This is a genomic window from Salinivibrio sp. SS3 (assembly GCF_001722105.1).
GTDB lineage: Bacteria > Pseudomonadota > Gammaproteobacteria > Enterobacterales > Vibrionaceae > Salinivibrio > Salinivibrio kushneri.
Window position 1 is genome coordinate 57,672 of sequence record NZ_MEBQ01000003.1, and the last position, 115,343, is coordinate 173,014.

97 protein-coding genes, 1 tRNA gene, 1 pseudogene and 1 riboswitch (2 of these 100 cut by a window edge) are annotated in these 115,343 nt (G+C 50.2%); of the genes and pseudogenes, 59 read left to right on the forward strand and 40 right to left on the reverse strand.

The window, feature by feature from the left end:
- Positions 1–1,624, forward strand: partial view of an SUMF1/EgtB/PvdO family nonheme iron enzyme gene (locus tag BGL48_RS00820; RefSeq protein ID WP_069360870.1) — the 3' portion only. 230 nt of this gene lie to the left of the window's left edge; only the last 1,624 of its 1,854 coding nucleotides appear in the window; the start codon falls outside the window, past its left edge; it ends in the stop codon at positions 1,622–1,624.
- A 437-nt stretch (positions 1,625–2,061) separates the two neighbouring features.
- The gene (locus BGL48_RS00825; protein WP_141698046.1) at positions 2,062–2,760 is read left to right on the forward strand and encodes a helix-turn-helix transcriptional regulator; all 699 of its coding nucleotides are present in this window, start codon (positions 2,062–2,064) and stop codon (positions 2,758–2,760) included.
- 99 nt (positions 2,761–2,859) lie between these two features.
- Here the strand turns inward: BGL48_RS00825 and pdxH are convergent, their stop codons facing one another.
- Positions 2,860–3,498 carry a pyridoxamine 5'-phosphate oxidase gene (gene pdxH / locus BGL48_RS00830; RefSeq protein WP_069360872.1) on the reverse strand — a complete coding sequence of 213 codons (639 nt, stop codon included), beginning with the start codon at positions 3,496–3,498 and terminating at the stop codon, positions 2,860–2,862.
- A 244-nt stretch (positions 3,499–3,742) separates the two neighbouring features.
- Here pdxH and BGL48_RS00840 point away from each other — a divergent pair, with 244 nt between their 5' ends.
- The 6 genes from BGL48_RS00840 to BGL48_RS00865 are packed head-to-tail and all read left to right on the forward strand — an operon-like array spanning position 3,743 to position 11,823.
- Complete coding sequence (locus BGL48_RS00840) at positions 3,743–5,143, forward strand: HlyD family type I secretion periplasmic adaptor subunit (RefSeq protein ID WP_069360874.1); 1,401 nt, start codon at positions 3,743–3,745, stop codon at positions 5,141–5,143.
- Between the two features lie 16 nt (positions 5,144–5,159).
- The gene (locus tag BGL48_RS00845; protein WP_069360875.1) at positions 5,160–6,488 is read left to right on the forward strand and encodes a TolC family outer membrane protein; all 1,329 of its coding nucleotides are present in this window, start codon (positions 5,160–5,162) and stop codon (positions 6,486–6,488) included.
- Complete coding sequence (locus BGL48_RS00850) at positions 6,485–7,093, forward strand: OmpA family protein (RefSeq protein WP_069360876.1); 609 nt, start codon at positions 6,485–6,487, stop codon at positions 7,091–7,093. The genes BGL48_RS00845 and BGL48_RS00850 overlap by 4 nt, the downstream gene beginning before the upstream one ends.
- Before the next feature lie 13 nt (positions 7,094–7,106).
- On the forward strand, positions 7,107–7,772 hold the full coding sequence (locus BGL48_RS00855) for a transglutaminase-like cysteine peptidase (RefSeq protein WP_069360877.1): 666 nt from the start codon (positions 7,107–7,109) through the stop codon (positions 7,770–7,772).
- Positions 7,773–7,778: 6 nt separating this feature from the next.
- Entirely contained in the window at positions 7,779–9,713 is a 1,935-nt protein-coding gene (locus tag BGL48_RS00860; RefSeq protein ID WP_069360878.1) for a bifunctional diguanylate cyclase/phosphodiesterase, read from the forward strand.
- Positions 9,706–11,823 (forward strand): type I secretion system permease/ATPase, encoded by a 2,118-nt coding sequence (locus BGL48_RS00865; protein ID WP_069360879.1) that lies wholly within the window; start codon positions 9,706–9,708, stop codon positions 11,821–11,823. Before BGL48_RS00860 ends, BGL48_RS00865 begins: the two co-directional genes overlap by 8 nt.
- A 22-nt stretch (positions 11,824–11,845) precedes the next feature.
- On the opposite strand, the gene BGL48_RS00870 is transcribed toward BGL48_RS00865, so the two are convergent.
- The 4 genes from BGL48_RS00870 to BGL48_RS00885 form a co-directional block, all read right to left on the reverse strand.
- A complete protein-coding gene (locus BGL48_RS00870; protein WP_069360880.1) occupies positions 11,846–13,510 on the reverse strand; it encodes a DUF342 domain-containing protein in 1,665 nt (554 codons plus the stop codon).
- A gap of 364 nt (positions 13,511–13,874) precedes the next feature.
- Positions 13,875–15,899: a GNAT family N-acetyltransferase gene (locus tag BGL48_RS00875; RefSeq protein ID WP_069360881.1), complete on the reverse strand. Its 2,025-nt coding sequence runs from the start codon at positions 15,897–15,899 to the stop codon at positions 13,875–13,877.
- Positions 15,900–16,005: 106 nt separating this feature from the next.
- Positions 16,006–16,977, reverse strand: coding sequence for a ParB/RepB/Spo0J family partition protein (locus tag BGL48_RS00880; protein ID WP_069360882.1), 972 nt, complete (start codon positions 16,975–16,977; stop codon positions 16,006–16,008).
- A gap of 9 nt (positions 16,978–16,986) precedes the next feature.
- Positions 16,987–18,195 (reverse strand): ParA family protein, encoded by a 1,209-nt coding sequence (locus tag BGL48_RS00885; protein WP_046076018.1) that lies wholly within the window; start codon positions 18,193–18,195, stop codon positions 16,987–16,989.
- A gap of 1,354 nt (positions 18,196–19,549) precedes the next feature.
- On the opposite strand from BGL48_RS00885, the gene BGL48_RS00890 reads away from it, so the two are divergent.
- The 3 genes from BGL48_RS00890 (at position 19,550) to BGL48_RS00900 (ending at position 23,472) form a co-directional block, all read left to right on the forward strand.
- Entirely contained in the window at positions 19,550–21,529 is a 1,980-nt protein-coding gene (locus BGL48_RS00890; RefSeq protein ID WP_069360883.1) for a replication initiator protein RctB domain-containing protein, read from the forward strand.
- A 280-nt stretch (positions 21,530–21,809) separates the two neighbouring features.
- Positions 21,810–22,682 carry a DMT family transporter gene (locus BGL48_RS00895; RefSeq protein ID WP_069360884.1) on the forward strand — a complete coding sequence of 291 codons (873 nt, stop codon included), beginning with the start codon at positions 21,810–21,812 and terminating at the stop codon, positions 22,680–22,682.
- 160 nt (positions 22,683–22,842) lie between these two features.
- Positions 22,843–23,472 carry a GNAT family N-acetyltransferase gene (locus BGL48_RS00900; RefSeq protein ID WP_069360885.1) on the forward strand — a complete coding sequence of 210 codons (630 nt, stop codon included), beginning with the start codon at positions 22,843–22,845 and terminating at the stop codon, positions 23,470–23,472.
- On the opposite strand, the gene BGL48_RS00905 is transcribed toward BGL48_RS00900, so the two are convergent.
- On the reverse strand, positions 23,440–25,698 hold the full coding sequence (locus tag BGL48_RS00905; protein WP_069360886.1) for a bifunctional diguanylate cyclase/phosphodiesterase: 2,259 nt from the start codon (positions 25,696–25,698) through the stop codon (positions 23,440–23,442). The genes BGL48_RS00900 and BGL48_RS00905 overlap by 33 nt on opposite strands.
- 465 nt (positions 25,699–26,163) lie before the next feature.
- Here BGL48_RS00905 and BGL48_RS00910 point away from each other — a divergent pair, with 465 nt between their 5' ends.
- The 5 genes from BGL48_RS00910 to thiD all read left to right on the forward strand — a co-directional run bounded on the left by BGL48_RS00910 (position 26,164) and on the right by thiD (position 32,034).
- Positions 26,164–26,946 (forward strand): HAD-IA family hydrolase, encoded by a 783-nt coding sequence (locus BGL48_RS00910; RefSeq protein ID WP_069360887.1) that lies wholly within the window; start codon positions 26,164–26,166, stop codon positions 26,944–26,946.
- Positions 26,947–26,964: 18 nt separating this feature from the next.
- Positions 26,965–27,228, forward strand: coding sequence for a DUF3081 domain-containing protein (locus tag BGL48_RS00915; RefSeq protein ID WP_069360888.1), 264 nt, complete (start codon positions 26,965–26,967; stop codon positions 27,226–27,228).
- Between the two features lie 76 nt (positions 27,229–27,304).
- Positions 27,305–29,176 (forward strand): sensor histidine kinase, encoded by a 1,872-nt coding sequence (locus BGL48_RS00920; protein WP_069360889.1) that lies wholly within the window; start codon positions 27,305–27,307, stop codon positions 29,174–29,176.
- Entirely contained in the window at positions 29,173–30,966 is a 1,794-nt protein-coding gene (locus BGL48_RS00925; RefSeq protein ID WP_069360890.1) for a putative bifunctional diguanylate cyclase/phosphodiesterase, read from the forward strand. Before BGL48_RS00920 ends, BGL48_RS00925 begins: the two co-directional genes overlap by 4 nt.
- 54 nt (positions 30,967–31,020) lie before the next feature.
- Positions 31,021–31,121, forward strand: a riboswitch (TPP riboswitch).
- A 61-nt stretch (positions 31,122–31,182) separates the two neighbouring features.
- Positions 31,183–32,034 carry a bifunctional hydroxymethylpyrimidine kinase/phosphomethylpyrimidine kinase gene (gene thiD / locus BGL48_RS00930; RefSeq protein ID WP_069360891.1) on the forward strand — a complete coding sequence of 284 codons (852 nt, stop codon included), beginning with the start codon at positions 31,183–31,185 and terminating at the stop codon, positions 32,032–32,034.
- A 113-nt stretch (positions 32,035–32,147) separates the two neighbouring features.
- On the opposite strand, the gene BGL48_RS00935 is transcribed toward thiD, so the two are convergent.
- Positions 32,148–33,173, reverse strand: coding sequence for a potassium channel family protein (locus tag BGL48_RS00935; protein ID WP_069360892.1), 1,026 nt, complete (start codon positions 33,171–33,173; stop codon positions 32,148–32,150).
- A 490-nt stretch (positions 33,174–33,663) separates the two neighbouring features.
- Between BGL48_RS00935 and BGL48_RS16585 the strand changes: the two are divergent.
- The 10 genes and pseudogenes from BGL48_RS16585 to BGL48_RS00980 all read left to right on the forward strand — a co-directional run.
- Positions 33,664–34,005, forward strand: a pseudogene (locus BGL48_RS16585) (methyl-accepting chemotaxis protein); the annotation flags it as partial.
- 15 nt (positions 34,006–34,020) lie between these two features.
- Complete coding sequence (locus BGL48_RS16590) at positions 34,021–34,440, forward strand: CZB domain-containing protein (RefSeq protein WP_369801931.1); 420 nt, start codon at positions 34,021–34,023, stop codon at positions 34,438–34,440.
- Positions 34,441–34,520: 80 nt separating this feature from the next.
- A complete protein-coding gene (locus BGL48_RS00945) occupies positions 34,521–35,423 on the forward strand; it encodes a homocysteine S-methyltransferase family protein (protein ID WP_069360894.1) in 903 nt (300 codons plus the stop codon).
- Positions 35,424–35,878: 455 nt separating this feature from the next.
- Positions 35,879–37,240 carry a metal-dependent hydrolase family protein gene (locus BGL48_RS00950; RefSeq protein WP_218089788.1) on the forward strand — a complete coding sequence of 454 codons (1,362 nt, stop codon included), beginning with the start codon at positions 35,879–35,881 and terminating at the stop codon, positions 37,238–37,240.
- Positions 37,241–37,533: 293 nt separating this feature from the next.
- Positions 37,534–38,310 (forward strand): DUF3450 domain-containing protein, encoded by a 777-nt coding sequence (locus BGL48_RS00955; RefSeq protein WP_106407170.1) that lies wholly within the window; start codon positions 37,534–37,536, stop codon positions 38,308–38,310.
- Positions 38,307–39,656 (forward strand): MotA/TolQ/ExbB proton channel family protein, encoded by a 1,350-nt coding sequence (locus BGL48_RS00960; RefSeq protein ID WP_069360895.1) that lies wholly within the window; start codon positions 38,307–38,309, stop codon positions 39,654–39,656. The genes BGL48_RS00955 and BGL48_RS00960 overlap by 4 nt, the downstream gene beginning before the upstream one ends.
- Entirely contained in the window at positions 39,653–40,201 is a 549-nt protein-coding gene (locus tag BGL48_RS00965; RefSeq protein ID WP_069360896.1) for a MotA/TolQ/ExbB proton channel family protein, read from the forward strand. The genes BGL48_RS00960 and BGL48_RS00965 overlap by 4 nt, the downstream gene beginning before the upstream one ends.
- Entirely contained in the window at positions 40,201–40,605 is a 405-nt protein-coding gene (locus BGL48_RS00970; protein ID WP_069360897.1) for an ExbD/TolR family protein, read from the forward strand. Before BGL48_RS00965 ends, BGL48_RS00970 begins: the two co-directional genes overlap by 1 nt.
- Positions 40,605–41,231, forward strand: coding sequence for an energy transducer TonB (locus BGL48_RS00975; RefSeq protein WP_069360898.1), 627 nt, complete (start codon positions 40,605–40,607; stop codon positions 41,229–41,231). Before BGL48_RS00970 ends, BGL48_RS00975 begins: the two co-directional genes overlap by 1 nt.
- Positions 41,231–42,403, forward strand: coding sequence for a tetratricopeptide repeat protein (locus BGL48_RS00980; protein ID WP_069360899.1), 1,173 nt, complete (start codon positions 41,231–41,233; stop codon positions 42,401–42,403). Before BGL48_RS00975 ends, BGL48_RS00980 begins: the two co-directional genes overlap by 1 nt.
- Before the next feature lie 201 nt (positions 42,404–42,604).
- On the opposite strand, the gene cspE is transcribed toward BGL48_RS00980, so the two are convergent.
- Complete coding sequence (gene cspE, locus BGL48_RS00985) at positions 42,605–42,817, reverse strand: transcription antiterminator/RNA stability regulator CspE (RefSeq protein WP_069360900.1); 213 nt, start codon at positions 42,815–42,817, stop codon at positions 42,605–42,607.
- A 251-nt stretch (positions 42,818–43,068) separates the two neighbouring features.
- Entirely contained in the window at positions 43,069–43,545 is a 477-nt protein-coding gene (gene soxR, locus BGL48_RS00990; protein WP_069360901.1) for a redox-sensitive transcriptional activator SoxR, read from the reverse strand.
- A 98-nt stretch (positions 43,546–43,643) separates the two neighbouring features.
- On the opposite strand from soxR, the gene BGL48_RS00995 reads away from it, so the two are divergent.
- Entirely contained in the window at positions 43,644–43,832 is a 189-nt protein-coding gene (locus BGL48_RS00995; protein ID WP_069360902.1) for a hypothetical protein, read from the forward strand.
- A 117-nt stretch (positions 43,833–43,949) separates the two neighbouring features.
- On the opposite strand, the gene tkt is transcribed toward BGL48_RS00995, so the two are convergent.
- The 3 genes from tkt to BGL48_RS01010 all read right to left on the reverse strand — a co-directional run bounded on the left by tkt (position 43,950) and on the right by BGL48_RS01010 (position 48,189).
- Positions 43,950–45,944 carry a transketolase gene (gene tkt / locus BGL48_RS01000; RefSeq protein ID WP_069360903.1) on the reverse strand — a complete coding sequence of 665 codons (1,995 nt, stop codon included), beginning with the start codon at positions 45,942–45,944 and terminating at the stop codon, positions 43,950–43,952.
- A 98-nt stretch (positions 45,945–46,042) separates the two neighbouring features.
- Entirely contained in the window at positions 46,043–46,993 is a 951-nt protein-coding gene (gene tal / locus BGL48_RS01005) for a transaldolase (RefSeq protein ID WP_069360904.1), read from the reverse strand.
- Positions 46,994–47,172: 179 nt separating this feature from the next.
- On the reverse strand, positions 47,173–48,189 hold the full coding sequence (locus BGL48_RS01010; protein WP_069360905.1) for a sugar-binding transcriptional regulator: 1,017 nt from the start codon (positions 48,187–48,189) through the stop codon (positions 47,173–47,175).
- Between the two features lie 333 nt (positions 48,190–48,522).
- Between BGL48_RS01010 and BGL48_RS01015 the strand changes: the two genes are divergently transcribed.
- A complete protein-coding gene (locus BGL48_RS01015; RefSeq protein ID WP_176719624.1) occupies positions 48,523–51,099 on the forward strand; it encodes an EAL domain-containing protein in 2,577 nt (858 codons plus the stop codon).
- 13 nt (positions 51,100–51,112) lie between these two features.
- On the opposite strand, the gene murQ is transcribed toward BGL48_RS01015, so the two are convergent.
- The gene (gene murQ / locus BGL48_RS01020) at positions 51,113–52,027 is read right to left on the reverse strand and encodes an N-acetylmuramic acid 6-phosphate etherase (RefSeq protein WP_069360907.1); all 915 of its coding nucleotides are present in this window, start codon (positions 52,025–52,027) and stop codon (positions 51,113–51,115) included.
- A 9-nt stretch (positions 52,028–52,036) separates the two neighbouring features.
- A complete protein-coding gene (locus BGL48_RS01025) occupies positions 52,037–53,149 on the reverse strand; it encodes an anhydro-N-acetylmuramic acid kinase (RefSeq protein ID WP_069360908.1) in 1,113 nt (370 codons plus the stop codon).
- Positions 53,150–53,345: 196 nt separating this feature from the next.
- On the opposite strand from BGL48_RS01025, the gene nagZ reads away from it, so the two are divergent.
- Positions 53,346–54,350 carry a beta-N-acetylhexosaminidase gene (gene nagZ, locus BGL48_RS01030; protein ID WP_069360909.1) on the forward strand — a complete coding sequence of 335 codons (1,005 nt, stop codon included), beginning with the start codon at positions 53,346–53,348 and terminating at the stop codon, positions 54,348–54,350.
- Positions 54,351–54,454: 104 nt separating this feature from the next.
- On the opposite strand, the gene BGL48_RS16185 is transcribed toward nagZ, so the two are convergent.
- The 5 genes from BGL48_RS16185 to BGL48_RS01050 all read right to left on the reverse strand — a co-directional run bounded on the left by BGL48_RS16185 (position 54,455) and on the right by BGL48_RS01050 (position 58,095).
- A complete protein-coding gene (locus BGL48_RS16185; RefSeq protein ID WP_155522544.1) occupies positions 54,455–54,631 on the reverse strand; it encodes a hypothetical protein in 177 nt (58 codons plus the stop codon).
- A 150-nt stretch (positions 54,632–54,781) separates the two neighbouring features.
- Positions 54,782–55,627, reverse strand: coding sequence for an HTH-type transcriptional regulator HdfR (gene hdfR / locus BGL48_RS01035; RefSeq protein ID WP_069360910.1), 846 nt, complete (start codon positions 55,625–55,627; stop codon positions 54,782–54,784).
- Positions 55,628–55,706: 79 nt separating this feature from the next.
- A complete protein-coding gene (locus BGL48_RS01040; RefSeq protein WP_069360911.1) occupies positions 55,707–57,173 on the reverse strand; it encodes a lactate dehydrogenase in 1,467 nt (488 codons plus the stop codon).
- Positions 57,174–57,191: 18 nt separating this feature from the next.
- Positions 57,192–57,902: a purine-nucleoside phosphorylase gene (gene deoD, locus BGL48_RS01045; protein WP_069360912.1), complete on the reverse strand. Its 711-nt coding sequence runs from the start codon at positions 57,900–57,902 to the stop codon at positions 57,192–57,194.
- 22 nt (positions 57,903–57,924) lie between these two features.
- Positions 57,925–58,095: a XapX domain-containing protein gene (locus tag BGL48_RS01050; RefSeq protein WP_021023774.1), complete on the reverse strand. Its 171-nt coding sequence runs from the start codon at positions 58,093–58,095 to the stop codon at positions 57,925–57,927.
- 522 nt (positions 58,096–58,617) lie between these two features.
- On the opposite strand from BGL48_RS01050, the gene BGL48_RS01055 reads away from it, so the two are divergent.
- From BGL48_RS01055 to BGL48_RS01070, 4 genes are all read left to right on the forward strand, one after another.
- Positions 58,618–59,532, forward strand: a complete 915-nt coding sequence (locus tag BGL48_RS01055) for a siderophore ABC transporter substrate-binding protein (RefSeq protein ID WP_069360913.1) — start codon at positions 58,618–58,620, stop codon at positions 59,530–59,532.
- A 75-nt stretch (positions 59,533–59,607) separates the two neighbouring features.
- Positions 59,608–60,555, forward strand: coding sequence for an ABC transporter permease (locus BGL48_RS01060; RefSeq protein WP_069360914.1), 948 nt, complete (start codon positions 59,608–59,610; stop codon positions 60,553–60,555).
- The gene (locus BGL48_RS01065) at positions 60,548–61,495 is read left to right on the forward strand and encodes an iron chelate uptake ABC transporter family permease subunit (protein WP_069360915.1); all 948 of its coding nucleotides are present in this window, start codon (positions 60,548–60,550) and stop codon (positions 61,493–61,495) included. The genes BGL48_RS01060 and BGL48_RS01065 overlap by 8 nt, the downstream gene beginning before the upstream one ends.
- Positions 61,496–61,499: 4 nt before the next feature.
- Positions 61,500–62,297, forward strand: a complete 798-nt coding sequence (locus BGL48_RS01070; RefSeq protein ID WP_069360916.1) for an ABC transporter ATP-binding protein — start codon at positions 61,500–61,502, stop codon at positions 62,295–62,297.
- Between the two features lie 84 nt (positions 62,298–62,381).
- On the opposite strand, the gene yddG is transcribed toward BGL48_RS01070, so the two are convergent.
- Positions 62,382–63,296 (reverse strand): aromatic amino acid DMT transporter YddG, encoded by a 915-nt coding sequence (gene yddG, locus BGL48_RS01075; RefSeq protein ID WP_069360917.1) that lies wholly within the window; start codon positions 63,294–63,296, stop codon positions 62,382–62,384.
- A 155-nt stretch (positions 63,297–63,451) separates the two neighbouring features.
- Positions 63,452–67,198: an EAL domain-containing protein gene (locus BGL48_RS01080; RefSeq protein WP_069360918.1), complete on the reverse strand. Its 3,747-nt coding sequence runs from the start codon at positions 67,196–67,198 to the stop codon at positions 63,452–63,454.
- A gap of 331 nt (positions 67,199–67,529) precedes the next feature.
- On the opposite strand from BGL48_RS01080, the gene BGL48_RS01085 reads away from it, so the two are divergent.
- The 6 genes from BGL48_RS01085 to BGL48_RS01110 all read left to right on the forward strand — a co-directional run bounded on the left by BGL48_RS01085 (position 67,530) and on the right by BGL48_RS01110 (position 73,030).
- Positions 67,530–69,113 carry a methyl-accepting chemotaxis protein gene (locus BGL48_RS01085; RefSeq protein WP_069360919.1) on the forward strand — a complete coding sequence of 528 codons (1,584 nt, stop codon included), beginning with the start codon at positions 67,530–67,532 and terminating at the stop codon, positions 69,111–69,113.
- A gap of 16 nt (positions 69,114–69,129) precedes the next feature.
- Positions 69,130–69,876: an SDR family oxidoreductase gene (locus BGL48_RS01090; RefSeq protein WP_069360920.1), complete on the forward strand. Its 747-nt coding sequence runs from the start codon at positions 69,130–69,132 to the stop codon at positions 69,874–69,876.
- Positions 69,877–69,948: 72 nt separating this feature from the next.
- A complete protein-coding gene (locus tag BGL48_RS01095) occupies positions 69,949–70,536 on the forward strand; it encodes a DedA family protein (protein WP_069360921.1) in 588 nt (195 codons plus the stop codon).
- Positions 70,533–71,645: a hypothetical protein gene (locus BGL48_RS01100; RefSeq protein WP_069360922.1), complete on the forward strand. Its 1,113-nt coding sequence runs from the start codon at positions 70,533–70,535 to the stop codon at positions 71,643–71,645. Before BGL48_RS01095 ends, BGL48_RS01100 begins: the two co-directional genes overlap by 4 nt.
- Before the next feature lie 69 nt (positions 71,646–71,714).
- Positions 71,715–72,263, forward strand: a complete 549-nt coding sequence (locus BGL48_RS01105) for a hypothetical protein (RefSeq protein WP_069360923.1) — start codon at positions 71,715–71,717, stop codon at positions 72,261–72,263.
- A complete protein-coding gene (locus BGL48_RS01110; protein WP_069360924.1) occupies positions 72,251–73,030 on the forward strand; it encodes an NRDE family protein in 780 nt (259 codons plus the stop codon). Before BGL48_RS01105 ends, BGL48_RS01110 begins: the two co-directional genes overlap by 13 nt.
- Here the strand turns inward: BGL48_RS01110 and BGL48_RS01115 are convergent.
- Positions 72,998–73,507: an outer membrane beta-barrel protein gene (locus BGL48_RS01115; RefSeq protein WP_069360925.1), complete on the reverse strand. Its 510-nt coding sequence runs from the start codon at positions 73,505–73,507 to the stop codon at positions 72,998–73,000. The genes BGL48_RS01110 and BGL48_RS01115 overlap by 33 nt on opposite strands.
- Positions 73,508–73,730: 223 nt before the next feature.
- Between BGL48_RS01115 and BGL48_RS01120 the strand changes: the two genes are divergently transcribed.
- The 5 genes from BGL48_RS01120 (at position 73,731) to BGL48_RS01140 (ending at position 78,964) form a co-directional block, all read left to right on the forward strand.
- Positions 73,731–74,318 carry a nucleoside triphosphate pyrophosphohydrolase family protein gene (locus BGL48_RS01120; protein ID WP_069360926.1) on the forward strand — a complete coding sequence of 196 codons (588 nt, stop codon included), beginning with the start codon at positions 73,731–73,733 and terminating at the stop codon, positions 74,316–74,318.
- A 314-nt stretch (positions 74,319–74,632) separates the two neighbouring features.
- A complete protein-coding gene (gene fabI, locus BGL48_RS01125; protein ID WP_069360927.1) occupies positions 74,633–75,406 on the forward strand; it encodes an enoyl-ACP reductase FabI in 774 nt (257 codons plus the stop codon).
- A gap of 56 nt (positions 75,407–75,462) precedes the next feature.
- Positions 75,463–76,881 carry a bifunctional enoyl-CoA hydratase/phosphate acetyltransferase gene (locus tag BGL48_RS01130; RefSeq protein ID WP_069360928.1) on the forward strand — a complete coding sequence of 473 codons (1,419 nt, stop codon included), beginning with the start codon at positions 75,463–75,465 and terminating at the stop codon, positions 76,879–76,881.
- Between the two features lie 6 nt (positions 76,882–76,887).
- Complete coding sequence (locus tag BGL48_RS01135) at positions 76,888–78,081, forward strand: acetate/propionate family kinase (protein WP_069360929.1); 1,194 nt, start codon at positions 76,888–76,890, stop codon at positions 78,079–78,081.
- A 193-nt stretch (positions 78,082–78,274) separates the two neighbouring features.
- A complete protein-coding gene (locus tag BGL48_RS01140; protein WP_069360930.1) occupies positions 78,275–78,964 on the forward strand; it encodes a hypothetical protein in 690 nt (229 codons plus the stop codon).
- 32 nt (positions 78,965–78,996) lie between these two features.
- On the opposite strand, the gene BGL48_RS01145 is transcribed toward BGL48_RS01140, so the two are convergent.
- Together BGL48_RS01145 and fabG are read right to left on the reverse strand one after the other, a co-directional pair.
- A complete protein-coding gene (locus BGL48_RS01145; protein ID WP_069360931.1) occupies positions 78,997–79,704 on the reverse strand; it encodes an SDR family oxidoreductase in 708 nt (235 codons plus the stop codon).
- A 33-nt stretch (positions 79,705–79,737) separates the two neighbouring features.
- Positions 79,738–80,469, reverse strand: a complete 732-nt coding sequence (gene fabG / locus BGL48_RS01150) for a 3-oxoacyl-ACP reductase FabG (protein WP_069360932.1) — start codon at positions 80,467–80,469, stop codon at positions 79,738–79,740.
- Positions 80,470–80,677: 208 nt separating this feature from the next.
- Here fabG and BGL48_RS01155 point away from each other — a divergent pair, with 208 nt between their 5' ends.
- The 6 genes from BGL48_RS01155 to BGL48_RS01180 all read left to right on the forward strand — a co-directional run bounded on the left by BGL48_RS01155 (position 80,678) and on the right by BGL48_RS01180 (position 87,935).
- Positions 80,678–81,022 carry a hypothetical protein gene (locus BGL48_RS01155; RefSeq protein WP_046075644.1) on the forward strand — a complete coding sequence of 115 codons (345 nt, stop codon included), beginning with the start codon at positions 80,678–80,680 and terminating at the stop codon, positions 81,020–81,022.
- A gap of 297 nt (positions 81,023–81,319) precedes the next feature.
- The gene (gene hppD, locus BGL48_RS01160; protein WP_069360933.1) at positions 81,320–82,405 is read left to right on the forward strand and encodes a 4-hydroxyphenylpyruvate dioxygenase; all 1,086 of its coding nucleotides are present in this window, start codon (positions 81,320–81,322) and stop codon (positions 82,403–82,405) included.
- A 224-nt stretch (positions 82,406–82,629) separates the two neighbouring features.
- Complete coding sequence (locus tag BGL48_RS01165; RefSeq protein WP_069360934.1) at positions 82,630–84,897, forward strand: response regulator; 2,268 nt, start codon at positions 82,630–82,632, stop codon at positions 84,895–84,897.
- Between the two features lie 151 nt (positions 84,898–85,048).
- Positions 85,049–86,056 carry a sphingomyelin phosphodiesterase gene (locus BGL48_RS01170; RefSeq protein WP_069360935.1) on the forward strand — a complete coding sequence of 336 codons (1,008 nt, stop codon included), beginning with the start codon at positions 85,049–85,051 and terminating at the stop codon, positions 86,054–86,056.
- Positions 86,057–86,328: 272 nt separating this feature from the next.
- Entirely contained in the window at positions 86,329–87,471 is a 1,143-nt protein-coding gene (locus tag BGL48_RS01175) for an HDOD domain-containing protein (RefSeq protein ID WP_069360936.1), read from the forward strand.
- Between the two features lie 185 nt (positions 87,472–87,656).
- Positions 87,657–87,935 carry an EAL domain-containing protein gene (locus BGL48_RS01180; RefSeq protein ID WP_069360937.1) on the forward strand — a complete coding sequence of 93 codons (279 nt, stop codon included), beginning with the start codon at positions 87,657–87,659 and terminating at the stop codon, positions 87,933–87,935.
- Between the two features lie 61 nt (positions 87,936–87,996).
- Here BGL48_RS01180 and BGL48_RS01185 read toward each other — a convergent pair whose 3' ends face one another.
- The 4 genes from BGL48_RS01185 to BGL48_RS01200 all read right to left on the reverse strand — a co-directional run bounded on the left by BGL48_RS01185 (position 87,997) and on the right by BGL48_RS01200 (position 93,478).
- Positions 87,997–89,196, reverse strand: a complete 1,200-nt coding sequence (locus BGL48_RS01185; protein ID WP_069360938.1) for an MFS transporter — start codon at positions 89,194–89,196, stop codon at positions 87,997–87,999.
- 111 nt (positions 89,197–89,307) lie between these two features.
- Positions 89,308–91,596, reverse strand: coding sequence for a TonB-dependent receptor (locus BGL48_RS01190; protein ID WP_069360939.1), 2,289 nt, complete (start codon positions 91,594–91,596; stop codon positions 89,308–89,310).
- 370 nt (positions 91,597–91,966) lie between these two features.
- Positions 91,967–92,272 (reverse strand): DUF496 family protein, encoded by a 306-nt coding sequence (locus BGL48_RS01195; protein ID WP_025744875.1) that lies wholly within the window; start codon positions 92,270–92,272, stop codon positions 91,967–91,969.
- Positions 92,273–92,548: 276 nt separating this feature from the next.
- Complete coding sequence (locus BGL48_RS01200; protein ID WP_069360940.1) at positions 92,549–93,478, reverse strand: chemotaxis protein CheV; 930 nt, start codon at positions 93,476–93,478, stop codon at positions 92,549–92,551.
- Between the two features lie 429 nt (positions 93,479–93,907).
- On the opposite strand from BGL48_RS01200, the gene BGL48_RS01205 reads away from it, so the two are divergent.
- The 3 genes from BGL48_RS01205 to BGL48_RS01215 all read left to right on the forward strand — a co-directional run bounded on the left by BGL48_RS01205 (position 93,908) and on the right by BGL48_RS01215 (position 97,102).
- Positions 93,908–94,852, forward strand: a complete 945-nt coding sequence (locus tag BGL48_RS01205; RefSeq protein ID WP_069360941.1) for a chemotaxis protein CheV — start codon at positions 93,908–93,910, stop codon at positions 94,850–94,852.
- A 71-nt stretch (positions 94,853–94,923) separates the two neighbouring features.
- Positions 94,924–95,415 carry a SixA phosphatase family protein gene (locus tag BGL48_RS01210; RefSeq protein ID WP_069360942.1) on the forward strand — a complete coding sequence of 164 codons (492 nt, stop codon included), beginning with the start codon at positions 94,924–94,926 and terminating at the stop codon, positions 95,413–95,415.
- A gap of 328 nt (positions 95,416–95,743) precedes the next feature.
- On the forward strand, positions 95,744–97,102 hold the full coding sequence (locus BGL48_RS01215; protein ID WP_069360943.1) for a hypothetical protein: 1,359 nt from the start codon (positions 95,744–95,746) through the stop codon (positions 97,100–97,102).
- Here BGL48_RS01215 and BGL48_RS01220 read toward each other — a convergent pair.
- The 3 genes from BGL48_RS01220 to BGL48_RS01230 form a co-directional block, all read right to left on the reverse strand.
- Entirely contained in the window at positions 97,099–99,018 is a 1,920-nt protein-coding gene (locus BGL48_RS01220; protein WP_069360944.1) for a putative bifunctional diguanylate cyclase/phosphodiesterase, read from the reverse strand. The two genes, BGL48_RS01215 and BGL48_RS01220, sit on opposite strands and share 4 nt — an antisense overlap.
- A gap of 104 nt (positions 99,019–99,122) precedes the next feature.
- Positions 99,123–99,638 (reverse strand): hypothetical protein, encoded by a 516-nt coding sequence (locus BGL48_RS01225; protein ID WP_069360945.1) that lies wholly within the window; start codon positions 99,636–99,638, stop codon positions 99,123–99,125.
- Positions 99,639–99,986: 348 nt separating this feature from the next.
- Positions 99,987–100,364, reverse strand: a complete 378-nt coding sequence (locus BGL48_RS01230; protein WP_069360946.1) for a glutaredoxin family protein — start codon at positions 100,362–100,364, stop codon at positions 99,987–99,989.
- 208 nt (positions 100,365–100,572) lie between these two features.
- On the opposite strand from BGL48_RS01230, the gene BGL48_RS01235 reads away from it, so the two are divergent.
- Complete coding sequence (locus tag BGL48_RS01235; protein ID WP_069360947.1) at positions 100,573–101,415, forward strand: 2OG-Fe(II) oxygenase family protein; 843 nt, start codon at positions 100,573–100,575, stop codon at positions 101,413–101,415.
- Positions 101,416–101,497: 82 nt separating this feature from the next.
- Here BGL48_RS01235 and BGL48_RS01240 read toward each other — a convergent pair whose 3' ends face one another.
- Entirely contained in the window at positions 101,498–102,505 is a 1,008-nt protein-coding gene (locus BGL48_RS01240) for an ABC transporter substrate-binding protein (protein WP_069360948.1), read from the reverse strand.
- Between the two features lie 130 nt (positions 102,506–102,635).
- On the opposite strand from BGL48_RS01240, the gene BGL48_RS01245 reads away from it, so the two are divergent.
- Positions 102,636–103,388 carry a PilZ domain-containing protein gene (locus BGL48_RS01245; RefSeq protein WP_069360949.1) on the forward strand — a complete coding sequence of 251 codons (753 nt, stop codon included), beginning with the start codon at positions 102,636–102,638 and terminating at the stop codon, positions 103,386–103,388.
- A gap of 26 nt (positions 103,389–103,414) precedes the next feature.
- On the opposite strand, the gene BGL48_RS01250 is transcribed toward BGL48_RS01245, so the two are convergent.
- From BGL48_RS01250 to BGL48_RS01260, 3 genes are all read right to left on the reverse strand, one after another.
- Positions 103,415–104,542, reverse strand: a complete 1,128-nt coding sequence (locus tag BGL48_RS01250; protein ID WP_069360950.1) for a PQQ-dependent sugar dehydrogenase — start codon at positions 104,540–104,542, stop codon at positions 103,415–103,417.
- Between the two features lie 13 nt (positions 104,543–104,555).
- A complete protein-coding gene (locus tag BGL48_RS01255) occupies positions 104,556–104,795 on the reverse strand; it encodes a YdcH family protein (RefSeq protein WP_069360951.1) in 240 nt (79 codons plus the stop codon).
- A gap of 63 nt (positions 104,796–104,858) precedes the next feature.
- Complete coding sequence (locus BGL48_RS01260; protein ID WP_069361023.1) at positions 104,859–106,772, reverse strand: hypothetical protein; 1,914 nt, start codon at positions 106,770–106,772, stop codon at positions 104,859–104,861.
- A 238-nt stretch (positions 106,773–107,010) separates the two neighbouring features.
- Between BGL48_RS01260 and BGL48_RS01265 the strand changes: the two genes are divergently transcribed.
- Positions 107,011–107,086, forward strand: a tRNA-Asn gene (locus BGL48_RS01265).
- 121 nt (positions 107,087–107,207) lie between these two features.
- On the opposite strand, the gene BGL48_RS01270 is transcribed toward BGL48_RS01265, so the two are convergent.
- On the reverse strand, positions 107,208–108,815 hold the full coding sequence (locus BGL48_RS01270) for a peptide ABC transporter substrate-binding protein (RefSeq protein WP_069360952.1): 1,608 nt from the start codon (positions 108,813–108,815) through the stop codon (positions 107,208–107,210).
- Positions 108,816–109,136: 321 nt separating this feature from the next.
- Here BGL48_RS01270 and BGL48_RS01275 point away from each other — a divergent pair, with 321 nt between their 5' ends.
- Positions 109,137–109,757, forward strand: coding sequence for a glutathione S-transferase family protein (locus BGL48_RS01275; RefSeq protein WP_069360953.1), 621 nt, complete (start codon positions 109,137–109,139; stop codon positions 109,755–109,757).
- 52 nt (positions 109,758–109,809) lie between these two features.
- On the opposite strand, the gene BGL48_RS01280 is transcribed toward BGL48_RS01275, so the two are convergent.
- Positions 109,810–110,472, reverse strand: a complete 663-nt coding sequence (locus BGL48_RS01280) for a glutathione S-transferase (RefSeq protein WP_069360954.1) — start codon at positions 110,470–110,472, stop codon at positions 109,810–109,812.
- Between the two features lie 88 nt (positions 110,473–110,560).
- The gene (locus BGL48_RS01285; RefSeq protein ID WP_235607551.1) at positions 110,561–111,139 is read right to left on the reverse strand and encodes a hypothetical protein; all 579 of its coding nucleotides are present in this window, start codon (positions 111,137–111,139) and stop codon (positions 110,561–110,563) included.
- Between the two features lie 143 nt (positions 111,140–111,282).
- On the opposite strand from BGL48_RS01285, the gene BGL48_RS01290 reads away from it, so the two are divergent.
- The gene (locus tag BGL48_RS01290; protein ID WP_069360955.1) at positions 111,283–112,839 is read left to right on the forward strand and encodes a cryptochrome/photolyase family protein; all 1,557 of its coding nucleotides are present in this window, start codon (positions 111,283–111,285) and stop codon (positions 112,837–112,839) included.
- Between the two features lie 48 nt (positions 112,840–112,887).
- Here BGL48_RS01290 and BGL48_RS01295 read toward each other — a convergent pair whose 3' ends face one another.
- A complete protein-coding gene (locus BGL48_RS01295; protein WP_069360956.1) occupies positions 112,888–113,526 on the reverse strand; it encodes an OmpA family protein in 639 nt (212 codons plus the stop codon).
- 285 nt (positions 113,527–113,811) lie between these two features.
- Between BGL48_RS01295 and yiaY the strand changes: the two genes are divergently transcribed.
- Entirely contained in the window at positions 113,812–114,960 is a 1,149-nt protein-coding gene (yiaY, locus tag BGL48_RS01300) for an L-threonine dehydrogenase (protein ID WP_069360957.1), read from the forward strand.
- Positions 114,961–115,056: 96 nt separating this feature from the next.
- On the opposite strand, the gene BGL48_RS01305 is transcribed toward yiaY, so the two are convergent.
- A protein-coding gene (locus BGL48_RS01305) for a 2-hydroxyacid dehydrogenase (protein WP_069360958.1) crosses the window boundary here: on the reverse strand, positions 115,057–115,343 show its final stretch. 727 nt of this gene lie beyond the right edge of the window; 287 of the gene's 1,014 nt are visible here — the last part of the coding sequence; the start codon falls outside the window, past its right edge — the gene reads right to left on this strand; its stop codon occupies positions 115,057–115,059.

A 115,343-nucleotide genomic window follows, 5' to 3' on the forward strand; every position in this document is an offset into this window, starting at 1 on the left:
ACTGAGTAACCTGAAGCGCAAACGCAGTAATGCTAAAGCAGAGCTGGATGCGAAATTTCAGGATTTAATCGCTGACCCGAGCACAGATATCAGCCCGTATCAGCAGGCCTACCAACAAGCATGGCAGCAGGTGAACAATCACCAGCAAAAACAAGCTGCCAACGAGTCCGCCATTATTGAGCAGAAGAAACGACTGGCGAAACTTGAACGAGAACAAGCCTTATTGGCAACCACCCTTGAGAATTTACATGAGGCCATGCGCGAAGCACGTGCAGAGCGTCTACGTAAAGAACTCACCCAAAAAGACACGATTGAAGTTGTCCATAGCTTGACCTGTTCACCCAACATGACATTGTCGGCGTGCGCGAACCAAGGTGAAACGCTGACCATGCAAAAAGCGATTCGTGACTTCCGAGGCCAGGTAACGGACTTTGTCACCGAATCCAATGCCGTGAAGCAAAACATCGATAAAGTGGCGTTTAATATCCACGTCACTAACAGTGAAGTCGTTGACGCAGGCTTTACCGGTGGCATGGACTACACAACACGTATCAAAGCCGAGCTGGTAAGCCGTCCTGATAAAACGGCGGCATGTCGACTGCTTGATCTTGAAGACAGATACTGTGTTGAAACCACCCAAGCACAGCAGCAAGCCAATCGTAAACAGCAGGCGAAACGCTGGGTTAACGTGACGATACGCTCTAATCGTTACGATGACAGTGTGACCATTAATGATGTGTCATACGGAAGCACACCGGTAGAACTCATGCTACCAGTGGGTAACCATGACTTAACGGTCACTAAGCCTGGTTTTATGCCTTATGATCGCGAAGTTTACCTCGGTAAAGATCAGGTAGTGTGGGCAAAACTGAAAGAGCAACCTAATCAGCCCCCTAGCCCAGGAAAAAAGTTTACCGACCCTGTTGCCAATAATCTCGAAGCACCGCAAATGGTGGTGATCGGCGCTGGCGAATACAAAGTCGGGCCAGATGCACGTGAAAATGTGGCTATTCAGCAATCATTTGCGATGGGCGCCACACCCGTCACGGTAGAGCAGTTTGACGCCTTTGTCACCGCCTCCGGTTATGTCACCGCAGCCGAACAAGGTAATGGCTGCGATAAGCTGGTAAATGGCGAGATCAACCAAAGCTTGGATACAGACTGGCGTCAACCCGGCTTTGATCAAGCGGCCGACTCCCCAGTCGTTTGTGTGAATAAAGATGATGCCGAGGCTTACACCGAGTGGCTAAGCCAGCAAACGGGCCAGCGCTACGCGCTTCCAAACGACGTTGAGTGGGAAGTCGCTGCCCGTGGTGGCACGGAAAGCGATTACTGGTGGGGCAATGAAATCGGTGTCGGCAACGCCAATACCGGCTGGAGCGGCACGGTATGGTCAAACGACCGCACCTCGCCGGTTAAAAGCTTTCCGCCTAACCCGTTCGGTGTTTATGACACCGCAGGCAATGTTTGGGAGTGGGTAAGCAATGATACCCCTATTGCTCGTGGCGGTGCGTGGAACTTTTCACCTCAACGCTCTCGCGTTTCCGAGCGTTTGGAGTTAGGAGAGAACACCAGCGCCAATTACCTTGGGTTCCGCGTGGTGCGAGATATCAAAACACCTTGATCTCACTCGCCTCATCACAATAGTAGAAAACACACGCCGCTACTCGTTAGCGGCGTTTTTTTCGAGTAAGATAAAATCAACAATCTTGATATTAAGTTGCTTTACTCAATGTCAATAGGTCAAATCCCCCCTACCCAACGTCTAGTCTTCTGGATATAGTAGACCCCGTAAACGCAATTTGTCCCGATAGACGCGTTTGCAGTTCCTAACACTGTTAGGTGCAGTTAGATAACGATCTTGTATCAACAACCCTCATGATACCAGTGAATTATCTAAACAACCTCTTCTACACGTCGTACAGGATAACTCCCTTTGGGGAAATCTTGTCTTTGCCGGCTTTATGCCGGCTTTTTTTTATGCTCCAATAACGTGTCCGTTTTTCTATATCTTGATGGGCGATGACGTCCAATAATAATAACAATGAATGGGTAAGCGATATGAATCACGTTCCTCCTGCTCTGTCTATGCTCGAGCAATTACCCGGCTGCTGGGGCTGCAAAGATACACAATCGGTATTTGTTTACGCCAATAGTGAATACTGCCGTCTTGTGGGCCTCAAACAACCGCAAGACTGCATAGGCAAGACAGATCATGATATGCCCTGCCCCACCACGCGTTGTGCCGATCAATTTCAAGCGCAAGACCAATACGTGATGAAAACAGGCAAGCGACTCCGTGTGCTCGATATTCATCCCTATGCCAATGGCCGTTGGCATGCGCACCTGTTTACCAAAACGCCTTGGTTCAATGAACAGGGGCATATTTGTGGGATCATGTTCTGTGGCCAGGAGCTGAGCGACACCGCCATTTTAGAAGTGGGACATTGGGTGTGCCGTGCAGTCACTCACCCTGAACAGGCGTTATCCGATCATCATCATGGTGAAGCTCAGGTACACCTGACATCGCGAGAGCGGGAGGTACTGTTCCTTCATCTGCATGGCAAGAAACCGCAATTGATCGCGCAGACATTGTCGGTATCCGTCAAAACCATCGAAAATCACTTTGCGCATTTACGTGAAAAGTTCGATGTCGACTCCAAAGCAGGCTTACTCGAGCATGCACTCGCGCAGGGATTTGGCTCCGCGATTCCAGAAAGCTTGTTAACCCAGCAATTGTCTGTGGTGCTACGAGGTTAATCAGACAGCGCCCAATTCAACGGTGCGCCATCTTGCCGCCAGTTCTGCGCGATGAGGGCGCTAAGATGTCCCTCGTCGCTATCATCAAAGGGGCGGCGGCTATGGCGCTAAGCGCTCAATCGCCCAGTTGTCATCCTCTTGGCGTTGATATAAGAAACGATCGTGTAAGCGGTGCTCGCCACCTTGCCAAAACTCAATGCTTTTAGGCTTGATGCGATAACCGCCCCAGAATGTAGGGACAGGCACTTCCCCTTTCTCGAACTGTTTTTTCAGCTCCAAAAACTTGCCTTCTAACGCCGAGCGTGCTGATAAACGTTCGCTTTGTTTGCTCGCCCATGCTGCGATCTGACTTTCTTTGGGGCGAGAAGTGAAATACTTAAACACCTCCTTTTTACTCAGAGGCTCCGCCTCCCCCATAATATGGACTTGTCGCTCGATAAAATGCCAAGGAAAGTGCAAGCTAATCTTGCTGTTTTTTTTCAAATGCAGCGCTTTGCGACTTCCCAAGTTGGTGTAAAACACAAACCCCTCTTGATTAAAGTCTTTAAGCAAAACGATGCGCTGAAAAGGTTGTCCATCTTCATCAACCGTGGCGACAGTCATTGCGGTTGGATCTGGCACTTGGGTATCAATGGCTTGTTGCAACCACTGGCCAAATAAATCCATGGGCGCATCGGGTAAATCATCACGACGTAATCCCCCTTGGGTGTACTCTCTTCGAATGTCTGACAACTCCATTGCTTTCTCCAATTCGTTTATTTTCAACTATTTTGCGCAGGTACCTACCGATACACAAGTGCAATTTATTACCGTGGCGACAGAAACAGGGATCAGTGATCGCGACGCTTTTCATTTCTCAGGTTTAGCAACGCGAGCCATCTATACGCTCGTCGCACTTATCCATTCAAAGCCTGATAAAGTCTGCAAAAAATCAGCACCATAGGCTAAGCTTGAAAGAAGTGAAACACCTGATGGGGGTCAGATGGCGATACGTGATAAATCTCGCGCGACCTTGCCCCGAGATGAGCACCTCGATTACATCGATGACAAGACGGCTGCACTTTTGCTCAACACGCCGAAAAGTGCGCGTGTTTTGCTATGGACTATCGTGCTGTTTCTAGTTGTCGCCACGGCGTGGGCATCGCAAGCACAACTCGACAAAGTGACCGTCGGACAAGGAAAAGTGATTCCCTCTTCACAACTTCAAGTGGTGCAAAACCTTGAAGGGGGCTTAGTCAAAGCGCTCCTGGTCAAAGAAGGCGACAAGGTAAAAAAAGGGCAACGGCTTATCCTCATTGACGATACCCTCTTTCGCGCCAACTTCCGAGAAAGAGAACAAGAGTTGCTCGGTTTACGTGCAGATAAATTGCGTCTGCAAGCGTTGCTCACCGCGATTCGTGTTGATGAAACTGCGCCTTTTGAGCAATGGCGAGAAAGTATCCTGCTGGAGCGCCAACCACTCTCGTTTCCGGATGTCTTTACCACAAAACGCCCTGATTTGATCAAACAGACACAAGCGCGATATCAAGAGCAGCTGTCTAATATTCAAAATCAGCTCTACGTTACCGCGCAAAAGATCCGGCAAAAGGAACAAGAGCTTGTCGAATTAGAGTCTCGGATCGCGAATCTCGAACAAAGCCAAGCATTTGCGCAAGAGGAGCTGGACATCACGCGCCCACTTGCCGATGAAGGCGTTGTGCCCAAAATCGACTTGCTTAAGCTGCAGCGTCAACTCAATGATACACAGCGTGAATTATCCTCAGCACAGCTTTCTCTCCCTTCTGTGGTCTCAGCACTGCGCGAAGCCGTTTTCCAACGTATCGATGTCGCTTTAACGTTTCGCACCGACCAGCAAGAACAACTAAACCAAGTAGAGAAGCAAATAGCTACGATGTCTGAAGGGCGTGTGGGATTGCAGGATAAAGTCTCACGCACCGTGGTGACCTCGCCTGTCAATGGAACGGTTAAAAAGCTGCACGTCAACACAGTCGGCGGTGTCATCCAACCAGGCATGGACATTATAGAGATCGTCCCCTCCGAGGATAACCTCTTGGTTGAGGCCAAAATTGCCCCTCAAGATATTGCTTTTTTACGCCCAGGACTCAATGCAGTGGTCAAATTCAGCGCCTATGATTTTACCGTCTATGGCGGACTGGATGGCAGGCTTGAAACCATCAGTGCCGATACCATCGAAGACGAAGAAGGCAACAGTTTTTATCTGGCTAAGATACGTGCCGAAAAAGACAGCTTGGGCAAAGAAACCAGCTTACCCATTATTCCCGGCATGACGGCCTCCGTGGACATTATCACAGGTAAACGTACGGTTTTAGATTACTTACTCAATCCCATTACGCGCGCGCAAAAAACCGCATTGCGTGAATAAAGAGGCAACAGACTTTATGGCTTACCACTTTCCTTGGCAACCCTCTTGGTGCGTCGCCCTAACAATTGCAGTGATCGCACCGGCTCATAGCCAGTCTTTAGAGCAAGCCGTGGTGACAACGCTTGCCACGGATCCTGAGTTGCGTGGCGCCTTTCATCAGCTGCAAAGCTTCCGTGAGAGAACCAAGGCCAGTGAGGGCGACTATCTCCCCGACGTGGATTTGAATGCAGGGATGGGTTACGAACGCATCGATAATGATACAACACAAGCGCAAGATGACCTCGATTTTGCGCGAAAAGATGCCACTCTTAATGTTCGGCAATTATTGTGGGACGGGCAAACACACAACAACATTGCCCGTAATCAGTATGAGGCAGAGAGTCAGCGCTTTCAACTGCGTTCGGATGCCTCCGATAAAGCGCTACGGGTCGCCGAAGTGTACCTTGAGATACTTAAAGCTCAGCAGGTACTCGACCTTTCTCGCGCGAATATGACTGTACACGAAGAAATTCTCGCCGATATTCGCCGCCGGGCGGACACAGGCATTGGCTCAACGGCAGATCTATCGCAGGTACAAGCGCGCGTTGCTCGGGCCCAAGCTAACCTCTTGTCCGCTGAAACCAACCTAGAAGATGCCTTTACGGCATTTTTTCGCGTGGTTGGTGTGCCCGCGAACAACACAGTCCAACCCGTGATTGATAAAACACGCCTCCCCACCTCACTGGATAGTGCCCTTGAACAAGCCGTCAAACGTAACCCGCTACTCAAATTAGCGCGATACGATATTGAAGCGGCAAAGTCACAGTATCAACAGTTTAAAGGCGCTCACCACCCAAACATCAGTGTAGAAGTCAGCCAAACGTGGGCGGATGAAGTCAGCGGCGTGGATGATTTTAGTGATGAATTTAGCGCCATGCTACGCGTGCGTTATCAACTGTTTAATGGCGGGAGCGATCAAGCCGATATTCGACGAGGCGCCTATGAGTTAAATCGTGCCAAAGATATCTTTGATAACGCCTATCGACAATTAGAAGAAAGCACCCGGCTGGCTTGGAGTGCATTCCAGCTCACCGAGCAACAAAAAGACCTTTTGCAACAGCAAGTCGATGCCGCCTCGGACACAGTGCAAGCGTATGAAAAACAATTTAGAATTGGGCGACGAACGCTGCTCGACCTACTTAACACCGAAAACGAACTGCTTGAAGCGAGGCGCGCTTACTTAGACGCAAACTACGATCATTTATTGGCACAATATCGTTTACTCAACAATACCGGTCACTTATTGGAAGCCTTGAGAGTCTCCTTACCCAAACAGTGGCAAGGAACAGAAGGAGAAACGGAATGAAAGTATTGGGACTGAGCCTGATTCTTGTGCTAATCACTGGATGTACGGTGGCGATCTCTCCACCCCCTACGGCCACGCAAAGTCATGATGTAACCGACAGTGATCAAGATGGCGTCATCAACGCCCGTGATCGATGCGACAACACACCACGCGGCGCCGTCATTGATAATCAAGGCTGTCCCAATTACATTCAACCGACCGACGCGCGCCAGTCACCGACCGCATCAGCACGACAAATTGATGTGTACTTTGCCTCCAATACCGCAAAAGTGACGACGGGCGCTATAACCAATATCGACGCTATGGCAGACTTTCTGATGGATTATCCTGGTACCACGCTCCGTTTAACCGGTCACGCCAGTGCGGGCGGTTCGGCATCCTACAATCACGCGCTCTCTTATCGTCGAGCAATGACGGTCAAGCGTGCGCTTATCGAGCGTGGTATCACGCCACAACGCATCGACGTGGTTGCCAAAGGAGAGACGGACGCCAAGCATGGCAGTGGGGCAGCCGACGCGTATCGGCGAGTCAGTGGTGAAGTATTGAATTTCAAAGGGGATGTCGAGAAAGCATGGACCATCTTCACGCGTCGACCTCAGTCTTAAAGCGAAACCATTTATGAAGCAATGGCATATTGCCGGGTTATGTTTGTTGCTCTCTCTCAGCGCGATGAGTCTGACCACCAAAGAGTCACGCTGGGTGGGGCAAGTATCGAGCTTTTATGGTGAACGCGCGGGTAAGCGTGTCACGGCATGGCGCAACATGGTGGAAAAGACCCAAGGCTTATCAGAGCAAGAAAAGCTGCGCAAGGTGAATGATTTTTTTAATCAGATGTACTTTGTCGATGATATCGACCTATGGGGAAAAAAAGACTACTGGGCAACGCCTTTAGAGTTTCTTGGTGCCGCCGCCGGTGATTGTGAAGATTTTAGTATCGCAAAATACTTTTCGCTTCGCGAGTTAGGCATTGATGATAAAAAGCTGCGCCTGGTGTACGTAAAAGCAATCCGTCTCGACCAATTTCATATGGTCGTTGCGTATTACCCAACACCGTCCTCCGAGCCGGTGCTACTCGATAACTTAGATCCAGCAATTAAACGTGCGTCGTTAAGACGCGACCTGCTTCCTATATATAGCTTTAATGGTAGCCGACTATGGTTAATGAAAGAACGCGGCCAAGGCGAGCTTGCTGGCAACGCCTCCCGACTTGGCCTTTGGAATGATTTACGTAGCCGTATCGACACCTTAAAGATGCAAAAACCGATTAGACAATTTGATAGGTAAACACCGATGACGTTATTCAACCAAATATTCTCATGGATGCTAGTGATTTTCTTCTGCATAGTGCTGGCCGTCTTCGGTATCGAGCTGAATACCACTCGCAACTTTTTACTCAATCAGCAAACCTCTGATGTCAACAACACGGTCAATTCGATGGGGTTAGCCTTGGCACCCTATTTAGAATCGGATGATAAAGTCGCCGCCGAGTCAGTGATCAATGCGTTTTTTGATGGCGGCTTTTACCGCGAGGTTAATTTGACCTTGCTGTCAGATAACAGCGAGATTGTTCGCGAGTACCCGGTACAAATTCAGGGCGTTCCCCAGTGGTTTATCGATCTCGATATTTTTCCTGTGATCACAGAAAAACAAACCATCACCAGTGGTTGGATGCAACTTGCCGAAGTCGAAGTGGTCGCGCACCCAGGGTATGCATATAAGCAACTATGGAAATCATTTGTCCAACTGGGGACCATTATGGTGGTCATCTTTTTGGTTGCGTCCGTGATCATTGGCTGGCAATTACAGCGCTCTCTGAGACCGCTTGCGCGCATTACGGCCAAAGCGGGCGAAATCGCCAAAAACAAATTTGGTGATCCCATTCCGCTTCCTCCCACGACAGAGCTTAAAACCGTGGTTAATGCCATTAATGTCATGACCGATCAGCTCAAAAACTACTTTGAACAACAAGCAAAAGAGGCCGACCGGTTACGTAAAACCGCCTATCGAGATGCGGTATCTGGCCTCGGTAACCGCAGCTTCTATGTTGGCCAGCTTAAATCTTGGTTAACCGAGTCTGGTGTTGGCGGTATGGCGTTAATTAAAGTGGACCTCATTGGGGAGGCCTATAAAAACCATGGCTTCGAAGCGGGGGACCGTGTGGTTGAGCAATTTGCGAATAACCTCACTACCACGATTATCAGCGACGACAACATGACCGCAGCGCGTTTGAGCAAAGATGAATTTGTGATCCTAGCCCCGAATTCAGACCCTGATGACTTACGCTTGCTCGGCGAGAGTGTGCTCGCCATGGTCGTGGACATGCAAGCGGATCCGACCGGCCTCACGCCACCTAAGGTAGCGGTTGGGTTAGCTATCAATGGCGGCGGGAACCAGGATGCCAGCGTGCTACTGTCACAAGCAGATAATGCCTTATCACAAGCACGCAATACGCCAGAGCACCCTGTCGTACTGATTGACCAATCCATCGGTGACGCTGCAATGGGTAAACAGCAATGGAAAGCACTGCTGCATGAAGCCGTCGCACAAGAGCTGTTTGTGTTCAAATACCAACCCGCCACAGACAGCGAATCAAACCGACTGCATCAAGAGGTCTTTTCTGCGATAGAAAAAGACGACCAGTATTATGGGGCTGGGCACTTTTTAGGGGCCGTGGAACAGCTCCAGCTGGGTGAGACCCTCGATAAGTATGTCATTACTCACGTGCTTAAGACATTATCTCAAGACGCCAGTGTCGGGCCATTGGCGGTGAATCTCACCTTGAGTAGTGTGACCAATGCGTCGTTTATTCGTTGGTTGGGAACAACCTTGTATCAGCACCGCAAACTGGCCGGCCAACTGTTATTTGAGATCCCAGAGGTCGCTTTTGTTCGTCATGCTGATCACACTGGCTTGTTGATCGATCAAATCCGCCAAGCAGGCTTCCAATTTGGCGTCGATAATTATGGTCGCAACTTCCAGTCTTTGGATTACTTACAACGCTTTAAGCCCGATTACGTAAAAATAGACTTTGCCTATACCAGCCATATAGAAGACGATGCCCAAGGGCATGTCTTGGCATCAATTTGTCGCACCGCGCATAACCTAAATATCACCACTATCGCGACACGCGTGGAAACAGACGCACAACTTGCTCACCTTTCCGAGCTTTTCGTCAATGGTTTCCAAGGCTATATCTTCAATAACACTCAGGACAGCCATGGTTAAAGATCCGCTCCTGCAATCATTGATTTATGTATCGCGTTACTTCGGTAACGCGAACTCCCCCGATGCCCTTGTGTCTGGACTCCCTATCTCCGACGGCTACCTCTCACCTTTTTTACTTCCCCGCGCGGCTGAACGAGCGGGGATTGTCGCGAAAGAAGAAACGATGCCGCTCGAACGCCTCTCTTCGCTGCTCTGCCCAGCCATTTTGCTAATGAAAGATAACGACGCGTGCGTCGTACTCGAAATGGATGCAAAAAAGGGGCGTGCGGAAATCGTTTTGCCGCATGCGGATATGACACCTCGTTGGGTGATGCTTGATGATCTTAACGATGCCTATCTGGGACGCCTTTTTTTACTGAAAAAGCAATACCGCTTTGATGAACGCGCGCCAGACGCACAAGTGAAGGATGAGAGCCACTGGTTTTGGGGCACGCTTTGGCAATCGCGTCATATTTACCGAGATGTCTTAATCGCCTCACTCTTTATTAATGCCTTCGCGATCAGTGTGCCACTCTTTTCTCGTCTCGTTTACGACAAAATCGTGCCTAACTTGGCCTTCGATTCACTTTGGGTGCTCGCCAGTGGGATTTTGGTCATTTTTGTCTTCGACTTACTCCTTAAGTTGCTCCGTAGTTACTTTATTGATATTGCCGGTAAGAAAACGGATTTGCTTATTTCGTCCCGTATCTATGCCAAAGTCATCGGGGTGAGAATGGACGCCAAACCACCTTCAGTGGGGGCATTTGCGCGACATATGCAAGAGTTTGAATCCATTCGCGAGTTCTTTACCTCTGCGTCGATATCCACACTCATCGATCTCCCCTTTGCCATCATTTTCTTACTCGTGATTTGGTTTGTCGCCGGTCCTTTGGTGATCGTCCCTATCATTGCGGTTACGTTACTGGTTATCCACGCATGGCTGATCCAAAAGCCCCTGAGGCGCACGATTGAGGAAGGGACACGTCTTTCTTCACAAAAGAACGCCAACCTCATAGAGAGCTTATCAGGGCTTGAGACCATTAAAATATTCGGGGCAGAGAGTCAGTTTCAGTATCGCTGGGAAGAAGCCGTTGCCCATATGGCAAACTGGAGCATCAAAACACGTCGTCTCACAGACTCGGTCCATAACTCGGCCAGTTTTGTTCAGCAGTTTGTCATCGTCAGTATGATTGTATTTGGTGTCTACCAAATAGCCGCAGGCGAACTGACAATGGGGGGATTGATTGCGGCAAGCATGCTCAGCTCAAGAGCGGTAGCGCCCTTGGTTCAGCTATCTTTGTTATCCACGCGCTATCACCAAGCAAAATCAGCACTCGATATTATCGACCAACTCATGGCATTGCCCACGGAACAAACCGAGGGTAAACGTTATATTCATCGCCCGATGCTGCGTGGCAAAATCGAACTCGACAACGTTGACTTTCATTACCCCAACACCACTGCCCTCGCCTTGCGCCAGGTGTCCTTTCGTATTTATCCGGGAGAAAAAGTCGGTATTATTGGCCGGGTGGGTTCAGGAAAAACAACGCTTGCCCGTCTGATAGTCGGTCTTTATTCTCCCACCCAAGGCTCGGTTGCCATCGATGATACCGATATCTCACAGCTTCATTATATCGACGTGCGTCGCAATGTCGGTTTTGTTCCTCAAGAGCCGACCCTATTCTTTGGCTCAATCAGAGACAATATGACCCTAGGCCAACCACTCGCTGATGATATTGATATTATGGACGCCGCGACCCGTTCCGGTGTGTTAAGTTTCACCCAACGCCATGCCTCTGGACTAGAAAGACAGGTTGGAGAAGGCGGTGCCTTATTGTCCGGGGGACAACGGCAAGCCGTTGCAATTGCTCGCGCCTTTTTAGGCCGCCCACCGGTGGTTTTACTCGACGAGCCAACCAGTCAGATGGATAACCGCACAGAGCAGTTCATTAAGACCCAGCTAAAAGATTTACGCAGAGAGGAGACACTCATTCTCAGTACCCACAAAACCAGCATGCTGGATGTGGTTGACCGTCTTATTGTGATGGAGGAAGGATGTGTGGTCGCAGATGGCCCGAAAAAAGCGGTACTTCAAGCCTTAAAAGAAGGGAAAATCCGTAAGGTTGGCTAACAGTTTACACTGTAAACCAGCATTAACCATTGGCTTGATACGGCTTTAATTCAATCGCCGCATTATCATAAAACAAATGTGATGGACCATGCTCTGAGTGAATCACGTGCTTGTCTTCGCCGATAGTACAATGGACACGATTCAGTAATGACTTAGTCGCAATGATACTGGCGGCTTTGTATCCGCTTTCTATCGCCGCATCTGTTTCTTCCACCGTGGCTTCTATTTCACTTAGCTCGGTAGAAAGGTGCTCGCGTGTCGAACTTATTCTTTCCACCATCGCGGCGTCGCGCTTCTCTTCTGGAACAGCGTCAAGTTTTTTCTCTGCCGCCTGGATCTTGTCCAGTTGGGCACTTTTCTCTTCCCAGCTTTTGTTTAGATTGACGAGTTCCCGTTTAAGTATCGGCAGACGCGGGAAACAATGGATATACGTATGCGCCCCTGCGCTGGCGCCGATAATCACCGCCTGTACTTTCTCACCGACTTCATGTTGACCGCCCGCTAATGTCCCTTTGCGCTTGGTGGCATCAGTAATGATGATTGACTGCCCCACATGTGTTTTGCAGTGCATCGCATGCAAGGTAAGTTCTAGGTTTTGATTGGCACAGAGCGTGGCATACTGCGCGAACTTGGCAACGATATTGCCCTCCGCAATCAGGGTACAATTAATATCAGAATCGGCTGCAACTTGTCGGCCGATAATCCCGTTCTGGACAATAATGTCGGCACCGGCGGTGATGGTCGCCGATTCTACCACTCCTCCTACCGTGACGGTTCCCGATGCCGTGACCTTCATACCCACTTCGACATCCCCTTTAATCACCACACTGCCTTCAAAGTTGACATGCCCAGTACCGACATCAACCGCATCTAAGCTCAAGGCATCATCGACAGCCACGCCGTCTTTTTGTAACCGAGGGATCCCGGCCATGGTCGCCACCAAAATATTCGGATCTTTGTTACTGAACTCACTACCTGGGTGAGCGGTGAGTGTCATTGGCTGACCGGACGAGGTCGACAACACTGAGCCAGTGACCGTGAAGCCCTCATAACCCGACGTTTCTGGGATCAGTTTGGCTAAAGGCTGTCCTTGCTTCACCATCACCATTTCCCCCAAATCACGCATATCAACGGTTCCATCTTCACGCTGTTTGGGACGACGAACACGCTCGGTAGGATCTTCAATGAGATAGACAAGGTGTGCATCTTCGCCGGCGATAGGCTGTCGGCCGAATGCAACGGGCACATCGAGATATTCACCAGGTTTGAGCTTTCCTGATGCGGAGAGAAGTTTTTGCAGGGTTGGTTTTTTTATCCCTCGAACAATATTAGCATCACGCAGTGTCGAAAGAATGTCATCGGCTTTCAGTCCACGCCCGCCACAAGCGCCGTTAACGATCAAATAGGCCGTCATTTTATCATCGGCGATACGCGCCTCGATAGTTGCATCACGGCGTTCTGCTATAATGAAATCTTCCGACTCAGCATCATCCGGCGAGGCATTTAACTTGGTGAGGGCTGACTCTATCGTATCATCAAAACAAAAAAAGCCATCGACTTGATTGCTCACCAACCAGTCCTTAATCTGTTTTTTCTCTATGGGTTGGCCATTTGTATGCTCGACGTTCCCTGCCGATAAATATACACGCTGACCATCCTGAGAGACGCGGAGGATATCGTCTAGCATCTCGCTTCCTGCCTATCTGATCCTTGTGGCGGCTTTATTAGCCCAGTAAACCACTTGGCAACGCGCTTGCTCCATCATCTTGTGGAACGTTACGCTCGACTGTCGTCACTGACTAGATTAGTCCAAATCCAATGCCAGTGTGCGCAATTGTCTCATTTATAATAAATTATACAGGTTTATCGTTTATGGGAGCAGGATCACTGATAAAAACGTGACCAGGGTAGGATTAATTCATTGACCCTCTTCATGCTCCCCACAATGATCGACATTAGAACGATTTACAGTGTAAATACGTGTCAAGCGTGACAGCGTTTACACTGTAAATCAAGCCAATGCCGCGTGTTTCGTTTACAGTGTAAATCGCTCATGTCGTCAGGTGCATGTGAACATAGTCCCGTATTCGAGATTCCGCGTCCTTCTTTCCCGCAAGCTGATATCGGGTGCAAACCACAGACCAAGGCAACCCTAACAAAATACGGCTAACCAGAATTGGGAGTGTGGCGTTCTCGCCCTTTTTCCCGTCACAACGAATATGATGATATAACCAAGCCTGTAGACTCGATAGGGCAGCATCGACTCCTACACCACCGGCTACAAACCCATCGAGTTGTTGTCTTACTTCCTCCGGTAGCGGTGTGGTTGGTAACCCTGCAATGATAGACATAGCAATGTCCGTTTCCATCCGTTGATGGCTAGTGAGCATCTGAATGGGAAGACTTTGCCTAAACAAGCGCAACGCCAGATCACACCATCTCAATGGCTGGATAGGTTTAATCATTTGCAGTGAGTAGCAGCCACTGGCTTGATCGCGTTTCAATCCCAGTTTAACCGGCTTAAACCCTTGCTTAAACCAAAACGGCGTCAACGATGCGGTTGCACCGAAGCTAACCCCTACCCCAACTACCGAGGCTTCAGCCGCGTGTTGATTCACGACGGCGAGCAACCGTCGACCGACGCCTTGGTGTCGATAGGGCTCGGATACGGCAATACGTTGCACGCGCCAAAGCCTGTCGTGCAAGACCTCAGCCTCCCCCAAATGCGCGGCGACAGATTGGCTAAACAGATGCCCTTTTATCCGGCGTTGCCCCGCAACGACCGCCTGGCACGTTTGCCAATCAACCCCACCCTCTTGACTCACGACACACGCGGCAACCAACTTATCGTTGCGCCAGCCGGCAAAGATTAAGAGAGCGTCATCGTCCAGAAGACGGGCTAAATCGTTAGGCGATGTTTGATAATGGGCCGCGATCAGTAATGTGAATAACTGCCGTAAACACGCCTCGTCTTGATACAACTGGTGACGGCTAATCGGTTCAATCACCACATTTTTAACCCACTCGGTCTCAAGCATATCGGCCCGTTCCGTCGCTAAGTCGTCGTCGCCATTGAGTAAAAAGAGGGCATTCAAGGTACGCTCAACCGGATCATCATCAGCCCATCGCATGGGGGCGGTGAGCTTTAAGGTACGCCATTGTGGCTGCTCTGCATCCAGCATTTGCTTGAGTCGGAGCGTAAAAGCCCGTCCTGTCCCTTCATAGCCATGCTCTGTCGTGGCAATCGCGACGCGACTGTATTGATTAAGCCATTGGCTTATGATTGGAAGCGGGATCGCCGCGGCCTCATCAACCAGTAACAAGTCTGCCGCTGGCGCGTCTTGCAACAGCGCATCAGGCGCGATAAAGCGTATCTGGCTTCCTTGATAATCGATTTTTTGACCGGCGTCATCAACCTGAAGGGTGGCTTTCAGATGATGAAAAAGCGTTGATGCATGGGCAGGGGAAGGCGATGACACAATGATGCGCCTTGGCTTTTTCATCATCAAGTTAGCCGCGGCCATTCCTAATGCGGCCGATTTACCCCGACCTCGATCAGCGCTAAGCAGCAGGGGACGGCGCCGATGTCCGGTCACGACTTTCTCCACCGCAGCAATCGCATCTTTCTGGGTGACTGAATGCGTTTGGGGTCGCACCGAACGTTCTCGCGGTAACCGGTGTTGCCAATGACAATGAAATGCGACGCTATCATCTTCACTCAAACAGCGAAGAAGACGTTGCACGGATGGCGGCATATCTTCAACGCCGGCGGCAATTCGGAGCACAATGAGCGCCCCCGCGCGACAGCAACCGACGATGGCGCAAAAAGCTTCCGCGTTAAATTGCGCGTTCACCTCCACCACGATATGACCACACTCTTGTCCTAACTTTTGCTGAGCCTGGCGCCAACTCAAACCATGTTCAGCGCTTCCCACAATTAACGGGGCTTGTGTCTCATCAAAGCCGGCTAGCACAGTCGCCAAATCCTTATCGACACAAACCAGTTGACGGTGGGAGTGATGGGCTGCACGTAAGATCAGCGGCGCAAAAAAGTCTTCCAATGTGGGTGATGTCATCATGTTTCCATAAGGCTTTTTACCAAGCGGATAGGGGATGATAACACGCAAAAAAAAACGACACGCCAGGCATGTCGTTTTTACTTTGTCATTTTCGGCAAAAAGATTAGCTATCGAGTGTTTGCTTAATCAGCGCTAAAATACGCTCTGCGTCTTCGTCACTGACTTTCTTGAGGTTAATATTCAAATTGTTGCCTTTGCGTCGGTATGACGCTCGCCCTTCAAGCAGTGTTTGCGCTTGCTCTTTTTCAGTAGATGTCGGCGCAACCAGTTCATCCTTAAACTGCTCAATCAACTGGGTGACTTCTCGCGTAATACGCGTCACGCCTTGCGCATCGACCTGTTGCCATAAAGGCGTGTCACCAAGCTTAGCAACCAGCTGTTGTTGCAAAGACGCATCAAGGCCAAAATACAAGCGGTGCAACTTCACAATCGTCGGCCGTCCCAACTCCGACACACTCGGGTAGGCCTGGAGTAGCGGTAAGGGCAGGGCCGCGGCTTTTAGGGCGCCGCTGACCAAGGCTTCGCTACACTGACACGCATTCGCCAATGCTTTTTGGTCACTCACTTCACCACTGTCTAACATTGCCTGCATCTCTTTACCGCGTTCATAAAGCGATAAGGGTTTGTGCGCATTGGCGACATCTGACAAGAATTTAGCATGGCGCGTACTAATGCCTTTGGCCACGTACACTAAGAAATCTTGGTCTGCAATCAGACACGACATGCGGCGTCGGCTACCGTCGAGGACTTCGATACGACCATCGTCAAGCCAACGACCCACTGCAGGGTACTGCTGGCCATGTGCTTTTAGCGTTACCAAAATATCGGATAACGCGAGTTCATTCAGAAATGACTGCTCTCGCGCATTCTTATCAAAGACGGTCGTTTTATCTCGGATCTCACTGGCAGGGACTTTTACCAGCTCAAATTCAACCGTGTGTTCACCGGCGACCGCAAGCTCAATGACTGCCGCTTTTTCACTCGCTGCACTCTGAGCTTCTTGCGTTGTCGTCGCTCGTCGCTTGTCTGCTTTGGCAAACAAACGCGCATTTAAATCAGAGGTCTTAATGGCCATTTTTCGTGATTACTCCTGATTGAGCTGAGACCAGTGGCTGTGCAGCACACGCTCAAGTTCTAAACCGACACGATGGACGGCATCTTGGGCTGTCGACAACGTCTTCTTACCGCCCTCAAAGTCTTGTGAGGTAAGATCAAACACTGTGCTGTACGTGTCGGCGCAGGTCTCAAAGGCGCGACTTCTTGGAATGGTCGCCATCATGACTTGTTCACCTAAAAGATAATTCATTTCCGTTAAGACCGAAATCTGTTTTTTGTTGTCATCTTCAAACATAGTCGGCATCAACCGCACAAACTCGAGGCCATGCCAGTCTTCAGGGAACATCTCATAGACTTGTGGCAGATGCTGGAAAAAGTTCACCGTCGACGCCCAGTCAAGGCGCTTTGCCGCACAAGGGATCACTAACGAGTTTGAAGCATACATCGCATTCCATACCAGCGGATCGATATGCGGGCCTGTATCTATCATGATAATGTCAAACTCATCACTGATTGGGTCGATGACTTTTTCTTGCAGCAACTCAACCACATTCAGAGACTGGCTCGTTGCTAACGCTTGCCACGCCTCAGCATTAAACATCGCGTCTTCTGGGAAGGCCGCCATGGTTTTTAAGTTTGGGTACTGTGTCGGCAATAGGACATTACGCATCATGAAGTCTTTGTCTGCAGGCTGGGGCGTATTATCCAACATGACGTCAACGGCGGAGTAAATCCCCTCTTGCTCGGTCAAACTAATTTGTGGATTGAGGAACAGTCGCAATGAGCCTTGTGGATCCAAGTCGATTAAGCAAATGCGATAACGCTTTTCCAAATTGAGGGCCATACACGCCGCTAAGTGCACCGCACTCATGGATTTACCGGTTCCGCCTTTCTGGTTTTGGATGTTCACCACCCAGGGCTTATGGGTTTTTCCTTTACGCTCATGAAAGGTCGGCACGTTCGCCGCATCCATGATTTGGTGCGCCTCATCGAGTGTAATCGAATAATGGTTAGCGTTGTTTTTAGTAAACTGATGCCCCTCTTGCTCCATGCGAGAGATCGCTTCATCAAGCTTTCGCCGCGTTAATCCAGAACGCGTTTCCATTAATGCTTTTGACATCGGTGGAAAGAGTTGGTCGTGGCGCTCTTCCATCACAATCTCGACCCGATCAGACTGAACCTGTTTCGTCTGCGCGGCGATGTTGCGAAGGTTTTCAATCGTCTTTTCCCTATCCATATTCTTTTTCGCCTTAACGAGAAATAATTGCCGATTGTACAGCACATTCCAGTCAAAACAATAAAAAGGTGAACAAAAGCCAATCAAATAAAGATCCTGCTCACAATTGTTATCTTGGATGATTGATGAAAATAGCGACAAATATCCGCTTATCCTCACCTCGACAAACCTACGATAAGTTCAGCACATTTAAAATGTCACAGCGTCACTTATTTACAATGTAAACAAGTCGAATAACCGGAAGCTTATCTTTGAATGGCTAATTTACGGTATCCGGTCATTGAACTGAGTTTATCGTGACTTAACCCTGAAGCAGGGAAGTTGGTTTGAAAAACATCCCCATTTGTCGCTCACCCGATCGCTTACTACGGTTTTGATCATTTTTCCCGAAACGATGATCAAGGTGTATGGCCTTCATGGACGCCATCACTTGATCATGCTTTCGAGCGTAAGCGCATCACTTAGGAAACATGATCAAGCGGTATTATGGGTTAAATCCTCTGCAAATCCACGCGGCGTATATCGCTATTCAACGGAACAATGATCAAGACTTGCTGTAAACGCTTATACAATGTCCCATTGTTCGGAACGATATAATCAAACCGCCAAATTACGGATAACGTCAGGTGTAACAAGGGATCGAGAAGGATCCTATCCTCCTCTCCGTCTCCAGTGGACGAAACAAGGGGTTAGGTCAAGATGATCGAACAGCACGATCCCCTTCATGATCATTGTTCCAATAACCGGACACATACATCCCGGTGACGGTTATACTGTCAATGTCATTTCGATTTGCTGGATAAGCGTGAAATAGCCGCTAGCCTAACCAACAACATGGACGCTTTTTCATCGGATCGGCTAAAAAAGCGCTGTCTTGATCATTGTTCCTAAGTCCCATTCGCCCGTTTAGTCACTAAATCGAATAACATCATCGTCAGCGATAGCCTATCACTGTGGATAAGATGTGTATCACGCTTGATCATCGTTGCCGTTATTATCTGATCATCAATGCGGTAAGATGTTGATCATTGATGCGGGCCTTACTTGATCATCGTTGGTGCGTGGTGATGATCATGTCTCCGAGACTTTGATGATCATGCTTTCGAGGAAGGTAAAATTATACTTCATAAAAATCAGAATGTTATATAAATCCAATTGTTTGGATCATAAGATCAGATCATCAAATTAGATCAGAATAATCATAAAGATCAGTTAAAAAGCACAATAAAAAAGATCTTTCTTTTTGGTTCTTTTTTTATTAGTCTTTCCCTGGAAGAGTGATCGATTTACGGTTTCCGTCAATTCAATTAAAAATGCGCGTTGAGTATGCTCGTGACAAAGGATTTAAGCTGACATGAATGCCAGTAAACCCGAAAAAATCTTGATAAAAGCCCCTCGCTCCCACAAAGACGGGCATTTGTTTGCCGTTCATGATCAGTTGATTGATTGGCTTGCACAGTATGAACACTTTAAAGGGGTAACCAAAAGCATTCTAGAGCTGCTGAACTTAATTTCAGTGCGGGGCTTTGCCTCTCAAGACGGGTATGTCTCCACCACAGAATTGGTTGATGCGACAGATGGCCAACTCACACGCGCAGCGATTCAGCAAAGGCTTCGTGCCGCTGTCCAGTTAGGACTGTTCATTCAGCAACCTGTGCGGTTTGAAGAAGGACTCGCGGGCAAAACCATGCTGCATCAGTTTGTTAATCCTAGCCGATTGATCTCATCGCTCGGCAGTGCAGGCCTAATGACAGAAAAAAGTCGCGATGCAGTCAAACAAAAACGTTCAAAAGCATTAGCGCAAACACAAGTTAATCGACAACTACTCAGTGAGCATGGACTGGGCACGCCCCCCATGATGCCTGGTGAAAAAGATCAGATTTTGGTCTCACCGACCAGCTGGGCTGGGATCATTGATCAAGCGCTTGCCCCTCCGCGCACCAAAAAAGGTTATCAAAAATCGATGGTGGCGATCAGTGGGACCAAAGCGATCATTGAAACCCGCTCGGCTAAGTCGATCATGACAGTGGATGATCTGATGACACTGTTCGCCCTGTTCACCCTCACGGTGCAGTACCATGATCACCATTTGCCTAATTACGAGCTACAAACACAATCAATTGGCAACAAAACCCCCATCTATATCACCGATATTCTGCAATTACGGGGTAAAAAAGACAGTGGTCCTGCACGTGACGCCATCCGCGAAAGCATCGATAGAATTGAGTTTACTGACTTTCAGCTTCATGAGCTGACAGGACGTTGGCTCAGTGAAAACATGCCAGAAGGGTTCAAAAGTGACCGATTCCGGTTCTTAGCCAGAACCATTACCGCCTCGGAGGAAGCGCCTCAAGAAGGTGAAGATGGTGAGGTTAGGATCAAGCCCAACCTTTACATCTTGGTGTGGGAACCTTCGTTCTTTGAAGAGTTGATGACACGCGATTATTTCTTTTTGTTCCCACCAGAGATATTGCGTCAGCACACCTTGGTGTTTCAGCTCTACTCGTTGTTCAGAAGCCGTATGTCGCGTCGACTCGAAGATTCTATGTTGCTTAGCGAGCTGAACCAAAAAATGGCGCGGAATATCGAATGGCGCCGTTTTTCCAGTGATTTAATCCGGGAGCTGCGAAAGCTGGCGGAAGGGAAGGTGACCGAATCTGTCTTTGCGGTAAACTTGTGGGGGTATCACTTAACGTTAACGCGCGAAGACGAAGAGAAAAAATACCCTGACTACCGCATAGACATAAAATGCAACGTGGACGAGGTGATCCGCTATTCGCGTGCCAAGATGTATAACGAGGGCAAACGTTCGCTGGCCCCCACCATGCCCAACCCATTGCGAAACGAGATCTTACCCAGCCAAGACCTTGATCAGCTTTCCGGGATCATTGATGGTGAGTTTGAACCGATCCAGCGCAAAGAGAAGAGCAGTGGCCGCTTGGGACGTCGTGTTAAACAACGTAAGCACTTGGTTGAGATTAATGCAGATGAACTGACCATTGTGCTCTCAAAGTATACGTCTGAGGAAGCGTTGCAACGCAGTATTACCGCGTTGTCGGCGATGACAGGGCATCCTTCATCCGTGATCACCGAAGAATGTCAGGGGTATTTAGAAAAGCTTGATTGGTTGCGCGTGGGTGAGCAAGTGGTCTCTTACGAAACACTCAGCCGCACCATCGAGTTTTACAATCAACAACAGCATGATAGACACCTTTCTATTGAAAAGTTGATATCTGGCCTAGCCGTGCGACGAAAAGTCTGTCAGCGCGTGTTTGAGGGCCATCTCGATGGGCAAGTGCTTAAGGCTCTGGATGATATTGCAATGGGCGGGTAGTGACCGATTTTGCAGGTTGTTGACAGGGTAATGACACAAGCTTCGATGATCGACGTAAACTACCTCTCGATACCTTTGTCCTATTGGGTGCTCTGATGGCACCATTTGGCGAATCACTTGCCGAGCGGGCTTTGCCCGCTTTTTTCTCCTTGCCTTCCTCATCCGCTTACCGAGTATCCATCTGTTAGGCTCCGTTGGCGATTCGCTTGGATTTTATTTGCCGCTTTACAGTGTAAACTACCTGCTTTATCCATCCTTTGTGTGAGTTTGTGAGACAGTCATGCCATTTTTATTGCCGTTAGCCGCGGTGCTCATCTGGGCGATTAATACGATTGTAAACAAGATGTCGGTGACTGTGATTGCACCTGGTGCGATGGCGTTCTATCGGTGGTTTTTTGCCATTTTAGTGTTAACGCCCTTTTGTCTGCCCACTGTATGGCGACAACGACGTGCCGTTGGCCGATTAGCGCCACGTTTAGCCGTGCTGGCATTACTCGGGATGGTGACCAATCAATCCGTAGCTTACTTTGCGGCACAAACGACCACGGCAACCAATATGGCGCTGATTATGTCGTTGGTACCAATGTTAAGTTTATTGATCAGTGTACCCACACTCGGGCAACCGTTAACGACGCGGGCAGGGATCGGGGCCATGTTATCCTTCGGTGGATTGGTCTATATGTTGACGCTGGGCAAACCGCTTTCTCTTTTTCACGCTGGTGCGTCGGTGGGGGATGGGCTGATGCTGGTGTGTGCGTCCTCATATGCACTGTATTGCGTGCTTCTTAAGCGATGGACGATGGCACTGTCAAACTGGGTCTCAGAGTATGTACAAGCCTTGTTTGCGGTGATCATGTTGCTGCCGGTCTTGTGGATGGCGCCTAGTCCTACGATCCCCGCGGACGCTTACCCATTGGTGGGATTTGCCGCCTTGGGCGCTTCGGTGATTGCTCCAGCGGTTTGGCTACACGCTATCGCGCTCAATGGGGCGAGTCGAACGGCGATGTACATGAACCTTCTCCCCGTGATGACAGCGGCTATCGCCGTTGTTGTGCTAGGGGAAACACTCACTCAGTACCACTTGTTGGGCGGTGGATTGGTGATGCTGGGTGTGGCCATCTCACAGCAATCAAGACGTCGGTCTTGCGCGTAACCGTCTACACTCAATAAAAGTGGGTTGTTTGACGGAGGTCGCCAATGTGGTGGTTAATTGAGTTAAACTGGGTACCTTTGTGGGTCACACCGACAAACGGTCGCTGTGACGGGGCAGGGTCGTCACCGATTATCTGGTAAAGAGAGAACAGTAACCCGACATGGACGTGGATGTAACTAACCGCTTAGTCGTTACCTTGAGAGCCGCGCGGCGAAACGAAGCCCGTTATTTTTGGCGCAATATTTATTACTCTCGTGCCTGGAAACAGTATGATGCGCCTTACACACCCATTGAGCCGGTGTCGTTTTGGTCGTTTCGTTTTGGTCTTTTTCGCCGGTTCATCGTGGGTGACACGGCACAGGTGATTTGTGTGGATAACGAGCCAGTCGGTTATGTCACTCTTTACTGGGAAGACAAACGCACGCGTTGGTTGGAAGTGGGGATCACCATTTTCGATCCCACAGACTGGGGCAAAGGTATCGGCCGACGTGCACTGACGCAGTGGATTGACCAATTGTTTATTCGTCACCAAGTAAACCGAATCGGCTTAACGACCTGGTCAGGGAACACGGGGATGATGCGCTGTGCCAAAGCGCTAGGAATGTCTGAGGAGGGGCGCTTACGCGCCGTCCGTTACTATCAAGGTGAGTATTATGACTCACTCCGCTACGGTGTGTTGCGCGACGAGTGGTTGCAGCAAGCGGCGCCATTATGTCGAATGGGTACGTCATCCGCCGAAGCCATGACAACCGTCGCCTCAACCATGCACCAAGACCATTCGCTGGTGTGATTTTGGCAGCAACCAATCTTCAAGCGCTGTCCGCGCAATCGGGCGAGAGAGCACATATCCTTGCAAGTAGTCACATTGGTGTTGGCGCAGCCAGCCTAGCTGCTGTTTGGTCTCGACGCCTTCTGCTACGACGGTTAAACCGACGGCATGTGCCATGGCAATCATTCCTCGACAAAGGGGCGCCGCTTTGCCGTTGGGCTGATCGATATCCATGATAAAACTGCGATCCATCTTAATCACGCTAAACGGATATTGGCGCAGTAAAGAGAGGGATGAATACCCGGTGCCAAAGTCATCGAGGTACAGTTTGATTCCCAGCGCGTGAAGCTGATGTAAGTTCTTCCCCACCGTTTCTGAATGCTCAAGTAGGGCTGTTTCTGTCATTTCTAACCCCAGACACTGGGGCGCAAACTGGTGCCTGGCGATCAGTGAGGCGACGTCATCGGCAAAAGTGGCTGACTGACACTGCTTGGCCGACACATTCACCGTGATAGATGGACATTGGTTAGTGGGAAATCGGATATGCCAGCTATCAAGCACATCAGCGACTTGCTCGAGCACCCAGTCGCCAAGCTCAATGATATAACCGGTTTCTTCTGCGATTGGGATGAACTCTGCCGGTGAGATCGACCCCAGCGTCGGGTGTTGCCACCGGAGCAGCGCTTCTGCATGGCTGAGTGTTTCATGTTCACCATCAAAAATAGGTTGAAACATCAGGTGAAACTGCTGCTGTGCCAACCCTTTCTTTAAGTCTTGTTCAACAATAAAGCGTTGCTGGACTTTGGCAAGCATGGCCGGTTGGAAAATGGCCAGGCGATCACGGGTTTGCTTGGCGTGATACATGGCAATATCCGCCTGCTGAATGATATCCGTCACCGAGGCATTGGCCTTGTTCACCGAGGCAATGCCAATGCTGGCGGACAAGTTAATCATATGCTCGTCCACCTTGTAAGGTGCGCTGAGTGCCTGGAGCAGGTGCTTGGCTTTGGTTTGTGCCAATGCCAGTGAGCTGTCGGCTTTAAGCAAAATGATGAACTCGTCGCCACCAAAGCGAAATACGCGCTCGCCACTGACCGATTGTGTCAAACGTTTAGCAACCTGTTTTAGAAGCGTATCTCCCGTCACATGACCGAGAGAGTCGTTAACCACTTTAAACCGATCGAGATCGATAAACAGCAAGGTAAAATGCTCGCTGTACTGGGCGCTCACTTGCTGGAGTGCGCCCTCCAAGGCATTGTCGAGCGCCGCTCGGTTTGCCAGCCCCGTTAGAGTGTCATGATGTGCTTGATGGGTAAGCTGGCGGGTCTGCTTGTTGACTAAGTGTTGTGCCAATGACAGTCGGTTAGCGTAAGACCAAAAACTGGCCAGAACCGATAAGCCGAGTGACAATACCAATAGCCCGACCAGCACCCCGTAGAGTAGCCCGGTGTGCAAGCCGCGCAGATGAGTAAACCTGACCACTAACCCTTCTTCACTTCCCGCAATCGGAATAGTGATGTCGGGCGAGTGAGTATTTCGCCATGTTTGCAATGCTTGCGTTGAGTGCGTGGCAAACATTTGCTGGTGGCCAAAGGCTTCACGGGCGATTAGCCCCATATCGGGCGCGGGAGTGTCATCTTGCCAGAGCGTGGGTAGAAAGGTATCAAAATAAAGTGTGGTGGCGAGAAAACCGGCTAATTGGCCGTCTCGTGCGGTAATGGCTGCAAACCATCGTACCCCATGGCCTTGCTCGTCGTGAATTAATCGCGCGACGGGCTGGCGCTTAAAATAAGCCCGTTCCATGGTGACGGTATTCTCGCATTGCGCATCCGCGCGCCAACCTGAATAGCCCTCTGCCGCAGCTTTGGGGGACAAGTAAAGCGCGGGAAACGTATCACCCCGCATCACCCACTGGCAGGCATGGTTATTGAGCGGTGGAAAGGGATGATAATGCCCGTGTTGCGCGGCAAACAGTTTTAACTCAGCGCGATTGACTCGAGGTAGCCACATGACGCTGTCAAGCCCAGAGCGCTTTTGGGTATGGTTATCGATAAAGGCATGGAATTTATCACGTGTCAGGCCGCCTTCTTGTTGCAGATACAACTGCGCCGATAATTGAAGCTCATAGAGTTGGGAAAAGGCTTTACTGAGTGTGTGACGTTGCTTTTCCACGTCGGTCGAAAATCGGCTTTGCTGACGCTGGTTTTCCAAGGTATAGACAGACCAACCGGCGATCAGCGCAATCATTACAACCGCCAGGTAACGCCATAGAGGCTGTGAAGAAAAATACCGCATATAAAGAATACATCGAATCTCACTATCGAGAGAGACAGGGTAGAGCGGTTCGATGACAATCTATGCCTATTTGTTTTTCATTTTCATGACAAAGCGAGGGCTATCGATCGCCGTGTTCCCTCAATCGTCAAAAACGTGACGGATTTTTATACAGGGTTAAGGTCGGTATCGATGAGTGCAAAGATATATAAATGTGAAAATGATCACGTTATGGTTAGGGGCTTGATTCGCCTCTGAAGTTTGTGGGCAAGCGGTGAGTTATGCAATTTTGTTCCGGTGATTCGATACATTGTGCCTGCTGTTTTGGTAGGATGCTTTCTGGTTCTCTGCTAACTTTCAAAGACTCGTTGGATAGCAAGCCCGATCCACCGTTCCCTTTCCTTTCTGGCGATAACACACTGATTGTGGAGGCGTTCCATGAAAAAATTGGAGAATATCTCTGCGATATGCTTTGACTTAGACGGCACGATCGCAGACCCTTTTGATGATCTATACGACGCTGTCCTCGGCATGTTGAGAGGGTTTGATTTGCCGGAGGAAGAGCCCAGTGCGATTCGAGACTGGATTGGTGATGGCGCGGATTTATTGATCCATCGGGTGCTTACGCGACACATTGATGGGCGGGTTTCCACCACCGTACTGAACCAAGCCCGCGCGTTGTTCCTGTCCTCATACCTAGGCAAAAAACCGCCAAAAACTCGACTCTATCCAGGGGTACTTGCTTGTCTTGAAGGTCTCTCTCAACGTCAGTTCCCGATGATATGTACCACGGACATGCAAACGGCGCATGCCAATAGCCTACTCAAAGCGCTTGGGGTCAGCCACTTTTTTACCCGTATCTTAGGAACCGATGCAATCGCAGCCGGAAAGCCGGATCCCGATAGCATTTTTGAATCGGCGGCGATTTTAGCAGTGCCACCATCAGAATTGCTGGTGGTTGGTGATGCCGTGAATGATGTTCATGCGGCAAGAGCCGCGGGCTCGCCTGTCGTGTGTGTCGATTACGGCTATAATTACGGTACGGCAATCCAAAAAACGGGGCCAGACACCACCCTTGATACTTTGGCAGCCTTGCCCAATATTATTTCTAAGCCAAGCCGGCTTGAGGTGTCAGGGCATGTGTTGACTACGCCACCGGTATTGGCCGGCCCACTTTATGGTCGTGGATCACGGCCGGGAGGTGGAGCACAATTTCGCTAACACAGCCAGGAGGGAAGCGTGAAAAACGAACTCAATCCTACCCATCTGCTTCGCGCGTTTGAGATAGTTACGGAGTTTGGTGAGAAAATAGAAGATGGGCACCGCCTAGATGGCATTGACGCTTTCTCAGATTATGACGGCTATACCATTTATTTAGCAGGAAATGGGGTACAGTTACGTGTGGGGTTTCACAATACCTATGATCTTGACTATGAGCACGAAAACCTAAAAGAGCAGTTCCTGAAAAAGGTCGATGCGCTAGTCAAAAACTATAAAAGATAGCGACGGATAGGCAATGCATGCCGGACCGTCACACGCCCCACAATGGGGCGTTTTTTATAGGTCAAAGGCAGGGAGCATGGACAGCGAACCAATCACCACAAACCGAACACGCGGGACCCAAGCCCATTATCAAGCGTTAGTCGACAGCGCGGCAGCCGCGATCTTGGTGATTGATGAACGCGGCATTATTTTAGATGCGAACCCGTTCACCCACCGATTATTGGGTTATCACCCGCAACAGCTAATCGGAAAGAATGTTGATTGTTTAATGCCGCCGGAGCACCAAGGGAAGCATGACCATTATTTACGGCAATATATAACAACAGGCCAGGCAAACATTATCGGTACCGGCCGGCGGGTTGAGGCACGGCATCAAGCGGGGCATGTGGTACCGATTCATCTTGCGGTCAGTGAAGTGTGGGTTGAAGACCGGCGAGAGTTTATTGGCATTATGTCTGATATGCGCGCGCTGACTCAGGCTCAGACTCGTATTAAACACGAACGCAATCAACTCAAAACCATTATTAATGCGATCGCCAATCCTGTTTTTGTCCGAGAGCTGGGCGGACACTATTCGCTTGCAAATTACGCCTGCCTACAAGCATTAAATGTCGAGCATGTTGAACAGCTTGCTGAGGCAATTCATGGTGCCTTGCCTGAGGGAATGCGCGAAACCCTCAATGCGCTTGATCACCAACTGACGCTCGATGGTGAACCCGTTCATGTCGATGTGACATTAAGAGATGGTCGGACTTTTAAGCTCGCTAAAACGCTTATTCGCCACGTAGAGGGAGAGCCTTACGCCATTGTGACTGTTGGGTATGATGCCACACCATTACTGCAAGCGAAGCACGAGGCAGAACGCGCCAATCAAGCCAAAAGTGATTTTCTCTCTGCCATGAGTCATGAGCTGCGCACGCCTTTGAACAGTGTGCTCGGTTATGCGCAACTACTACAACGATCCTCTTCTCCTCGCTTGACGGAGACGCAACGGCAATATGTCGATCAAATTCACCAAAGTGGTCGCCACTTACTCACCTTAATTAATGATGTGCTGGATCTTGCCAAACTTGAGGCAGGAAAAACGGTGGTCAATGTCACTTGGTATCCGGTTCGCGCCCTTGTCAGTGATGCCGTTCGAACACTACTCCCGCTCGCACAGCAACAGCACGTTGAGTTAGATGATTGCCTACCCGCGGATCTGAGTGGCGACCTATATGTGGATCCAACCCGTTTCAAACAAGTGTTGATCAATTTACTCAGCAACGCGATTAAATATAATCATCCTCAGGGGCGAGTATGGGTTGAAGCCAGTCATCCATCGTCAACCTTGACGATCTCTGTATCAGATACCGGGATCGGTATCGCTGAAAATCGGTTAAACCATCTTTTTGAGCCTTTTAACCGCTTGGCCGCCGAACAATCACAGATTGAAGGGGCAGGTGTGGGGTTAGCGGTGAGCCATCAATTGGTTGTGCAAATGCAAGGCGAGATGTCAGTAAAAAGCCAGCCAGGCAAGGGCAGTTGTTTTGCAGTGACTTTCCCTTACCGGGCGTCGACGCGACCTGACGATCAAGGTTGTACGTGTCTCCGCGTGAGCCAGCCGCATCGCGTGCTCTATATTGATAATAACAGTGCCCGTCAGCGCCTGATGACCGATTGCTTTGAAGATTGGCCAATGTTGACACTCTATCATGCGCATGGGCTGTCACTGGCTGAGGCTGTTGCGCTCGCGTCTCCGCCATCGTTAGTCATTATGGCGGCTGATAGCGTTGCGGCAACGTCCGAACAAATACAAGCACTATTTGGCGACAAACCACTCATTGTTCTGACTGACAACCCATGCGACGAACCACATAACAAACCGACATTACGACGTTTATCGCTGCCGCTCTCGTCAGCGGACTTGGCTGAGGCCATACAATTATTATTAGAGGAGAGGCTATGACAAAGGATCCGTCACAAGCACATATATTGATCATTGATGATCGACCGGAAAACATTCACTTACTGTCTACCATGCTCAAGCAAGCCGGTTATCAACAGCTGAATGGACTCACCGATCCTCGCCTTGTTACCGATGCTCTCTCCCCCGTTCCCGACCTGATTTTACTCGATATGCGGATGCCGCAGCGCTCTGGCTTACTGGTGCTGGATGATCTTAATGACGCTTTAGATGAGCATTGCCCGCCCGTGATGGTACTCACCGCAGATAATGACCTGAATTTGCGTAACCAAGCGTTATGCCGTGGCGCGATTGATTACATCAGCAAACCCTTTGATCACGATGAGGTGTTACAACGGATTCAAAACCTTTTGCATCTGCAATTGAAAACCCGTAAAGAGCGCGATCAAGCGGCACGGCTGCAAATGCTGGTTAACAAACAAACGGCGGCTTTACGCGCGCTTTCTTTGACCCATCCGTTAACTGGGCTACCAAATCGTCGCGCATTATTAGATGCCGCTGAGCGCCAGCTGAGCAAAGGGCCGGTGACTGTGATGATGATTGCCTTAGATGGCATGGAAGCGGTGACCAAACACCAAGGCCATTTAATGACAGAGGCACTATACAAACAAGTGGCCAATCTGCTAGCCAATAGTACAGTGGCGCGCCCACATCGCATTGGCGTTTGGGATAGCACACGACTGGTGATGCTGATTGAAGAACACGATAACCATGCCGTAGAAAAAGCCGCGCGCATCAATCGGTTGATCAGCGGACATCACACGCTCGATGGGCGTTTAATGTTTTTACGTTGCCACATTGGTATCAGCCGCACGGAGCTTGAGACACAAGATGTGGCGCAACTGTTTCGTCAAGCCATTTTAGCGATTCCGACGGATGACCAACTTATCGGCGAATATCAGCCTGAGCTTGATAGCCAAGCTCAGCGCGCGCATTTGATTCGCACCGAATTAGGGCCAGCACTGCAAAGCGGACAATTATCACTGGCGTATCAACCCAAATGGCGATTAGACGGCGGTTTGATGATAGGCGCGGAAGCGCTGTTGCGTTGGCAGCATCCGACCCTTGGAGCCATCAGTCCGGCGGAATTTATCCCCATCGCCGAACGCAGCGCAGACATGATCCAACTGGGCGACCACGTACTGGTGATGGCCTTAGCCGCGGTTGAATGTTGGCGAAAAAACAAACTGATCAACGATAGCTTTCACCTGTCAGTCAATGTTTCTGCCCAGCAGTTTCGCCCCGGCTTTGCTGACAGCGTCTTAGCTCGGTGCCAGGCAGTTGATGTCCCTTTGCATCTGATTCAATTAGAGGTCACAGAATCAGCACTGATCCAGCACATGTCGGTGGCACTGAAAGAGCTACAACAATTGCGAGATGCAGGCATGCATATCGCCCTCGATGACTTTGGCACCGGCTATAGCTCGCTCAGTTACCTTAAACAGTTACCGGTCGATTGGGTCAAACTTGATCGCAGCTTTATCCAAGACTTGGCTACCAACGCCAGTGATAAGCACTTGGTGGGTAGCGTGATTGATTTGGCCCATGGTTTTGGTCATGGTGTGGTCGCCGAGGGCGTCGAAAAAGAGGACCAGCAGTATGTGCTACAAACCATTGGCTGCGACCAAGTGCAGGGCTTTTTATACGCACGGCCCCTAATTCAAGAGGGATTTGAACAACTGCTTAAAACCGCCAACCAAGGCAACGCGACCATTAATAGCAACGCGACGCTCAATAGCAATGCAACCAGCAACAGTAATGAGATGGCCTAAACGCGCAATTAGCACCCTCATACTTGCGCTTTATCACTAAGGTTTATATTCTGAGCGTGTTAGTCGGGGAGCAAGTAATTGCTGAGACTGCGAAAGCAGGACCCGTAGAACCTGATCCAGTTAGCACTGGCGGAGGGAACTGACACGTTCAGCATACGAAGTGGCCTATTCGGGCTCGCTTTGTCTCCTTCCGCCCCTGATGATTAAGGGGCCAATATGAACCTATCTCCACCTGTTATTCTTACCATCGCCGGCTCAGACAGCGGTGGCGGTGCCGGCATTCAAGCTGATATTAAAGCGATTTCAGCTACCGGCGGTTATGCGTGCTCGGTGATCACCGCATTAACCGCGCAAAACACCTGTGGCGTTGAGGCCGTCTCGGCGGTTGATCCTGGTTTTGTCCGCGCCCAATTAGATGCGGTGTTGTACGATATGCCGGTGCGTGCAGTGAAAATCGGTATGCTCGCCAACCAAGCGATTATTCGCGAAGTAGCCGCCGTGTTGGCGCGGTCGCCACACTTACCGGTGATTTTAGATCCCGTGATGGTGGCTACCAGCGGTGATCCTTTGTTGGATAAACACGCCATGACAGCGCTGATTGAAGAGCTGATCCCACGCGCAACCGTGCTCACCCCCAACTTGCCGGAGGCGGCGCGATTAACCGGTCAGCCTGTCCCTACCTCCATTGAGAAAATGCATGCGTTAGTCCCCGCCTTGCGTCGCCTCGGCTGCCCGTACGTGATGCTCAAAGGTGGCCATTTACATCACGCCACTGAAAGTGTGGATGTATGGATTAGCCGAGATACGTGCCAAACCCTGAGTGCCCGTCGGGTTGAGACCGCGAATACTCACGGCACAGGCTGTTCACTGTCTGCAGCGATCGCCTCTTATTACGCCCAAGGGATGACACCCATTGAAGCCGGGCGCGCGGCGAAACATTATCTCACCGACGCGTTGGCGCATAGCCAGCAGTTAAAGGTGGGAAGAGGCGCAGGGCCTGTTCATCATTTTTACGCTTACCCCGTTGAGGCGCGTCAACCCGATGTAAAAGAAGCCTCGGTCGAATAGACGGTTTTTCACCAATAGGGCACCTAAAGCGAGTCCGCCGCTCCTAAGGTGAAGCGGCGGACTGTTCGGGAAAGGCTAACAGCAGGTGTCGCGTGTGATGAATGGTACCCGAATTACGCCGCTGACCAATGCGGTAAACGCTCGGCTGAAATATAGAATACGCGATCGCCAGGGGCGACGTCTGTTGCAAGGTTGGGGTTAAGGGTAATGCCTTCACCTTTATCGAGACCAATTAATGTCGCATCGTATTCGTGCTTTAATTGGTTGAACAGGGTGCCCACATCCGTGGCGCTCGCATTGGTGGGATAGCGTGCGCAATACTGCGTCATCCCCTGTGCTGTGCTTAACAGCTCGTGATGCAACTGGCTGGAACCCGGATCCACGGCAGCTTTCGCTAGCATTTCCACCGACACAGATGGCACACACTCGGCGTGTGGATAGTGCTGTTTTAATATTTGGCTGAGTGCATCATCTTGAAAGTAGGCGAGCAGATGCGCTGAGGGGTTTTTGTGCGCGCAAAATAAGGCCGCTGACAGGGTAATATCGTCTTCGGGGTTATCGATAATAATGCTCGCGGCACTATCAATACCCGCACGGGCAATGCCCTCGGCATCGGTAAAGCTGGTGACGCGCACAAATTCCACCTCGCCAGGGAGCGGGTTTTCCATTTCGGGACGCACACAAAGCACAATAGGACGATCGCCATGCACACCGCTTTGTAGTAGGCGAATAAGCTGGATAGTGCGTTGACCATTCCACCCTAACACCAGAATATGATTTTTCACTGTAAGACTCCGTTTTCCTTGTAATCCACGTCGCCAATAATCGACCAACGCACTGGTTACATGCCCAATCACAACGGCAAATAACCCCAGCCCGCCGGGAATAATCCAAAAGGCGGTAATCCACTGTCCTGCTTCTGTCGCCGGCGAATAGTCGCCATAGCCAACGGTGGAGGCGGTGACCATTAAGTAATAAATATAGCGACCGAGTGACTGGGTCATCTCGGTTTCGCCCGCCCAGTACAAAAGCAGCCAGCCGATGATGCCGTAAGCAAGGACCACCAAGCCCAAAATACGCCCATTCAAATGGGCGAAGTGACTGATAATCCAACGTTTAAAAAGCAACCAAAAGGTCATAATGTTTCGCTCATTCGCCGCAGAGACGTCAGTATGGCGGGATTTTTTATCGGTTTACAGTGTAAATCAAATGATTGGCGTAAAATGGATCACATTTCGCTCCGTTTATCATACAAAGCCAATATTAAGCGTTAAAATATTATAAAAAGCTTAATTAGGAGCCAGCGTGTTTATATCCCGTCGTCAACTTGAACAAGAACAGCAAAAACAAGTCGCTCTACAGCAAAAAATTGAGCAGATTAATCAGACCATCGACGCGCTGAATGCAGAGAAAGCTGCATTGCAGGAAGAGCTAGACACCGCAGAGAAAAAACGACAAACGGGGAAAGCGATTGATGCCAACTTATGCCATTTTGGTGACTCTATCAATGCGACCCAATCCTCTCTGGCTACCCTAGCGGACACCATTAACGGTGAAAAAGAACGGGTAACGGACGTGAGCCATCAGGCGTCGTCGTGTGCCGAGCAAGTTAATGATCTTGCTCGTCACGTGCAATCCTTATCCGCGCAATGTCAGCAATCGTCGGAAGCGATTCGCTCGCTCGATCAGCATGCACAAGAGGTAAGCGGTATTGTGAACTTGATTCGCGATGTCGCCGATCAAACCAATCTCTTGGTATTAAACGCGGCGATTGAAGCGGCACGTGCCGGCGAGCAAGGTCGAGGGTTTGCGGTCGTCGCCGATGAAGTGCGTAGCTTGGCGGAGCGCACAGCCAGTGCCACGCAAGATATTACCCAGCTGGTCGAGAAGATTCGCGCTGGGAGTGGGCATGCTTGCACACTTACCGATCAGCTTGCCAGTGACGCGATCGAATATAGCGAGCAAGGCCAACAGGTGGCCGATGCGATGGCCACGCAGAGTGAGCAAGCACAGCATAGCCGTACCACCATTAAAGCGGCTGCGCTGCGTGCTTTTTGTGAACTGGCGAAACTTGACCATATTAGCTTTAAATTTGCGATATATCGCGTGGTGCTGGGTGAAGACAGCATGGTGGCAGCAGATGTCACCGATCACACCCAATGCCGCCTCGGGCAGTGGTATGAGCATGGTGAAGGTCAGCAATATTTTGCGCAGTTACAAACGTTTAAAGCCATAGCCGCACCTCATGAGAAAGTGCATACTCATGCTAAAGCGGCACTGGAGGCATACCATCATCAACAACCCGAGCAAATGGTGAGTGAGTTACAACACATGGAGTCGGCAAGCATGGTGGTCATCGATAAACTTGAGTACCTCGCGATTGAAGGCAGCGAAGAGGTGGCGTAACACCGGGATGTTAAATCGGCGAGCGCATGGTAATCTCACGCTAAACCAAGGACAAATGGCCGAAGGAGGCTGAAGTTATCATGACGTCGATTGCATTACTCGATGGCGGCCTAGGACAGGAAATTTATCAACGTGGGCCGGATGTGAGCTCGAAGCTTTGGTCGGTCGCGGTGATGTTAAAACATGCCAACATTGTCAAAGATGTGCATAAAGATTTTATTCGCGCCGGCGCGAAAACGCATACCCTTAATACCTATCCAGCGACGCCCACGCGCCTCGCCAAAGCCGGCCTGAGCGATAAAATAGACACCATTTATCAAAAAGCCTTCGAAGCGCTGCAGCAAGCGGTGGATGAGACAGGCGCCGATGTCGATATTGCCGGCTGTTTGCCGCCGCTGGTGGGCAGCTACCTCGGCCAGCCGCAACGCAGCTTTGACGATATGAAAGCCGAGTTTTCTCATATCGCCCGCCTACAGCCTCATGTGGATGTGTTTTTAATTGAAACCATGACCAACACCCTTGAAGCGCGTGCAGCGTGCGCCGCCGCCCGTGAGCAAGGTAAACCGTTTGGGGTGGCGTTTCGGTTAGAGCCTAATGGCGCACTCCGCTCTGGCGAGTCGCTAGAACAAGCCATGCACGCGGTCACTGACTACGCGCCGACAGCAGTGATGCTCAATTGCTGCGACCCAGAAGTGCTTACTACGGCGATGCCAAAGATGGCGACCCAGGCCGACATTGTCGGTGGCTATGCCAATGCGTTTAAATCGGTAGAAGACATGGCCAAAGGCAGCAAAGCCGATGCCCTGCAAGCGCGGGAAGATCTCTCACCGTTAGTCCACACCGAACGCGTACAACAATGGATTGCCGACGGTGCCCTCGTCGTCGGCGGCTGCTGCGAAATCACCCCCGCCCACATCCAGCACCTCGCACAAACCCTTGAACAGTCCCACGAGATCATCAAGTTTTCGCAGTTAGCGGAGTAGGGGTGACCGACAGTCCGTTTACTCGTTCCCATGCAAGAGCGTGGGAACGAGTCACTCAGGGATAGAGGACACTCCCAGAGTGACGTCCACGCATTGGTCTAATCTTGCAAAAACCTTTTAACGCGATTTGCCCACGGATAAGGACTTTCGAGTTGAACGGCGTGACCGCTCGGTATCTCATCATACTCACTGTTTGATAGTGCGGCTTGTACCTCTTGGGCTCGGTAAGGGGAAACTATTTCGATTGCATGTTCAATGGGCCGTAGAGCGTGCCACAGCAACGTCAATAAAATTGCGATAACTCTCTAAAAATTTGGGGTTTTGGGTTTGGTTGGCTAACTTAATAGACAGTGCGGTCAGAGCCTCATCGTCCTGTGGTTTCCAAAATGGGTGTGAAGTAGACAGTGAGGACGAGGTTTGAGTCGCTTTTTGTTAGCGAATACATGGAGAGTGTGATGGCGGGATTAATGCGATACGTGGCGATGGTTGCAGGAAGCTTTTTGTTGGTGGCCTCTGTGATGGCGCAGTTGGCGCCGCATCCACAGAGTGTGTTGTTTGAAAATGTGCGTATTTTCGATGGCCAATCTGCGCAGCTTTCTGCCCCTAAACATGTCCTGGTTGAGGGAAACAAGATCACACAGATCTCGAGTCAGCCGATTGAAGTAGCGCCGTCATTGAACTCCACAGTGATCCAAGGTGAGGGACGTACTCTGATGCCGGGGCTGATTGATGCACATTGGCATGCGATGCTGGCCACCGTTTCGGTCCCAGAACTGCTTACCGCTGATGTCGGCTATATCAATCTTCGGGCCGCACAAGAAGCTGAGCGCACGCTAATGCGAGGCTTCACCAGTGTGCGTGATCTTAGTGGGCCGGTATTTGGTCTTAAGCAAGCCATTGATGAGGGCATAGTGGCCGGACCGCGTATTTGGCCCTCCGGTGCGATGATTTCGCAAACGGGCGGGCATGGTGATTTTAGGATGCGTTATGAGGTGCCTGCTGCGAACAATGCCGGCTTAAGCCGTGGTGAATCGCTCAATGGTGGTGTGATAGCGGATGGGGTGGCGGAAGTCAGAAAGCGCGTCCGCGAGCAACTGATGTTGGGTGCTTCGCAAATTAAACTCGCAGCAGGGGGCGGGGTGGCCTCTGCGTATGATCCGATTGATGTGGCTCAATACTCGGTAGAAGAATTTCGCGCTGCGGTGGATGCGGCGGACAATTGGGGCACGTATGTCACAGTGCATGCCTATACGCCTAAAGCGATACAAACCGCGATACAAGGGGGTGTAAAAGTCATTGATCATGGACAGTTGATGGATGAGGCCACCGCGCAATTAATGGCGGAAAAAGGGGTATGGCTAAGCAGCCAAGCTTTTCTTACTAACGAGTACTCGAACCCGATGCAAGGTGAGGCGAAAGTAAAGCAACAGCAGGTTGCCAAAGGCACTGACAACGCTTTTAAACTGGCCAAGCAATATGATCTCAAGGTGGCGTGGGGCACAGATATTTTATTTAGTCCTACGATGACCAAAAACCAAGGAGCAATCTTAACCACGATGACAAAGTGGTACACGCCGGCTGAAGTGTTGTCGATGGCAACGTCTGAGAATGCAGCCTTGCTGGCGCTATCTGGTAAGCGGAGTCCGTACCAAGGTAAATTGGGTGTGATAGAGGAGGATGCTATCGCCGATATACTGCTTGTAGAGGGCAATCCGCTAGACAATCTTGACTTGATTGCCGAGCCTGACGCGCACTTCGTTGTGATCATGAAAAACGGCAAAATCCATAAAAACACTTCAGAAAAAACAGGATATTGATAAAAAATGAGCGCACGCGATTGTTAGAGTGGCAATGGCGTGCGTCGTCGCCTTTGAGTTCAATGGGTCCATTGCAGCGATGAATTGAACCCAGTGAGACCGTTATCTGTTTGATGTATTATCAGTTTTTATTGTCATCTCTTCTTTACTGATAAGCCGCAATATTCTCCGTCCTCTTTACCGCTAGGCTAGATCTTTTCCGCCAAACTCGGTACATTACACGCAAATAGAAACTATTCTCACTTTTGTTTATGGCGCAAGCCATATCACCATGCATGTTTGTAGATATCACCATGATAAAATCGTCTTCATTTCGGCTCGTGCTGGGCGTTGCGTCCTGTTTGGCGTTGACGCCAGTAGTGAGTGCGGATCAACTCGAAAAAGCGCAAGCTATCGAGGGTAACACTACCCAAGAGGCCGCGCAGTCACAGTCACGGATTAATCGCCACTCTGATAGCAGCTTGGCCATGCGCCAAGAAATTGAGCAGCTGCAGGCACAGATTAGTAACCTGGAAATCTATCGCGATCACTTGCAAAACTTGGTGGTCAATCAGGATAAAGAGGCGACCAGCCTGCGGAATCAAATCGACGAGATCAAAGACACTCGCCAAGGCATCGTGCCGTTGATGTATCGCATGTTGGGTGGGCTCGAGCAGTGGCTTGCCAAGGATATTCCTCTTAAAGCCGACCAACGCCAAGCCCGTTTGCAAAAACTGAAGGCGATGATGGGCCGTGCCGATGTGGCGGACTCAGAGAAATTCCGTCGTATTCTCGAGGCGTATCAAATTGAGCGAGACTATGGCAGCAAGCTTGATGCCTATCAAGATACCGTTGTGCTTAATGGTCGAGAGCACCAGGTGGATGTGTTGCACTTGGGTCGAATGTCGCTGGTGGCGCGTAGCTTAGATGGTCAGCAGCATTGGCTGTGGAGCGCCCGCGATGATCAGTGGGTCGCGCTGGATGCCAGTGTCGCGGAAGCGGTGGATAAGGCCTTTGCGGTGGCGCAAAAGCAAATGGCACCGTCGTTGTTATCTCTGCCATTGAGTGCTAACCAAGGGGTGAAGTCATGAGTTGGAAAACCCTTATTGTCGCAACCTGTTTTGCCGCGATGGCGCCTTTTACCCACGCCGATGATCTTGTCGAGCAAACCCAACAGGCGCATCAGCAGGCGAGTGAGCATAACCAAGCACGAGAAGCACAATTCGCGCTGACCGAGCGTGAATTGCGCGCGAAACTCAATCAGCTCAAAGCCACGCGCAATGCGTTAGAGGCGGAAACAGAGCAATTGAGTGACACCTTCAGCGATAACGAGCAACAACTGGCGTCTTTGGAAGATAAGCTGCGTTTGGAGTCGGGCAGTTTGGGCGAGTTGTTTGGTGTGGTGCGCCAAGCAAGTAAAACCATCCAGACCGACGGCGCGTCGAGTTATGTGGCGATCACTCAGCCTGAGTTTAATCAAACGGTGGCGGATATTGTGGCCGCGGATACCTTACCATCGCTCAAGCAGCTTAATAGTCTGTGGCAGGGCATGCTCACGCAAATGCAAACCAGTGGTCAGCTGCAAACCCTATCTCTACCCGTGGTGAATTCGCAAGGTGTATCGTCTGAGCAGTCGGTGGTGCGAGTGGGTAACCTTGGGCTGGTGAATGAGCAAGGGTATTTAAACTGGCAAGCTGAACGACAAGTGGCGGTCCCGTACCGGGCACAACCGGACAACACTTTAACATCAGCAAAGCTTGAACAAGCCATCGGCAACGTGGGTGAGACCGTGCTCGTCGATCCGTCACGTGGCATGTTACTTGGGCAGCTAGAAAATGCGCCAAGCTTAAGCGAACGCTTTGCGCAGGGTGGCTTTGTTGCCAAAGTGATCGCGACCCTATTGGCTGTCGGCTTGCTCATTGCGCTATACCGTGGGGCAGTCTTGCTCTCGGTTCACGCCAAAATGCATCGCCAGCTTAAACACCCAGAATCACCGGAGGATAATCCGCTTGGCCGTGTGCTGAAGGTCTATCATGATGCACCAAAGCGCGATGTGGAATCACTGGAGCTGCGTTTATTGGAAGCGGTGGTGGATGAACAGCAAGGCTGTGAAAAAGGCCTATCGATGCTGAAACTGCTTGCTGCATTGGCGCCGATGCTTGGCTTGCTGGGGACGGTGACCGGGATGATCGAGACCTTCCAGGTGATCACCCAGTTTGGTAATGGCGATCCGAAAGTGATGGCGGATGGCATCTCGATGGCGTTGGTCACCACAGTGCTTGGCTTGATTGCCGCCATTCCGCTACTGCTGGCGCATAACATCTTGAGTGGGCAAGCCGATCACATTCGTGGCATGTTGGAAAAACAAAGCATTAGCCTGGTGGCGGAACAAGCTGAAAACAGTGATCAGCGAGTGGAAACCGGACAAGCGGCATGATAGACGTGGCGTTATTTTCACAGCTTGGCCAGCAGGATATTTTGAGCACCTTGCGTCATTTTATGGCGCAAGGTGGGCCCGTGCTTTGGTGGTTAGGTGTGGTGGTAATGGTGTGCTGGGTGTTGGTGATTGAACGCCTGCTATATCTCTATTCACGATTCCCCGCACAACGTCGCGCGTGGATCGCCGCGTGGCAGGCGCGTACCGACCATCATTCTTGGCATGCACGCGCCATTCGCCAAGGCTGGTTGTTTCAAGCCCAACAGGATCTCGGCCGTTATCTTGGCTTTATTAAAGCCTTGGTGGCTATTTGCCCGATGTTGGGGCTGTTAGGCACGGTCACGGGGATGATTTCTGTGTTTGATGTGATGGCCAGCCAAGGCACCAGTGAGCCCCGTTTAATGGCCTCAGGTATTTCAATGGCCACCTTACCCACTATGGCAGGTATGGTGGCTGCCTTGGCCGGTATGTTTGCCCATGCCCGTTTAGTTAAAGCCTGTCAGCGTCGTGAAGTCGCGCTGGAGCAGGCGCTTCGGAGTCAGTAATGCGATTGATTCGAGCCCAAAAACAGCGCGAGGAAGCGCAGGTTGATTTAACCTCCATGTTGGACATTGTGTTCATCATGCTGATCTTTTTTATTGTTACCAGCTCCTTTGTGCGCGAGTCTGGCGTGGAAGTAAACCGCCCGGAAGCCAGCCACTCAACCAGCCAAAAAGAGGCGGGTATTTTTGTCGCGGTCACCGCCTCGAATGAGGTGTACATTGATAAGCGCCTTGTCGATGTGGAACGTGTCGAAGCGACCCTTGAACACCTGTTGCTCGATAAGCCTGACGCTTCGCTGGTGATTCAAGCCGATGAGCTGGCCTACAACGGGACGGTGGTTAAAGTCATGGATGCGGCGAAAGGGGCCGGCATTGGCAGCATTGCGTTGGCCACGGAGTCGCCGTAATGAAGCGATGGCTAATCTCATTGCCGGCGGCGTTGGTGTTTACGCTTGGCCTGTTTATGTTGATGGCGCTGATGGTCGGACAATCGTCTCAGCGGCCTCAGGAGGCGGCTGAGTCGGTAAGCATTGATATTTTCATGCAAGAGCCGGATACCGAGGTACAACGTCGCCAACGCAGTGTCCCGGAGCGCCCGAAACCGCCAGAGGTGCCCGATCCACCGACGCCGGTGACGCAAACACAATCCAGTGCTGCGCCACAGCCGGATATGCCGAACTTGAATGTGCAAAGCAATATTCAAGGGGTGATGGTGCAAGCGCCGTCGCTCGGCGACTTAAATGTCAGCACTGGGCCGAACAACCAGCAAGCGATGCCGCTATTTCGGGTCGAGCCGAATTATCCGCCACGCGCCATGCGCCGCGGCCTAGAGGGATTCGTGGTGGTGAGCTTTACCATTAGTCCCTCGGGACGCCCACAAGATTTGACCGTGGTTGATGCCAACCCGCCGCGCGTGTTTGAGCGAGAGGCGTTACGCGCGCTGCGTAAATGGAAGTATGAGCCGAAAGTGGTTAACGGAGAGGCCGTGGCTCAACCCGGTCAACAGGTGAAACTGGAGTTTAACTTACGCTAATGTTTAAACGACTCATTGTTACCTTCGTATTGGTCATTTCGCTGCCAGCCGCTGCGCAGCTTTCGCCATCGGTGGCACGCTCGATTGAAAAAGCCCAAACGCTAGAGCAAGACGCCAAACTGGGTGAGGCGATTGCCGTGCTCGAAGCGCTGTCTGCTGAACGCGCCTACGATAAGGCCTTTGTAAACCGGGCGTTGGGGGTGTTCTATTGGCAATATGGCAATAACGATAAGGCGATTGTCCATATTCAACGCGCGGTCGACAGTGAACAGCTGAAAGACGCGCAAGCCTGGCAAACCAAGCGCATGCTCGCTGATTTATTGTTGATTGATGGCCAGTATGCGTCGGCGCTGCAATACTACTATCCGTTGGCTCGCGCGATCCCCAAAGAAAAGACGGATCAAAGTGAAGATGTGTGGCTGCGCATTATGCAGGCGCACTATCAGCGTGAACAGTGGAGTAAGGTATTAAGCGCCTACCCGGCGTATCAGGGCGTGGTGAAAAATGGCGCCAGTGTGTCGGCGCTGTCGTTGAAGTTGGGCGCGCAGCTACAACTCGAGCAGTGGCGTGGAGCGACTCCGACGCTTAAAGCATTGTTGAAGCTCGAGCCTGAAAACAAGCAATGGTGGCGCCAATTGGCGGCCAACTATGTGCGCTTAGAGCAACCGAAAGAGGCGATCAGCACCTATTTACTCGCCCAGCGTAAAGGGATGGAGCTTGAACCCAGTGAGCAGCGTACGGTGGCGCAGTTGTATGCCAATATCGGCGTCCCCGAACGGGCGGCGACGTGGCTCAAACGCTTGCCTGAGAACGAACAAGATGCGCAAACGCTCGCGCAGCAAGCAAGCTTATGGCAGCAAGCGCGGGAATGGCCTCAGGCTGTTTCAGCTTGGCAATTGGCGGCACAAAAAGATCGTCAGTACCATTGGCAATTGGCGTTAATGCAAATTCAGCAAGGCGACTATCAGCAAGCACTTACTTCGCTTGATAAGGCGGGTAAAGGGGCGTCAGCCAAAGAGGTAGCGCTGACAAAAGTGCGCGCCTACTACAAACTAAAGCAGTTTGACCAGGCCCTCGAGCAAGCACGCATTGCTAAAAAGATTGCCCCTGATGAAGCGGTAGAAAGCTGGTTAACGTTTTTGAAAAAGCGTCAGCAAATGCAACGAGGCTGATTTAAGCCATAAGTCGCGAGTGACCTTGGTCGGTTGCGCTGATAAAAAAGCCCCAGCTTGGTGAGACACCAGACAGCTGGGGCTTTTTTGTGAAAACGTGTTGTGCCTATCGTTTGCCATCCGCCGTGTTGATCACATTCGCCAAACCATAGGCACAAAAAAAGGGCGCCTGAGCGCCCTCTATCAATCAGGTCTGATTTCTTATGCTACAGAAACGTCAGAAGCCTGTGGGCCTTTTTGGCCTTGCTCAACGGTGAAGTTCACACGCTGGCCTTCAGTTAGGGTTTTGAAACCTTCGCCAACGATCGCGCGGAAGTGTACAAACACGTCTTTTTCGCCGTTGTCACGAGTGATGAAACCGAAACCTTTCTCTTCGTTAAACCACTTTACGATACCAGTTGCTTGATTAGACATAATCATTCTCTCTTAAATTACAAAAAATAGGATAGCTTTGAACGGAGTCGATGAAATGTCTAAAAGCGAAAGCGGGTAACGTTAGAAACTCTATAATATTGATAATAGCGTAGCTTATGTTGACTTTTACTTGATGTATCATTGATGCTCCATGTTCCAGAGCTGTGTCCACCATACAGCATTCCACCCACATGTAAAGCGTTGTGAGTATTTTTATTTAATCCTTGGGTGGAGCGTTGCGGTTGGGCTACTCATCGTCTCTTTCCCCAGTCTTTTAACAGTTGGGTTACCCCCATTTTCGGGTGATTCAACACGTTGTCATCTTGGGTGACTTCACCAACCACGTCATTGGGGTTATAGAGCGAGCAGGTTTTCATTGATAGGCAGCCACAGCCAATGCAGCCACTTAAATTGGCCTGTAACTGCTGTAAGCGTGCGATTTGCTCATTGAGGGTGGCATCCCAGCGCTGTGCCATATCACGCCACTGCTCTTTGGTGGGGGCTCGGTGAGAGGGCAGTTCACTTAATGCTTCGCCTATCTCTTCAAGTGAGAGCCCCACATGTTGTGCAGCTTTAATCACCGCAAGACGACGCAGCACTGCACGGTCGTAACGGCGTTGATTGCCCGCATTACGCCAACTGGCGATCAAGCCTTTTTGTTCGTAAAAATGCAGGGTAGACACCTTTACCCCCGCGCGTTTTGCCACTTGCCCAACACTCATTTCCATCTTTTTTCACCTTTTTCTGCCACTCCTTGTTTACCTCAATATAACTTGAGGTTTTATCCTGACTAGCATCTTCACAACACAATGAGAGGGGAATCACGATGAAAGAAATGAAAAAGGGCGTTACCTCAATGTTATTGGCGATTATTCAAGGTGTTCAAGGGCGAGTTGGTATGAGCCATAAACCGAAAGCAGTGTCAATCGCATCGATGCCAGCCCACCTTCAAAATGACATAGGGGTGGATACTCTGGATGCTAATGTGCGTCCCTCGGCGAGTCGCTTTCTATAAGCGCGCTGCATCTGTCGCTGTTACAGCATGGGTTGCAGGATGCGAGAAGCGAGGATAGAAAAAAGGCCAGTCATTGCTGACTGGCCTTCGCAGAATTAACGTGCCGTAGAGATGCGATTAAGCGAGCAACTCTTCAGCGGTGTTAACCACGTTTTCAACGGTAAAGCCGAACATCTTGAACAGCTCGTCAGCCGGTGCGGACTCACCGAAGGTGGTCATACCGACAACGCGGCCGTCTAGACCCACGTACTTGTACCAGTAGTCGGCGACACCCGCTTCAATGGCAATACGTGCTGTCACGTCTGATGGCAGCACGGACTCGCGGTAGGCGGCATCTTGCTTATCGAACAAGTCAGTGCTTGGCATAGAGACGACACGCACTTGTTTGCCGGCTTCGCTTAGTTTCGCGGCTGATTCCATCGCCAATTCGACTTCAGAGCCGGTCGCAATCAAGATCAGATCAGGCTTACCCGCTGCATCTTTTAGGATGTAGCCACCTTTGGCAATGTTAGCCAATTGTGCTTCATCACGCTCTTGCTGAGCCAGGCCTTGACGCGAGAACACCAAGGCACTTGGGCCGTCTTTACGCTCAACCGCTGCTTTCCACGCGACCGCAGATTCAACTTGGTCACACGGGCGCCACATGCTCATATTCGGCGTTTGGCGCAAAGTGGCCATTTGCTCAACCGGCTGGTGAGTTGGACCATCTTCACCCAGGCCAATCGAGTCGTGGGTATACACTTGAATGTTTTGCACCTTCATCAACGCGGCCATGCGCATCGCGTTACGGGCGTACTCCATAAAGATCAGGAAGGTTGCGCCGTAAGGTACAAAACCGCCGTGCAGGGCAATACCGTTGATAATGGCGGTCATACCAAACTCACGCACACCGTAGTGCAGGTAGTTACCGCTAGCATCGTCTGCGCTGATCGCTTTAGAGCCTGACCACATGGTTAAGTTAGACGGTGCCAAGTCAGCAGAGCCACCGAGCAGTTCTGGCAGTAGCTTGCCAAATGCTTCTAACACGTTTTGTGACGCTTTACGCGATGCAATTTTGGCTGGGTTGGCCTGTAGATCTTTGATGAGCTTTTGGGTTTCGCTGTCCCAGTTGCTTGGCAGCTCACCCTTCATGCGACGAGTAAACTCAGCGGCTAGCTCTGGATACTGTGCCTGATACGCCGCGAATTTCTCGTTCCATGCGGCTTCTTTGGCCGCACCGGCTTCTTTGGCGTCCCACTGTGCGTAAATATCTTGTGGGATCTCAAATGGGCCATGCTCCCAACCGAGGAACTCACGCGCGGCTTGTACTTCGTCATCACCCAGTGGCGCACCGTGGCAGTCGTGGCTGCCTGCTTTGTTGGGTGAGCCGTAACCGATGGTGGTCTTGGTGCAGATCAATGTCGGCTTGCCAGTTTCTGCTTTTGCCGCTTCGATGGCCGCTTGAATGGCTGCCGAATCATGGCCGTCGACGGCAGGGATCACGTGCCAGCCATAAGATTCAAAGCGTTTCGCGGTATCGTCAGAGAACCAACCTTCCACATGACCGTCGATAGAAATGCCGTTGTCATCCCAGAAAGCGATCAGTTTGCCCAGGCCTAGGGTGCCGGCGAGTGAGCATGCTTCGTGCGAGATACCTTCCATCAAGCAGCCATCACCCAAGAATGCGTAGGTGTGATGGTCGACAATGTCATGGCCGTCGCGGTTAAATTGCGCCGCGAGCGATTTCTCTGCCACTGCCATACCCACGGCATTGGTAATGCCCTGGCCGAGAGGACCTGTAGTGGTTTCAATACCCGGCGCGTAACCATATTCAGGGTGGCCTGGGGTATTCGAGTGCAATTGACGGAACTGTTTAAGATCGTCAATGGATACGCCATAGCCGGTCAGGTGCAGTAACGAATAAATCAGCATAGAGCCGTGGCCGTTTGACAGTACGAAACGGTCACGGTTGGCCCAATCTGGGTTTTGTGGGTTGTGGTTCATGTGGTCGCGCCACAAGACTTCGGCGATATCAGCCATGCCCATTGGGGCGCCTGGGTGACCAGATTTGGCTTTTTGCACACCGTCCATCGCAAGGGCGCGGATGGCGTTAGCTAGCATTTTGCGTTCCATGTGTTTACCTACAGGTTGAACAGGTGAAATAGGGTCAAACAGTATCATAAAAGCGGGCTGAGCCGCTTTTATTGTGTTAAATCACGCTTTGTGTTGGATCACAGTTGTTCGCGAATCATATCTTCAAGCTTGCCTTGGTCAACCGCGAAATTGCGGATGCCTTCTGCGAGCTTCTCAACCGCCATCGCGTCTTGGTTGTGCTCCCATAAGAATTCGGCGTGCGTCATACGCGCTGGGCGTTGCTCGGTGGCTCCCGCGTCTTTGAGTTTCACAGGCACGTCACCGTCGGCGTCGCTCAGCTCTTGGAGAAGCTGTGGGCTGATGGTGAGACGATCGCAGCCAGCCAGCTCTAAAATCTCGCCCGTGTTACGGAAGCTCGCGCCCATCACGACGGTGTCGTAGCCGTGGGCTTTGTAGTAGTTGTAGATGGTGGTGACGGATTTAACACCTGGGTCTTCAGCCGCCTCAAAATCGCGGCCTTCTTTGGCTTTGTACCAATCCATGATGCGGCCCACAAACGGTGAAATCAGGTAAGCACCCGCTTCGGCACAGGCACGTGCTTGTGCGAATGAGAATAAGAGCGTCAGGTTACAGTTGATCCCTTCTTTTTCCAGGATTTCTGCGGCGCGGATGCCTTCCCAAGTTGACGCCAGTTTGATCAGAATGCGCTCGTTACTGATCCCCGCTTCGTTGTACATACTGATAAGCTTGCGCGCTTTAGCCACACTCGCGTCTGTGTCGTAAGACAAACGTGCATCTACCTCGGTAGAAATACGGCCAGGGATCACGTTGAGGATTTCTTTACCAATATTGACGGCGAGACGGTCACAGGTATCGGCAACCTGTTGGTCTGCGTCGCTGCTGTGTGATTTTGCATAAGCAATCGCTTCATCGATCAGCGGCGCATATTCTTTGATTTGCGCGGCTTTGAGGATCAGAGAAGGGTTGGTTGTGGCATCTTGCGGTTGGTATTTTTTAATCGCTTCGATGTCGCCTGTGTCAGCGACCACTGTGGTTAGGGCACGGAGTTGGTCCAGTTTGTTGCTCATCTTCACTCACCTTCTTTACGTGGTAGCCCAGACGCCGTATGACGTGCTAACGCTTGCTCTGAATATGAACAGATGCAACGCGTCTGAGCAAATGATGTGACGATCTTTGAGTTTTTTACGTCACTTGTCAATTGTATTGCGACATAAAGAGAGTTAAGTCTCACTCTTTGGTCACGGATTTACTCATCCTGTTGAAACGTGAACGCTGCTTCATCGGGGGCAGGCTCAGACATGTTGAGCAGCGCCATTGCGCAGCTGGCACTGGTCGCCAACACATCAATCACCCCAGTGCGCAAAGCGCCGAGTATCGACAAGGCTTTACGACTTTCACTGGCCATGGCGATGACACTGGGAATACGTGCCAAGTCAGGCATGGCTAGCCCAACCACGCGCCCTCGCATCAAATTATCGGTGGGTTGCCCGTCAAGCCGGAAAAAATCAAAGCCACCGATGTCTCCGACAATACCATGGTTAACACGTGCTTCAACAAATTCGCGTGCGGTAAAACAGCCTAATTTGACCATATGGCTATTTTCGTCCATATCGCCAATGCCGACCAGTGCAAACTCTGCCTTTCTCGCCTGATTCAAGGTTTCACTGATATTGGGGTGAGAGACAAACACTTGCTGGATTGACTCGTTATCGACGTAGGCGGGGGCATACAGGGTTTCACTGCTGCCACCAAATTTTTTGGCGAGACGCCGGCAAATATGATCCGCGTTAAAGGCATCACCACTTCGGTGGGTACCGCCGATAGCACAAACAAAGCGCGTTTGGCGATGAGAGACGACCCCTGGGTGATCAGCAACCGCCGCGACGTTTTGACCTTGCCCCACTGCTACTACCATGCCGTCGTTAAGGTTGCCATCCAAATAAGTGGAAACCAGGGTCGCGACTTGAGTGCGCTGCTCTTCGGGACTGGGTTGGTCGAGAGAAATTAATGCGCGTTTGAGATTAAATCGCGCCATGAGCCTTTGTTCTAACTGCGCGCTGTGCACAGGATGAAACTTCACCGTGATTTCAACGATCCCTTCCTCGCGTGCTTTTCGGAGTAGACGGCTGACTTTGGGGCGACTTATTTTGTATTTGCGTGCGATCTCCTCTTGGGTCGCGCTTTGCTGGTAATACAGAATGGCGATTTCGGTCAGCAAATCAGTGTCTTCGTGAACGTTATCTGGGGATGTTGGCGTACTCATGGATGTTAGTCTCGCTCATCGATCGGATCAAACTCACCGCACACAGTACGGCTCACTGTAATGGGTCTCAGTGTATCGCGCTTATGATGATTGAACAAATGTTCCATTTTAAAACTTATGTTCATTTGTTTTGGCTTCTACGACGCGCTATGTAACCCTCTGATTAATCGTATAGGCAGCGTTTTTAAAGGCGTTCTGTTTGAAAAAGTAGCCATCACTATCTATTTTTATTACGTCCAGCCAGCATTCCGAGCAGATTAAATTGCAAGAAGTACAAGGGAAGGGGAGTAACCTCGGGCGGCAGACTCGTTTTTGGTTAAGGAGTGTATGTTTATGCACGCACTACAGTCTCGGCAGCCCCTTATTTGGGTGACGACCTTGTTCACATTGGTGGTTGTATTGGCTGTCGGGTTTTGGATGACGAGTTTGAGTCGCACCACCGCCCCTGCGCAATCACTGGTCAGCACCGACTATAGCTATTTCATTGATGAAACCAACGACCTCTCTCTTAACTATGTGTTGGATCATGCGCCGTTTACGCCAGCCGATAGCGCGCGTGACATTCCGTGGAAGCTGGCTTATCAAACCTATTGGATCAAGCTTGATTTTAATTATCGTGGCTTGGCGGAGCGCGACATTCATGTGCTCACCGATAACCCACTGATTGACTATTTGGACGCGTACCATATCTTGGATAGCGATCAGGTGCGCTCACAGATAAAAGCAGGAGATAAAACACCGGCACGCTTGAATCGCTTGCCAATGCCTGATTCCATTCCGGTCAATTTACTCCCTGATCGTGACAACCAATTACTGCTCAAAGTTACCTCGAATGATACGGCGATCATGCCGTTAAGTGTAATGTCGCACCACGCGTTTGATCATCTGTCCAGATCGGTGCATTTGGTCTGGGGGGGATTTGTCACCTTTACGTTTATGGTCGCGCTGTATAGTGCTGGGGTGTATGTCTATAGTCGTCAGCGCGTCTATCTCATTTTTGTTCCCGTTGCGCTAATGAGCGCGATGCTCGTGAGCGTGAATCACGGTTTCAGTCGTTACTTTTTGCCAGATACGGTTCAAATAGTCATCAGTAACCACTTGGTTGCGTTGGCCGTTTGCTTACTCATGGCGGGATTGTGGTTTACTTATTATTTTTTAGATTTTGAGCGAAGTCGGCTTTATCAGCGTGCCAGATCGCTGTTTTATATGACTTGTGGAGGGCTATTTGGCTTAGCTGTATTAAGTTTTATTACCCCTACGTATGTGTCACTGTCATTCGTTTTTATCGCGCAATTACCAGTTTATGGCTTGCTAGCCTACTACCTATGGTTGCAATGGCAACCGAGAAAGTCTTGGCTCTTGCTTTTTGCCTTCAGCTGGATCCCCGCCATAGTGGGTGGCGTGATGCTTTATGCCTTGATGCTCAATTACGTTGAATACAGCTTACTATCACGTTATGCCCTGATGATGTCGCTGGGAATGACCATGATCTTGTTTACTTTGGCGTTAGCCGAGCGTTTCCGGTGCCAACGGTTACAAGAAATGCAAGCGCTCACCCACGATACCTTAAGCTATTTACCGAATAACAATGTATTACATATGATGATCGACGACTTGATCAGTCGGAATATGAGTTTCAATTTATATTGCCTCTCGGTAGATAATTATACCAGCCTCTTACCGTATTTAGATGAGCACGCTCGAGAGGAATACATTACCGCGATTGCGGAGCGTATCAGTGATGTCCTGGCTGTACCCCCTGTGATCTGTATAAGAACGGACAGTGACAGGCCCAATTATCGCTTGGGCTGCTTAAAAGAAGGCGTATTTGCTTTTTTAATGGATGATGCTGACAGCGCAACGTGTGACCGTATCATCGACGCGCTGATTAAAGAGTTAAATGGTGAATTGTGCGTTGGCGCGTTTGTCACACAAGTGAAAGTACGGATTGGTGTTTGTCACTACCCCACCGATGGTGATCATCCGAGCTTATTAATCAGCCGTGCCCTAAGCGCTATTGATCAACACCAGTCACTCACTACTCACTATGCACGCTTTAACTCCGACGAGCAGCGACATCATCAACTGCATGTTTCACTCGTGACCGATTTAAGAGACGCCATCGAGAATGATCAGCTCGAGCTTTATCATCAACCGCAGATTGACTTGCGCACTGGCTCTATCCATGGTTCGGAAGTCTTAGCGCGCTGGACGCACCCTGAGTACGGGCAAATATCGCCTGAAGTCTTTGTGCAAATGGCGGAAGATGTTGGGATCATTAATAATCTTACTTTATGGGTGATGAAACGCGCGTTTCAACAACAAGCGCAGCTTATCCGTAACGGCCATTGCCGCCGCCTTTCCATCAATATCAGTGCGTCTGATATTTATATACCGGATCTGGCTAATCGTGTGGTCGAGCTGGCGCACCGATATCATATACCGACAAACCTCATCTCGTTGGAACTGACAGAATCAGTGATGGTCGAGGACTATAACTGGCTGAAACAACTGATTTCAGCACTGTCTGCCAGTGGGATTGAAGTATCGATCGATGACTACGGCACGGGCTATTCCTCGTTGTATTTCCTTTCTCAACTCCCATTCACTGAGCTTAAAATTGATCGCAGTTTTGTGCGAGATCTGCACAAGAGCGGCCGTCATCAAAGCATTGTTCGCGCCACCACAGACATGGCCCGCTCACTAGGGGTAATGGTTGTTGCTGAGGGCGTGGAAACAGAGGAAGCGGAGGCCCTGTTACGCCGGTATGGCGTCGATGTGTCACAAGGCTATTATTACTCTCGGCCGCTTCCGTTCCAACAATATCAGGCTTATGTTGAGCGCATGGACAGTGTGCAACCGACGGCGATATTGCAAGAGAAAAGCCTGCGCTCCTCCTCAGATGGATAAGGCTTGTCGAGTATTACCCTAACGCCAGCGCATCACGCAGGTGCCCATTGGCCTGCTGAAGGCGTTGCCGGGCTGTGGCGGGATCCTGGTCGGCTAGGATCACCAAGATCGCGACTTTTACTTCGCCATCAGCGCGTGAAAGGGCATGTGTCGCGGTATCTTCGTCACACCCTGTCGCTTCCATCACGATCAACGTTGAACGGGTCGCCAGTTTATCGTTGCTAGCTTTTACATCGACCATCAAATTTTGATAGCACTTGCCTATCTTTATCATCGCGGCGGTGCTTAGCATATTTAATACCATTTTTTGCGCCGTACCTGATTTCATTCGGGTTGAGCCCGTGAGCGCTTCGGGGCCAACCTCGGGTGTAATGGCAATCTGGGCGTGCGTGTTGATCGCCGCATGGGGATTACATGACAGCGCGACCGTCACCGCGTCGATTTGCTGGGCATAATCGAGTGCACCGAGGACATAAGGGGTGCGACCACTGGCGGCGATGCCGACCACTACATCCTTCGTGGTGAGGTGCTGCGCGATCAAATCCGATTTACCCGCATCAGGGTTGTCTTCAGCGCCTTCTTGGGCAACAAACATGGCCGGATCGCCACCGGCAATCAATCCTATGACTTGCTGATTATTAACCCCAAAGGTGGGCGGGCATTCCACGGCGTCAAGCACGCCAAGTCGACCACTGGTTCCCGCCCCGATGTAGATAAGACGGCCGCCTTGGTTAAAGCTTGCCGCAATCGCATCGACCGCGTTGGCAATCGCAGGGAGCTGCGTCTGCACGGCGGCGGCGACTCCCTTATCTTCTGCGTTAATCATCGCCACCAAGCCCAGTGTGTCTTGTTGGTCGATCGTCAGTGTATGCGGGTTGCGTGTTTCTGAGAGTAAGCCTTTTAGCTGATCGACGCTGGGGGCTGACATAATCGTTCCTCAGTAAGGTAGATAAATGGCACCAAGGCAACAGGCTTGCGTTGCGCCCGTCACGGCGGGTACGTTGCCTGGTTGGTGATTAAGGGTTTGTCTGGCTAGCCAAGCAAAGGCAATAGCTTCCATATCGTCGCAACTGATCCCGGCATCGTCAGTTTGTGCAATCGACCATTGCGGAAGTGCCTGTTGTAGCGCATGCATCAGTGCTTGATTGTGCGCGCCACCGCCACACACGAAGACGCGGCCACGTTCTAATGGACGAATGGCTAATGCAATACTTTCGGCAGTCAATGCCAGCAAGGTCGCTTGCACTTGGTCTGGAGAGAGTGAAAACGCGAGCAGTTGGCGATCGAGCCAGTCAAGATTGAAGTATTCCCGCCCAGTACTTTTGGGGGCGGGACGTGAGAAGTAGGCGTCGGATAACAGGCGGTTGAGTAAGGGTTGATACGCGCAGCTGGTGGCTGCCCACTCGCCATCTTTATCATAGGCTTGATGGCGGTGACGCTGCGTCCAGGCATCCATCAACATATTCCCAGGACCCGTATCAAAGCCATACAAGGGGCGGTCAGGGCAAATCATCGATACGTTGGCAATACCGCCGATATTCACCACCGCGGTGGCTTGTTCGCTATCAGCAAAGTAATCATTGTGAAAGGCGGGCACCAAAGGCGCGCCTTGGCCGCCATACGCCATGTCTTTGCGCCTAAAATCAGCGACAGTGGTAATGCCGGTTCGCGCTGCAATCACATTGGCGTCGCCAAGCTGCATGGTGAATGGATAATCACCGCTGGGTTGGTGATAGACGGTTTGACCATGACAACCGACGGCGGCGACATGCTTGGGCCGTAACGCTGCTTGTTCAAGTAAGGTATTGATAGCATTGGCATAACATTCCCCTAAACGACGATCGAGTTCACCCAAAGCTTTGACCGACATCGGATGGCCTCGGCTCAAGGTAATCACCGTGGTTTTAATATCGTGGGGAAACGGATCGCTGTGGCGGGCGATAGACTCCACGTAACCGGCGTGAGTAAACCTTACAGCGACGACATCGATATTATCTAAGCTCGTCCCTGACATAACACCTATATAGATATCGGCGGCGGGTTGTGGCATCGGGTGTTTCCTTACAGTGGTCCAGCGATAAAATGGGGGTGAAAGACAAAGTACTGAGTATAATCAGATTGCGATACGTGGCAAAGTGCTTGAGTATGCGTCTGTGATACTGACATCTTATCAGTCGGTACGACATGATGGTTGAGGATACCGAGCAAGATTGTCAGTGGGTTGACAAGCGTATGAAGGAGAAACAATGGGACCGGTTTGGCTGGATGTGCATGCAGAGCAGCTCGATAACGAAGAAAAAGAAATTTTGGCACACCCGAGTGTTGGGGGCGTCATTTTATTTGCTCGCAATTATTTTGATTCCGCGCAGTTGCGTGCATTAACCCAGTCAATACGCGCCGCGGCTGGACGTGAGATTCTCATTGGCGTCGACCAAGAGGGCGGACGTGTTCAGCGATTTCGCGACGCGTTTACGCCCATCCCCGCCGCGCAGTCATATGGTGCGTTGAGCGCCAGTCCAGCGCTGGCTGAGCAGTCGGGTTGGATAATGGCAATGGAGCTGATCGCCCATGGGATCGATCTTAGCTTTGCACCTGTGCTGGATTTAGGGTTTGGGTGTGCGGCAATCAAAGACCGCGCCTTTGGCGCAACACATCAAGCTATCACCGACTATGCCGGCGCCTTTGCTAAGGGGATGCGCGTGGCCGGCATGGCCACGACAGGGAAACATTTTCCGGGACACGGCGGGGTGAAAGAAGACTCGCACTTAGTGACACCTGAGGACACGCGCGATATTTTGCACTCAGACGATTTTGCGATTTTCCAATCGTTTATTGAGCAGGGGCTCGTGGATGCGATGATGCCTGCGCATGTGATTTACCCACAACATGATGCCTTGCCTGCGAGCGGCTCGCCATACTGGCTTAGCCAGATTTTGCGCCAACAGCTTGGGTTTCAAGGGGTTATTTTCTCTGATGATTTAAGCATGGGCGGCGCGCATTTGTTCGGCGACGCGCCCGCGCGTGCCAAAGCGGCGCTTGATGCTGGATGTGATATGGCCTTGATATGCAATGATCGTCACAGTGCGGTGTCAGTGCTCGATGCGTTGCCGATTCAGTCGGTTCCTGCGGCTGACAGGTTGCGGGTGCGCCAAACCGTGGATTGGCAACGCTTACAGCAAGATCCGCGTTGGCAGCTAGCACAGCGTGCGATTAAACGACACGCAGCAGAGTGGCAAGCGCAACAAGCCTGAGTGAGTGCTCCAGTGTCTAAAAACCACAACAAAAAGGCAACGCGATAACGTTGCCTTTATCCTATCAATGACCAGTGCTTAATGCCGCGAGCCTTACCTCGCGATTAGCGATCCTCTCCAAAATAACTGTCGTCGTATTGAGAGCGTTGCGCGCGTTTGTTATGGCGCTTCTTGTCTTTTTTGCCGCGTGGCATATCGTCATCAAAATCGTCGTGGTGGCGAGATTTAAACTTCTCTTTTTGTTGCGAGCCGTGTTTTAACCATTGATCCCACTGTGCCATGGTGGTGTTTTCCTAACGCTTGTTGATTGTCAGTGCTATGTGTAGCCGAAGTGTTAGACACACAATGTTTGCCTAACGATTCTAAGATAGCCTAAAAATTGACCGTCGACTAGTGAAATAGGCGTGAATTTAACGATTTTTTCTGTGCCCTTATAACTGACCGGCGGATGACACTAAGTCATTGATTAGGTTGCTTTTATCACTATTAGTTAGCCAGGTAAGGTAAAGAGGATGGGTCAACATATGGCCGTGGTCAATCAGGTGGAGTTGTCCATTGTCGAGATAAGGATGAACCGCTAATGACGGTAGAAACGCGACGCCACCGTGTACGAGTAAATAGTTTAATGCGAGTTGGCATGACTGGGTGTGCAACACAGGTGAACGTTGCAGGGACGCAATTTGGCTTTGCTCGAGCGAAAAGCGAGTGCCCCAATCGAGATAGATCAGGGGGAGGGTCTCGCTCGTGTCCAGCGTGAGCCCCGGTATATGGCTGACTAACTGAAGTTGATAATCGCCTAAGTGATGCGATTGTAATCCTTCAAGCTTAGGCAGCTCTGAGGTCAACCCGGCATCAATACGTTTTTCAATCAAATGGCGTGCTAGCAACTGGGCTGGCGTCGACTCGGTACGGATCAACCAGTCTCCGTGTGCCGCACAGACGCGGTTTACCCATGCGCTGACGCCATCGAGTTCCCACAGCATCGGGGAGGCGGCTAGCGTCAGTTGCGCGCTCGCGTGGTGCATCGCACTGACATCCTGTTGGGCGCGCTGCCAGGTTTGCAGCATGGTTTCAGCGTAAGGAAGTAATCGCTCCCCCGCATCGGTCAGACGAACATTATTGCGCTGACGAATAAACAGGGATGTATTCAGCTGCGTTTCGAGTTGTCGAATGCGAAAGCTCACAGCGGACTGGGTCAGGTAAAGGTTGTCCGCTGCACGACCGAAGTGACGTGTCTTGCTGACTTCAATAAATGTGCGCAGGAGTTGAATGTCCAATGGCGGTTTCCTTCTCGGCGATATTGGGCATTTAGGCAAAAAACCTCGATGCACGTCAAGTGAATGCGCGCGATATCAATCAGAGCATCAGATCCGCCAAGGTCAAAGGGCGTTCGGTCAAGCCAAGCCGTTGGGCTGGCGTGAGATGCGCGCGGTCTTGCCAACATAAGTTGTGCCATGCGCGATAGATATCAAGCAAGGGTAGCAGTCCACCCGGGCGCAGTCGGCGTCTCGGCTCATTGACCAACAGTGAAAACTGCTGGTGGAAGTGCTGTTGATATTTTTTCAACGCATCACAGCTTGCATGGGTTAACCAATAGGCCTCTTGACCTTTGTTTTGGCCATGATCGCAGATTGCTTTAGCGCCGTCGCCACGGCGAGTAAAGGCCCAACGGTCACGCCACCAGCTTAGCAAAACGATATCAATTTTTTCTGGCTCTGATCCGGGCTGCCAACCGGCATCCTGCTCGACGTATACATGGCTGACGCGCTTATCGCGAATATCGGCCTCAAAAACGGAGAGGCAAGCGGAGCGCAATAAGGGCTCTTGTGGCGAAAACACCACAATTTGCTGCCAATGTTCGATTAACGGCTTGAGGTTGAGGTAGTGTGCATACGTGGTGTATTGAGGGCGGATCAGCGTGCCGCGATTAGGATAAATAAAATGCAGAGGCTGCGTATAAGGATCTTCGACATTCGAGCGGGCAAAGACATCGCGGTATTTGGCATCAACCCGACCCAGTAATCCCTCTGGCCGTGCCACTGTTTCTTGCGGCTGACCCGCACTGTGCGTCGACATAAACCGACAATCAGATTGGTAAGGGTCATGGTGTGTGGTCAAGTGGTGATGGTCATCCGCATGATAATTCACATCTTGCTGCAGCACGTAGCCACTATGCGCTTCACCCGTTGCTAGCCATTGCACGCCATTGTCGCTCTTGGGCTGCAACGCGGTGTGGACACTGGCTAGGTGACCGGTTGAGGTATCAGCTAAAAACCGACTATCGTAAGCGGCAAGCTTTTGTCGGCAACGTGCGGCTATTTGGTTAAGATGATCGTAGAAGGTTTTCGGATTCAGCGACAGCCGCCGGCAGATGTCACGCACTGTGTGGCCAGTAAAAAGAAAGGCCAACAGCTTTTGCTGTAACTCACTTTTTTTGTTGACCCCAGACCAGCGATCGACAAAGGTACTTTGGCAGCTTTTGCACCGATAACGCTGACGATCGCCACTATAGCCGAACGCATGATAACAATGCCGATGCGTGAGCACGGGTTTGCCTAAATGCTCACACTCTGGATTGGTACAGGCACACAAGCCATCGGCATGAAGTTGGCGCTGAGCAATCAGCTCAGCGTGAACATCATGGTTATTTAACAGTGGAGGAAACGCGCCACACTCTCGGCACACCAAGGTTGGTCGTGCTGGATTGGTGTGCTGAACCAAGTAATCTTGCTCATCCTTTGACCCAAAATTCGGGCAGGTGAGGGTTTTACAGAAGTTCAGCTGTAAATCACCGGCCGCGAGGGGCAGTTTACCGCTAGACACGTTTCCTCCGACCAACACTTACAGGTTGATTGCGGTTTCTAGCGAAACAGTCATCATCTCGTTAAATGATTTTTGACGTTCATCTGAGCTAAGTGCTTCACCGCGAATAATATGATCAGACACAGTCAGGATGGTCAGTGCACGAGCGCCCAGCTCTGCAGCGACACCATAGATACCGGCTGCTTCCATATCCACCGCCAGAATGCCAAGGTTATCCATTTTGTTGAACAAATCGGCTTCTGGGCTATAAAAGAGATCGGCAGAGAAGACGTTACCCACACGTACAGAAACATTCTGCTTGCGTGCTTCACCCACTGCTGTTTCAAGCAGGTGGTAGTCTGAGATAGCTGCAAAGTCGTGACCCGCAAAGCGTGTGCGGTTGACTTTCGCATCCGTGGACGCACCTTGTGCAATGATGACATCCATCAGTTTGACATCGTCTTTAACCGCACCGCAGCTACCGACGCGAATCACGTTTTTAACACCGTAATCTTTGATCAACTCATGCACGTAGATTGAGCAAGATGGGATCCCCATGCCGTGACCCATGACAGACACTTTTTTGCCTTTGTAGGTACCGGTGTAGCCGAACATGTTACGCACGTCGGTCACGCGCTCCGCGTTCTCGAGAAAGTTTTCGGCAATGTACTGCGCACGCAGCGGATCACCAGGCATGAGGACAGTTTCAGCAAATGCGCCGTCTACAGCATTAATATGTGGGGTAGCCATAGTGTGCTCCAATTATCTTTAGTTAAGAGAAAAAGCGTTCGATCACGGCTTGGTAAGCCATGCCGCCAAGGTAGATACCAACAATGCCCATGATCCCAGAAATGACCGGGGGAGCAGGCAATGGTAACTTGATCGCGCTGAAGAAAAAGCCAACGATGGCACCAGCGACGACCGCAAGTAAAATTTCGTTCATTATAACCCTCAAACATCTAGTTAGGTGCAGTCCAGCTCAAATCGGTACCTAAATTGCGACAGTCATAGCTGTCTTTATTGTCTTTTAAGTGGTTCCGCATGAGATGGGCCCAGTGTATGTAACCCGTGCGCATTTACGCGCGATCCTGATCACAACTATCCCCATATTAGCGCGTAAAACCCTTAATGATTACTAAATATGTTGATAGTGTCGATGCAATCGCTTGCGTTTTGCGCAAGTCGCGCGGTTTTTTCGTTTCTATAACGCGTGTTAGTGACGGATTGTCCGCATGTCGTCGACTCAATTGCCGTTTTTTTGCGCAAGATCAAAACAGTTTTGGTAAGCGTCATTGGCATGCTTGAATGAAAGACATGATGACTGGCTTGTGCGTATAAAACCTATCGCCTCATGCCATGCGCTTGATCAATAACATTATAAATATGAATAATTCTCACTTCTATTCGTGACTTGATTATTCAACTGCGTTAGCATTCCTCCACCGATTTTTACGAGGAAAGGGCTATGCAAGCTTTTCGTTCATTTGTTCAATTTATTTTTCTTACTGTTTCCTTAGTGCTAAGCGGCCATGCTGCGGCGAAAACAATCACCCATGCGATGGGCACGGTTGAAATCGACGGCGTACCACAACGCGTCGTTGTCTTGGGGCAAGGCAGTTTAGATGTACTCGATCGTCTTGGCGTTGAGCCTGTTGGCGTGGTGAAGTCCTTAATGCCGGATTATCTCGCTAAAACCTATCAAGACGATAAATATGTTGCGGTCGGGACGGTGAAAGAGCCTGACTATGAAGCCATTTTTACCGCAAAGCCTGATTTGATCATTGCGGAAGCGCGTATGGCATCGCTGATGGGCGAGTTAGAGGAAATCGCGCCGACTATCATGTTTAAAGCCGACTACGAGCACTATTGGCAAAGTGTGCAAGCCAACTGGCGCATGCTTGGCGAAGTGTTTAATAAGCAAGATAAAGTCGACGCAATTATTGAGCAAATGAGCAGCAAAATTGCGCAGACGCATGAGAAAGCGGTGGCGGACAACTTTAACGCGCTGATGGTCATGAGTAACGGCAGTAAAGTGGCGATGTTTGGCGAGAATAGTCGTTTTGGTATGGTGTTTGATGAGCTAGGCTTAAAGCCAGCGAAAAGCGACGATGTGGAAGTCGCCGGCTCGCACGGTAACTTGATTTCATTCGAATATATTGCCGACGCCAACCCAGATGTCTTATTAGTCCTTGATCGTGAGCAGGCGATTGGGGAAGGTGAAGGCAAGGCGAAAGCGCGTTTTGACAATCCTTTGGTCAATAAAACGCAAGCTCACCAACAGCAACGTATCAGCTATCTCGACCCAACCGCTTGGTACATCACTATGGCTGGCATGACGGCGATGGATAAGATGATTGATGATGTAAACCGCGTGCTTTAATCATCATACGACAAACAAGCAGACCCAGGCTGGACCTGGGTCTTTGTGGTTCTAGACCTCAACGGTAGTGATTCTGTGAAGTATCTTTCTATTCCTGTCCTTGTGGTGTTGGCGATCTTGTCGATATCCATTGGTGTGGCGCATGTGTCCCTCGCGAGCTTATGGGCGGGCGACCCAGAAGCGTGGACGATTTTTACCACCAGCCGTATTCCTCGTTTACTGGCTATTTGTCTGGCTGGTGCGGGCTTAAGTGTGGCTGGACTCATCATGCAGCAGATATGCCAAAACCGCTTTGCCGCGCCTGATACCACGGGCACCATTGATTGTGCGCTGCTGGGTTATGTACTGACGTTGGTTATGTTTGGGGGGGCCAGCCAATGGCTGGATCTGTCCGTTATTGTGGGAATGGCAATGGCCGGCACCTGGTTGTTCGTCCACTTTCTCCAACGTCTGAAGTTTAAGAATACCGTGCTGGTTCCCTTGATAGGGATCATGTACGGCAATGTGGTCTCTTCGCTGACCCAGTTTTTAGCTTATAAGTACGATCTGATTCAAACCTTGCAAGCGTGGACGGTCGCCAACTTTTCGTCGGTGCTGGCGGGAAATTACGAAGTGCTTTTTGTGGCTATTCCAGTATGTGGTATCGCCTATGCGTATGCCAGCCAATTCAGCGCCGCCAGTATTGGTGAAAGCTTTGCCAAAAACATCGGCCTTGATTATCAAAAGGTGGTGCTATTTGGTGTCATGGTGGTTGCGTTGTTGTCTTCCGCTGTGGTGATGATTGTCGGCGTTATCCCTTTCCTTGGCTTAATTGTGCCTAATGTTGTCTCGCTTTTTATGGGCGATAACATTAAACGTAACCTACCTTGGACAGCCTTTTGGGGCGTGGTGTTGGTGCTGAGCTGCGACATTCTGGGCCGCGTCATTATCTTCCCCTATGAAGTCCCGATCGCGATGATTATTTCTATCTTAGGCGGTGCGGTGTTTATCTATCTGGTGATGAGGGACAAAGCCAATGCGTGATGGTATCAAGCTCTCTCTTGTCGCAATGGGTGTGGTGCTCGTAGCCGGGTACTTTTTAGGGCATGGATTAACGGCGGATAATTACGCGTATTTTCTTTCGCGACGAACCCCTAAGGTCTTAGCTATTACGCTCGCTGCCGTGGCGATCTCGGCTTCTTCGCTGGTGTTTCAAACCATCACCAACAATCGGATTTTGACGCCTTCGATTCTGGGCTTCGATAGTTTATACGTCCTTTTGCAAACCGTTTTATTGGTGGTCTTCGGCTCAAGTAGCGTATTGCTGATCAATGCTTACGCGAACTTTACCGCCAGTGTGGTGCTAATGACGATCAGCGCGACTGTGTTGTTCACACTTTACTTTCGTCGCCATCGCGCCAACATCTACACCCTGCTGTTAATTGGTATCGTGCTAGGTAGCGTATTTGGCAGTATCAGTCAGTTTTTTACCTTATTGGTTGACCCGAGTGAGTTCGCTATATTGCAAGATGCCATGTTCGCCAGTTTCAATAATGCCAACCGTGAACTGGTCTATGTCAGTGTGCCGGTACTCGCTGCTTGTTTGCTGGTGCTCTATCGATTGAGCAATCAGCTTGATGTGTGCTTGTTGGGTGAAGATAACGCGACCAGCCTTGGCATCGATACACGTCGACTCACCTTAAAGGTAATGATGGTGATTGCGGTGATGATTGCCTTATCAACCGCTTTGGTCGGGCCGGTGCTCTTTTTTGGTTTGATTGTGGTGAGCCTTGCGCGGCAAATGTTTGTCAGTTATCAGCATCGGTTTTTAATTGTGGCCACGAGCGTGTTGGCCGCATTTTTGTTGTTAAGTGGCCAGTATGTTGTCGAGCAATGGTTTGGGTTTGAGACCACGGTGAGTGTGATCATTAACTTTGTCGGTGGGGCTTACTTTTTGTATCTCCTGACGAAAAACAAGTTTTAACATTATGATTGAATTAATTGGATTATCGAAAGCTTACGGCCAAACACAGGTGGTGAATCAAGCCAGTGCTCTGTTTCCCCTCGGTAAAGTGACCGCTATCATCGGCCCTAACGGGGCGGGGAAAAGTACGCTGCTGTCGATGGCGAGCCGGCTGACAGACAGTGATGCGGGTGAAGTCTTGATTGGCGATAAACCGCTCAGTGAATGGAGCAATGAGGCATTAGCAAAAAGGCTGGCCGTGTTGCGTCAAGCAAACAACGTCAATATGCGCTTCCGGGTGCGTGAACTGGTGGCGTTTGGACGCTTTCCCCATTCCAAAGGGCGGCTATCCGAACAAGACAATGCCATGATTGACGATGCGTTAGCGCAGCTGGGGCTAACAGAGTTGCAAGATCGCTTTATTGATCAGCTCAGTGGTGGCCAACGGCAAATGGCATTCATTGCCATGGTGGTCGCGCAAAACACTGACTATGTTTTCCTCGACGAGCCACTCAACAATCTCGATATTCGTCATTCTGTGGCGATCATGAAAACGGTACGAGAGTTGGCACATCGATATAACAAGGCCGTGGTGGTCGTGATGCACGATATTAATTTTAGTGCGTGTTATGCCGATAACATGATTGCGATGAAAGCGGGTGAGGTTGTTGCCAGTGGTCGAGTAAAAGACGTGGTGACTAAACCCATCATGGAGCAGATTTACGAGATTGATTTTGAAGTAGAGGAGATAAACGGGCAGCGCATTTGTCTGTATTATGGCGTCGCGACGCCGTCCCCGTCGATGGCCGCCATCGAGTCCTAACTTTCTCGGCGACTAGCCGCCACTCGAGGCTAGTCGCCTGTGTCATCTCGCCGCCACGCCTCATATAATGAGGGCGTTCAGGCGTCATTGAGCGCTCACTTGTTGACGTCTACTGGCGGCTTTTACGGGCTCACGCGTTAGCCACCAGCTGGCCAGTGAGCCAAATGTGACCATGGCCACGCCTTGCCAAAAGGTGAGCGTCAACGAAGTCGAAAGTAACACGGCCGACAATAAGGTCGATAAGATAGGAATGAAATAGGACAAGGTGGCCAAGACCATCAAATTGCCCTTGAGAATGCCAATATTCCAAAGCCCGTAACCGCCTCCCATGGCGAGTCCAGCGAGCAGCACATAGCCGCTGGTTTGCCATGATAGACTGATGGCGGGTGCGTCAGAGACGAGGTAGCCCACCCATAACGTCACCGCGGTGGCACAGAAAAACCAGGTTATCCCGTTCTTACCCTGTGCGCGCATCTTGGTGAGATTGCAGTATATCGCCCAAATAATCGCACCGCTAAACGCCAATATATAACTAACCGGATTTGATTGAATATTTGCTACGAGGTGAGACCAAGAGACGCCTTGTTTCCCTCCTACTGTCCACACCACACCCATAAAGGCGACCGCTAACGCAGGATAGAGCCAAAGGCTCACTTTCTGACGGGTCAAAATAACCGAAAACAAGACGGTTAAGCACGGCCAGAGGTAGTTGATCACCCCCATTTCGATTGCTTGGGTGCGGGTATTCGCCCAAGCCAGTGATAAGGCCAAGCACAGTTCATACACCACGAATAAAACGCCGCCGATAACTAAATATTGGCGTGGGAACTCCCGGAGGTTGGGTAGACCCACAACGCCAATCAAACAGAAGGCGGCTAGGGTATAAATCGCCGCTGCGCCACCGAGTGGCCCAAGCAGTTCGGTAACATGGCGAATAAAGGCGACATTGCTGCTCCAAAGCAGGATAGCGCCGCATCCGGCCAGCGTATATCGGTTCATGAGGGAGGCGTCCAAATAAAACCTCTAAATTGCCTTTTTTATTGGGCGAGTGCAACGGCGCATGCGATGACTTGTGTCACTGTACGCCCAATGTCGCAAGCAACCTGCATGGTAGGCGAGAAAGTAAAACGATAGTCGGTGATCGTCGAGCGCCGTCAGTGACTCGGCGGTGTGAGATTAGGTGTTGCAAGCAGTGTATCGAGTGGTGTTGGGTGGTCGATAAGAAACCCTTGCACGTAGTGGATGCCAATTTCTTGCACGCAGGCCAGTTTTTCTTCGTCGGAGACCCATTCCGCCACTGTTTTGTACCCCATAGTGTCACAGATGCTGACGATGGACTCCAGGATGACGCGATCGATTTTGTTTTCTCGGTCGGTGAGGTTAGCTACAAATTGACCGTCGACTTTGACCACATCCACATTGAACAGCTTTAAGTAATGAAATGAGCAGAGGCCGGCGCCAAAATCATCTAGCGCGACATGTGCGCCATATTGGCGTAGTTCGTCAATAAAGGAGACCGCTGTGTTTAAATGACTAATGAGGGCTGATTCAGTGATCTCGAAACACAATCGCTCGGCAGGGAAGACAGAGGCGCTCAATAGCTGTTTGAGTTGAGCCTGAAATTTAGGGTCACTGATTGAATTGGCTGAGAGGTTGATATTGAACCTGAGTCCTGACGCTGCCAACTCCACCGCGCGCGTATTGAGCACATAGTTCACTACCCAGCCATCGATATCACGAATGTAACCAAAGGCTTCCGCAGCAGGAATAAATTCCCCCGGATTCATAATATGGCCGTCGGTATCTATCATGCGTATTAACAGTTCGTACCAGTGTTCAACCACAGGCCCTTGTGCGGGGGCGACCTGTTGACCATAGAGCGCAAAGCGGTTTTCAGTCAGTGCCCGTGTAATTTTCCCCACCATTTGCATGTCACTGTGGCGTCCTTGTGCGGTTCCTGAGATATCGTTGTAATCCATTATCTGCCCGCGTCCCGACGACTTGGCCTCATACATCGCCACATCGGCGCGACTCATCAAATCCGAGAGCGTTAACGTCGCATCGTTCACATCCACTAACCCCACACTGGCACTGATGGCAAAAATGCGCTCGCCATAGGAGAAAGACAAGTGTTCAAGCTGTTTGATTAAGTCGGCGATCGTATGCTTCGCATCACGCATATTGCAGTGAGTGAGTAGCAACGCAAACTCATCGCCGCCCAAACGCGCCACCACATCATCACTGCGTATGTTATCGGCTAAGGCTTGTGATACCTGGCATAGGACTTCGTCACCGGCGTGATGGCCGACCGAGTCATTGATGATTTTGAAAAGGTCTAAATCGATAAAGGCTAGCACGGAAGGCGACTGACTCTCGCGGGACAAGTGATTTTCCATCAGGGTTTCAAAGGCGCGGCGATTGGGTAGCTGCGTGAGCGAATCATGATTGGCGTTGTAGTCTAACTGTGCCATCAGCGCATGCTCATCCGATACGTCTCGCAGCACAAACACATACCCGTGTTCACCGTTTTGGTTATTGTTCAGCGGAGACACAGCCACCGATACATACACACGCTTACCATTGGCTAGCACTAATTGGTAGGCATCTTGTATTTGCGTTTCAAAAAAGGTCTCTGTCTGTTGATTGCTAAAGCTAGAAAGCAGCACCTGTTGTTGGTTTTTATACAGCTCGAAAACGGTGTCTACAGGTTGGCCGAGTGGTAGCACGCTATCATTGGCAACAAGCCACTGCGCGGTGTTGTTGAGGTAGGCCAAGTTGCCCTGATCGTCGATGGTGATCACCGCATCGTTGATAGAGTTCATCACCACATCAAGCTGTTCACGCTCTTGGGCCAGTGCGTGGTTAAGCTCGTTGATTTCGGTATTGTCCCAATTGGCGCCGATCATCCGTACTGTGTTGCCATTATCATCTATCTGTAAGCTGGCGAGGGCACGGAGGTAGCGAATGCGTCCTTGGCTATCAATGATACGAAATTGGGTATCCAGGCGTTGATGATGCTTGAGGGCATGCTTAAGTGTTTGGTTGATGGTCTCTGCATCATCTGGATGAAGCCGTTGCTGCCAGCTGGCGAGTGTTTCACGGCCTTCGGCCTCGGGGACATCGTAGAGGCGGTACATTTGTGCGTCCCATTCTAGCCTGTCTTCGTTAACGTGATACTCCCAAATACCAATATTGGCGGCTTTTGTCGCGGCTTCTAGGCGGCGGCGTAAGGTGTCTGTTTGCCGGTTAGTCAGATACTGCTCCGTGATGTCAATCACGGTACTCAAGACGGTTTCGGCTTCTTCCCCCGTTTGCCGTGCCGACGATTGACGCAGATAGCGATAGGCGTTCGCATCATTTTTAAACCGGAAGACCTCCACCATCCGATCGGTGTGTTTGTCGACCAGCAGGCGCATAGATTGCTCCCAGGCGGCGCGATCGCCTGGATGTATGCGACTGACCCAGTCTTGGTAGGTGCGTATCTGTTTGGCATTGATACCGAGCAAAGGCGCTGACCACCCAGAAAACAAGAGTGCGCCCGTATCAACGTTGAGCTCAAAGACGGCAAGTTTGTTGATATCGAGGGCAAAACGCCAACGCTCAAGCCAACGTTTTTGTTCCCGCTGTGCTGCTTTGAGGGCGTTAATATCTTCGACTTGGCTGATTAAGTGAGTGACATGCCCAGCGTGTTTATCCCGCACCGCGGTGACGGAGAGGCGTCCCCATACTATCTCCCCATCCACGCGCACAAAGCGTTTTTCCAATCGCTTATTGTCAGAATGGCCCATGATCAGATCATTAAAATAATCCCTCAGCGACGATTGGTCTTGTTCTCGTGTGAACAAAGACACATGCGAGCCGAGTAGCACGTGGCGCTCACAGCCAAAAAACTGCGACAAACTGGCATTGGCATCCTGGATGATACCTCTGGGATCAAGTATCGCCATCCCAATCAATGAGTTATGCATGGCTTGTGTGAGCAGCGAGTGCTGCTCAATGTGGTGCCGCTGATGACGGCGATAGCTATATGCCAGCTGTGTCATCCCAACCCCGATCAACAAGGTCGCCGCTGCGGTGACTAGGCGCGACAAGGATACCTGGTGCTCGTTGTCGATATGGAAAGCAAAGACACCGATTGCAGAAAGGAGGTCAAAACTGACCACTGACAAGGCGATAGTGGCAAGACCTATTATCCTGCTTTGCAGTGTGGCGGCAATGAAAAACAAACCTGTCAGCGCGATAAACGGATAGGGAAAGGCGTAAAAAAGTAAGCTGATCAAGACAAAAAGCGCGAGACTGCCGCTGATCATGGTCGCTGGAGAGTAAACGGGTCGGTAGAGTTGGTCGAGAGCCTCCGTGTATAGCCGTTCTTTGAGTGCCAAGAGGAGCGGGAATAGGGCGACAAACCCAATAAATTCACTAAAAAACCAACGTACTAGATAGTAGTTGAATCCGTGATCATTGAAGGCGGATAAAATATAGCCCCCGAGGAGGGCACCGACAAGTGGGCTAACGACCGCTACGGGCATCAGTCCGCGGATAAATGGCCAAACACTTTGCAAAGGATTGCCATAACGTCGGCGCATAAACAGGAATAACGTGCAGCCCGTGAAGGCAGTCAATGTATTGATCAACGCCAGCTTGAGGCTCAGTGCATAGGGGAGCCCCATCAGATAATCCGCTGCGAATACGCCGACAAAAAAACCGAGTGTCGCAAGAGGTCGTGTGCGGTGAGGATAGTGGGCTAGCGAGAAAGCGCCTACAGCGGAGGCATACCAAATAACCGCAAACTCTTCGCTTTCAGGAATGACAGCTAAAGAAAAGCACACCAGCGAGAAGCTAGTTGTCATCAATACCAAAAAGGCGTGAATCGCCTGACGCACTCGTTGACCGCGGAGCATGGCTCTCCCATTACTTACAATGACCTAGCCGTAGCTTAGCGCATTTTTCCTAAGAATTAACGACGTTTATTGCGTTTCCGCTATTTGTGCCGGTGCTGATTTATGCCGCGCCTTATTAAGTAGTAGCTGGGGCCTAGAATGGTTTGGTTACAAGCGTGTTAGATCTAGTGCTTTAGTCGAAATTTGATCACTTTCACCGCGATTAGGCATGAAGCATGGCATCAATAAATAAAGCGTGGCCGTTCTGTGTGTCGTGATACGACCGCATGCCATGACGTTGGATAAAATGGGTTCAGTGAGGAACAAAGGTGGTTCGATGACAGGGAATGCAATGAATAAACAATCATGGTTTTGGGTTGCCACAGGCACCACGTTGGCACTGTTAGTGTTGGTGAGTGGGCGCTTTTTTTCCGAGCAGTTTTATGGCGTGGCGGGGCTACTCGCTTGTCAAGCGCTCGTGGCCGTGTTGGCGATGAAGGCGTATTCGTCGGCACCCAAGGTGGTACCGGGGCAAGATACCGAGGAAGAAACGCAAACGCTGCCGATGAAAACGGTCGGACGGCTGGCAACGCGCGCCACTATGAACGCCATGAATGCGGCGGAAGTCTCGCATCGCTCAGATATATTGAAAACGCGACTAACCGACCAATTTTCTGCGGTGGTGGAAGTGACCGAGACGGCACAGCATATCGAACAGACGTTGGCTGATACCTGCCAAGCGCAGGCAGCGTCTGTTGAGCAAGTGACGCGCATGCGAGATCTGAGCTTGGAAGGTGCCGATAAGCTCACGGACTCCATCGCGGAAATGCGTGATATTAACCAAAAAACGGCTGAAACAGTGGCACGTATTAAAGCGCTAGACGCTAACGTCAATAAAGTGAGTGATGTCGCACAAGTCATTGATGCGATTGCAGAGCAAACGAACCTATTGGCGTTGAATGCCGCCATTGAAGCAGCACGAGCGGGAGAGCAAGGGCGTGGCTTTGCGGTGGTCGCCGACGAAGTGCGTCAGCTTGCTCAGCGTACGTCACAAAGCACCAGTGAAGTCGCGGAAATCATAAAACAGATCATGACAGAGTCGAGTAATGTGATGACCCATATTCAAACGCTGTCATCGGATGTCGAGTCAGGGACGTTGAATGTTGAAAGAGTGGGAGAGATTTTAACCGACCTCTCGTCCAGAGCCGATCAGGTTGAAGCCGCCGTGAGACAAATGGCGGATGGATCGTCACAAAACAGTGCAAGCCTCGAGCAAATTGCTTCAGCATTGACCCAAGTGCGGACTGGATTGAAAGACAGTGATAACCAGGTGATTGCGCTGAGCCAAGAAGCGGAAGGCTTGATGGAAACCACCGAAAAAACCAATGCCGTTTTTGCCGAGCTGTCTGAGGCGAGTCCGCATCAACGCTTTTTCAAAGCGGCCAGTTTATGTCGCGATCGCATAGAGGTGGCGTTTGCACAAGCCATTGAGCAGGGTGAGATCAGTAAAAGTGATTTGTTTGATCGTCACTACCAGCCGATCGCGAATACCGATCCTAAAAAATATACCACCCGATTTGATAGCTTGTGTGATCGGATCTTACCGCCTATTCAAGAGCCAATTCTTGAGACTGATGAGAATATTGTTTATGTGATTGCCAATGACAACCATGGCTACGTCCCCACGCATAATCAGCGCTTTTGCCAGCCTCTCACCGGCGATTATGCGCAAGATATCACCGGAAACCGGACTAAACGCTTATTTGATGACCGAACAGGTAGGCGTTGCGGTCAACATACTGATACCATGTTGCTGCAGACCTACAAGCGCGATACCGGTGAGGTAATGCATGATCTCTCTGTCCCTCTTTTCGTTGCAGGTCAACATTGGGGCGCAGTGAGAATGGGGTATTATCCACCGGTATCGGCGGATTAAGCGAAAAGGAGTAGCAATGAATCCAGTTGCGATTGTAACCGGGGCAAGTGGCGGCATTGGTCGTGAGACGGCAAAACTATTGGCACAGCGTGGCTATGCCATTTGCATCAATTATCTGAGCAACAGTGAATCTGCTTTTGCGCTTGTTGATGAACTTCAAGCGATTGGTGTCAATGCCATTGCGGTTCAGGCGGATGTGTCGAGCGAAGAGGGCGTGAAGCGCTTATTTAGCGAAGCAGACAACCGTTTGGGAAATATCACTGCACTGGTTAACAACGCGGGGATCATGTTGCCACAGTCGGCGGTGAGCAGTATGGATGCCGAGCGGATCAACGCGATGTTCCAAGCGAATGTCACCAGTGCTTTTTTGTGTTGCCGCGAAGCGGTACACCGCATGGCGCAGTCCCGCGGCGGGAACGGTGGCGCGATTGTCAACGTATCTTCCGCAGCGGTAAAAACCGGATCGCCCAATGAATATGTTGACTACGCAGCCACCAAAGCTGCCCTTGATACTTTGACCATGGGGCTCGCTAAAGAGGTGGGGCGTGAAGGTATTCGTGTGAATGCGGTACGGCCAGGACCCATCGATACGGATATGCATGCCGCAGGCGGTGAGCCGGATCGTGTCGCCCGCGTAGCGGATAACATTCCACTCGGGCGTGGTGGCTCTACCCTTGAAGTGGCCGAAATGATTGCTTGGTTATTATCTGATAATGCCTCGTACTCGACAGGCAGCTTATTTGATGTGGCGGGGGGGATGTAACCGCGTTTTTTCATCAATTTGTAAGTAACTTGGGTTTTCCTCTGTCTATGATTAATAAGGAGGAGAAAGCCAATGGTTGAGAACATAATACCCAGTTTGGCGACCTTACCGTCACTGGGTTTATTTTTTGTGATTATATTTGCTTCGTATGTCTTTGAAGATGGTGCGATCGCGCTGGCCGCTTTTGTTGCTGTTCAAGCGGTATTAGCCTGGCCTATGGCGTTACTGGCTATCTTTATTGGTATTGCCAGTGGTGATATCGCGCTATTCTTACTGGGCCGGTACGCGCGACGCTACCGGCGTTTACGTGCCCGTCTGTTAATGCTAAAAGGCGTCCGTGACGCGCGCCACTTGTTGCGTCGGCATGCTTTTTTAAACCTGTTTCTTATACGCTTTATTCCCGGGCTTAGAACGGTCACCTACAGCCTCAGTGGGTTTCTTTTTATCCCGTTTCGTACGTTTTTATTGTCCGTGGGGATTGCCACCGCCTGTTGGACAGGCGTGATCTTTTGGGGGGCATTCACCATTGAGCACAGTGAATGGCTAGCAGAGAAACAGCTCACTGGGTGGGCCTTTGCTATTGCGGTTATCGCGTTGGTGCTGATGAATCGTTTTCTTCGTCGTCGCGCATTGTTAACCCCCGCAAAAGGATCGGTATGACAAAGCCCTCGATGATGCTCATCGGTCAAGCTGGCATGCCCAATTACCCTGTGTCACGGCCGTTGGGCTGGTTTGAGTTTCTGCCGGCGTGGTGTTTCTACACGCCCGTCGTGGTTCAATCAATCGGGCTTGGCCTCTACTATCGCAGTTTGACATTGCCATTGATTGCCAACCCAGGCATCTCCCTTTCTGGAATGGTGGGTGAGGCTAAATCAGAGGTGTTTGCTCAAGCGGGCGACACGGCGCAACGATACATCGCTGCCTATTGGCGATGGACGCGGCCCAATGCCATCACCCCCAGCATTAAAAAAACGCTACTTGCCGAACTTGCGAAGGCAGGTATCACTATGCCGCTGGTGGCTAAGCCGGACAAAGGCTGTCGAGGGGCTGGTGTTCAGCGCATTGATACGGAAAAAAAGCTCTTCGCCTATATCCGCACATTTCCACCCGACAGAGACATTATTTTCCAAGCATTGGCACCTTACGACGCGGAAGCGGGGGTTTTCTATATTCGCTATCCCGGCGAGGAAAGGGGGCAAATATTTTCCCTCGGGTTGAAATACTTGCCCGCTGTGATCGGTGATGGTAAGCGCACCTTAGCCGCGCTTATCCAACACCATGATGCCGCCTCTGTGCGTGGACATCTTTATCATCAGCGCCACCATCATCAGCTTGATGAGGTAATACCAGCTGGCGTACGTATTCCGCTAGCCTTCTCGGGTAGCCACTGCCGCGGTGCCATCTTTAAAGATGGGGCGGCTTGGGTGACGCCGGCGCTGACGGCAAAAATAGATACGATCGCCAAAGACATTAATGGCTTTTACTTCGGCCGCTTCGATATCAAGTTTCGCGATATCGCGTCGTTACAACAAGGGAAGGGGCTGTGTATTGTCGAGATCAACGGCGCGAGTAGTGAGCCGGCGCATATTTGGGACAGTGAGGGGGGCTATTTCCAAGCCATCAGAGCACTTCTGCACCAATATCGGCATTTGTACCATATTGGCGCACGCTTGCGATTGCGGGGGCACCAACCACCTTCTGTGTTTGCTTTGCTACGCGCCTGGTATCAAGAAAGGCGCTGGATGAAGCAATACCCAGGAACGGACTAAAACGGCATGACATCTGCTTGTATGAAGATGATGGCGCCAAATTGCCGCAACATGTACTAAGGTGAGGGTATGCATTCGAGTCTAACCAAAGCAGATAGTGCGATTATTCGTGGTAACCTGGATGTGGCTTATCAGGCACAGCAGCTACTGGCGAGTGTCACGAACGAAGCTTATAGCCGTATGCAGGCTGATGGGTTTACCAGCACCATTGGCCAACATATGCGTCATGCGCTTGATATGTATTGGGCCTTACACCAAGGAGAGGGCAGTGGCGTCATGGATGCAGATGAACGCCGGCGAGGTCATCGTGTAGAAACCGATAAATCCCTTGCCCAAGCTGAATGGCAAGCCATAGCCAGCTGGTTGCACACGCTGTCTAATCAACAACTCAAGCAGTCGATACACGTATCGACACAAGTCACCTTATATGCCTCCAACACAGTGACCACCCCCTCAACCATAATGCGTGAATTGATTGCAGTGGCCAGTCATGCCACTCACCATTTTGCTATGATGCGCACAGCAGCCCACGATCTGGGCGAAGTGTTGGATAAAGAGATTGGCATCGCCGCCGCGACAGCAAGTTATCAGCGAGAGCAACATCAATGTGCACGCTGACATGGTTGACCTCGGAGCAAGGGTTTGAGCTGTGTTTTAACCGTGATGAGACACGAGGTCGAAGCCGTGCAATATCGCCGAAAATTTATCAAATCGCGGGAACACGCGTACTCATGCCGATTGATCCTGATGGGATGGGAACCTGGATAGCGGCGAATGAGCATGGACTATTGGTCTGTTTGTTAAATGATTATCAAGGTCAGTCGTCTGTTGTGCCCAAGCGCAGTCGGGGTCAGCTGGTTAAATCCGTGGCCCGAGCACGTGACTTAACCCAAGTTGGGCACATCGTCTCCGCGCATACAATGACGGATTTCTCACCGTTTAACTTGCTGGTGTTTCGTCCCGCTTCGCCTATTGGAACGCCACCTAGGTGCCCGGCCCCAAAGGCGTGGCACTGGGATGGGCAAACCTTACAGCGTATTGAGTGTGTGCCACCTGTCGTGTCGTCTGCGGTGGTACCGGATGATGCGCGTCGAACCCGCTCAGCGCTATTGGCATCAAGCCTGCACGCGAGTCCTTCCGTGCACGGCTTAATCCAGTATCATCGTAGTCACGAACCCGTATTAGGTAGCTTATCTGTTTGTATGCACCGAGACGACGCGAGCACGGTGAGCTTCACCCATATTCGCGTCAGCTCGGCGACGACCAGCATGTACTATTACGATGGTGCACCGTGTCGGGTTAGTAGGCCATTGGTCACGCACTTACCGCTGGTGACCGATAACATTACGCCGTTAAAAGCCAACACTGGTTCCGACACTGACTGAACTGGTTTCTGCGTCGCCTCTATCAGCATAGGTTAATTCAAACGCCATTTTAGGGCCAACGGTGGGCTGTAATTCAAATCCCACAGTGCCTGTGGCGCCCCAGCCAATATCTTTGTCTGTGCCGAACTCAGTTTGATAGTAGTTGCCGCCACCGCGTAGGTAGATATTGCCCATTGACATGGGAAAGTTAACTTGTAATCCAACCGGAATATAGGATGAAGTCAGCTTGGTTTCGGTGCCATTCTCATTGTCAAAGTCAGCGCTGGTTTCGCCATATCCGGTATATAAGCTCGTATAATCTGTCACGCGTAAGGTGCCATTGACTTCCCAAGTGTGACCTGTCTCCGTTTGAGAGCCGTATTTGACGTCGGTGACACTTGCGCTAGCACCGATACTGAGCGGGGAGGTTTGCGCTTGTGCGGTTGTGGCCAGCAACATGCCAGCACACAGTGTGGCGAGCGATAAATGTTTGGTCATAGTAACTATCCTTTTTGACCGAGCGTGCAATTGACATCATAGGTTCAGTATAAGAAGTTAGCGGCGCGCGTACACCAAGCTTGAGCGATATTTGTGCTTTAAAGCTGTCTGGTGACAAAGAATCATCAGGATCGATTTTAAGTCTTGATGAGCAGTGCTATTGTATTGTCCCTTGTCTTTCAGCATGAATGCATGCGTGTTTGTTTCTCAAAGGGCCCTATAAATGAAATTTGCTGTTCTCAATCAAGCGATCTACGACCACCTTTACCGTGATATTGAAGCCTTTCGCACCACCTTTGATCTGCCCTGCAATGATCCAGATTCTCTCGATGACAAGGCCGATGATTTGCACACGGCGTTGGCGGTAGAAGAGATGACAGAGCTTGCGGAAGCCGACTCGCTGGTTGAGCAAGTGGACGCTATTGTTGATAGTGTCTACGTGCTGATGGGGCGCGCTGTTCAAATGGGGTCGCGTGGATACCGGGAACAACTCGAAGTGAGCTACATGATTGATATCTTGCTTCAAATCGCCTCGCGCCTAGGTGTTGATTTTGTGACCTGTTGGGATGAGGTGCACAGCAGCAATATGAGTAAAGTCTGTCGCAATCAACAAGAGTTTGCCGATACCCAAGCGTTTTACGCGCAAAAAGGGATAGACGTCGTTGCCAGCCCCAAAGAGGATGGCATCATCGCTAAATGTGCCGCCGATGTCAGTGTGGACGGCAAGCTTATCCGTGAAGGCAAGGTGATGAAATCGGTCTACTACCGTCCCGCTGACCTTGCCAAGTGTGTGATGGCCGAGTTGGCGTAGTCCTACGCTTCTCGCTTGCGTAAAACGCCACCGCTGATCGCGGTGGCGTTTTTGGTTGTGAGAAGAGAATACCGATTAGAGTGAAAGCTCTTATCGCCGTGGTCCAAGGCGCGGCTGTCATAAAAAATTGTCAAAATTGTCTTTTTATCTAGCACGTCACTCGGCCTTTTTTCTTCTATACTTTTGCACCTAACGCTGATTTAAGTCTACGTTGAGGGTTTGCGGTTGATTTAAAGTGGATGATGTCTGTTTTAGTGTAATCACTCAGGTTTCTGAGCGATGAACGCGTCGTTATCCAATGTAGGGAGAATATTGTGGAACATCCTTTTTCACTTGCAGGTAAAGTCGGCATTGTCGCCGGACTGGCCAATGAAAACAGCATTGCGTTTGGGTGTGCTCAAGCGCTGAGCCAAGCGGGTGCCGATGTGCTGGTCACTTATGGCACACCCAAGGCAGAGCGATTTGTGACCCCGCTCAAAGCGGCCATGGGCGATCCAGAACTGATGCTGTGTGATGTGCAGGACGATCAACAACTCGATGCACTATTTGCGCGTGCCAAGGAAAAATGGGGACGGGTTGATTTTGTTGTGCATTCAATTGCTTTTGCGCCTTTGGATGATTTACACGGTCGCGTGGTCGATTGCTCGCGAGAGGGGTTCTCGCTAGCGATGGATATTTCTTGTCACTCATTTATCCGTATGGCGAAACAGGCGGAGCCACTGATGTCTGATGGCGGCACGCTGTTTAACATGTCCTATTATGGGGCGGAGAAAGCCGTCGATAATTACAACCTTATGGGGCCTGTCAAAGCGGCGCTTGAGTCAACCACCCGCTACTTGGCAGCAGAATTAGGCCCAAAAGGGATCCGGGTGCATGCTATTTCCCCCGGCCCGATCAGAACCCGTGCTGCGTCGGGGTTAAAAGAATTTGAAGCCTTGGCCGTGGATGGTGAGACGCGCTCGCCCCTTCGGCGATTGGCAACCGTACAAGATGTTGGTCATGCCGTGGTGTACCTTAGCGCCGATGCCGGCCGTGTGTTGACGGGGCTAACCCATTACGTTGATGCTGGTCATCACCTTAGGTTTTAAGCGCAACGAGGCTAACACACACTTTTTTGACTTGATCGATTATTGAGGAGCCCACCATGTCAGGGACGAATAACGAGGAAGTCATCGAGAATAAGACGTACGATGAGATTTCATTAGGCGATGAGGCGTTTCTAGAAAAGCGCCTCACCATGGAGGACATTAAGCTTTTTGCAATCATGTCGGGGGATGTTAACCCCGCTCATGTGGATGATGATTTTGCTAAGAGCAGTCGCTTTCAAGAAGTGATTGCCCATGGTATGTGGGGTGGGGCACTGATTTCTACCGTACTCGGCACAAAACTACCCGGCCCCGGCACTGTCTACCTTGGACAAACACTGGCGTTCAAAGCCCCTGTCATGCTCGGCGATGTGCTGCGCGTTGCCGTTCGTGTCGATAAAATGGACGAAAAACATCACCACATTGTGTTTGCCTGTCGCTGTGAAAACCAACGCGGTGATACCGTGATTGAAGGGGAAGCGCGCGTCCTCGCCCCCACCAAAAAAGTCCGGCGTCAACGCACCGTTTTACCTGAAGTTCGTTTATCTGAGCGCGGGCAATTGCATGCGATTTTAACCGCGGCCGATCACCCTGATCCTATGCACACCGCGGTGGTGCACCCAGTCGATGATAGCTCGATCCGCGGCGCGGTCGCATCGGCGAAACAGCAGCTCATTATTCCTACCCTCGTCGGACCTCGCGACAAAATAATGGCGGCGGCGGACAAAGCCGAGCTGGATATTCGTGACTTTGACATTGTCGATGCACCTCATAGTCATGCGGCGGCAGAAAAAGCGGTGGCCATGGCGCGTGCGGGGGAGAGTGAGGCGCTAATGAAGGGCGCGCTGCATACCGACGAATTGTTACACGAAGTGGTCAAACGAGAAGGTGGGTTGAGAACTGAGCACTGCCTCAGTCATGTGATGGCCTTTGATGTGCCGACCTACCCGCGCCCGCTATTTATTACTGATGCCGCCATTAATATCTATCCAGGATTGGCTCAAAAGCGCGATATTATTCAAAATGCCATCGAACTGGCTCATGCGATTGGCAATAGTCATCCACGGGTGGCGATATTGTCGGCCGTGGAGACCATTAACCCGAAATTGAATGCGACCCTCGATGCCGCGGCACTGTGTAAAATGGCGGAACGTGGTCAAATAACGGGCGGTATCTTAGACGGACCGCTTGCGTTTGACAGTGCTGTTTCCGAGGACTCTCGCGTAACTAAAGGGATTGACTCCCCGGTTGCAGGGTGTGCGGATATTCTGGTGGCGCCCGATCTTGAGGCCGCCAATATGTTGATGAAACAATTGAGCTATCTTGCCGATGCCACCGGCGCGGGTGTGGTGGTGGGGGCGCGTGTGCCCATTATGCTCACCAGCCGTGCCGATGATGCACTAACCCGTATTGCGTCGAGCGCGCTGGCGTTGTTGCTTGCGGAGCATCAACGAAAAGCACTGAATAAGTATAAGTAGGCGACGATGGCGAACATACTGGTCATTAACAGTGGCTCGTCGAGCTTAAAGTTTGCATTGTTTGATACCGAGGGCCCCGTGGATTCGGGGTCTGGCTCATCGGTTCATGTCCTAGTCAAAGGGCAGTTCTCAGGGCTCGGAACCGATCGCTACGATGTATCAATGACCCGCCATAAGCCGGGGATCAGTACGGTCTCCCCGGGCTCTGCGCCGGACCATCATGCTGCTGTCGCGTCGTTACTCGTCTGGTTAGAGCGCCAAGGGCTGTTGGACGATATTGTCGCCGTCGGTCACCGTGTGGTTCACGGGGGGAGGCATTTTCAGCAATCAACGCCTCTTGATGCGCGCAGCGTCAAGCTTTTGGAGGCATTAACCTCGCTAGCACCGCTTCATCAGCCTTATAGCCTTGCTCCGATTAAAGCATTGCAAACGCGATTACCCGATATGCGCCAGATTGCCTGTTTCGATACCGCCTTTCATGCCAAGCAGCCAAAGGAAGCGCGTCAATTTGCGCTTCCTTATCCAATGTATGACAGAGGCTTTCAACGGTATGGCTTTCATGGCTTGTCCTATGACTTCATCTCGCGCTGCTTACCCGAGGTGATCCCTGATTTTGATCGCGACGCTAAAGTGATTGTTGCACATCTTGGTAATGGTGCGAGTTTGTGTGCTATCCAATCACGGCAAAGTGTGGCTTCCACCATGGGCTTTACGGCGCTGGAAGGCTTACCCATGGGCACGCGAAGTGGCGCCATTGATGCGGGATTGGTGCTGCACCTGATCACCGAAGAAGGAATGACACCCGACGACGTCAGCACACTTTTGTATAAAGAGTCGGGTCTATTAGGCTTATCGGGGATCAGCAGTGATATGCGCACTTTGTTATGCAGTGATAAACCCAGAGCCACACAGGCGATAGCGCACTATTGTTATCGAATTGCGCGAGAAATCGGTAGCCTGTGTGCGGCAATGGGCGGTGTCGATCATCTGGTGTTCACTGCTGGGATTGGCGAGCATGCTGCACCTGTGCGCGAGCGCGTGGTGTCACAGTGTGATTGGCTAGGCATGCGCTTGGATGCGTCGGCCAATCAAGCCAATCAAGCCTGTATATCCGCATCGGATAGTCAGATCGGTGTGTGGGTGATCCCCACTGATGAAGAGCGTGTTATTGCCGCTGATTGCGCCGCGATGCTGCGATGATTATCGTTTCTTTGCGTTGTTTGCCGCCAATGGGAGGAGATATTGGCGCAAAACGGTTTAACGTGAATTGATGATTGCAGCGCCCGTTAGACGCTAAAAGTGTGATATTCCATACAAGATTTTTTCTAGGAGTGCACCGAGCGGGCGTAAATCGTTATGCTAGCGCCGAGTTAGAGGATGCAAGGATGTTGTTATGATGCGCTGGGTATGGATGAGCGTGTTATTGCTTAGCCTCACAGGATGCGCGCAAAAGCTTGGTCGGCCATTTGATATTAAAAATCTGGCCAAGTCAGACATGGATTTAATTACCGATATTCACATTGCTGAAATTCGTGATCTCAGCGAAGCGCTCATCGTGAAGTTATATAAGCGCAACCCGCGCGAGCTTAAAAAAGTGCCGGGCATGACCATTGAAAAGCGTGTGGCGCAATTGATGACAACGGAGCGCCCCGACAATGGCTTTCGAGAACTAGGGGGAATGGATGGTATCGCGCTGTTGCCTTTAGCCTTTTCAAGTGAATTTGAGGGCGACCGCGTGTTTGCGCTGATGGCTGGTGTTACCGGCATGATCAGTGCCAGCTATAATCATCAACTTGAGTTTTTTTTGCTCGATGATATTGATCAACAAAAACTCTATAACAGTGCGCGAAACCTAGAGAAGATCGCTTGGTTGTTGAATAATGAAAAGGACGACAACGGCCAACTGTTGTTGCTGAGTAATGGCATGGGCAAAAATGGGGTGCCCAATTACAGCTACGAACGCTTATTGAGTCAGATGATCATTATTCAAGATATGATGGCGGTGATGGTGGCAGACAGTACTAACCGTAATATCAATCAGGTTGTGCACAGTATGGCGTCGATGACGTTCTTCCCTATCTAACTAACGAGGCGGTGCAATCACCGCCTCGCCCCTTACCAGCCGATGTCTTGGCCTTGATAATCGATAAAGTTGCCGTTCTGACTGTCCGTGAGGGTATCGAGCACATGTTTTAGTCCTTGTGCCGATGTGGCGGTATCAATCAGGGCATTGGGTCCACCCATGTGCGTTTGTACCCAACCAGGGTGGAGAGCAATCGAACGAATGCCTTTACTTCGTAGGTCAATAGATAGGCTTTTGATCACAGCATTGAGCGCGGCTTTTGAACTTCGATAAATATACCCGCCACCTGATTGGTTATCACTCATGCTCCCGACTTTTGAGGACAAGAAAGCAAAAATGGGTGTATGGCCACTTTGGCTTGCCTTTTCAAGATGCGGGGTGAAATGTTCAGCGATAACCAGTGGTGCGATGGTATTGACCTCCAGCACGTCGCGCCATGCAGCTGTGTCCACTTCACCGAATTGATAGCCTTTGGGGCCATAGAGTCCAGCATTATTGATCAGTAAATGGATAGGTGTGTCACTAAGCTGTGAGGCAAGATGCTGTATTGCGGTATGATCCGTTACATCCAGTCCGTGCGTGGTGAGTGTTGCGTAGCGGTTTTTTAATGTCATTAAGTGAGGCGCAGAGCCGGGGAAGCGGCAGCAGGCAATCACCTGCCAACCGTGCTCAAGGTACAACTCGGTGAGCGCTAGACCAATTCCACGGTTTGCGCCTGTGATAAGGAGTGTTGGCGTCATTGTTGCCTCATAGTGGCTGATTTGGTTCCACTATTATATGACTAATCCCCCGTCGACTTTAAGCGTCTGCCCTGTGATAAAGCTCGCGTTATCACTGGCGAGAAAGCTGATCGCATTGGCGATGTCTTGGGCGGTGCCCATTCGTCCCAGCGGGGTTTTTCCTTTCATCATCTCAATGACTTTATCGGGTAAGTTTGCTGTCATGGGCGTTTCAATAAAACCGGGGGCGACGCAGTTAGCGCGTATTTGTGCCCCATGACGGGCAAGCTCTTTTGACCAGGTTTTGGTCATGGCTATCACGCCCCCTTTTGATGCCGCGTAGTTGGTTTGACCAATATTACCATCGGTGCCGACGACGGAAGACAAGCTCACAATCGCGCCTTTCTCTTGCGCTATCATCAGTGGCGCGATCGCTTGTGTCATGGTAAAGACGCCTTTTAGGTTAACGTCAATGACTGCGTCCCAGTCACTTTCGCTCATTTTGGTGAGTAGGTTGTCTCGGGTGATGCCAGCATTGTTCACCAGTATATCGATCACTGCGTGTTGTTGGTGCAGGGTCTGCACCCAATTCGCGACAGCGTCTTGATCGCAAACATCCAGCGCGACGGGCACGATAACCGCATCCGTCTGCCAGTCTTGCATGTTGTCAATATTCCTATCTAGTGCATAAATTTTGGTAGCGCCTTGCTCAACAAAGGTTTCAACAATCGCGCGGCCAATCCCTTGTGCGGCACCTGTAATGACACAGTGTTTACCGGTCAGCATGGTGTTTCTCCTCATTATATTCATCGTGATTTTCTTGGGCGTTGGGTCACCTAAGCCCCTGCTTCTGCGTTGGTATCTCACGGCCAACGTAAGATAACGTGCAACAACTAGGCCAGTGGTGACATCCTCTATAGTAAATAGAGATATCAATTTGTGGGCGTATAGGCTAAAATTTAATCAAGTTGTCACCTTGTTCGAGAGAGGACCTATGCCGACGTCAATCAATTCGCAACCTTTAGCGCAGCAATACATGCAGCGCCAGCGCGATCGTCAAGATGACCAGGTCAATGGCGGTCTCAATAACTCGATGAGCGTGCAAGAGCGTGCCGAGCTGATCCGTAAAGAGCGAGAAGAGCAAAAAGAAGCCGCAGCATCGGGCGAGCAGCGTGAGGATAAACGTGATTATCAAGCCCTCATTGATCGTGTTGCGGAACAAGAAGCGCAGAAAACGCGCGCTGATGCCTATAACCAACAGCAACAAGCGTTGATGGATCAAGTGCAAAAAACCATCACTCCCAATGGCCAGCAAAATAGTTATAGCCTCAAGGTGTAATCCTTTCATCTGCCCACTTTTTGGTCGCCGCCTCTGGGCGGCGTTTGTGTCTTTGCTGTGTGGTTTTTATCTTGCGTTGCAAAAATGTAAAACAAAGCAGGGTGTTGGTCGCTATTCTTTACACTTCTAATTGGCTTAAACCCCTAATAAAACGCGGTTGTCAGCCTTTTTCTCTCACTGTTCAGTATAAGTGACACAATTTGTTAACAATTGGTTAGCCTGTTGTCCGCCTGTCTTCCCTAGTCCCAACCACCGTCTAATGCTATCTCTAATGCTACACACAAGGAGGAAGCGATTATGACGTCAACCATGCAAGCACCTGTCAAAACGATTAATCCATTGGGCACAGATGGATTTGAGTTCGTCGAATACACAGCGCCCGATCAAGCGGGGATTGATGCGCTTAAAAATTTGTTCTCACTGATGGGTTTTGCCGAAATTGCCAAACACAAACACAAGGATGTTTGGCTGTATCGTCAGGGAGACACTAACTTTATCGTCAACGGTGAGCCTGAATCACAAGCGCAAGGCTTTGCCAAGCAGCACGGTGCGAGTGTCAACGCCATGGCGTTTCGCGTTCAAGATGCGGTACACGCGATTGCGTATGCGGCTAAACAAGGCGCCAAAGTGGTTGAACCAAACATTGGTCCGATGGAGCTTAGTATTCCCGCGGTATACGGCATTGGTGATTCATTGCTTTATTTTGTCGACCGCTATGGCGACCAAAGTATTTATGAAGTCGATTTTGACTTTTATCCAGATTGGCAATCGCGCCTGAAAGAAGCGGATGCAGGATTGAAAGTCATCGACCATTTAACCCATAACGTGGATATTGGCAACATGGACGTGTGGGCTGACTTTTACGAGCGTATTGCCAACTTCAAAGAGATCCGGTTTTTTGACATTGAAGGCAAAAAGACTGGGCTAAAGTCGCGTGCTCTGACCGCGCCTTGCGGAAAAATCCGTATTCCCATCAATGAGTCAAGTGATGACAAGTCACAGATTGCAGAGTACTTGAAAGAGTACAACGGTGAGGGGATCCAGCATATCGCCATGACCACCGACAACATCTACCAAACTGTGCGGACGTTACGTCAACGAGGTATGGCATTCATGGATACGCCGGACACCTACTATGAGAAAATCAACGAGCGTGTCAACGGCCATGAAGAAAGCATCGACGAGTTGCGTGACACCCGTGTATTGATTGACGGTGACGTAGACAGCGGCATCTTGCTGCAAATTTTCACCAATACTGTTATTGGGCCGGTCTTCTTTGAAATTATCCAACGTAAGGGTAACCAAGGCTTTGGCGAAGGTAACTTTAAAGCCTTGTTCGAGTCTATCGAGCTAGATCAAATGCGTCGTGGTGTATTGGACTAACTGAAACGGCATATAACAAACCCGCTTGGGGCAGCGATACGGGTTATCCGGATAAACTGACTCCAATCGGTAGCGTGTCATTATTTGTAGACATTGCGTGTGGCAGGCGCTCCCTTGGGAGCGCCTTTTTTGTCCTTTTTCGCCTACTAACTAGGACATTTCTCGCCCAAAACAAGATTAGACTCTATGATTAGCAGAGATGCTTTGCCAATAAAAAGGTGATTATGAAGGTAGGTAGCCCCCTGACACGCCCTTCGCTTTCTGCGGGAATCGTTACCAAGCTAGCCTTAAGCTGGACCGTACTGACTGCATTGTTTACGGCGCTTCTCCTGCTGGGCGATTACCAAACGCACAAAGCAGATGTCGAGCGCGCCTTGCAACAGGTAGGCAACAGAGATCTCAGTGCGATGACTGGGCATCTATGGCGTGTGGAAACGCAAGCTTTTGAGCAACAGGTAGAGCAGCTCATCGCCCAACCTGAGATTGACTATATCCATGTATATGATGCCGATGGCTCGTTAATTGAGCGCGGCGTGGAGCCTGCTGCACAGTCGTTGCAAAAGCGTTGGTCGTTAATTGCAACCGACGAGGGGAACGAGTATACCCTTGGGCAACTTGAGGTGGCGTCAAATTACACGGCGTTAAACGCCTATTTTGGTGATAGTGCTCAGTGGGTTTTTCTTGGATGGTTGGCGGTGTCAGGATTGGGAATTATCAGCTCTATGTGGATTGTGCGCCGCCACTTAGATAGGCCGTTATTGGCGCTACACCAGCAAGTTAACCAGTGGGAGAATGGCATACCCACACCGATTCAGGTTCCACGCCAATTTCATCATTGGCGGGGTTTTGAAACGCGTTATAACGCCATGATCACAGCGCTAGGGCAACAACTGACGCAGCTAGAGGACGCGAAGCACGACGCTGAAAAGGCCAGTCAAAAGAAAAGCGAGTTTTTGGCCAATATGAGCCATGAGATCCGCACACCAATGAACGGCATTATTGGGATGGCCTCACTGTTAAAGAGCACACGCTTAAATGACGAGCAACAAGAGTTTGTTGAGATGTTAGAAACGTCGTCGATGTCGTTATTAGATATCATTAACGACATCCTCGATTTCTCTAAAATCGAAGCAGGTAAGTTAGAGCTAGAACCATTAGAACTCAATATATTTGAGTTAGGGAAAGATCTCGAGAACCTGTTCATTCTTCGTGCCAAGGAAAAGCAACTCGCCTTTCGCTGCGAGATAGACGCTGATATTTCCCCATTGTTGATCGGCGATGCACCGCGATTACGCCAAGTGATGATTAATTTGGTGGGTAATGCAATCAAGTTTACTGAGCGTGGAGAGGTGGTTGTCTCTATCAAGCAAGTGAGCGACGAGGATACCGCCAGTGTGCTGCGCTTTGAAGTGAGCGATACCGGGCCAGGCATTCCCGTTGAAGAACAAAGCCGTATTTTTGGTAAGTTTGAACAAGGTGATTCTTTAACCGCCGCCGCTCGAGGCACAGGGCTGGGGCTCGCCATCTCACAGCAAATTGTCAATTTAATGGGGGGGCGAATCACCCTCAACAGTGAAGTGAATGTGGGCAGTCTATTTACGTTTACCGTGCGTTTTGAGTGTGCGGATATTCCTTTAGCCACGCCGGTCGAGGCTTATCTTTTTGCCGGTGCGCCGATGTTATTGGTAGACGATAGTCGTTTAAACATGCGCATCACCACGGCACAATTGAGCAACCTTGGCTGCCAGGTTACATGCTGCATGCACCCGGATGACGTGATCCCTTTAATTCGCGAACGCCTTGATAGCCACTATCCCTTTAAAGTGATTTTACTCGATAAAGTGATGCCCAAAATGGATGGCTTTCGCTTGGCAGAACAGATCATTGCTACATTTGCAGATAAAAGCCCTGCGATCATGATGTTAACGGCGGCGCCTGATGCATTAGATAAGCCGCGGATTGAACGCTCAGGCATAGAGGGTTACTTAGGTCGTCCCTACCAATTTAATGACTTAAAAGCGCATTTGGTGCGGATCTTACAACAGCGCCAACCGACGCTGGGGGTCGTACGCTCTACCGGAAAAGGCACCTCACTGGCTGGGTTGCATGTCTTAGTCGTGGAAGATTCCAAAGTTAACCAACGAGTGACTGAAGCGATATTGACTCAGCTAGGGGTACATGTCCGTTCGGCTGCCGATGGTGAGCAGGCGTTAGCGCTATGGAAAAGCCAACCTTTTGATGCGATTTTCATGGATTGTCAAATGCCTGTGATGGACGGTTATCAAGCCGCTGAACACATCCGGGCACAAGAATCACGCTTTAACCGAACCCCCATTATTGCACTGACCGCGAATGCGACAACGGAAGACAAGGAAGCGTGCTTAGCCGCGGGGATGGATGATTATATTGCCAAACCTGTTAGGCAGCATGAGCTTGCGACCATGCTGAGAAAACATACCTTTACCTCGCAAACCTACTTAGTGACGCATTAATGGCGTAATACAAGGAACGTGATATTAGTTACAAAATTATCAGAAAAAGTAAACAAATACTGGGGCGTCTCAAATGATTTTCGTTAGGCTTCTAATCTTTTGGTGGGCGAAACACCGATAACAATTAGAAAGCAAAACGAAAAGAGGAAACATGAAAATCAATAAACTGCTCTCAACGGCAGCGGCGTTGCTGCTTAGCCTCAGTGCGCATGCGGGTCAGCTTAATGTCATGGCGTATAACATTATGCAACTTAGCAACCTACAAGACTGGGATCAAGCTGAGCGTGCAGCCCGTCTGCCGCAAGCCATTGCCGACATGGACACGCAGCCTGATGTGATCTTGGTGAGCGAGGCCTTCAACGCTGAAGCTGAGCAAGCGATGAATCAGCTTGCAAGCCTGTACCCTTATCAAACACCGAATGTCGGACAAGACTGTAGCGGAGAAGGTTGGGATGCACTGACTGGGGATTGCTCCAATTCTTTATTTGTCGTGCGTGGCGGCGTGACGATTCTCTCCAAGTACCCCATTTTGACTCAGAAAGCGCACGTTTATCATCACAGCCTGAAAGGTAGCTGGGACTACCAAGCCAACAAAGGCTTTGCATACGTCGAAATTGACAAAGAAGGCGAAGCTTTTCACCTAATTGGCACCCATTTACAAGCCACGCATGATGGGATGTCCGATGAAGAGCATCAAGTGCGTCTGGGTCAGCTAGGTGAAATTAAAGACTTTATCGATAAGGCGGCGATCCCTGCTGACGAGCCTGTGATTATTGGTGGTGATATGAATGTGGAGTGGAGCCGCCAAGATGAAATTAAAGACATGAAAGCAGCATTAAATGGTGCATTGCGCTTTACCGAGCCGGAAGTAACGTCTTTTTCTGCCAAGCACAACTGGTTCACGAAAGCGAACGCGTATCACTTTGACTATGACCTTAACTACAACACCACGTTAGATTATATTTTGTGGAGCCGTGATCATGCCGTGCCAGCTAATCAACCTGAGATGCAGGTGGTACAGTTAACCGCTAACGACCGTTGGTATTGGGACTACCTTGAAGGCGAGTGGCCGCAAGCGGCTGGACAAACCTATCATGATGGTTACTACAATGAACTCTCTGATCACTATCCGGTCATGGTACAGTTTGAATTTGAATAATTTCAGCGCTTGATAGATCGCATTGATATCGGGCTTAACGATGTTAAGCCCGCTTTCCCCACCCTCCATAAACGTCAGCGAGACACGGCTTATTTCTGCGCTTAGCCCAAGACAGTCTGGAATTTTGGACTACGCTTATTGAAAGGATCGCTGGGCATCTCATCTTGGATAACGCTTCATAGGGACACGCCGAGGCGTTGATTATTCTCTTATTGGCGACCTAGCGATAGTGTTAAGGGGCTTGAGGACAACGATCAGAAGACGAGGGAAGCATGACTAGGCCGCGTTTCCATATCATCTATGTTGACGATGACGAACTCACATTAAAGGCGATTGGTCGGGAGATTCGCCGCTTGAAACCAAGTTGGGCTATCAGCTTGATCAAGGATCCTACCCAGTGGGAGAAAGGCCTATTAGATGATCAGCCCCCGTCTTTGGTGATCAGTGATCTCTTGATGTCCAAGCTCAAAGGGGATGCATTACTAGACCAAGTTAGGGCACGTTTCCCGGGTACGATACGTGCGCTGATAACAGGGAACACACGCCAAAAAATTACTGAATTAGCGACGCCCAGTGTGCACTTCGTATTACCCAAACCCTTCTCTGAAGATGGCTTCAATAATGTGCTGAATAGTGTTGAGCGTCTCCATAAGTTGCCGATTGATGCTGAAACGCGTAACCGGTTGGTCGGTATTGAGGACTTCCCCGTCTTGCCTGACTGTGTGCGCCATTTACGTGCCACGATTAATGATCCCCATTCGGACATGGAACAAATTGCACGAGTGGTCAGTGAAGAGCCTCCCTTAGTTGCCCGACTTTTACAGCTTGCTAATTCTGCTTATTTGGGCTTTCGAAACCGAACATGGTCACTAGAGACAGCGATAAATCGATTGGGCATTCAATCGGTCGAGTCAATTGCCGCGACAATGGTGGGACATAATGCCTTTAAGCACTTGTCCACCCAAGAACACTATGCGGTGGTGGATGAACATATTGAACTGGCTAATGTGAGTAAGTCGCTGGGGCTATTCCTCGGGTATGACAAAGCGCGCGCAGAGCGTTTGTATCTTGCATCAGTGTTGTCTGCGTTAGGGGAGCTAATGGCGCGAGAGCTTGGCTGTCGTGACAATGGCAACAATCCCATTTGCGATTTACCCGTTCGTTTTGATACCGCGCTCGTCGTCTCGAGTTATATCATTATTTTGTGGGGCTATGACTATGAGTTTGCAGAGATTGTGCTGGCAAGCGGTGCCATCCCATTGTCCCCTGACAGTGAGCGCACCAAGGATGGGGCGCTCTTGCATTACTGCCGTCAGTGGATTAATGCGAACGATATCGACAAAGCCAAGCTTTTACAGTCTTGGTCGGCCAATATCGGCGCTTTTTTTACTCAATCGTATAAAGAGACGATTTGAGTGCGTCAGATCGTAATATGACGGCGTTTTTCCTGTGCATGTAGCATAAACATGGAAGGGGCTCATGAAGGATAACGACATTGACGATTGTGTTGCCCGACTCGGGCAATCATGCTGAGCGTATGTCCCCGCCAGTCCATGCGGCGATGATAGGAGACCGCAGCCCATGATGGCCTACTTTTGACGTGATAAAAATTGATGGTCGCTTTGTCCGTCAAATCGGTCAGAGTGAAACGGATGAAGTGATCTTGTCATCAATTTGCCAGAGTGCGACCTTACTCAATATAGAGTTGGTCGCTGAGTGGGTCGAGAATCAAAACCAAATCGACGTTTTGAGAGAAAAAGGCTGCACGCGTGTGCAAGGCCATGTCATTGGTGCGCCGCTCCGTCGAAGTCGTCTTCTTGAGTTTTTGGCGACGTTTAAGTCAAAAACATGCCCTACCAAGCTTGGCGGCAGTGATTAAGTATTATTCGCTGCCTAGAGATCGGACGCACGAGCAGCGAAAGCTTGCTAAGAGAGCTGAGTTAGCAAGACGGAGCGGGCGGTTTGATAATAAATATCCCAATGGCAACCACGCAGGAAAGCAATATGCAGGTGACCGTAGGCAGTGGCGGATAACTGAGCGTGAGCGTTGCTAGCAGGGACGCGAGTCCATAACCCAGTGTATGGGCCATGGCAATATAACCACTGACCTTTCCCGGTTGATCGTCAAGTTGTTGCATCGCTTGGCTGGTATAGGCAGGGATAAGGAGTGCGCAGGCGCCAGATATCACCAGCATTGCCATCACTAACGCGGCAAAATTTGGCATCAATAGCATCGCGTAGCCTGTCACCAAACTGATTGCGCCAATGCTTAGCATACGCTCGGTGCTCAGACGCTGCCTTTTTACCATCAACACTTGTACGGCTAAGGTGGCGATACCGCTTAATGTCAGTAAATAGCCGATGGCTTGGCTGACATGATCAGCGGACCATTCGGTGAGGTGATTGAGCATGGGGGTGAGATTGTATTGCAACAGAGCAATCGCTGCACATACGGCAAGGCCGTAACCCATGTAGGGCCAAATGGCTTTGGGCGCTAACCACAGATTGGCGAATGAATGAGATTCGTCCTTTTTACCCGCGCAGTGAGGCATCACACTGACAACCAGTGCCGCCAATACGGGCAGCAATAGCATCAACGTCAGTGAAGCGTAGGGGCTGATCACTAATACGGCTGAGGCAATCAATGGGCCAGCGAGTCGGCCGAGGCTTAAGCCAATACTAATGGAGGTAATCGCTTGCATACGGCGTGCTTCCCCGGCGAGTAACACGGCCCAATGCTGATTAGCAGGCACCATCCCTGCGACCGTTAAGCCGTAGATCACCCGAGCCAGTACCGCAAGCGCCAACCAAGGCCACTGAGTAGCGCTGCTCTGTGCGCCCAGTGTCGCTGCGAGCAATAACGCGAAGCTAATCGCCATGCCGGCTAGTGCTTGCAGGACCACAAACTTAGGACCATGTTGGTCGCTGATCCGTCCCCAAAATGGCGCGGCAGGGAGAAATAACACGCTTCCTACAGCAATAATCACTGCCCATGTCGACAGTGAAAAGCCACCTTGCGCCACCAGTAGGGGGAGCGAGACCAAGAGTCCATTCTGACCAATCCCCATCAAGGCAGCAATCAAGGTCAAGGTGAGCGGTTGCCACCTTGCGGTTTGTTTCGCGCTTTTAGGGTGTGTCATCACAACTACTTACAGACACGGGCTTACTGGGCAATATTGTGGTGCAACTATGGGTGAAACACATTGAGAGAAAAGGCGCCCAGCGAGGACTGGGCGCGAAAAGGAACATCATTAGAACGTGGCGCTGTAGCTTAAGCTAAAGGTGCGGCCGACACCTTGATAGGTGACTAGATCCGCTGGAATACTTGGGCTGTAGACTTTTTGTGCCTTTTGACTCCAAATAGTTAGGTAATCTTTATCCAGTAGGTTTTGGATACCAAAGTTAATTTGACCGACTGGCAAGGTGTAATAACCATTGAGACCGACAAGTTCATAGCCCTCGAGGCGATCACCCTCTTTATCTGATAAGTCACCAACATGTTGCAGGTTAAGCTCAGTGCCCCAATCGAAGTTATCGTATCCGATCGCTGCCATCGCAGTTGATGGGCTGGCGGTGTAGATACTCAAGTCTTTCCAAGTGCCTTTATCTTTTTCCTCACTTTCGACAAGATGACCTTGCAAGCGAGAGTACCAATTATCAGAAATATAGTAGTTGACTTGACCTTCTAAGCCATAAATACGCTGCTCATTGTTGTCTAATTCGAGCTGTGTATTAGAGTATTTATAGGTTTTGTCAGAAAGTGAATAATACGCAGATAACTGAGTGTTAAATGACGCATTGCTGAGGCGCCATCCAAGCTCGTAAGAATCTGTTTTTTGACCATCAAGGCCTACATTACTGACGCTAACGTAATCATCTAAAGCAGAGCCAGAATATGAGCCATAGCCGTAAAACTTACTGGGATCAGGCATGTTAAAGCCTTGGCTAAAGTTTGCCCATACTTGCTGCTTGTCAGTAAGATCATATTTAATACCGGCATTAAAGAGCCATATATCTTTATCCGCTTTACCGCCAGGGATAGCTTCTGCCTGCGGTTTTCCGTCTAGCAGTGTAGCGAGTTGCTTATATGCACTGACAAAACTATCACCATCGTACTCCGTATTTTGATAGCGAATACCAGCGAACAAGTTGGTTTTATCTGTGATTTCCCAATCAATTTGGCTGAAGACACCGACATTTTGTGTGGTGAAGTCAGGATAACGATCGATATTTGCTTTGTGTTTAAAGTTTAACCCCTGACTAGCTGCACTAACCGATGGGTCATAAATACGTTGAAATGCACTAAAAGTCTCATGTGAATAGTCCACACCATAGTTTAGTGTTGCCTGAGTAAAGTCTTTTTGTAGCAGCAGCTTTCCGCCTAGTACGTCATTGCTCTGCTCTGAGGCACCGAATGCTAGTGTGGGAGCTGATATATCACCAGAAAGAGCGTAATCAACTTTTTGCTTGAATGACTCGGAAATCATTGGAAAGGGAAAGTTCCCGAATGTCTCTTCGCGGTAATAGACTTGAGCCAAAAGGGAGTGACCAGCGACATTAGCGTGACTATATTGAGTGTTAAGCATCAACCTTTCGGTAAAAGGCTGCTCATCTAACGATAAACCATTGGAACGTTTTAGATATGATGAATCTAGTAGTCCTGAATATAATTCAACATTACCAAAGCCAGCATATTTGGGATATATCGCACCAACTGGAATACTAGTTTTAGGCCCGTAATCAATCCCATAATCCGTATCTTGCTGACTGTCATAGTATTGCGCGGTTAGGGAGAGGTGCTGTTCGTCATCAGGGCGATAATCGAGGCTACCCATCACATCAATGCTGTCATTGAATTGGGTATCGGTTTGGGTCACATCGGGCAGGATAGGATCGCCATTGCCGTCGTAGGCCGCACCTTTACCTTCATACGCGACGGATAAGCGCCCTTGCAAGCTATCACTGCCGCCGGAGACCGCGACCGCGGCTTGCTTGGTGAGATCGTCGCTGTTGTTAAACCCAGTGGTGACGCCAGTCTGCACCTCGAGTTGCGCATCGCCCGCTTCACCGCGTTTGGTGATGATATTAATAATACCGCCGGTTGCGCCTGCGCCATAAATGGAAGTAGCGCCTGACAGTACCTCAACACGCGCGACATTAAAGGGGTCGATACTATCCAGTTGGCGGCTGATGGTTCGAGCAGCATTCAGAGCAACGCCATCAATCATGATTTGCGCGCTGCGGCCACGTAAATTCTGTGAGGCGTTGGTGCGTGCGTTGGTGCTGCCAAAGTCAAAGCTTGGGATCAGCTTCCCGAGCGCGCCTTTTAATGACTCACCGCCTTGAATTTCACGGGTTAACTCTTCATTGGTGATCACCCAGTTGGTGCTGGCGGAATCGGCGATGGTCGTTTGAATCTTACTACCGGTTACAATGATGGTTTCGGTATTGGCCGCAGAAGGGGCGGCATGGGCGAGATGGGCGCTGATCACTAACGCCAGCGGCGAGAGTGAAAAGCCGACTGCTTTTATGGTGTTCATAATTATCCTTATACGTCACAACCCTGCAGGGCATGATGAGGCTGCGTCCCTGCAGTACTTCTTCGTCACTACCTTAACTCCAAAATCAAATGATAATGGATATCATTATAATTATTGATCTTTACTAACGATGTCAATACATTGATAACCGAATTGCCATATTTCACCTAAATTGGTGAAAAATAACGTATAAAAGGCGTAGTAAATGTAAGGGATTAATAAAGATTTTTCTGATAGATATCATCGTTCAGAGGTACGGTGGCGCATCAATGAGGTCAGGCGTTTTCGTGTGGGGAAGCGAGGGAAGCTAGGAGGCTTATCAAAAAGGTCTACTGACTCGTAGACCTTTTGTTTTTTTGTGCTCGCGGAATTACTTACCGCTCTTACTTTGCTTGGTTAACTCTTTGATAGTGCGGCTGATTTCACGGCGCTGCTTAGAGATCTCCGCATTTTTGATGATGTGGTCATCAACGCGATCTTCATAATCGCCTTTCATGTTTTTGATGATCTCAACGATTTCTTCATACGACATCTCAGGCTGGATGTAGTCGAGCAAGTTTTCTAACAACACCACCCGCTTTTGGTTGTCGCGGATTTTCTTGTCGTTGTCCTGGATTTCGCGCTTCAATTTGTTCTTTTGTCGTGAGTGCTTAACAATCTCGTATACGCTGGTCATAGTAGTCGCCTTCTATTTTTTGAAGTATGAAAAAATTAAACCACAAGCGCTGCGGCAAACCCAGTCTTTTTGCGCTTGAAGTGGGGAGTTTTTAAACACTTGAATAAAACAGGCGGGTGAAGAAAAGACATGGTGAGGCCTGTTTATCAACAACCCCATTCAGCTGGCTAAACCGTCACCCTACCTTCTTCGCTAATTGATGGTGGCAACGATAACAGGTGAGCACTGACAGTGTCATGACACATATCAAGGCTCACCGATAATGCGGTCATACCCTTAGTAATCGGTTGGACTGCCTTCGAGCTTGACCGATGAGCCGGATGTTTTCATCATTGCGCCGCGCAACATGGCCTGTACCAGCTCAGTGGCATCGAATTTCGTTAGTGCTTCGTGCGCCCCGACTTGTTTCGCACGATCAACACTGATATCACTCGATAATGAGGTATGGAGGATAAGATACGCCTCGGCGAGTTTATCATCGCTGCGGATTTCAAACGCTAACTCATAGCCATCAATCCCAGGCATTTCGATATCGCTGACAATGATATCAAATGGCTTGCCTGCAGAGGCGGCATTTTTCATCATTTGCAGCGCTTCTAGGCCATTGTTGGTGACAAAGTAAGGAATATTGATACTGTCGAGTGCCTCTGAAAGCTGTCGCCTAGCGGTCAGTGAATCATCGACCAAGAGGATATTCATCGGTTTAAGCTTTTCACGATCCACGTCAGCTAGGATGGGGTGTAATTTATCAGGCGCAGAGGGGAAAATGTGTTCCATGATGTACTCCACATCGAGAAGCTGCACCAGCTTATCGTCGATGTGCATCACCCCGGTTAAAAAAGCACGTGTTCCCAAGGTTTCAGGGGGCTCGGAAATAGAGCGCCAGTCGCACTCGCTGATTTTATCGATACCACGTACCAAAAAGCCCATCACCCGACGCTGACAGTCGGTCACGATAATGTAGCAAGACTCCCATTCTGACTTAGCAACGGGTTTGTAGCCAATCGCTTTTGCCATATCAATGACAGGGGTGGCGATGCCACGGAAGCTAGTGGTTCCGATCACCGTTGGGTGAGATCCCGGCAAATCCGTGAGCGGCTGAAAGGGGATGATTTCTCGTACCTTTAGCGTCCCGATCGCGAAAGATTGGGTGGCGGTGAGGCGGAACATCAACATGCCTTGTGCTTGATTCGCTTTGCTCTTCATAGCATCACTCTGCGTGTTATCGTCATTCTTTTGAGTATGGTAACAGTGTTGTCTTTGATCACCTATTCTTACCCCCAAGGATAGGGCTAACGGGCGAAAAGATAAAACTTTTGCCTGCTATTGTCTCACATTTGAAACTTATTGATAGTCTCATTTAAACGTGGTGTATACCACGCTTTTAAGCCATGCCTTTTGCTAAGATAGCGAAAGATATAGACTCGGTGAGCCAGTCATTTAGGCGTCACCTTACGCAAAGAGGTTGCCTGTGGCTGTATCTTACCTAAAATAAGAATGACACACGCTTTTTGTCACGGGACGTGAAGTCACAGTGCAACGCGACACAAAAGCCCCCAACATTGAGGCACGTTAGCAAGGGTTTACGTGTCCGGATAAATGCGAATGAGCAGTAACACGACGGTTGAGTGAACTATGACCAATATTTTAGATTCGGTAGATTCGCGGACACGATTGGTGGGTGAAAACCGCCTCGAACTTTTAATGTTTTACCTTGGCTCTACCCAACCTTTTGCCATCAACGTGTTTAAAGTACGTGAAGTCATTAAAGTGCCAAAGCTCAGCCAAATGCCGGGATCGCATCCTAATATTCGTGGCGTTGCCATGATTCGTGGCAAATCTATTCCGGTGATTGACCTACGCCAGTCCATCGGCATGGGCTCGATAGGCATGTCGGATGAATGTAACGTTATCGTGACTGAATATAACCGCACTATCCAAGCATTCCTCGTTGGGCAGGTGATCAATATCAAAAACATGGGCTGGGATGAGATCATGGAGCCGCCCTCCAGTTCAGGGCGCAATAATTACTTAACGGCCATTACTCGCCAAGACTTTGACGGGCAAACGCGTTTAGTGGAAATTGTCGATGTGGAAAAAGTACTGGCTGAGATCGTTGCGTATGAAGTTGGCGTTTCTGAAGATGTCCTCGACCCCCACTTGACCCCTTATATGGCGGGACAGCGAGTCCTGGTTGTTGATGACTCATCGACGGCGCGGGCGCAGGTTAGTGAAACCTTGTCGCAGTTTGGTGTCGAGTGCATCATTAAAAAAAATGGTGCGGAAGCACTGCATTTGCTGAAGAGTTGGTGCGATGAAGGTAAAAACGTGAGTGACGAAATTTTGCTGATGATCACTGACGCGGAAATGCCGGAAATGGACGGTTATAAACTGACCCACGAAGTGCGCTCTGATAGCCGGATGAGTGATTTATACATTGCATTGAACACCTCATTAAGCGGGAGCTTCAATGAGGCAATGGTTGAGAAAGTGGGCTGTAATCAGTTTATCTCTAAATTCCAGCCCGACCTGTTGGTTAATGTGGTGCAGGAGCGTTTACGCCAAGTTGTGGCGAGTTAAACCGCCTAGGTACCCGTGTGAACAAAAAGCGAGCCGTGGCTCGCTTTTTTTATTGAACAAGGAGGGAGACGATGAAAACGGTATTTCTCATGCGCCATGCAAAATCCAGTTGGGATGATCCTAGCCTTGATGATCACGCGCGTCCGCTCAACCCGAGAGGATTTCGGCAAGCGCCACAAATGGCGGAGCGCTTGAACGCGTGGCTGCATCAGCCGCAAACGATTGTGACCAGCACCGCGCAACGGGCAAAAGATACTGCCGTGCTGGTGGCACAAACGCTTGCCGACAAGCCGCCCATTGTTTTAGAGGAAAAGCTATACAGTGAGCATGCATCGGCAATCATTCATACCATCCAAGCACTTGAGTTAGAACACGATGTGGCGATGATTATTGGCCATAACCCCGCACTAAACGATTACCTATATGGCGTGGGGATGACTAAGGATAACTTACCGACGTCAGGGGTGGCTGTGGTGCAGTATCCGGTCGAACATTGGACAGAGGTCGCGAATACGCATGCACAGCTTTGCTTTCTCGACTGGCCCAAGCGACTTCGCGGTTAGTTTAGGATCTGGGAGAGGATGACGTCATATGCATACTAGATATTGTGCGACCTAAACTATATTTAGCGCTGTGAGGGTAAAGTTATCTACTGTATCTGTGGATAACCCCGTTAATTTCTTTGTAAGCAATCGCGGCAATGCACGTGAGTCGTGGAAAGCAACCCCAACACGATCGATTGACTAAAAAACGAACAGTTTAATACTGTCTATATGGCGGTTTTTCACTCGTGTTGCGATAAATGTGCGATACTCGTAACACCTTGACCGCATGGGTATGATGGGGGATCCGCTTGGTAGCAACTTTATTGGCGTTCACAGGAGAGCAGTCGTGATCACGGTAGACAAACATGAGGGCTTATCAGTTAGGGTGGCTGTACTCAACGAGGAAGTCAGTGCCCAAGAGGTTGAGTTTTATCTCTTTGTCCCTGGTGAGCTTAAGTTTGGTAAGCATGTGCTGTCTGAAGATGAATTCTATTACCGTGTTCTCACCAATAGTCGGACGTATTTTACGTCTCGTTATCATCTGCCCTTGGTACATGCTCGCCTGGCCAGTCGTGACAAACTGCCAACCGAACAATATCGAGTCAGTTTGAGTCTCTATGCGTATCAGTATGCGCTATCGCTCGAAAAAGCGACGCATGATTTTTTTGAATCCGTTTCTGGGCTCGAGGATGAACAGGCGCTAGAGCAATTAGAAGACACGATAGAGATGGCGGTGGAGATTTTGCGACGACTCCGGCGCTACAAACCGCAAAACACCAAGCTACTCAAGTATTACCATAATATAGATAATTATTTATCTTGGTTAACGGAACAACGTTTTCTGTCGTTATTGGCCCATATGCCGCGTGGAAACGTCTACAAGGATGTACGCCAGCAATTGATTGAATTGTGCCAAGCCGAAGAGGCGCACCGTCTCGTCAACCGTTATAACTCGGATAAAGCGCGCCGCGATCCCACTCGTATGGTTAATAAGATGCGCCTTGCGCGCCGTTTGATTGAGTTTCCCGTGACGATTCGCCAAGTGCCGCAGGCGCTAGGCAAAAACCTAAACAAACTGGCTAAAGCCACTGCGACGGCGTTTGTGATGCTATTTGTCACTACCGTTATTGTGCGTGCACGCCAATACTTAGGCGAGATTACGTTATCGTTCGTGTTGGCGATGGCGGGTGTGTATGCGTTGCGGGAGATCTTTAAAGATGACCTACGTGATGCGTTGTGGCGCTGGATTCGTAAAGGACGTCCCAAGTGGCGAAAGCGCTTTATTGATCCTACATCCAATCGACAAATAGGTCGGCAGTTAGAGTGGCTAGATTATATTGATTATGCTGCTCTGCCAGATGAAGTGAAAAAACTGCGGCGTGGTAAGCTTCGTCAACGAGAAGAAGCGGTGGTGAGGCTGAAAGTGAAGACACAGCTCGAGACGACCCGTTTTTTGTCGGGCTATGACACCACCCGTGACGTGTGGAAGTTTGACTTCCGCTCTTTTTCTCGCCTCATGGATCGCGGTAGTCAGCGCTTATACCGGCTCAATGAAGGTCAGGTACTCAAAGACTCGGTAGAGAAGCGGCATCAATTTAACCTGGTTAGTTGTCAGCGGATAAAGGGGCAGCCGACGGTATATCAGCGTTGGAAAATTACGGTTAACCGTTCAAAAGTGGTCGACATTGAAGAAGTGTTTGATTAATCATTAATCAACTCCCTGTCTTGATGATTTAAGTGGTCGATGCAGAACGCATAAAAGTCTAGCGCCGATAGCGGTTTGGCGAAGAAGTAGCCTTGAAATTCATCGACGCCCATCTGTTTTAGACTGGTGAGTTGCTCTTGTGTTTCGACGCCTTCGGCGACCACGCGAATACCGAGTTGGTGTGCCATATAACAAATGGTATCTACCAGCACATGCTGGCGCGATGTATGGGCCATGCCGGTGACAAACGAGCGATCAATTTTGACTTTATCAAAATTCAGATGGCTGAGTACGGACATGGATGACCAACCGGTGCCGAAATCATCCAGTGCGATCCGAATACCGACATCGCGCAGTTGATTCATCAACAGATTGAAGCGGCCCATATCTTCAATGGTCATCGTCTCTGTCACCTCAAAAATCAGTTGCTTACGTTGCTCGGGGTGGTCGGAAAAGACAGTGATGACATCGGCAATTAAGGACTCGTTGAAAAATGAATCGGAGAGATTGATGGCGATATCAATACGTTCATTGATGGTCTGCCATTCGGTGTTTAATGCCAAATAGACTTGGCGCAAAAGCCAAGCGCCTAGTGCCCGACCCAGGCCTGATTCTTCGGCGATATTGATGATGAGGGCTGGGTTTATGGGGCCAAATTCAGCATGGTCCCAACGAATCAAACACTCACAGCCAAGGCGTGTTGACGTCGCCGCCACCATGGGCTGGAACAATACATAGAGTGCATCTTGATAAGGGTCGTCGAGGTGCGCCTTGAGTTCATCGCGTAATTGACGACGTTGCTTGGCTTCTTGCTCATACTCCGCTTTGAAGATATCAACACTATCTTGTGTCACAGGCGCTTTCTTGGCCTTCATCAGGGCGAGATCGGCGTTGTTAAGTAGCTGGTTGGCAAACTGGCGGTGATTCCTGATGACATTATCATCCAAATCGAGGCTCTTAGCGACACCGATGGCTACCGCTAATCGATGGCCGGGATAGACACTGTCGATCGCGCTTCGCAGCGCGTTGCACAAAGGTTGAGTAAAAAAGCTCAGGTGGCGATTGTCGGTGTATGCGAGAACCGCAAATTCATTACTACTGATCCGTGCGCAAGGATAGCCGTAGGGCAAGCACATGCTTTTCAGCTCATTGGCTAACTGCGTCAGCGCGAGATCGCCTTGCTCATAGCCCATCAGATCGTTTATGTCTTTAAAACGGCGAACATCGATCAACAACAAGGTATGAATTTGTTTTTTATCAGCGGCTTTGTAGAGGTATTCCAGCAGATAGTTGCGATTGGGTAGACCGGTAAGACTGTCGTGCCATGCCATTTTCTGTTGCTTACTGCTATTACGGTAGAGGCGATAGGCAAACAGTATCAACAACACCATCAGTATAAAAATGGCCGCATACATGGTTTGTAACTGGTGCTGTAAAAACGCGCGCTGCTCGATAGCGGCAGGGCCGGTGAAGTTATTCACCATCAGGTTACGCACTTGCGGTAGAACAATATCCATCTCATGCAGAAGGGCTTCTAGCCGCTGATTGTCACCATTCAATACCGCTTGCTCATGTTGCTGAATTAAACGAAACGCGCGCTGCACCACAGGCTCAGCATCAAAGGTGCGGCGCATGGGCGCGGCCTCTTGGCTACTTAAAAACGTATCATAGCGACTCCATAAGATGTCATAAGAGAGGATAAGAGATTGTTTATCTGATGCGGTGGCGAGGTACAAGGCGAGCTCATTACGGAATTCTAAGGTTTCAAGCTCCATTTGTGCGAGAGCCCATGCGGACAATTGGGTATGAAGGGCTTGCCGTGCGTAGGCATTGTGAAACTGGTAAAGCGCCCCGGCCGCGAAGGCTAAAGTGGTAAATACAAAAATGATGAAACCAATAAGAGGGCGCTTGACCATGCCGTTACAATCCTTTACTACTGTGTGTTGCCTAGCAAATTTGTGGTTTGGTCTAGAGGCTCGTGGTGCAGGCAAAAACCGGGATTGAGCCCATCAGTCCGTTGTTATTCTTTTCCTAATACTTCGATACGGTTCACTTGCCAAACCATGCGGCTATGTAAAATCTCATTGTCGTATTGATTAAACTCGGATAATGGGTAGACAACCCAAATCGGCCCTTTGTCACGAATAGGCATCCATTCGCCGTTTTTCTTTATGGCGAAGACCGGGTTGTACTTATTGATCTCGTCAGTCGGTATCTTAGACCAATAGTCATTGAGGGCGTGAACTTTCAATGCATGACCTTGCTTGTCATGCGTCTTCAACAATTTTTGTGCCGACACGCCGAGAAAAACCTGTTTACCTTCCGTCCAAGGGGTTTTCGTTTCAATCGTACGATCAGCCAGCTGCATCAGCTCTTCACGGGTAAACGAGTGCTTAGCGACATCGCCATAAAGGGTCAGAATGGGTCTCGCTTTAACACCATGACTGACCAGCATCAGACACAACAGCGCGAACAAGGTGAGCAGGTTGGGATAACGGCTTTTGCTGATCGTGCGTCTGAGATCGTACGTTGTCATGTCACACTCCTTATTATCCTTATCTGTTTAAAGCTAGTTTGTGATTCAACCTAACTCAAGACAGAACGATGACCGCAATGATATACGCTCCAAGAGAAAATGGGAAAGCATGTCGCCTTTCTTGGTTTACGTGATGTTAATGGCTTTTAAATGAATGTGCTTTATGGAATCGATGGGAGTGGACAATAGTCACATGGATAACCGCTAGATTTAAAAAGAAAACTGCCCAGGCGTAGCGCTAGGGCAGTTTAGCAAGCCCGATAAAAGGCATCAGCCAGTCGGGCAACAAGGGGCAAGCGAAGGAGTCTTGTCACTAAGACCATAGACCCCGACTCAACCCGTGTCTAATTATTTTTCAATTATCGGCGCGACCTGCTTGTTTAAATAGGCAATAATATCGTCTGACTCGTACATCCAGTGCGCCTCTCCGCTTGCCTTTTGAATACGCAAACAGGGGACTTTGACTCGTCCACCCCCTTGCTCAAGCTCTTGCCGCGCGTCTACATCACGCTTCGCATCTTTGGTGTTCAGCGGTAAGCCGAGTTTGCGGCTGGCCTGGCGCACTTTTACACAAAACGGACAGGCTGCAAATTGATACAAGGTAACTTGCTGCGCCAAAGTGTCGATAGCCTGTTTTTGTGTCGCGCTCAGCTGAGGTGCCTTGGGTTGAGTCAACGACTCAATCACCAGAATAATCTTGCCTAGGATCCAACGAATAACGCCCATATAACCTCCATGCGTTTACAACGGCATAGAGTGTAACACGTGATATCTGTTTGCCTATCTCGAGGCTGCATGATTTAACCTCAACCGTGCTTGTAGAAAAACAAAGCGTTTCTCTATGAGAACAGTTTTGCGTTGTGTGCGCTGATCGGCCTGTTAAACTATTGTTTCACTTACCTCATGATAAAAAGCAAACGATTACGAGAGCATTATGACACTGCAAGCCATTGACTTTAATGCGCCTGATGCCGAGCAGGCCTTTGTTAAATCCCTACGTGAAACAGGGTTTGGTGTATTAAAAAATCACCCGTTACAGCAACAATGGGTCGCTGATATCTATCAGCAATGGGAAGGTTTCTTTAATACCGAAGACAAGCATCTGTTCACCTATAAACCCGATACGCAAGACGGCTTTTTTCCCGCCAAAGTCGCAGAAACCGCGAAAGGTCACACTAAGCGCGATTTAAAAGAATTCTTCCACTACTACCCTTGGGGGCAGTGTCCTGACGCACTGAGAAGTGATCTACAGTCTTATTACGAGCATGCTACGCATTTAGCGGAAACCTTGCTGTCATGGGTTGAACGTCAGTCACCGTCTGAAGTGAGTCAGCACTACTCACAGCCATTGTCCAGTATGATTAATGGCAGCCAACAGACCCTATTGCGTGTTTTACATTATCCACCGTTAAAGGGTGATGAAGAGCTTGGGGCGATTCGAGCGGCTGCTCATGAAGACATTAATTTGCTGACAATATTACCGGCTGCCAATGAGCCTGGCTTGCAAGTGAAAGCAAAAGACGGGAGCTGGTTAGATGTGCCTTGTGATTTTGGTAACTTGATTGTCAATATCGGTGATATGCTTCAAGAAGCATCCGGCGGATACTTCCCTTCTACCACCCACCGTGTCGTGAACCCGGAAGGCGCGGATAAAACCAAAGCGCGTATTTCGTTGCCGCTATTTTTGCACCCTAAGCCAGATGTGGTGCTGTCTGATCGCCATACGGCCAACAGTTACTTGATGGAACGCCTCCGTGAGCTTGGCGTGATCGAGTGACACGCTTTTTAGGCTTGCCGAGGCCAATTGGAGCCTCGGCAAGTCATGTCTACTTATATTCCTCTTAGTGTATATTCTACCGTTATCGTAGTGCGTCTTCGACACGTTGCGCGGTTTGTGCATCGACCCACTGATGCCAAACGGCAGGGTAGCGCCGAAGAAACTCGTCTGCGGCTATTTCACCGTCCGCTTGATAGGTATCCATCCAAGCCAGCATGTCACTCATTACTTGATTATCGTATTCGCGGCGGTTGATATACTCGAATGCTGCTGGTGCTTGCTCAGCAAATGATGCTGTGGTTAGCGAGTGCACGGGAGAGGTGGGAAAGGCGGTGACCTGGGGCGATTGACAGTCCGCTTGAGTGATACATTGTTTGTAGTGCGCTAAATTGACATCGGCACCCAAATCGACTTCAACCATTTCATATTTTCCCATCACAGGCGTCGGCGCCCAATAATAACCAAACCAAGGATTTTTTCGCTCATTGGCACGTGCGATGGTGCCGGCTAAGCCTGCTGCAGAGCCAGGGTCGACAATTTCAAAGCCGGCTTTGTCCAACTCAAGGGCGTTAAAAATGTGTTGGGCTGAGATTTGACATGTCCACCCCGCCGGGCAGCCCATGAATGCGGCTTTATCAGGATCTTCTGGATGAGGGAACAGCTCTGGATGCGCTTTGATGCCTTCAATCGTCGCTAACTCGGGGTGTTGATCGACCATGTATTTGGGGACCCAAAAGCCCTCGTTGCCACCTTGTGAGAATACATCGCCTGCGTACCGTAATCGTCCTGCTTGCACGCCTTTGTCCAACATCGCTTTGTGCGAGTTTGTCCAAAACTCTGGCGCTATATCTGGCTCGCCTTTTTCCGTCATTGAGACGCCGGTAGGCATGGTATCGCCTGGGACAAGAGAGACATCACATCCATATCCATACGCTAAGATAAATTGATCAACATGTGCTATTAATGTGGCTGAGTTCCAATTCATATCCGCGATAGAAACCTTGCCACATGCCGCTTGATCGCTGGCTTGGGCGAAGGGGGAGCAGACCAGCATTGTGCTGAACAGTAGCCGTTTTAGCGTCCCTTTCATGATGTGTCCTTGATAGATGCGTGCGTTATGAACCGAAAAGTAACATGGGTGAATAGTGCGATCTATACTCAGGGCAACCGATCTTGATGAAAATACTGAAATTCATATTAACGGAATAACGAACGTCATTATGCCCAGAAAAGAACAACTCAATGCGATAGAAAAAAAACAAGAAGTCATCGCTTTAGCTGTCACTCAAGCGATACTGAAGTTGGGGGTGGCAACCTTGGTGCGTGTTCATATTCAGACACCGACTAAAGCTCTATTTCGATTTAATGGCTTGTTGATTGGTAGTGATGGGCAACGTTTTTGTTATCTGCAACTGCCTAAATTGTCGGCCCAACAGAAAAAGCAGTATTTTGGGGTCGGTTATAGTTTACGTCTTCATGGTGTTTCTGCCGATGGATCACTGATTCGATTTGGTGGAAAAGTACAAGGCTTGATGGAGGCCCACCACACCCTTTTATGTGTCGAGCTTATTCGTGAGGGGGCCAGTGAGACGCCTTTACGCCAAGATAAGCGTTTCAATGTCGACTTGTCTGCGCTGTTAACCATCGATGGAAAACCTGATATCTCGGTGACAATACATGACTTCTCTGTCGGCGGCTGCTTGTTTTCTTATCGCGCTGTTGGTTTGCAACTCGATGAGGCGCAAACGGCATCGTTGAGTTTGACCGACACCACTGCAAGTCAAGATATGGGTATCAGTGGCGTTATAATGAACTGCCGTTTGATGGGCGGTCGCTATCATTGTGGGTTTCAATTTGATGAACGCTCTAAGTCACGAAGCGCGTGGTTGGTCACCAATTTAGACTACGATGGTGGGCAATATCGTCTGTCGATGCCTCACAATGATGGCGAGCTGACGTCCAGTCTTTCCTAGCGCCTATCTGCGACTGAGATAATGGTCTACGACTGAGACAATGGTGTGACCCGCAATACACTGCCATTTCTTCTATCAGTGAGGATGAGTAAACTGCCGTCACGTGCTTGGATCACATCGCGAATGCGGCCAAACTGACCGTCGAACATTCGTTCTTCATGTGTGACTTGGCCGTTCTCCAGCTCTAACCTGACCAGTAAGCCAAACTTTAACGACCCGAGCAGTAAATCTTCCTTCCACATGGGAAACTGCTGGCTGTTCACCATCGTCATGCCTGATGGTGCGATAGAGGGATCCCAGTAATACACAGGTTGGCGCATGCCGGGTTTGGATGTGCCTTCTCCGATTTGTGTGCCCAGCCCATAGTTTACGCCATGTGTTATGGTCGGCCAGCCATAGTTTTCGCCGGCGAGGATAACGTTGAGCTCATCGCCACCTTGGGGGCCGTGCTCATGGGCCCAAATACGTGTGCCTGTGTTATCGAGGGCGATACCTTGGATATTTCGGTGTCCGAAACTAAACACTTCAGCACGTTTGTCATTCACCTGTGTGAAAGGATTAGTCTCTGGCACTGTGCCATCAAGATTAAGACGCACGAGCGTGCCCAGATGATCGTCGGCAAACTGCGCGCGATCGCGGTGGCCACGATCGCCGAGCGTGATATATAGGTGCTCAGAGGTGGCCAATAAACGACTGCCAAAATGGCGCCCGCCACTGCGCTTGGGAAAGGCTTTAAAAATAACACGACTGTCAATCAGTACATCCTTAGACAGTGTGGCCATCATTACCTCAGTCCCGGCTTGTCCTCGCTCGTCGACGGCGGCGTAGGAAAGATATAAACGCTGGTTGGTCGCAAAATCAGGTGCTAGGGTAATATCTAATAGTCCTCCTTGTCCCTCTTGAAACACGTTTTTTGGGGTGCCTAAAATGGAGACGACTAATCCATTGGGTGTCAGCCGTTTAAGCTTGCCGTTGCGCTCGGTAATCAGTAGATCGCCATCCGGAAGCTCAGTGATCCCCCATGGGTGAGAAAAGCCGGATTTCAGTGTTTCAACACGAAGGCTCACCGCCTCCGTGTTGATGGTTTTCGCCACTGCAGCCCCTATTGTTCCTAGAAACAGAACCACCAAGCACAATGAATGCGACAGACGCATTACTCACCTCCCATTAATGTGTGCGTAGCTTTTCGTACAAGCGGTCTTTGAGGTGCGCGCGCTGTCGTTTCATCGCGGTAAAGACATCGTCGCTGGTGGGAATTTGGTTCATCTCTAGACCACGAATATGGTGATCGAGCTGATGATAGCGGTGTGCATCGAGCTGAAACGCGGGGTCATGTTGCTTAAGGTGGTGGATACGATCGCGATGCTCCGGGAAATCAAAAACGAGTGCGTGGTTTTCTCCTTGCATAAAGCCTCCTTTTATCGGCCAACTCCTTCTAAGGTTAGGCCTGCTTACGCTATTATCCAAATTTCATCGATGAGAATCACGGTAACCTAGCTGGCGAGTTGACTCGGTGTTTGTCTTTTCCGGGAAAGCGACGCGTTGGCCATCGGTCTTCAGAAGGCCAATGGTGTGTGGAGAGCCATCTTCATTGAGGGTGACTAACCCCACGGCACTGGCATTGACCAGCCGCTTAGGGCCTGGCGTATCAGGATCGCGCCGATCAATGCGCATACGCTTACGTTTAGTGAGCCAATTCAGTGGAGACAGTGGGCTGAATAAAACGCGATCGCACCACTCGCAAACGGTGAGGAGTGGCTCGGGGAAGCGATTTTTGAATCCACTAGCGGTTATTTGCCACAAGCGCGGACTATGGGTGCGAAATCGGATTCGGATATCATAAGCAAACGAGTAATGCACATCCCCAGATAAAATCACATAATTGGTGGGTGTACGTTGATGGCGAAAAATACTCAGCAGGGTGTTGGCACTCCCTGGGTGGGCCATCCAGTTCTCGGCGTCGACGACAGTGGGGACGCCCAGCCAGGTCGCGACTCGTTGCAATACCTCAATAAACTTAACCCCGAACATGGGGGCAGCAGAGACAATCACTGCGCTATCATGCCTTAACAGATCATGTTGAAAATCCATCAGTGCTTCCCAGTCCATCAGGCCCGACGGCTTATTCATTCGTGACTCAGAGCGCCAGCGACGTGTGCGTGTATCTAACACGACGAGATGTGGCGTTGTTGGCACCGTGTAATGCCAGTGTTCAAAACGCAGACATTGCGCCACCATGGCCTGATGAGCCTCTGTTTGTGTGTCCGAGTAGCGAATATCAATGGGCTGATAGACGCTTTGGCGGGCCGTAGTGAGAAAGTCTTGGCTAAAGTTGTCGGGAGCATTGCCCCAACCTTGGCACAACCAATACGCCATGAGGCCATTGCCGATAATACGGCGAGAAAAGGGGTTAAAATACGCGGCTTGCTCCCATCCGACGGTGATATTCCAGTCATCTGTGATGTCATGATCGTCAAAGATCATATAGGTTGATAGGTGTGCGAATAGTCGCTGTACCTGAGGCAAGCCAGCGCGAAACACATCCAAGGTGGCTTTTTCTTGTTGATAGCGCGCGCGTTGGTCGTCGGTGAGTCCACTGGGGGGTTGATGGTCAGCGCTGTCTGTTAGTTTCCAAGGAACCGGCGACCATACCAGCAAATACATGGCGACATGCTCTGCAAAGCTTATCAAGTGATTAGAGACGGTTTTGGAGGTAAAAATAGGCAGTGGTTGCCCAAACAGTTTTTCTAAGCGGTTGCCCCTTTCTGCACGCTGGTTAGGGAGGAGTTTGCCACGTTGAGCATAGCTGTCCGGGTGTGTATCCAACGCCCGGCAGTCGACAATGGGCGCGTCTTCAAAAGACTCATTTTTGAGATCTAATACGGCAATTAACCGGCGAATACGCTGCAGCATCGGCGTGGCGACGTCATCGGCATAGATTTGATCGCCACTCATGATCAACATATTGGGCCATTGTGTCATCGGGGTCGTGGACAAATGTTGGTCGAGGGTCACGAGGGCATCATCGCAGCGATGATGCGGATGTCGGCACGAGCCATGCGCGATATGGGTGGCTTTTGAGGGAATACAAAAAGAGGGAGCGCGTTCGTTGTCATATAAGACATCCGGTTGGATGTCCGCTATTCCACTGCCGTTGATCTGTATGTCGTATGACAATGGTCGATCGACGGGAAACCCATGCGCTGAACGGAGATGATGAAGCACGACCCACGCATGCGCGCCAATACGAAACCAATGCCCAGCTGACAACGGCATGGATGCTAATATCTGGTTGTGCTGATAAACGGAGACGGTGCCATCGTCGGGCTTTTGTGTCAGCACTGACCATAACGTCACTTCATGCTGTGTCGTCCGCCGTAGCATGGGGCCGGCAATAAACAGTGGGAGCGATGTGTCTTTGTCCAATGTCTCTGGGTCCTCGAAGTCAGCTGCAGTGTCGTATATTTGCACTTTTACCTACGTCAGTGCAAAGGTGATCGTTTAATCGTCTGATTTGTTGCCTTTTTAGCCATTCGAGCCGAGTGTGTGGGGATTTATTGAAAAAAGGGTTGCACCGAGATAATGGATTGCCTATCATCTCGCTCGTTGTCGCAAAGACGATTCCCCCATAGTTCAGTTGGTAGAACGCCGGACTGTTAATCCGTATGTCACTGGTTCGAGTCCAGTTGGGGGAGCCAAATTGATAAGAAGCGCTAGCCGAAAGGCTGGCGCTTCTTTGTTTGTGCTTATCAATAAAAACGCCACGCGTCAAAGCGTGGCGTGGGTCTTAGTGATCGATCACGGCTCATTCAGTGGCGATCAATTTTTGGTGATATATAGGTTACGTGTATACCGAAGCTTGTTAGGGTTATCGATGTTATACCCACCGACTTTCGGGCTTTTAATCACGCTGCGGGTATAGAAATACAGTGGGATCGCCGGCATATCGTGGGCGAAAATCCGCTCTGCTTCTTGGTAGTAAGCTTTGCGTTTATCGGGCTCTGCGACCGTTAATGCCTGATCAAGTGCCTTGTCATAGTCTTTGTTGCCCCAACTAGTTTCATTCATGCCATCACTACTGAAGTAACTCAGGAATGTAGAAGCTTCATTGTAATCGCCAACCCACGCATAACGTGCAACTTCAAAGTCTTTTTGCAGAAGCTTTTGCAAAAAGGTTTTCCATTCTTGGTTGGCCAAGTTGACATTGACAGGAAGGTGACGCTTCCACATAGACGTCACGGCTAACGCCAGTTTTTTGTGTGACTCCATGGTGTTATAGACCAGCTCAAACTCCAGAGGGTTATCTTGGGTAAAGCCGGCTTCTGCCAACAAGACTTTGGCTTTTTGATAGCGCTCATCTTGGCTCATTTCCGCCCATTCGAGCTTAGGTGGCTCAAAATGGTTGATAGCTGGCGGTGTGGCGCTATATGCCGGAAGCTGGCCTTGACCGAGAATAATGTCGGTAATGATGTTTCTATCAATCGCATACGACAAAGCCTTACGGACTCGCACATCGTCAAAAGGCGCTTTCTCTGTATTAAACAAATAATAATAGGTCCCCAAAGACGGCATAGTGATCAACTCATCAGGGCGTTCCTTTTTAATCTGATCAAAGGCCTCAAGTGGAAAGCTTGAGGTGATATCAATTTCACCGGTACGGTAGCGGTTGTATTCAGCGTTGACATCACTGGAGGCGACATAAGAGGTTTTATCAATCACCGTTTCGTCGTTATTCCAATAAAGCGGGTTACGGGCTAAATCAATTCGTTCGTTAATCACCCAGTTGGTGAGGTTATACGCGCCAGAGTTGACCATATTATCTGGACGTGTCCAGCTATCACCAAAGGCTTCCAACGCATGCTGTGGCACCGGATAAGTAGACGAGTGGGTGAGCATATTCGGGAAATAGGGCGTGCGGCGCTCAAGGGTAAATTCCACCGTGTGATCGTCGATGGCTTTGACGCCAAGCTGCTCCGCGGGTTTTTCGCCGTCGGTGATCGCTTTGGCATTTTGGATATTGGCTGTCCCTAGGTACCAGGCATAAGGCGCGCCAGTGACCGGGTCAACCACGCGCTGTAGTGTATACACCACATCGGCGGCGGTAATGGGCTCACCGTCAGACCATTTGGCTTTGCGAAGGTGAAACGTATAGGTTAGCCCGTCTTCGCTGACCTCCCAATCCTTCGCCAGCCCCGGTACTACGTCGCCATTTGGATTGCGTACCATCAATCCTTCAAACAAATCGGAGATGATTTTATTGCTGGCACTATCACTGGATTTGGTGGGGTCTAACGTGGGTACTTCCCCCGCGACGCCCCAGATAAGCGTTTGGTTTTCGGCAAGGGTGACGTCATCAGGGACTTGTGCGGCAAACGCCGATCCGCTCAATGCGAGTGCTAGCGCACTGGCTAATACCGTTTTTTTCATAATCCTTCCTTGGTTGAGTTCTTTGTTAATAAGCCTTAACAATCAATAGATTAACGCTGATTTACTGGCAGGCCAATACATAATGAAAGAAATGTGACATAGCGGGATAAGCCCTCCGTCATTCGGCATATCCGTTTCAGAAGGAAACATCACAAAAAGCGTATAGCGAGGTGTAACGTATGGCGTTTGCCGGACATCATGGGTTAAGTCTTAAGGTTTTTGGCAGGTCTTCCCGATGACTTGCTATGGATAGAGGATTATGCGAGCCTCGAAGACGCAGACGAGCAAGGAAAAGCGTTGTAGCGTGACAAGGAGAGCAAAATGAAAATTTATGGGCATCCGCTATCGATTAACGTTCAGAAAGTGATGTGGCTAATCGATGAGTTAGATTTAAGTATCGCGCTAGAAGAAGTCGATATTCATCATAATCGACATGACGCACAAGCGCTCGCACAGCGGTGTCCGATGCGCCAGGTGCCCGTACTTGAAGATGGCCCTAATAGTGTTTGGGAGTCGCATACCATATTGCGCTATCTGGTCGCGTGTTATGGCAATAAAATGTGGTATCCCGATTGTGCCTTTCAACGTTCCTGTTATGAGCGCTGGATGGACTGGTGCTTGTCTTCGTTCCAGCCCGTGATTAAGGCTGCGTTATTTATGCCTTCAGCGAATGGCGCCGAGGAGCGTCAAACACAGCAGCGAGCGTGGGAACAATGCCGCTATGAGCTTGATAGAATCAATGATGCGTTGGACGATCAGCGTTACCTTACCTCCGATCGGATGACCCTGGCAGACATCGCTGTAGGCAGCTTAATTCATCGCCTGAGTCAGCAAAGTGATTGGGCATTACCGCCTAATGTTGAACGTTGGTATCAGCAACTGGTTGAGCGCCCCGGTTACCAGCGCTGGGTGATGCAGGCAGCGTCAACGCTGCCCACATGATTCAGCCATTGATCCGGGCAAGCGTTCTGGCAAATGATCTCGCTTTGGCAAACTACATCGCTTTGAGTGGGCCGACAACACACAAGGCGTTTTGATAGCCGGGTTGTTGTTCAACGCGTTCAAGGTAGCGAAGAATATTGGCGTGCTGCTGAGCGTCGAGTTGTTTGCGTGCTGCCAACAATGGGAAACTCATTTGAATGTCGGCTGCTGTCAGCGTATCGCCACACAGCCAGGTATGTTTGGCTAAATGCTTATCAATCATTGAGAAATGATCGCGAAGCTGTGGGGCGAGAAACTGTTCAGTCACGCCCTTCATCAGCTTTTTTGCCACGGGGCGAATAAAGAATGGCATCGGTGATTCTGGGATCTTGCTAAAGATCAAAGACATTACCAGCGGCGGCATCAGTGAGCCTTCCGCATAATGCATCCAATAACGATACAGGCCTTTTTCATTATCTGTGGTAGGGGTGAGCGTGTCATCGCCGTACTTGTCGATAAGATATTCGATGATCGCCCCTGACTCGGCAATCACCACATCGCCGTCCTCAATAACAGGCGCTTTCCCCAAACTGTGTATTTCTTTTAGCTCGCGGGGCGCGAGCTTGGTTTTCGGGTCCCGTTGATGCCGTACCAGCTGATAAGGAATCGCAAGCGACTCTAATAACCACACAATCCGTTGCGACCGCGATTGTTCTAGATGATGTAAGATAATCATAATGGACCGTTTTTTGACTGTAATTTAAAACTAGGCTCGGAACTAAGGTACGGCTTGGCACCCAATTCGATCAACGCCTAGCGTGATATCATTGACTTACCGAAGGAAGTACCTGGCCTTCAATACGAAGATCGGGGCTGACTGACTGGATCTCGGTACCGCGGATGTAGAGGTTGCCGCCTACATAGATGTCGTCAGGAATCTTCTCGATGGGCGAATTTGTCAGGTACAAGTTTCCCTCGACGAATAAACGGCGCGGTAATTGGGTGAGCGGCGTGTTGACGAGGCTTAAATCTCCTCGCACGACTAAGTTTGGGGGGAGACGGGTAATCGCGGTATTGGTAAGGTTAATATACCCACCCACTTTCATTCTCGGCAGTTGCCGAATCGCTGTATTGGCGGCATTAAAGTAACCGCCAACATCAAGCCCACGCGGAAGACGAACGATATCACTGGCTTCAATATCCAAGTAACCTTTGGTCTTGAATCCTGCCGGTAGAGCGGTAATTGGGGCAAAGCGAAGTTTCACATTGCCATAATTGTCGATATAGCCATGAAAGCGAAGATCTTGAACAAACTGGCTGGCCGGTTCATTCATGGCACGTGCTGGCTCAGCCACTATCATTGCAATTGGGAGTAAAAACAGCCCGACAAAGAATGCTCTCATCGCCTCGCCGCCACATGGGTGATCAATACTGGCTCTAATGTAGAGGGTTTTCCCTAAGATTCAAGCACTCGCCAGGGTTAATCATCGAAAATGTGGTTTGCTGCGTATCGCTTAAGGTTGATTTTACAAATATCGAGGTACCAGTGACTAACCGCCAGTATTCAACATTGCGTCTTGTGTTAGGGGATCAGCTCAACGCCAGCCACTCATGGTATAAAAAGACGGATAAAGAGGTGCTATATCTTGTTGCCGAACTCAATCAAGAAGCAACTTATGTCAAACATCATATCCAAAAGGTGAGCGCTTTCTTTGCTGCCATGGAAGCGTTTTCCCATGCCCTGAGCCAAGCAGGCCATCACGTTTGCTATCTAACCTTGGATGACACGCAACATTACGATAACTTGCCGGCGTTAGTGGCTGATCTGTGCGAGCGCTATCAGATCAAAACGTTTGAATATCAACGCCCGGACGAATACCGGCTAGACGAGCAATTAAAAGAGATGGCTTTACCTCAGGCTGTCACAATGACATGTGTGGACACCGAGCACTTTTTACTGCCGTACGACCAAATACCCAAGCAGTTCACTGCCGATAAACATCGCAAAATGGAGTATTTCTACCGCGATATGCGACGCCAGTTTGGCATTTTGATGGAGGGAGAGTCACCAGAGGGAGGACGGTGGAACTTCGATCAAGACAATCGTAATAAACTCAAGAAAAGCGATTTAGCGGCCATTCCAACCCCCTTAGTATTTAGCAATGATGTACGCGATATTTTGGCGCGTATCGAACGGCATCACGTGGCGACGATCGGCGAGCCAGCGCGAGACTTGCTCTGGCCGGTGACTCGTACACAGGCAAAATCGCTGTTAGACCATTTTTGTCGTCACTGCCTGCCTATGTTCGGTCAATTTCAAGACGCCATGACGGGGCGAAGCGAACACCAATGGAGCCTCTATCACAGCCGTCTATCTTTTGCTTTAAACGCCAAGCTATTGCACCCGATGCAGGTGATTGAAACCGCCATCGCTCACTTTCGCGCAACCGACGACGTCAACCTTGCGCAGATTGAAGGGTTTGTGCGACAAATTCTAGGCTGGCGGGAGTATGTACGCGGGGTGTATTGGGCAAATATGCCTGCTTACGCCAATAAAAACGCGTTATCCGCGCAGCGGGCGCTTCCTCGTTTTTTTTGGACTGGCGATACCAAAATGCGTTGTGTTTCCCAAGCTGTCACTCAGTCCTTGCAGACCGCGTACGCGCATCATATCCAACGCTTAATGGTGACGGGCAACTTTTGCCTCTTGGCGGGTATCGCGCCGGATGAGGTCGATGACTGGTATTTGTCGATTTACATCGATGCGATTGAGTGGGTGGAGATGCCAAACACCCGTGGGATGACACAGTTTGCCGATAATGGACTGGTGGCGACCAAGCCGTATGCGGCCAGTGGCGCCTATATTAATCGCATGAGTGACTATTGCAGTGACTGTCACTATTCTGTGAAGGAAAAAACTGGTGAGAAGGCGTGCCCGCTCAACGCCTTGTATTGGCACTTTATGCACCGCCATCGCGAGCGATTTGCGCATAATCCACGTACAGCAATGCCTTATAGAAATTGGGACAAAATGGATGAGGGGCAGCGAGACAAGATCATTAGTCATGCAGATGACTTACTCGACAACCTCGATGCGCTCTAGTGCTGGGAAACGGCGCGTGCACATCCTATGAACGCGCCACGCGCACGCTTATTGCGTATTAGGCACGACTTGAATTTCCACACGGCGATTCAAGGCGCGGTTAGAGGCGCTGTTGTTGGCGACCAGAGGACGCGTTTCACCAAAACCAGAGGTATAAAGGCGCGCATTGTCGATAGACTGGCTAGCAAGATAGCGTTTAACGCTCATCGCACGTCGCTCAGACAGGCCTTGGTTATACGACGCCGCGCCAGTGTTATCCGTATGTCCCTCAATGCTTAAAAAGGTTTTATCGTATTTACGCATGACGTTAGCAACGGCGTTCAGGGTCGGATAAAAGTCAGCGGCAATAGCGTCTTGGTCGAGCCCAAAGGTGATGTTTGACGGCATAATCAGGCGAATATTATCCCCTTCTCGAACGACCTGGATGCCAGAGCCAGCCAATTCCTCACGAAAAGCCTGCTCTTGTTTATCCATGTAGTTGCCGACCGCTGCGCCCCCAATGGCACCAATCGCGGCGCCAATAAATGCGCGCTTGTCTTTGTGGTTGGATGTTGACTTACCCGCGATAGCCCCAGTAATGGCACCAATGGCTGCGCCTTTTTGGGCGTTGGACATTGATTCACACCCGGTGAGCGCCAAAGATGCCGTCAATACTGCCACAGCGGTTAGTGTGTATTTTTTTCCCATGGTTTTCTCTCTGTTTACGCGTTAGCTTCCATAACCTATCGCACGTTAGACAGTGTTCTTCAAGAAAGTGTCAAAAAAATGAATGGTTGCTGCCGTTTTAAACGATATGGTGCGCGCCGATGACATAACTCTCAATTTTGCCTTTTTATCTCTGCATCCTGCCAAGCGAATTGCGCTGGATCAAAATGTGACGAACAAACCACGTGTTACAAAAAGGCATCAAAGCAAAAGGGGAGCACCGTTTTCGTGCTAACCCGATTATCCCTACAAAAGGAGCCAACGATTATGTCGAGCACTTTCTTTATCCCAGCCGTTAACCTGATGGGGGCCGGTTGCCTTGCAGAAGCGGCAGACGCGATTCAATCACATGGATTCAAAAAAGCGCTGATCGTGACAGATAAGGTGCTGAACGAAATTGGCGTGGTAAAACAAATTGCAGGCCTGCTTGATAGCCGACAGGTCGACAGTGTGGTCTATGATGGCACGCAGCCAAACCCGACCACCGAAAACGTGGCGCAAGGGCTGGCACTGTTACAAGAGAACCAGTGTGATTGCGTGATTTCACTCGGCGGTGGCTCTCCACACGATTGTGCAAAAGGGATTGCCTTGGTGGCCAGCAATGGCGGGCAAATTGGTGATTATGAGGGGGTTGATCAATCAGCTAAACCTCAGTTGCCGTTAATCGCAATCAATACCACGGCGGGAACCGCATCGGAAATGACGCGTTTTTGCATTATTACCGATGAGGCACGCCACATTAAAATGGCGATTGTCGATAAGCACACCACGCCTATTATTTCTGTCAACGACCCTGAGTTAATGTTGGCTAAGCCTGCGTCATTAACCGCGGCCACAGGTATGGATGCGCTCACTCACGCGATTGAAGCCTATGTGTCTACCGCGGCGACGCCGATTACGGATGCAGTGGCATTAAAGGCGATGACGTTAATTCAACAGCATCTGCGTACTGCTGTCGCTGATGGACAAAACATCGAAGCGCGCGAGCAAATGGCGTATGCCCAGTTCATGGCGGGCATGGCATTTAATAATGCGTCTTTGGGCTATGTCCACGCCATGGCGCACCAGCTTGGTGGCTTTTATGACTTGCCGCACGGCGTGTGCAATGCCGTATTGCTGCCTCATGTTCAGCGCTATAACGCGCAGGTTTGTGCTGAGCGTTTGCGTGATGTCGCCACTGCAATGGGCGTGGATACGGAGAATATGACGGCTGATGAGGGCGCGAAAGCCGCCATCCAAGCGATTCAGTCGCTTTCAACGGACGTAGGCGTTCCTGCGGGCTTGAACGAATTAGGTGCCAAGCAAGAAGATATTGATGTGCTGACTGAAAATGCGTTGAAAGATGCGTGTGGTTTCACTAACCCGAAACAAGCAACACACGACGAAATCGCCAAGATTTTCATGGAAGCCATGTAACGTATCAAAGCGTATCGCCCCATTATAAAGCAGGCCTGATGATTCAGGCCTGCTTTCTTAGTTAGAGGTCAAGATTAATCAATGGCCCAGTCTCGATTAATCACTACGATCTTCCACCTCGGCAATCTGGTTTTGGCAGGCTTGCCCGCTCAGAACGGTTTGAATATTGATTAACGTCGTCTCGGCGATATTGTGCAGTGCTTCTTTGGTCAAGAACGCTTGGTGGCCAGTGATCAAGACATTATGGCACGCTGAAAGGCGACGGAACACATCATCGACAATCACATCATTCGACTTATCTTGGAAAAACAATTCACGCTCATTATCGTAAACATCGAGTCCCAATGACCCGATCCGTCCTTGTTTGAGCGACTCAATCGCGG

What these genes read in the sequence shown, in the direction of transcription:
- BGL48_RS00825 (WP_141698046.1), top strand. Translation starts at nt 2,062, where the DNA reads ATGAATCACGTTCCTCCTGCTCTGTCTATGCTCGAGCAATTACCCGGC.
- pdxH (WP_069360872.1), bottom strand. Translation starts at nt 3,498, where the DNA reads ATGGAGTTGTCAGACATTCGAAGAGAGTACACCCAAGGGGGATTACGT.
- BGL48_RS00840 (WP_069360874.1), top strand. Translation starts at nt 3,743, where the DNA reads ATGGCGATACGTGATAAATCTCGCGCGACCTTGCCCCGAGATGAGCAC.
- BGL48_RS00845 (WP_069360875.1), top strand. Translation starts at nt 5,160, where the DNA reads ATGGCTTACCACTTTCCTTGGCAACCCTCTTGGTGCGTCGCCCTAACA.
- BGL48_RS00850 (WP_069360876.1), top strand. Translation starts at nt 6,485, where the DNA reads ATGAAAGTATTGGGACTGAGCCTGATTCTTGTGCTAATCACTGGATGT.
- BGL48_RS00855 (WP_069360877.1), top strand. Translation starts at nt 7,107, where the DNA reads ATGAAGCAATGGCATATTGCCGGGTTATGTTTGTTGCTCTCTCTCAGC.
- BGL48_RS00860 (WP_069360878.1), top strand. Translation starts at nt 7,779, where the DNA reads ATGACGTTATTCAACCAAATATTCTCATGGATGCTAGTGATTTTCTTC.
- BGL48_RS00865 (WP_069360879.1), top strand. Translation starts at nt 9,706, where the DNA reads ATGGTTAAAGATCCGCTCCTGCAATCATTGATTTATGTATCGCGTTAC.
- BGL48_RS00870 (WP_069360880.1), bottom strand. Translation starts at nt 13,510, where the DNA reads ATGCTAGACGATATCCTCCGCGTCTCTCAGGATGGTCAGCGTGTATAT.
- BGL48_RS00875 (WP_069360881.1), bottom strand. Translation starts at nt 15,899, where the DNA reads ATGACATCACCCACATTGGAAGACTTTTTTGCGCCGCTGATCTTACGT.
- BGL48_RS00880 (WP_069360882.1), bottom strand. Translation starts at nt 16,977, where the DNA reads ATGGCCATTAAGACCTCTGATTTAAATGCGCGTTTGTTTGCCAAAGCA.
- BGL48_RS00885 (WP_046076018.1), bottom strand. Translation starts at nt 18,195, where the DNA reads ATGGATAGGGAAAAGACGATTGAAAACCTTCGCAACATCGCCGCGCAG.
- BGL48_RS00890 (WP_069360883.1), top strand. Translation starts at nt 19,550, where the DNA reads ATGAATGCCAGTAAACCCGAAAAAATCTTGATAAAAGCCCCTCGCTCC.
- BGL48_RS00895 (WP_069360884.1), top strand. Translation starts at nt 21,810, where the DNA reads ATGCCATTTTTATTGCCGTTAGCCGCGGTGCTCATCTGGGCGATTAAT.
- BGL48_RS00900 (WP_069360885.1), top strand. Translation starts at nt 22,843, where the DNA reads ATGGACGTGGATGTAACTAACCGCTTAGTCGTTACCTTGAGAGCCGCG.
- BGL48_RS00905 (WP_069360886.1), bottom strand. Translation starts at nt 25,698, where the DNA reads ATGATTGCGCTGATCGCCGGTTGGTCTGTCTATACCTTGGAAAACCAG.
- BGL48_RS00910 (WP_069360887.1), top strand. Translation starts at nt 26,164, where the DNA reads ATGAAAAAATTGGAGAATATCTCTGCGATATGCTTTGACTTAGACGGC.
- BGL48_RS00920 (WP_069360889.1), top strand. Translation starts at nt 27,305, where the DNA reads ATGGACAGCGAACCAATCACCACAAACCGAACACGCGGGACCCAAGCC.
- BGL48_RS00925 (WP_069360890.1), top strand. Translation starts at nt 29,173, where the DNA reads ATGACAAAGGATCCGTCACAAGCACATATATTGATCATTGATGATCGA.
- thiD (WP_069360891.1), top strand. Translation starts at nt 31,183, where the DNA reads ATGAACCTATCTCCACCTGTTATTCTTACCATCGCCGGCTCAGACAGC.
- BGL48_RS00935 (WP_069360892.1), bottom strand. Translation starts at nt 33,173, where the DNA reads ATGACCTTTTGGTTGCTTTTTAAACGTTGGATTATCAGTCACTTCGCC.
- BGL48_RS16590 (WP_369801931.1), top strand. Translation starts at nt 34,021, where the DNA reads ATGGCCACGCAGAGTGAGCAAGCACAGCATAGCCGTACCACCATTAAA.
- BGL48_RS00945 (WP_069360894.1), top strand. Translation starts at nt 34,521, where the DNA reads ATGACGTCGATTGCATTACTCGATGGCGGCCTAGGACAGGAAATTTAT.
- BGL48_RS00950 (WP_218089788.1), top strand. Translation starts at nt 35,879, where the DNA reads ATGGCGGGATTAATGCGATACGTGGCGATGGTTGCAGGAAGCTTTTTG.
- BGL48_RS00955 (WP_106407170.1), top strand. Translation starts at nt 37,534, where the DNA reads ATGATAAAATCGTCTTCATTTCGGCTCGTGCTGGGCGTTGCGTCCTGT.
- BGL48_RS00960 (WP_069360895.1), top strand. Translation starts at nt 38,307, where the DNA reads ATGAGTTGGAAAACCCTTATTGTCGCAACCTGTTTTGCCGCGATGGCG.
- BGL48_RS00965 (WP_069360896.1), top strand. Translation starts at nt 39,653, where the DNA reads ATGATAGACGTGGCGTTATTTTCACAGCTTGGCCAGCAGGATATTTTG.
- BGL48_RS00970 (WP_069360897.1), top strand. Translation starts at nt 40,201, where the DNA reads ATGCGATTGATTCGAGCCCAAAAACAGCGCGAGGAAGCGCAGGTTGAT.
- BGL48_RS00975 (WP_069360898.1), top strand. Translation starts at nt 40,605, where the DNA reads ATGAAGCGATGGCTAATCTCATTGCCGGCGGCGTTGGTGTTTACGCTT.
- BGL48_RS00980 (WP_069360899.1), top strand. Translation starts at nt 41,231, where the DNA reads ATGTTTAAACGACTCATTGTTACCTTCGTATTGGTCATTTCGCTGCCA.
- cspE (WP_069360900.1), bottom strand. Translation starts at nt 42,817, where the DNA reads ATGTCTAATCAAGCAACTGGTATCGTAAAGTGGTTTAACGAAGAGAAA.
- soxR (WP_069360901.1), bottom strand. Translation starts at nt 43,545, where the DNA reads ATGGAAATGAGTGTTGGGCAAGTGGCAAAACGCGCGGGGGTAAAGGTG.
- BGL48_RS00995 (WP_069360902.1), top strand. Translation starts at nt 43,644, where the DNA reads ATGAAAGAAATGAAAAAGGGCGTTACCTCAATGTTATTGGCGATTATT.
- tkt (WP_069360903.1), bottom strand. Translation starts at nt 45,944, where the DNA reads ATGGAACGCAAAATGCTAGCTAACGCCATCCGCGCCCTTGCGATGGAC.
- tal (WP_069360904.1), bottom strand. Translation starts at nt 46,993, where the DNA reads ATGAGCAACAAACTGGACCAACTCCGTGCCCTAACCACAGTGGTCGCT.
- BGL48_RS01010 (WP_069360905.1), bottom strand. Translation starts at nt 48,189, where the DNA reads ATGAGTACGCCAACATCCCCAGATAACGTTCACGAAGACACTGATTTG.
- BGL48_RS01015 (WP_176719624.1), top strand. Translation starts at nt 48,523, where the DNA reads ATGCACGCACTACAGTCTCGGCAGCCCCTTATTTGGGTGACGACCTTG.
- murQ (WP_069360907.1), bottom strand. Translation starts at nt 52,027, where the DNA reads ATGTCAGCCCCCAGCGTCGATCAGCTAAAAGGCTTACTCTCAGAAACA.
- BGL48_RS01025 (WP_069360908.1), bottom strand. Translation starts at nt 53,149, where the DNA reads ATGCCACAACCCGCCGCCGATATCTATATAGGTGTTATGTCAGGGACG.
- nagZ (WP_069360909.1), top strand. Translation starts at nt 53,346, where the DNA reads ATGGGACCGGTTTGGCTGGATGTGCATGCAGAGCAGCTCGATAACGAA.
- BGL48_RS16185 (WP_155522544.1), bottom strand. Translation starts at nt 54,631, where the DNA reads ATGGCACAGTGGGATCAATGGTTAAAACACGGCTCGCAACAAAAAGAG.
- deoD (WP_069360912.1), bottom strand. Translation starts at nt 57,902, where the DNA reads ATGGCTACCCCACATATTAATGCTGTAGACGGCGCATTTGCTGAAACT.
- BGL48_RS01050 (WP_021023774.1), bottom strand. Translation starts at nt 58,095, where the DNA reads ATGAACGAAATTTTACTTGCGGTCGTCGCTGGTGCCATCGTTGGCTTT.
- BGL48_RS01055 (WP_069360913.1), top strand. Translation starts at nt 58,618, where the DNA reads ATGCAAGCTTTTCGTTCATTTGTTCAATTTATTTTTCTTACTGTTTCC.
- BGL48_RS01065 (WP_069360915.1), top strand. Translation starts at nt 60,548, where the DNA reads ATGCGTGATGGTATCAAGCTCTCTCTTGTCGCAATGGGTGTGGTGCTC.
- BGL48_RS01070 (WP_069360916.1), top strand. Translation starts at nt 61,500, where the DNA reads ATGATTGAATTAATTGGATTATCGAAAGCTTACGGCCAAACACAGGTG.
- yddG (WP_069360917.1), bottom strand. Translation starts at nt 63,296, where the DNA reads ATGAACCGATATACGCTGGCCGGATGCGGCGCTATCCTGCTTTGGAGC.
- BGL48_RS01080 (WP_069360918.1), bottom strand. Translation starts at nt 67,198, where the DNA reads ATGCTCCGCGGTCAACGAGTGCGTCAGGCGATTCACGCCTTTTTGGTA.
- BGL48_RS01085 (WP_069360919.1), top strand. Translation starts at nt 67,530, where the DNA reads ATGAATAAACAATCATGGTTTTGGGTTGCCACAGGCACCACGTTGGCA.
- BGL48_RS01090 (WP_069360920.1), top strand. Translation starts at nt 69,130, where the DNA reads ATGAATCCAGTTGCGATTGTAACCGGGGCAAGTGGCGGCATTGGTCGT.
- BGL48_RS01095 (WP_069360921.1), top strand. Translation starts at nt 69,949, where the DNA reads ATGGTTGAGAACATAATACCCAGTTTGGCGACCTTACCGTCACTGGGT.
- BGL48_RS01100 (WP_069360922.1), top strand. Translation starts at nt 70,533, where the DNA reads ATGACAAAGCCCTCGATGATGCTCATCGGTCAAGCTGGCATGCCCAAT.
- BGL48_RS01105 (WP_069360923.1), top strand. Translation starts at nt 71,715, where the DNA reads ATGCATTCGAGTCTAACCAAAGCAGATAGTGCGATTATTCGTGGTAAC.
- BGL48_RS01110 (WP_069360924.1), top strand. Translation starts at nt 72,251, where the DNA reads ATGTGCACGCTGACATGGTTGACCTCGGAGCAAGGGTTTGAGCTGTGT.
- BGL48_RS01115 (WP_069360925.1), bottom strand. Translation starts at nt 73,507, where the DNA reads ATGACCAAACATTTATCGCTCGCCACACTGTGTGCTGGCATGTTGCTG.
- BGL48_RS01120 (WP_069360926.1), top strand. Translation starts at nt 73,731, where the DNA reads ATGAAATTTGCTGTTCTCAATCAAGCGATCTACGACCACCTTTACCGT.
- BGL48_RS01130 (WP_069360928.1), top strand. Translation starts at nt 75,463, where the DNA reads ATGTCAGGGACGAATAACGAGGAAGTCATCGAGAATAAGACGTACGAT.
- BGL48_RS01135 (WP_069360929.1), top strand. Translation starts at nt 76,888, where the DNA reads ATGGCGAACATACTGGTCATTAACAGTGGCTCGTCGAGCTTAAAGTTT.
- BGL48_RS01140 (WP_069360930.1), top strand. Translation starts at nt 78,275, where the DNA reads ATGATGCGCTGGGTATGGATGAGCGTGTTATTGCTTAGCCTCACAGGA.
- BGL48_RS01145 (WP_069360931.1), bottom strand. Translation starts at nt 79,704, where the DNA reads ATGACGCCAACACTCCTTATCACAGGCGCAAACCGTGGAATTGGTCTA.
- fabG (WP_069360932.1), bottom strand. Translation starts at nt 80,469, where the DNA reads ATGCTGACCGGTAAACACTGTGTCATTACAGGTGCCGCACAAGGGATT.
- BGL48_RS01155 (WP_046075644.1), top strand. Translation starts at nt 80,678, where the DNA reads ATGCCGACGTCAATCAATTCGCAACCTTTAGCGCAGCAATACATGCAG.
- hppD (WP_069360933.1), top strand. Translation starts at nt 81,320, where the DNA reads ATGACGTCAACCATGCAAGCACCTGTCAAAACGATTAATCCATTGGGC.
- BGL48_RS01165 (WP_069360934.1), top strand. Translation starts at nt 82,630, where the DNA reads ATGAAGGTAGGTAGCCCCCTGACACGCCCTTCGCTTTCTGCGGGAATC.
- BGL48_RS01170 (WP_069360935.1), top strand. Translation starts at nt 85,049, where the DNA reads ATGAAAATCAATAAACTGCTCTCAACGGCAGCGGCGTTGCTGCTTAGC.
- BGL48_RS01175 (WP_069360936.1), top strand. Translation starts at nt 86,329, where the DNA reads ATGACTAGGCCGCGTTTCCATATCATCTATGTTGACGATGACGAACTC.
- BGL48_RS01185 (WP_069360938.1), bottom strand. Translation starts at nt 89,196, where the DNA reads ATGACACACCCTAAAAGCGCGAAACAAACCGCAAGGTGGCAACCGCTC.
- BGL48_RS01190 (WP_069360939.1), bottom strand. Translation starts at nt 91,596, where the DNA reads ATGAACACCATAAAAGCAGTCGGCTTTTCACTCTCGCCGCTGGCGTTA.
- BGL48_RS01195 (WP_025744875.1), bottom strand. Translation starts at nt 92,272, where the DNA reads ATGACCAGCGTATACGAGATTGTTAAGCACTCACGACAAAAGAACAAA.
- BGL48_RS01200 (WP_069360940.1), bottom strand. Translation starts at nt 93,478, where the DNA reads ATGAAGAGCAAAGCGAATCAAGCACAAGGCATGTTGATGTTCCGCCTC.
- BGL48_RS01205 (WP_069360941.1), top strand. Translation starts at nt 93,908, where the DNA reads ATGACCAATATTTTAGATTCGGTAGATTCGCGGACACGATTGGTGGGT.
- BGL48_RS01210 (WP_069360942.1), top strand. Translation starts at nt 94,924, where the DNA reads ATGAAAACGGTATTTCTCATGCGCCATGCAAAATCCAGTTGGGATGAT.
- BGL48_RS01220 (WP_069360944.1), bottom strand. Translation starts at nt 99,018, where the DNA reads ATGGTCAAGCGCCCTCTTATTGGTTTCATCATTTTTGTATTTACCACT.
- BGL48_RS01225 (WP_069360945.1), bottom strand. Translation starts at nt 99,638, where the DNA reads ATGACAACGTACGATCTCAGACGCACGATCAGCAAAAGCCGTTATCCC.
- BGL48_RS01230 (WP_069360946.1), bottom strand. Translation starts at nt 100,364, where the DNA reads ATGGGCGTTATTCGTTGGATCCTAGGCAAGATTATTCTGGTGATTGAG.
- BGL48_RS01235 (WP_069360947.1), top strand. Translation starts at nt 100,573, where the DNA reads ATGACACTGCAAGCCATTGACTTTAATGCGCCTGATGCCGAGCAGGCC.
- BGL48_RS01240 (WP_069360948.1), bottom strand. Translation starts at nt 102,505, where the DNA reads ATGAAAGGGACGCTAAAACGGCTACTGTTCAGCACAATGCTGGTCTGC.
- BGL48_RS01245 (WP_069360949.1), top strand. Translation starts at nt 102,636, where the DNA reads ATGCCCAGAAAAGAACAACTCAATGCGATAGAAAAAAAACAAGAAGTC.
- BGL48_RS01250 (WP_069360950.1), bottom strand. Translation starts at nt 104,542, where the DNA reads ATGCGTCTGTCGCATTCATTGTGCTTGGTGGTTCTGTTTCTAGGAACA.
- BGL48_RS01255 (WP_069360951.1), bottom strand. Translation starts at nt 104,795, where the DNA reads ATGCAAGGAGAAAACCACGCACTCGTTTTTGATTTCCCGGAGCATCGC.
- BGL48_RS01260 (WP_069361023.1), bottom strand. Translation starts at nt 106,772, where the DNA reads ATGCTACGGCGGACGACACAGCATGAAGTGACGTTATGGTCAGTGCTG.
- BGL48_RS01270 (WP_069360952.1), bottom strand. Translation starts at nt 108,815, where the DNA reads ATGAAAAAAACGGTATTAGCCAGTGCGCTAGCACTCGCATTGAGCGGA.
- BGL48_RS01275 (WP_069360953.1), top strand. Translation starts at nt 109,137, where the DNA reads ATGAAAATTTATGGGCATCCGCTATCGATTAACGTTCAGAAAGTGATG.
- BGL48_RS01280 (WP_069360954.1), bottom strand. Translation starts at nt 110,472, where the DNA reads ATGATTATCTTACATCATCTAGAACAATCGCGGTCGCAACGGATTGTG.
- BGL48_RS01285 (WP_235607551.1), bottom strand. Translation starts at nt 111,139, where the DNA reads ATGAGAGCATTCTTTGTCGGGCTGTTTTTACTCCCAATTGCAATGATA.
- BGL48_RS01295 (WP_069360956.1), bottom strand. Translation starts at nt 113,526, where the DNA reads ATGGGAAAAAAATACACACTAACCGCTGTGGCAGTATTGACGGCATCT.
- yiaY (WP_069360957.1), top strand. Translation starts at nt 113,812, where the DNA reads ATGTCGAGCACTTTCTTTATCCCAGCCGTTAACCTGATGGGGGCCGGT.